90 protein-coding genes and 2 tRNA genes (1 of these 92 cut by a window edge) are annotated in these 110575 nt (G+C 54.9%); 58 read left to right on the top strand and 34 right to left on the bottom strand.

Going from position 1 to position 110575, the window contains the following annotated elements; translation table 11 throughout:
- Positions 1-266, bottom strand: a 266-nt coding sequence (locus C3F13_02525) for a hypothetical protein (GenBank protein ID PWB56432.1), incomplete at its 3' end; no start/stop codon positions are given.
- 212 nt (positions 267-478) lie between these two features.
- Between C3F13_02525 and C3F13_02520 the strand changes: the two genes are divergently transcribed.
- From C3F13_02520 to C3F13_02500, 5 genes are read left to right on the top strand one after another with little or no spacing between them, the layout of a single operon-like run.
- The gene (locus C3F13_02520; protein PWB56431.1) at positions 479-1366 is read left to right on the top strand and encodes a pyridoxal 5'-phosphate synthase lyase subunit PdxS; all 888 of its coding nucleotides are present in this window, start codon (positions 479-481) and stop codon (positions 1364-1366) included.
- Positions 1367-1945 carry a pyridoxal 5'-phosphate synthase glutaminase subunit PdxT gene (locus C3F13_02515; protein PWB56430.1) on the top strand — a complete coding sequence of 193 codons (579 nt, stop codon included), beginning with the start codon at positions 1367-1369 and terminating at the stop codon, positions 1943-1945.
- Complete coding sequence (locus C3F13_02510; protein PWB56429.1) at positions 1942-2931, top strand: hypothetical protein; 990 nt, start codon at positions 1942-1944, stop codon at positions 2929-2931. The genes C3F13_02515 and C3F13_02510 overlap by 4 nt, the downstream gene beginning before the upstream one ends.
- 43 nt (positions 2932-2974) lie before the next feature.
- Positions 2975-4597 (top strand): AAA family ATPase, encoded by a 1623-nt coding sequence (locus tag C3F13_02505; GenBank protein PWB56428.1) that lies wholly within the window; start codon positions 2975-2977, stop codon positions 4595-4597.
- Positions 4598-4602: 5 nt separating this feature from the next.
- Positions 4603-5241 carry a dTMP kinase gene (locus C3F13_02500; GenBank protein PWB56427.1) on the top strand — a complete coding sequence of 213 codons (639 nt, stop codon included), beginning with the start codon at positions 4603-4605 and terminating at the stop codon, positions 5239-5241.
- On the opposite strand, the gene C3F13_02495 is transcribed toward C3F13_02500, so the two are convergent.
- Positions 5238-5816 (bottom strand): hypothetical protein, encoded by a 579-nt coding sequence (locus C3F13_02495; protein ID PWB56426.1) that lies wholly within the window; start codon positions 5814-5816, stop codon positions 5238-5240. The genes C3F13_02500 and C3F13_02495 overlap by 4 nt on opposite strands.
- Here C3F13_02495 and C3F13_02490 point away from each other — a divergent pair.
- Both C3F13_02490 and C3F13_02485 read left to right on the top strand, forming a co-directional pair.
- Entirely contained in the window at positions 5719-6339 is a 621-nt protein-coding gene (locus C3F13_02490) for a guanylate kinase (GenBank protein ID PWB56425.1), read from the top strand. The two genes, C3F13_02495 and C3F13_02490, sit on opposite strands and share 98 nt — an antisense overlap.
- Entirely contained in the window at positions 6336-7106 is a 771-nt protein-coding gene (locus C3F13_02485; GenBank protein ID PWB56424.1) for a rhomboid family intramembrane serine protease, read from the top strand. The genes C3F13_02490 and C3F13_02485 overlap by 4 nt, the downstream gene beginning before the upstream one ends.
- Here the strand turns inward: C3F13_02485 and C3F13_02480 are convergent.
- A complete protein-coding gene (locus C3F13_02480) occupies positions 7103-7879 on the bottom strand; it encodes a 2-(1,2-epoxy-1,2-dihydrophenyl)acetyl-CoA isomerase (protein ID PWB56423.1) in 777 nt (258 codons plus the stop codon). The genes C3F13_02485 and C3F13_02480 overlap by 4 nt on opposite strands.
- Before the next feature lie 86 nt (positions 7880-7965).
- Positions 7966-8337, bottom strand: a complete 372-nt coding sequence (locus C3F13_02475; protein ID PWB56422.1) for a hypothetical protein — start codon at positions 8335-8337, stop codon at positions 7966-7968.
- A 96-nt stretch (positions 8338-8433) separates the two neighbouring features.
- Between C3F13_02475 and C3F13_02470 the strand changes: the two genes are divergently transcribed.
- The 7 genes from C3F13_02470 to C3F13_02440 all read left to right on the top strand — a co-directional run bounded on the left by C3F13_02470 (position 8434) and on the right by C3F13_02440 (position 13425).
- Positions 8434-8769 carry a hypothetical protein gene (locus C3F13_02470; GenBank protein ID PWB56421.1) on the top strand — a complete coding sequence of 112 codons (336 nt, stop codon included), beginning with the start codon at positions 8434-8436 and terminating at the stop codon, positions 8767-8769.
- Positions 8729-9253 carry an EbsC protein gene (locus C3F13_02465; GenBank protein PWB56420.1) on the top strand — a complete coding sequence of 175 codons (525 nt, stop codon included), beginning with the start codon at positions 8729-8731 and terminating at the stop codon, positions 9251-9253. Before C3F13_02470 ends, C3F13_02465 begins: the two co-directional genes overlap by 41 nt.
- Positions 9254-9256: 3 nt before the next feature.
- A complete protein-coding gene (locus C3F13_02460) occupies positions 9257-10147 on the top strand; it encodes an SAM-dependent methyltransferase (GenBank protein PWB56419.1) in 891 nt (296 codons plus the stop codon).
- Complete coding sequence (locus C3F13_02455; protein PWB56418.1) at positions 10144-10902, top strand: hypothetical protein; 759 nt, start codon at positions 10144-10146, stop codon at positions 10900-10902. The genes C3F13_02460 and C3F13_02455 overlap by 4 nt, the downstream gene beginning before the upstream one ends.
- Before the next feature lie 52 nt (positions 10903-10954).
- On the top strand, positions 10955-11701 hold the full coding sequence (locus tag C3F13_02450; protein PWB56417.1) for an oxidoreductase: 747 nt from the start codon (positions 10955-10957) through the stop codon (positions 11699-11701).
- A 146-nt stretch (positions 11702-11847) separates the two neighbouring features.
- The gene (locus C3F13_02445) at positions 11848-12627 is read left to right on the top strand and encodes an enoyl-CoA hydratase (protein PWB56416.1); all 780 of its coding nucleotides are present in this window, start codon (positions 11848-11850) and stop codon (positions 12625-12627) included.
- A 3-nt stretch (positions 12628-12630) separates the two neighbouring features.
- Positions 12631-13425: a hypothetical protein gene (locus tag C3F13_02440; protein PWB56415.1), complete on the top strand. Its 795-nt coding sequence runs from the start codon at positions 12631-12633 to the stop codon at positions 13423-13425.
- Between the two features lie 49 nt (positions 13426-13474).
- Here the strand turns inward: C3F13_02440 and C3F13_02435 are convergent, their stop codons facing one another.
- Positions 13475-14386: a hypothetical protein gene (locus tag C3F13_02435; protein PWB56414.1), complete on the bottom strand. Its 912-nt coding sequence runs from the start codon at positions 14384-14386 to the stop codon at positions 13475-13477.
- A gap of 218 nt (positions 14387-14604) precedes the next feature.
- Here C3F13_02435 and C3F13_02430 point away from each other — a divergent pair, with 218 nt between their 5' ends.
- From C3F13_02430 to C3F13_02385, 10 genes are all read left to right on the top strand, one after another.
- Positions 14605-15531, top strand: coding sequence for a hypothetical protein (locus C3F13_02430; GenBank protein ID PWB56413.1), 927 nt, complete (start codon positions 14605-14607; stop codon positions 15529-15531).
- A gap of 316 nt (positions 15532-15847) precedes the next feature.
- Positions 15848-17146, top strand: a complete 1299-nt coding sequence (locus tag C3F13_02425) for an MFS transporter (GenBank protein PWB56412.1) — start codon at positions 15848-15850, stop codon at positions 17144-17146.
- 15 nt (positions 17147-17161) lie between these two features.
- Positions 17162-17929, top strand: coding sequence for an esterase (locus C3F13_02420; protein ID PWB56411.1), 768 nt, complete (start codon positions 17162-17164; stop codon positions 17927-17929).
- 6 nt (positions 17930-17935) lie between these two features.
- The gene (locus C3F13_02415; protein PWB56410.1) at positions 17936-19264 is read left to right on the top strand and encodes a hypothetical protein; all 1329 of its coding nucleotides are present in this window, start codon (positions 17936-17938) and stop codon (positions 19262-19264) included.
- 127 nt (positions 19265-19391) lie between these two features.
- Complete coding sequence (locus tag C3F13_02410) at positions 19392-21554, top strand: hypothetical protein (GenBank protein ID PWB56409.1); 2163 nt, start codon at positions 19392-19394, stop codon at positions 21552-21554.
- Positions 21551-22237 (top strand): DNA-binding response regulator, encoded by a 687-nt coding sequence (locus tag C3F13_02405; protein ID PWB56408.1) that lies wholly within the window; start codon positions 21551-21553, stop codon positions 22235-22237. Before C3F13_02410 ends, C3F13_02405 begins: the two co-directional genes overlap by 4 nt.
- Positions 22238-22434: 197 nt before the next feature.
- Complete coding sequence (locus tag C3F13_02400; GenBank protein PWB56407.1) at positions 22435-23055, top strand: hypothetical protein; 621 nt, start codon at positions 22435-22437, stop codon at positions 23053-23055.
- A 94-nt stretch (positions 23056-23149) separates the two neighbouring features.
- On the top strand, positions 23150-24133 hold the full coding sequence (gene focA, locus C3F13_02395; GenBank protein ID PWB56443.1) for a formate transporter FocA: 984 nt from the start codon (positions 23150-23152) through the stop codon (positions 24131-24133).
- Positions 24134-24464: 331 nt separating this feature from the next.
- Complete coding sequence (locus C3F13_02390; GenBank protein PWB56406.1) at positions 24465-25301, top strand: hypothetical protein; 837 nt, start codon at positions 24465-24467, stop codon at positions 25299-25301.
- Positions 25302-25313: 12 nt separating this feature from the next.
- Entirely contained in the window at positions 25314-25919 is a 606-nt protein-coding gene (locus C3F13_02385; GenBank protein ID PWB56405.1) for a hypothetical protein, read from the top strand.
- An 89-nt stretch (positions 25920-26008) separates the two neighbouring features.
- On the opposite strand, the gene C3F13_02380 is transcribed toward C3F13_02385, so the two are convergent.
- The 3 genes from C3F13_02380 to C3F13_02370 form a co-directional block, all read right to left on the bottom strand.
- The gene (locus tag C3F13_02380) at positions 26009-27442 is read right to left on the bottom strand and encodes a sulfatase (GenBank protein ID PWB56442.1); all 1434 of its coding nucleotides are present in this window, start codon (positions 27440-27442) and stop codon (positions 26009-26011) included.
- 71 nt (positions 27443-27513) lie between these two features.
- Complete coding sequence (locus tag C3F13_02375) at positions 27514-28914, bottom strand: hypothetical protein (GenBank protein ID PWB56404.1); 1401 nt, start codon at positions 28912-28914, stop codon at positions 27514-27516.
- 13 nt (positions 28915-28927) lie between these two features.
- Positions 28928-31252: a dimethyl sulfoxide reductase subunit A gene (locus tag C3F13_02370; protein PWB56403.1), complete on the bottom strand. Its 2325-nt coding sequence runs from the start codon at positions 31250-31252 to the stop codon at positions 28928-28930.
- Between the two features lie 234 nt (positions 31253-31486).
- On the opposite strand from C3F13_02370, the gene C3F13_02365 reads away from it, so the two are divergent.
- On the top strand, positions 31487-32515 hold the full coding sequence (locus C3F13_02365; protein ID PWB56402.1) for a hypothetical protein: 1029 nt from the start codon (positions 31487-31489) through the stop codon (positions 32513-32515).
- Between the two features lie 166 nt (positions 32516-32681).
- Here the strand turns inward: C3F13_02365 and C3F13_02360 are convergent, their stop codons facing one another.
- The 4 genes from C3F13_02360 to C3F13_02345 form a co-directional block, all read right to left on the bottom strand.
- The gene (locus C3F13_02360) at positions 32682-33557 is read right to left on the bottom strand and encodes a phenazine biosynthesis protein (GenBank protein PWB56401.1); all 876 of its coding nucleotides are present in this window, start codon (positions 33555-33557) and stop codon (positions 32682-32684) included.
- Between the two features lie 166 nt (positions 33558-33723).
- Positions 33724-34575, bottom strand: a complete 852-nt coding sequence (locus C3F13_02355; GenBank protein PWB56400.1) for a hypothetical protein — start codon at positions 34573-34575, stop codon at positions 33724-33726.
- An 18-nt stretch (positions 34576-34593) separates the two neighbouring features.
- The gene (locus C3F13_02350; GenBank protein PWB56399.1) at positions 34594-35547 is read right to left on the bottom strand and encodes a glycyl-radical enzyme activating protein; all 954 of its coding nucleotides are present in this window, start codon (positions 35545-35547) and stop codon (positions 34594-34596) included.
- A complete protein-coding gene (locus C3F13_02345; protein PWB56398.1) occupies positions 35544-38069 on the bottom strand; it encodes a hypothetical protein in 2526 nt (841 codons plus the stop codon). Before C3F13_02345 ends, C3F13_02350 begins: the two co-directional genes overlap by 4 nt.
- A 353-nt stretch (positions 38070-38422) precedes the next feature.
- Here C3F13_02345 and C3F13_02340 point away from each other — a divergent pair, with 353 nt between their 5' ends.
- Together C3F13_02340 and C3F13_02335 are read left to right on the top strand one after the other, a co-directional pair.
- Complete coding sequence (locus tag C3F13_02340) at positions 38423-38800, top strand: hypothetical protein (protein ID PWB56397.1); 378 nt, start codon at positions 38423-38425, stop codon at positions 38798-38800.
- 499 nt (positions 38801-39299) lie between these two features.
- Positions 39300-40358 carry a hypothetical protein gene (locus C3F13_02335; protein PWB56396.1) on the top strand — a complete coding sequence of 353 codons (1059 nt, stop codon included), beginning with the start codon at positions 39300-39302 and terminating at the stop codon, positions 40356-40358.
- A 108-nt stretch (positions 40359-40466) separates the two neighbouring features.
- On the opposite strand, the gene C3F13_02330 is transcribed toward C3F13_02335, so the two are convergent.
- The 9 genes from C3F13_02330 to C3F13_02290 all read right to left on the bottom strand — a co-directional run bounded on the left by C3F13_02330 (position 40467) and on the right by C3F13_02290 (position 50624).
- Positions 40467-40539 (bottom strand) — tRNA-Glu (locus tag C3F13_02330).
- A gap of 108 nt (positions 40540-40647) precedes the next feature.
- Positions 40648-41889 (bottom strand): MFS transporter, encoded by a 1242-nt coding sequence (locus tag C3F13_02325; GenBank protein ID PWB56395.1) that lies wholly within the window; start codon positions 41887-41889, stop codon positions 40648-40650.
- Positions 41882-42949, bottom strand: a complete 1068-nt coding sequence (locus tag C3F13_02320) for a vitamin K epoxide reductase (protein PWB56394.1) — start codon at positions 42947-42949, stop codon at positions 41882-41884. Before C3F13_02320 ends, C3F13_02325 begins: the two co-directional genes overlap by 8 nt.
- Before the next feature lie 283 nt (positions 42950-43232).
- Positions 43233-44282, bottom strand: a complete 1050-nt coding sequence (gene recA / locus C3F13_02315) for a recombinase RecA (protein PWB56441.1) — start codon at positions 44280-44282, stop codon at positions 43233-43235.
- A gap of 89 nt (positions 44283-44371) precedes the next feature.
- Positions 44372-45571, bottom strand: coding sequence for a hypothetical protein (locus C3F13_02310; protein PWB56393.1), 1200 nt, complete (start codon positions 45569-45571; stop codon positions 44372-44374).
- Between the two features lie 25 nt (positions 45572-45596).
- Positions 45597-47657: a hypothetical protein gene (locus C3F13_02305; protein PWB56392.1), complete on the bottom strand. Its 2061-nt coding sequence runs from the start codon at positions 47655-47657 to the stop codon at positions 45597-45599.
- Positions 47658-47809: 152 nt separating this feature from the next.
- Positions 47810-48208 carry a hypothetical protein gene (locus C3F13_02300; protein ID PWB56391.1) on the bottom strand — a complete coding sequence of 133 codons (399 nt, stop codon included), beginning with the start codon at positions 48206-48208 and terminating at the stop codon, positions 47810-47812.
- A 98-nt stretch (positions 48209-48306) separates the two neighbouring features.
- Positions 48307-49623 (bottom strand): DUF1015 domain-containing protein, encoded by a 1317-nt coding sequence (locus tag C3F13_02295; GenBank protein PWB56390.1) that lies wholly within the window; start codon positions 49621-49623, stop codon positions 48307-48309.
- 149 nt (positions 49624-49772) lie between these two features.
- Positions 49773-50624 carry a DegV family protein gene (locus C3F13_02290; protein ID PWB56389.1) on the bottom strand — a complete coding sequence of 284 codons (852 nt, stop codon included), beginning with the start codon at positions 50622-50624 and terminating at the stop codon, positions 49773-49775.
- A 191-nt stretch (positions 50625-50815) separates the two neighbouring features.
- Between C3F13_02290 and C3F13_02285 the strand changes: the two genes are divergently transcribed.
- The 6 genes from C3F13_02285 (at position 50816) to C3F13_02260 (ending at position 57022) form a co-directional block, all read left to right on the top strand.
- Complete coding sequence (locus tag C3F13_02285; GenBank protein ID PWB56388.1) at positions 50816-52138, top strand: signal recognition particle protein; 1323 nt, start codon at positions 50816-50818, stop codon at positions 52136-52138.
- A 137-nt stretch (positions 52139-52275) separates the two neighbouring features.
- A complete protein-coding gene (locus tag C3F13_02280; GenBank protein ID PWB56387.1) occupies positions 52276-52623 on the top strand; it encodes a 30S ribosomal protein S16 in 348 nt (115 codons plus the stop codon).
- A gap of 105 nt (positions 52624-52728) precedes the next feature.
- Positions 52729-52965 carry an RNA-binding protein gene (locus tag C3F13_02275; GenBank protein ID PWB56386.1) on the top strand — a complete coding sequence of 79 codons (237 nt, stop codon included), beginning with the start codon at positions 52729-52731 and terminating at the stop codon, positions 52963-52965.
- A complete protein-coding gene (gene rimM, locus C3F13_02270; GenBank protein ID PWB56385.1) occupies positions 52962-53534 on the top strand; it encodes a 16S rRNA processing protein RimM in 573 nt (190 codons plus the stop codon). Before C3F13_02275 ends, rimM begins: the two co-directional genes overlap by 4 nt.
- 2 nt (positions 53535-53536) lie before the next feature.
- Positions 53537-54646, top strand: coding sequence for a DNA-protecting protein DprA (gene dprA, locus C3F13_02265; GenBank protein PWB56384.1), 1110 nt, complete (start codon positions 53537-53539; stop codon positions 54644-54646).
- Between the two features lie 69 nt (positions 54647-54715).
- Entirely contained in the window at positions 54716-57022 is a 2307-nt protein-coding gene (locus C3F13_02260; GenBank protein ID PWB56383.1) for a type I DNA topoisomerase, read from the top strand.
- Between the two features lie 173 nt (positions 57023-57195).
- Here C3F13_02260 and C3F13_02255 read toward each other — a convergent pair whose 3' ends face one another.
- On the bottom strand, positions 57196-57648 hold the full coding sequence (locus C3F13_02255; GenBank protein PWB56382.1) for a hypothetical protein: 453 nt from the start codon (positions 57646-57648) through the stop codon (positions 57196-57198).
- A gap of 497 nt (positions 57649-58145) precedes the next feature.
- Between C3F13_02255 and C3F13_02250 the strand changes: the two genes are divergently transcribed.
- Together C3F13_02250 and C3F13_02245 are read left to right on the top strand one after the other, a co-directional pair.
- Positions 58146-59252, top strand: coding sequence for a hypothetical protein (locus C3F13_02250; protein PWB56381.1), 1107 nt, complete (start codon positions 58146-58148; stop codon positions 59250-59252).
- A gap of 162 nt (positions 59253-59414) precedes the next feature.
- Positions 59415-59822, top strand: coding sequence for a hypothetical protein (locus C3F13_02245; protein ID PWB56380.1), 408 nt, complete (start codon positions 59415-59417; stop codon positions 59820-59822).
- Between the two features lie 57 nt (positions 59823-59879).
- Here C3F13_02245 and C3F13_02240 read toward each other — a convergent pair whose 3' ends face one another.
- The 5 genes from C3F13_02240 to C3F13_02220 form a co-directional block, all read right to left on the bottom strand.
- Complete coding sequence (locus C3F13_02240; protein ID PWB56379.1) at positions 59880-60347, bottom strand: transcription elongation factor GreA; 468 nt, start codon at positions 60345-60347, stop codon at positions 59880-59882.
- 9 nt (positions 60348-60356) lie between these two features.
- A complete protein-coding gene (locus C3F13_02235; GenBank protein ID PWB56378.1) occupies positions 60357-61508 on the bottom strand; it encodes a deoxyguanosinetriphosphate triphosphohydrolase in 1152 nt (383 codons plus the stop codon).
- 84 nt (positions 61509-61592) lie between these two features.
- Positions 61593-62393 (bottom strand): hypothetical protein, encoded by an 801-nt coding sequence (locus C3F13_02230; GenBank protein PWB56377.1) that lies wholly within the window; start codon positions 62391-62393, stop codon positions 61593-61595.
- Entirely contained in the window at positions 62390-63337 is a 948-nt protein-coding gene (gene mvk / locus C3F13_02225) for a mevalonate kinase (GenBank protein PWB56376.1), read from the bottom strand. Before mvk ends, C3F13_02230 begins: the two co-directional genes overlap by 4 nt.
- A gap of 14 nt (positions 63338-63351) precedes the next feature.
- Positions 63352-64239, bottom strand: coding sequence for a decaprenyl-phosphate phosphoribosyltransferase (locus C3F13_02220; GenBank protein PWB56440.1), 888 nt, complete (start codon positions 64237-64239; stop codon positions 63352-63354).
- An 85-nt stretch (positions 64240-64324) separates the two neighbouring features.
- Here C3F13_02220 and C3F13_02215 point away from each other — a divergent pair, with 85 nt between their 5' ends.
- The 15 genes from C3F13_02215 to rpoC all read left to right on the top strand — a co-directional run bounded on the left by C3F13_02215 (position 64325) and on the right by rpoC (position 93110).
- Positions 64325-65125 carry a TlyA family rRNA (cytidine-2'-O)-methyltransferase gene (locus tag C3F13_02215; protein ID PWB56375.1) on the top strand — a complete coding sequence of 267 codons (801 nt, stop codon included), beginning with the start codon at positions 64325-64327 and terminating at the stop codon, positions 65123-65125.
- Between the two features lie 61 nt (positions 65126-65186).
- Complete coding sequence (locus tag C3F13_02210; protein ID PWB56374.1) at positions 65187-66989, top strand: elongation factor 4; 1803 nt, start codon at positions 65187-65189, stop codon at positions 66987-66989.
- Complete coding sequence (locus C3F13_02205; protein ID PWB56373.1) at positions 66934-68025, top strand: hypothetical protein; 1092 nt, start codon at positions 66934-66936, stop codon at positions 68023-68025. The genes C3F13_02210 and C3F13_02205 overlap by 56 nt, the downstream gene beginning before the upstream one ends.
- 27 nt (positions 68026-68052) lie before the next feature.
- Positions 68053-69240 (top strand): glycosyltransferase family 1 protein, encoded by a 1188-nt coding sequence (locus C3F13_02200; protein ID PWB56372.1) that lies wholly within the window; start codon positions 68053-68055, stop codon positions 69238-69240.
- Positions 69241-69282: 42 nt separating this feature from the next.
- Positions 69283-70068, top strand: a complete 786-nt coding sequence (locus C3F13_02195; protein ID PWB56371.1) for a hypothetical protein — start codon at positions 69283-69285, stop codon at positions 70066-70068.
- A gap of 6 nt (positions 70069-70074) precedes the next feature.
- Positions 70075-70815, top strand: coding sequence for a hypothetical protein (locus C3F13_02190; protein ID PWB56370.1), 741 nt, complete (start codon positions 70075-70077; stop codon positions 70813-70815).
- Positions 70812-73007 (top strand): hypothetical protein, encoded by a 2196-nt coding sequence (locus C3F13_02185; protein PWB56369.1) that lies wholly within the window; start codon positions 70812-70814, stop codon positions 73005-73007. Before C3F13_02190 ends, C3F13_02185 begins: the two co-directional genes overlap by 4 nt.
- 44 nt (positions 73008-73051) lie before the next feature.
- Positions 73052-78610: a hypothetical protein gene (locus C3F13_02180; GenBank protein PWB56368.1), complete on the top strand. Its 5559-nt coding sequence runs from the start codon at positions 73052-73054 to the stop codon at positions 78608-78610.
- Positions 78607-81249 (top strand): hypothetical protein, encoded by a 2643-nt coding sequence (locus tag C3F13_02175; protein PWB56367.1) that lies wholly within the window; start codon positions 78607-78609, stop codon positions 81247-81249. The genes C3F13_02180 and C3F13_02175 overlap by 4 nt, the downstream gene beginning before the upstream one ends.
- Positions 81250-81329: 80 nt before the next feature.
- Complete coding sequence (locus tag C3F13_02170) at positions 81330-83105, top strand: hypothetical protein (protein ID PWB56366.1); 1776 nt, start codon at positions 81330-81332, stop codon at positions 83103-83105.
- Between the two features lie 26 nt (positions 83106-83131).
- Positions 83132-83812 (top strand): (d)CMP kinase, encoded by a 681-nt coding sequence (locus C3F13_02165; GenBank protein ID PWB56365.1) that lies wholly within the window; start codon positions 83132-83134, stop codon positions 83810-83812.
- The gene (locus C3F13_02160; protein PWB56364.1) at positions 83809-84492 is read left to right on the top strand and encodes a hypothetical protein; all 684 of its coding nucleotides are present in this window, start codon (positions 83809-83811) and stop codon (positions 84490-84492) included. Before C3F13_02165 ends, C3F13_02160 begins: the two co-directional genes overlap by 4 nt.
- On the top strand, positions 84489-85223 hold the full coding sequence (locus tag C3F13_02155; protein ID PWB56363.1) for a hypothetical protein: 735 nt from the start codon (positions 84489-84491) through the stop codon (positions 85221-85223). The genes C3F13_02160 and C3F13_02155 overlap by 4 nt, the downstream gene beginning before the upstream one ends.
- Positions 85224-85331: 108 nt before the next feature.
- The gene (locus C3F13_02150) at positions 85332-88646 is read left to right on the top strand and encodes a hypothetical protein (GenBank protein ID PWB56362.1); all 3315 of its coding nucleotides are present in this window, start codon (positions 85332-85334) and stop codon (positions 88644-88646) included.
- Between the two features lie 153 nt (positions 88647-88799).
- Entirely contained in the window at positions 88800-93110 is a 4311-nt protein-coding gene (gene rpoC, locus C3F13_02145; GenBank protein PWB56361.1) for a DNA-directed RNA polymerase subunit beta', read from the top strand.
- A 145-nt stretch (positions 93111-93255) separates the two neighbouring features.
- Here the strand turns inward: rpoC and C3F13_02140 are convergent, their stop codons facing one another.
- The gene (locus C3F13_02140; protein PWB56360.1) at positions 93256-93981 is read right to left on the bottom strand and encodes a hypothetical protein; all 726 of its coding nucleotides are present in this window, start codon (positions 93979-93981) and stop codon (positions 93256-93258) included.
- 390 nt (positions 93982-94371) lie between these two features.
- Between C3F13_02140 and C3F13_02135 the strand changes: the two genes are divergently transcribed.
- The 5 genes from C3F13_02135 (at position 94372) to C3F13_02115 (ending at position 101686) form a co-directional block, all read left to right on the top strand.
- Positions 94372-97770 carry a hypothetical protein gene (locus tag C3F13_02135; GenBank protein ID PWB56359.1) on the top strand — a complete coding sequence of 1133 codons (3399 nt, stop codon included), beginning with the start codon at positions 94372-94374 and terminating at the stop codon, positions 97768-97770.
- 17 nt (positions 97771-97787) lie between these two features.
- The gene (locus C3F13_02130; protein PWB56358.1) at positions 97788-98222 is read left to right on the top strand and encodes a hypothetical protein; all 435 of its coding nucleotides are present in this window, start codon (positions 97788-97790) and stop codon (positions 98220-98222) included.
- A 196-nt stretch (positions 98223-98418) separates the two neighbouring features.
- Positions 98419-99339 (top strand): alpha/beta hydrolase, encoded by a 921-nt coding sequence (locus tag C3F13_02125; GenBank protein ID PWB56357.1) that lies wholly within the window; start codon positions 98419-98421, stop codon positions 99337-99339.
- A gap of 279 nt (positions 99340-99618) precedes the next feature.
- Positions 99619-100473, top strand: coding sequence for an alpha/beta hydrolase (locus C3F13_02120; protein ID PWB56356.1), 855 nt, complete (start codon positions 99619-99621; stop codon positions 100471-100473).
- Between the two features lie 34 nt (positions 100474-100507).
- The gene (locus C3F13_02115) at positions 100508-101686 is read left to right on the top strand and encodes an MBL fold hydrolase (protein ID PWB56355.1); all 1179 of its coding nucleotides are present in this window, start codon (positions 100508-100510) and stop codon (positions 101684-101686) included.
- A gap of 95 nt (positions 101687-101781) precedes the next feature.
- Here C3F13_02115 and groL read toward each other — a convergent pair whose 3' ends face one another.
- From groL to C3F13_02095, 4 genes are all read right to left on the bottom strand, one after another.
- Complete coding sequence (groL, locus tag C3F13_02110; protein PWB56354.1) at positions 101782-103422, bottom strand: chaperonin GroEL; 1641 nt, start codon at positions 103420-103422, stop codon at positions 101782-101784.
- A 29-nt stretch (positions 103423-103451) separates the two neighbouring features.
- Complete coding sequence (locus C3F13_02105; protein ID PWB56353.1) at positions 103452-103751, bottom strand: co-chaperone GroES; 300 nt, start codon at positions 103749-103751, stop codon at positions 103452-103454.
- A 294-nt stretch (positions 103752-104045) separates the two neighbouring features.
- Entirely contained in the window at positions 104046-105464 is a 1419-nt protein-coding gene (locus C3F13_02100; GenBank protein PWB56352.1) for a hypothetical protein, read from the bottom strand.
- A 1-nt stretch (position 105465) separates the two neighbouring features.
- Entirely contained in the window at positions 105466-106719 is a 1254-nt protein-coding gene (locus tag C3F13_02095) for a hypothetical protein (protein ID PWB56351.1), read from the bottom strand.
- A gap of 119 nt (positions 106720-106838) precedes the next feature.
- On the opposite strand from C3F13_02095, the gene C3F13_02090 reads away from it, so the two are divergent.
- Positions 106839-106915: transfer RNA gene (locus tag C3F13_02090), tRNA-Arg, on the top strand.
- A 46-nt stretch (positions 106916-106961) separates the two neighbouring features.
- Positions 106962-107771, top strand: a complete 810-nt coding sequence (gene surE / locus C3F13_02085; protein PWB56350.1) for a 5'/3'-nucleotidase SurE — start codon at positions 106962-106964, stop codon at positions 107769-107771.
- A 3-nt stretch (positions 107772-107774) separates the two neighbouring features.
- Here the strand turns inward: surE and C3F13_02080 are convergent, their stop codons facing one another.
- Both C3F13_02080 and C3F13_02075 read right to left on the bottom strand, forming a co-directional pair.
- On the bottom strand, positions 107775-108551 hold the full coding sequence (locus C3F13_02080; GenBank protein ID PWB56349.1) for an inositol monophosphatase: 777 nt from the start codon (positions 108549-108551) through the stop codon (positions 107775-107777).
- Positions 108552-108640: 89 nt separating this feature from the next.
- Entirely contained in the window at positions 108641-109924 is a 1284-nt protein-coding gene (locus tag C3F13_02075) for a hypothetical protein (protein PWB56348.1), read from the bottom strand.
- Between the two features lie 21 nt (positions 109925-109945).
- Between C3F13_02075 and C3F13_02070 the strand changes: the two genes are divergently transcribed.
- Positions 109946-110575, top strand: partial view of a hypothetical protein gene (locus C3F13_02070; GenBank protein PWB56347.1) — the 5' end (the start) only. Its footprint extends 939 nt past the window's final position; the window shows 630 of its 1569 coding nt (coding positions 1-630); it begins with the start codon at positions 109946-109948; its stop codon lies beyond the right edge, outside the window.

Below are 110575 nucleotides of genomic sequence, written 5' to 3'. Positions count from 1 at the left end.
CCATCCCCCAGGAAGATGATGAAGCTGTGACCAGCACCAATGGCCTGAGCATTCCTGCGCGCCAGCGCGCACATCGCCTCGTCCGTCCCACTCCAGCGGATCAGGCATTTTCCTGAGGCCTCACAAAAGGCAATGCCGAACTTGATCCCTGGCACGGCAGTTGCCAGGGTCTCGTGCACATCCTCCACAGTCTTGATAAAATGGGACTGCCCCAGGATAAAATTAATTTCCTCGGGCTTTTCGATTTTTACGCTGATCAGGTTCATCGGACGCTCCTATCCATTGTAATTTCCTTAACTGTAACAAATTACCCGCCAGGATACAAGTGCCCATCCGGTTTGCTGGAAGGCAGCACGGATTGCCACGCCTGTAGCCGCGTGGTAGAATGCTGTCAGAATATGAATTTTCACATATTATTTTGAGACTTGCGTTGCTGATGTCTGACGGGAGTCTCTTGTTGGTTCAGGAGGTTGTTGATATGGAAGGACAAACAAACACATTCACCGTAAAGAAAGGGTTGGCACAGATGCTTAAAGGCGGTGTGATCATGGATGTGGTTACTGCCGAGCATGCCAAGATTGCCGAAGATGCCGGGGCCGTAGCAGTGATGGCCCTGGAGCGGGTACCAGCTGATATACGCGCCCAGGGTGGTGTGGCGCGCATGAGTGATCCGGAGCTAATCCTGCAGATCATGGATGCTGTTTCAATCCCGGTCATGGCCAAATGCCGAATAGGTCATTTTGTCGAAGCCCAAATCCTGGAAGCTATCGGGGTGGATTACATCGACGAATCCGAAGTCCTCACCCCGGCGGATGAAGAGCACCATGTTTATAAGCACGACTTCAAGGTTCCCTTTGTATGTGGCTGTCGAAACCTGGGAGAGGCTCTGCGCCGGATCGGTGAAGGCGCTGCCATGATCCGTACCAAAGGCGAAGCCGGCACCGGGGATGTGGTAGAGGCCGTCAGGCATGCCCGCACCGTGTTGGGCGAGATCCGCCATCTGCAAAATATGCCAATTGAGGAGCTGATGGCCTACGCAAAAGAGATCGGTGCACCTTACGAGTTGGTCGTACAGACCCGCCAGGAAGGCCGGATGCCAGTGGTGAATTTCGCGGCGGGTGGCATCGCCACACCGGCAGATGCTGCGTTGATGATGCAGCTGGGTGTGGATGGTGTTTTCGTCGGCTCGGGGATCTTCAAGTCGGGCGATCCTGCCAAACGTGCCGCGGCGATCGTCAAGGCGACCACGCATTACAATGATCCTTATATCCTGGCAGAAGTAAGCCGGAACCTGGGTGACCCGATGGTGGGGCGGAACGTGTCTACGATGCCCGAGGTGGAACGCATCGCTGGACGTGGTTGGTAGATGCGGATCGGTATCCTGGCATTGCAAGGGGATTTTGCTGAGCACTCCAGTGTGCTCAGGCGCCTAGGTATGGAAGCTGAGCAAGTGCGCCTGCCTAGCCAGCTGGACGGGTTGGATAGGTTGATCATCCCCGGTGGTGAATCGACCACATTCGCCAAATTGGCGGTGAGCTACGGCATGATGGAACCTTTGCGTCAATTTGGCGAGGCAAGGCCCGTCTGGGGTACCTGCGCAGGGGCAATATTCCTATCCAAGGATGCCCATCGCAACCAGCCCCTGCTCCAATTGATGGATATCACCGTGGAGCGCAACGCCTTCGGCAGGCAGGTGAACAGCTTTGAGGTAGATTTGGACGTTCCTGCCTTGTTAAAGGTTGACCCGCTAGAAAGGCCTTTCCATGCCGTTTTCATCCGGGCTCCACTGATCGAATCTGTTCAAGCTGATGCCTGCATCCTGTCAAAACTTGACGATGGAAGGATTGTGGCTGCCCAGCAGGGCCACCTGCTGGCTACTGCCTTCCATCCTGAGCTGACCAATGATGACCGGTTTCACCGTTATTTCTTACAGATGGCAGCATGAATATTCGCCCATTTGGTTGGCGTGATTGGCCCCTTTTGCGTGGATATCTTAATCGAGGGCTCTTCCTGGACAGCGCCCGGGTTCTCACCCAAGGTAGAGCATTAATCCCAATGGGCGCGGTGCTCTCTTACATTGGGCCGTCCACCCGCATCTATACTTACCGATGCGAGGACAACTCCTCTACAAGCACGCCAATTATCGGTCAGCTAACTTGTTTAACCGGGTCCACATATGGGCGGTTATCATTCCTGGCGCCGGAAGATTCCGTAGGCCAACCAGAGCTATCCCTGCTGGCAGATACCATGGCGACTGAAGCAGGAAATATTGGTGCATTCCACATCCTGGCGGAAGTCAACGAAAGCAGCCATGTTGTTGAATTATTACACCGGGCAGGTTTCGCGATATATGCGCGCCAGCGTGTGTGGCGCCTGGATGGACAGCCCGCCGGAGAAAAAAAGCCGGTAAGCTGGACTTCCTGTAAGTCTAAGGATGTGATCAGTGTGCGCACATTGTACTGCAATGTCGTACCAGGGTTGGTCCAGCAGGTTGAACCCTTGCCGAAAAAGGGTGTAAAAGGGGTTGTTTATTATCAAGACGGGAATCTGCTGGCTTTTATTGAGCTGAAATATGGCCGAAACGGGATCTGGGTCCAGCCATTCATCCATCCGGATGCGGCAGGGTTTGAACGCCACCTGGTGCATCTGCTGGGAGTTATGCCCGGGAGAGGTAACCGGCCATTATTCATCTGTATCCGCTCTTACCAATCCTGGCTGGATTCGGCCATCGAGGCCATGGGTGCGAAGCCTGGCACAACCCAGGCAGTGCTGGTTCGCCACCTGGCTGCGGCGCTAAAGGTTAATCAAGCCTACCCGGTCACGGTAATCAATGGTAAGCGGGTTGAGCCCTCGGCACCCTTGGCACAGATTGGGGAAATGAAATATATAGAGCGTGCTGAAGCCGATCGGCACTCGCAGGCCAATCTATAACAATAAAAAAAGGAATCCTGATGATGGAATTCCTAAGGAAGATATGACTCGAAATAAAATTACAGATAACCTGGATGTTTTGTTGAACGTTTTACCCCCTGGGCTGGCAAAACAGCTGACGAAAATCAACCGCTCAGACGATTTGCTAGAAGTGATCCTTGACCTAGGGAGGGTACCTACGGCCCGCTATATCGACCAGGAGGAAATTCTCAGCCAGATCGAGGTGACTCACGCGGATATTGATTACGTAGTGGAACGCATCAGCGCCTTTGATACGGATAACAGGGCCGGCATGGAGCGTACGCTGCACCGTATTGCCTCCATCCGCAACCGGCGTGGCGACATTGTTGGCTTAACCTGCCGGGTTGGCAGGGCTGTCTACGGCACAACGGATATCATCCAGGATTTGATCGAAAGTGGGAAGAGCTTGTTGTTGCTTGGCCGCCCTGGGATTGGTAAAACCACCATGCTGCGCGAATCGGCCCGCCTGTTGGGTGAGAAAAAACGCGTGGTGATCGTCGATACATCCAATGAAATTGGCGGAGATGGTGACGTCCCACACCCGGCGGTTGGCAGGGCACGGCGCATGCAAGTTTCCACACCGGCTTTACAGCATGAGGTGATGATCGAGGCTGTGGAAAATCACAATCCTGAAGTGATTGTGATTGATGAGATCGGGCGCGAATTAGAAGCAGCCGCAGCCCGTACCATCGCCGAGCGCGGTGTCCAGCTGATTGGGACCGCGCATGGAAACACGCTGGAAAACCTGCTGCTCAACCCTACCCTGTCCGACCTGGTGGGTGGAATCGAATCGGTCACCCTGTCTGACGAAGAGGCTCGCCGGCGGGGCACCCAAAAGACCGTGCTGGAGCGGCGCTCCCCACCTACCTTTGATGTGCTGATCGAGATCCAGACGCGTGATCGCCTGGCTGTGCACCTGGACGTCGGTGATTCGGTGGATGCCTTGCTGCGCGGTTACCCCATTCCTCCCGAGCTTCGCTATCGGGATGAGAGTGGTGAGATCCACGTGGAACATTCCACGCCGCCTGCCAAACGCCCAATCGGTGCCCAAGGCTTTACCCGCCAGCCGATGGAGTTCGGTAAGGAGCGAGGGCTGCCAGCTGCCGAAAACCGGGGGCACAATAATGAGGCACCTGAGCAGCGCAGCGAAGCCGCAGGCAGCCAAGCGTTATCAACCCTGCAACCGGTACGCATCTATCCTTATGGGGTAGCGCGCAATCGCCTGATCCAGGCTGCCAAGTATTTAGGCGTCCCCGCGGTGGTAGTGAACGAGTTACCGGAAGCCCAGGTGCTGGTCACCCTGCGTTCCTATTATCGCAACCGCCAGCACCCGGTGATCGATGCTGAGAATCGGGGCATGCCCATCTACGTGCTGAGGGCCAATACGGTCAACCAGATGCAGCATTTCCTGAGTGACTTATTCAACCTGTCCTCTTCTCCGACCGAGGAACGCGGGCTTGACCCGGCCATGCAAAGCGCCCAGGCAGCGATTGATGCAGTTTTGAACGGTGAACGCTACGTGGAGCTGCCGCCAGCCACGGCCTACATTCGGCGCTTGCAGCACCAGATGGCCCGTGAGGCGAACCTTACCTCGCACTCCTACGGCAAGGAACCATATCGACGGGTAAGGATCTATCGGGATTGAACGGCATGTTTATTACCCTGGAAGGACCCGAAGGAAGCGGAAAGACTTCGCAAATCCCCCTGTTAGCTGATTATTTACACCAAAATGGGCAGGATGTGTTGACCACCCGTGAGCCAGGCGGGACCTCAATTAGCGAACAAATCCGCACTGTCTTACACAACCTGGAAAACAAGGAAATGAACCCGCGCACCGAGATCCTGCTTTTTCAGGCTTCACGTGCCCAGCTGGTTGAACAGGTGATCCGGCCACACCTGATCAACGGTGGGGTGGTGTTGAGCGACCGCTATGCCGATTCGACCCTGGCTTACCAGGGATACGGGCACCAGATCGATATCGAATCGCTGCGGGTTCTGGTAACCTTTGCCACCGGTGGGTTGAAGCCTGACCTGACCATTTTGCTCGATTTGGATGTCGAAATTGGCTTGCGGCGTAAAGAGCTGAAGGGCGAGTGGAACCGCCTGGATGCCTATGATCTGAATTTTCACCAGCGTGTGCGCCAGGGATATCTTCAGCTGGTGAAAGCTGAGCCTGAGCGCTGGGAAGTCATTGATGCTTCATTGTCCCCCCGGCAGGTGCAGGATGAACTACGCCGGGTGATTACCCAAAGGCTGCATGTCAGTCCGTCGAGCAGAGCTGCATCCTAGTAGTCCATATCATCGCCAGGCCCACCCATACTATTTTCCAGGTCGGGCATGGCTTTTTCGATATCTTCCGGGCTCTGACCAGACTCCAACCGGTTGACCACCTCATCAAACTCCGGGCCAACGTCTTCCCCCATTTCATTGCTCATTTTACGCATCATCTTTCCCAGGGCACGCGGGTCATCTTCAAGGCCCTCCAGCCCTGAAGGGTCGGTCAGGTTGTCCAGGCGACTCTCCTCCGATTTGGCGACCCGGATCCGCCCGATACGCCGCTGGACCTGGTCACTGTCACAATGGGGACAGTGTACGGCTTTTACCCCATAGTCCTGATAAGACATAAACAACTCGAAGCGTTTCTTGCAATTCAAACAGCGATACTGGTAAACTGGCATGATTGATCTCCCATCGACAAAGATGCCCATTAATATTGCTCGCAGGTGGAGCAAGCCTGAATTATAATGCGTGTTTGCGGAGAATTCTATGAGCGAAGACAACTTCACCCTATCCCAGCCACAGCCACTCCTTATCGTGATTTCCGGACCGTCGGGGGTGGGGAAAGACACCATCATCCAGCGCATGAAGGCCAGGAACCTAGCCTTTCAATTCGTGATCACCGCCACTACCCGCCCACCCCGACCCAATGAAGTCCACGGCAGGGATTATTTCTTTTATTCACAGGAAGAATTCGCCGGGATGATTGCAAGGGGCGACCTGCTGGAGTATGCCCTGGTCTATAACGATTACAAGGGTATCCCGAAGCAGCAAGTGAGGGAGGCCCTGTCCACCAATAAGGATGTGGTCATGCGGCTGGATGTACAGGGCGCTGAAACCATCCGCAGGTTGTGCCCGGAAGCCTTGCTGATTTTCCTTTCTCCTCAGGACGAGGCCGAGATGATTAAGCGCCTTAAGGAACGCAAGACAGAAACGCCTGAAGACCTGCAGCTACGTATTGCCACTGCTCGCCATGAATTGACCCAGATCGAGCTTTTTGATTATGTTGTCGTTAACCGGGATGACTGCCAGGAAGAGACAGTGGAGATCATCTTTTCGATTATTACTGCTGAACATCACCGTGTAAAACAACGGAAAGTAACCTTATGAATCAAGAACCACCCCGGCCCCAGGAACCATATTCCTCACCCTTAGGGATTACCGGTCAGCAGGTCCTACGGCCAGTATTTCGACCCTATATAACCTACGTCCTGATCGGTATCTGCGTGGGGATCTTTCTCCTGCAATATGCCATTGCCTATTTATTTCAAATAGACATCGCCAATGCCTTTGCCAAAGATAATGCCATGATCATGCGTGGGCAACTTTGGCGGTTGATCACCCCCATGTTCCTGCATGCCTCCGTCCTGCATCTCGGTTTCAATATGTATGCCTTGTTCGCCATTGGAACGACGATTGAACGCTTCTATGGTCGCGGGCGTTATGTGGCACTCTTTCTAATCGGCGGTTTTGCGGGCAACGTGATGTCCTTTTTATTTACCCTCAATCCTTCCCTGGGGTCGTCAACTGCGATCTTCGGTTTACTGGGGGCGGAAGGTGTGCTCTTTTATCATAACCGGGAAGTGTTTGGCAGCATGGCCCCCAGGGCCTTGTCCCAGGTGATCGTCATCGGGGTGATCAACCTGATCATCGGGATGACGCCTAATTCTGGCATCGATAATTGGGGCCATATCGGTGGATTGATCGGCGGGACGCTGTTTGCCTGGTTTGCAGGGCCTCAGTTCCGCCGGCAAGGGATGTATCCACCCTATTCGATTGGGGATAATCGTAGCCAGCGCGAGGTGATCATTGCCGGGATTGCTGTCACCGGCCTGTTCTTCTTCCTCGCCATCGCTGGTATGTTTATGCGCGGCTAGCCACCCATCCACTCAGGTGGCCTTTTATCGACAAAGGCTTTCACTCCCTCTTTGTGCTCGCCCCCCAGGCGGGCAATTTCCTGGATATGAGCTTCATAATCCAACACCTGTTCCAGGTGCGGGTAGATTGCTTTATTAAAATCACGCTTGGCTAATCCCATGGCATGGATTGGTCCACTGGCTAACGCCTTTGCCACCTGGGCGGTGCCTGATTCAAGCAGATGGGCGGGGAAGAGGCGGTTGACCAGGCCCCAATCAAGCGCCTGCTGGGCAAGTATCGGCTCATTGGTGAAAGCTACCTCGGTGGCGCGCCCCAGGCCGATTAATGCCGGGAGAAATAACGATACCGCCGAATCGGGTGCCAGACCGATGCCCAGGAACCCCACCACGAAGCGTGCCTCATCGCTGGCAAGGCGCAGGTCACAAGCCAGGGCTAAGCCCAGCGCGGCACCGGCCACGGTGCCGCGGATTTCTGCCAGCACTGGCAGCTCAAGACGACGGATTTGCAATACCAGCGGGTTGTAAGTCTCCTGCATGTGTTTACGGTATGAAACCCCTTCAGCTTTCAGGATTTCGTAGATATCCTGGCCACCGCTGAAGTTATCTCCCATCCCGCGGAGCACAACCAGACGGGCCAGCTTTTCCTGGCTGGCCTGCCTGAATGCAGCCTGTAATAGCCTGACCATCTCCAGGGTGAGTGCGTTGGCTGGTGGATGGTCAAGCGTGATGGTAAAAATGCCGTCTTTTAGATTAATCCTTACCAGGTCAGACATAGCCCACACTCCCAGGATTATTGTATCCTTAAACAAAGAACAGGCAGGTTTTTCTCCTGCCTGTTCAGCATTTGCAATGGAGTTAATTATTCAGGTGGCTCCTGGTCGTCGTCTTCGTACTGGTCATCGTCAGCACCAAGCTCGAGCAGCGCTTCCTGTTCGGTGAAACGCACCCACAGGAAAATGAGCTGCCCATCCTCGGTTTCGACAGTACGGGATGCCACAATAGGGGTCTTATGGATCAACCCATCTGCGGCGCGGAACTCAAGCTGGATGGCCTGTCGCTCGCGCCAGGCGCGGTAGCAGCGTTCCACCAGCGCTGGCCCGTTGAACGTTCGCAGGCGCGTCATGGCCAGCTTATGCAGGGATGGGCTTTCGTTTAAACCTAAGGGCCAACCCTCGTGCACGTCCTCGAAGTTCGGCGGTGGTCCTTCAATGATAGTGATCTTATCGTCCATTCAGATCCTCTTGACAACGGAATCATACCACGAAAGAAGACTGGTTAGCCTTTCATAATAGTTATGGAGCACAATTGTCAAGGGTATAATGGACCCATGCACAAACTGATCATCCTGGTCGAATCAACCGCCACGCCCGATTTCCATGTGTTTTGGCCCCGCTTCTTACATGCCGCTGAAGATATCCCCGGCCTGCGTCGCGAGGCGACCAGCCGGGTGAGTCAGGTGATTTACGGTGAGCTAGCATGTTCCATGATCCACGAGCTGTATTTTGACTCGTACGCTGCCCTGAAATTGGGCCTGGCATCCGAATCGGGTCAGGAAGCTGGCAGGCTGTTGCAAGAAATGACCGGGGGCACGGTTAAGTTAATAATTGCTGATCACAGCGAAGATGACCTGGAAAACATCCGACGATATAAGACTAATGGATAGTATGCTGGCGACCACATTGGGCGTGGAAGAGCTGAGGCGATTTATGCAGTCGCATGATATCCGGGGTGAGATCGTCCGTCTGGAGGTCCCTACGCCTACAGTGGAAACGGCAGCCCTGGCTGTTGGCACCAGCGTGGACCAGATCATCAAGTCCATACTTTTCCTGGTCGACGACCATCCGGTGATGGCAATCGCCTGCGGCTTATCGAATATTCAGCGGCGGGCCATTGCCGATTTCTATGGTGTGGGAAAAAAGAAGGTGAAACTGGCTGATCCTGACACGGTTCTGCGGGTTAGCGGTTATGAAGTGGGTGCCATGCCGCCCTTCGGTCACCGGCAGCGGCTAAACACGGTGATCGACCAGCGGGTGCTTGAGCTCCCCAGCGCCTATGCAGGAGGGGGTGCAGAAAATGTGCTCCTGCAGCTTAAGCCACAGGATATCCTCCAGGCGACAGGCGCAGCAGTATTGGATCTGCTTGCATAGCCCATGGGCGGTAAAACGAACAAGTCTGCCACCAGCAAATTTGGGTCGCCTGGACGACAGAATCACGATGCGACCGACTTTTATAAAAGCCGCCTGTATCACGACCAGCCACAAGAAAACCTGACCGATACCGTGGAAAATCCGCTGCCTGCGGAGCATCTCGACCAGATCTGCCAGAATTCCGCAGAAAGCATGGCCGAGCTGCCGGATAACAGCATCCACCTGATGGTTACTTCACCACCCTACAATGTGGGCAAGGAATATGATGCCGATTTGAGCCTGCCGGAGTATCTGGCTTTTCTTGATAGGGTGTGGGCGGAAGTGCTCAGGGTGCTTGTGCCGGGTGGCAGGGCGTGCATTAATGTGGCCAACCTGGGGCGCCGGCCTTACATCCCCCTGCACGCCTGGATCACTGAAAGCATGCTCAGCCTGAAGTATTTAATGCGTGGCGAGATCATCTGGAACAAGGCAGCCAGCGCCAGCCCCTCCACTGCCTGGGGCAGCTGGAAATCCGCTACTAATCCCACCCTGCGGGATGTGCATGAATATATCCTGGTTTTCTCCAAGGGGATGTTCAAGCGACATAACCAGCCTCCCCGGAAAAGCACCATCTCCCGCGAGGAGTTCCTGGAGTATTCCAAAAGCCTGTGGACGTTCCCGGCTGAATCGGCTAACAAGGTTGGCCATCCAGCACCCTTTCCGGTTGAGCTACCCTACCGGCTGATCCAACTATACTCCTTTGAAGGGGATGTGGTTCTCGATCCATTCATGGGCAGCGGGCAAACTGCCCTGGCAGCCCTCAAATCCAACCGGCATTATGTGGGCTATGAGATTAATCCCACTTATATCAGCCTGGCACAGGAACGCATCGCCAGGAATCAAGGGCCTGGATGAGCTCACTGCGGGAGTTTCCCACGCATAGGCGCCAGCCTGCAAGAAGCGGGCGTTGGGTCATGGGAGTCTTGTTGGTATGCGTCCTGGTGGGGATCTATTTTGCCTATCCATGGCTGCGCACGCGCTTTGGCCGGGTAAAACGCCTGGGAGAGTGGTTGAATCATCCGGCTGCCCACCAGGACTGGGCGATACAGGCTGGCACGCACTGCGGAGAGGCGCCTTTCAGCCTGCCCACCAGCGGGTATGTCGGCTTCATCTGGGGCGATTCCTTCCGGCCTGGCAGCCAGCATCAAGGGATCGATATTTTCGGGGGCGAGCTTGCGGGTGTTACACCCGTGGTAGCTGCTTCTGCCGGTTACCTCACCCGCTTGCCGGATTGGAAATCCACGGTCATCATCCGTATCCCGGCTGACCCACTCCAACCAGGCCGGCAAATCTGGACTTATTACACCCATATGGCCGATCAAAATGGCACTTCCTACATCTCGCCAGAATTTCCACCCGGCATCAGCGACGTCTTCGTTGAGGCAGGTACATTCCTGGGCTACCAGGGTGATTATTCGGGTGACCCAAACAACCCGACGGGTGTTCACCTGCACTTTTCGATCGTCCAGGATGATGGTGTAGGCAGTTTTCGCAACGAGCTGAAAATTGAGAACACCCTCGATCCATCCTCTTACCTGGGGCTGGAGCTCAATGCCGGACGAAACGCCGATAAGGTCGTCACTTGTGAGAACGCTGGCGAAAATCAATAAACGGGTGATTTAGGTGAAAAATTCTGCATTTCCCTGCCAGGAGCTAGCCTATATGGATGAATTTACGGGTAAAGTCGTTTTGGTCACCGGGGCCGGGAGAGGCCTTGGGCGCAAAGCTGCCATTGCGTTTTCTGCCGTTGGCGGCTACGTGGCAGCCAATGATATCAACCCGCTCAGCCTGGATGAGACGGTTAATCAAGTTATCCAAAACGGTGGCATAGCCCGGCCGTACGTTTTTGATATCGCCAAGCGCATGCCCATTGAAGGCATGATCGCCCAGGTGCTGGATCACTTTGGGCGAATCGATATCCTGATCAACCACGCAGCAGTTGCTCCGGATGCCTCAATTTTGGAAATGGACGAATGGGAATTCCACCGCACGCTGGATGTGAACCTGGGTGGGCCGTTCTTTACCATGCAGCAGGTGGGGAGGGTGATGCGCCAACAGGGTGGTGGGGTGATCGTCAACCTCATATCCACCGGCTGGAAAGGTGAAGCTGATCAAGGCCGCAGCGCTTGTTCAGCTAGCCAGGCAGGCTTGATTGGCCTGACCCAGGCTGCCGCCGCTGAGCTTTCACGCTGGAACATCCGAGCAAATATCGTAGGCAATGGCCCTGCTATCCCTGGCCTGGCCGCCCAGCAGACCTGGGATGTGGCAGCCTATCGGCGTTGGTTGTCTGGGATGCCTGAAATCAGCCAGATGCCTATAACTGGCTCGCTGAGCCTGGTCATCTACCTGTGCTCCGTGGCCGCCTCTTCAATCAACGGGCAAGTCATCTGGCATGGGCTGGATAATTAAGCAGCTGTGAGGCCAAGTTTGACCGCAAAGGATCAGGGCCGATTTCCATTTGTTTCAGACATACCATGGCCTTGTTTAACGTATAATTTAAATGTTTGGTGGTGTTAAGCCAGATTTCGCTTCATATAACAACCCTGGGAGGAATTATGACTGCCACATACGAAACAATTCTGACAGAAGTGACTGGCCAGGTCGGGCTGGTGCGCATCAACCGCCCCAAGGCACGCAACGCCTTGAATAGCACGGTGCTGCATGAGCTGGGGGATGCTCTGGAGGTCTTTGATGCTGACCCTGGGGTAGGGGCGATCGTCATCACCGGAGACGACCAGGCTTTTGCGGCCGGGGCTGATATCAAGGAAATGGCGGAAGCCACTGCAGTTCACATGCTGACGCGCAGCCATATCCCCCAATTTGATCGCCTGAGAGGCATCCATAAACCGGTCATTGCGGCGGTATCCGGCTGGTGCCTGGGAGGCGGCAATGAGCTGGCGATGGCCTGCGATATGATAGTTGCGTCTGAGACTGCCCGTTTCGGCCAGCCGGAGATCAACCTGGGCGTGATCCCCGGGGCGGGAGGTACCCAACGCCTGACGCGGGTCGTGGGCAAAGCATTGGCGATGGAAATGGTGCTCAACAACCGGCATTTGAACGCAGAGGAGGCGCTGCGCTTTGGCCTGGTCAACCGCGTGGTACCTGTGGAGCGGTATCTCGATGAGGCTATGCAGCTGGCGGCTGAGATTGCAGCCCGCGCCCCGGTCGCTATCCGCCTTGGCAAGGAAGCCGTCAATCATGCCTTCGAATCCTTCCTGAGCGATGGCCTGGCGGACGAACGTCGGGCTTTCTATATGCTCTTTGCCACCCAGGATCAGAAAGAGGGCATGCAGGCCTTCGTGGAAAAACGTAAGGCTGAATGGAAGGGAGAATGAGGGGTGATAAGCTTTCGTGAAATAGTCACCGGGCTACGCAAGCTTGAGATTGACCGCACCTGCCCGGTGATTGTTCACGCTTCGCTCTCGGCGTTTGGAGACGTCCAGGGTGGCGTTGAGACCTTGTTGGGAACGCTATCTTCATCTTTCAATACCCTCGTGGTGCCGGTGTTCACCTATAAGACCATGATCATCCCGGAAGTTGGGCCAGCGGATAATGCCATGCGCTATGGCAGTGGGAAGGACCTCAACCGCCTGGCAGAAATCTTCTACCCCGATATGCCCGCCGACCCGCTGATGGGCGCTCTGGCAGAAGGCATACGCCGGCACCCCAAGGCGAGCCGGTCGCCTCACCCCATCCTTTCGTTTGCCGGCATTAACGCCCGGAAAATCCTGGATGGGCAATCCATCAAGGAGCCCTTGCTTCCCATTCAAGCCCTGCGTGATGAAGGCGGTTGGGTGCTGCTCTTAGGCGTGAATCACACGGTCAACACCAGTATTCATTATGGGGAGCAGCTGGCGGGACGTAAGCAATTCATCCGCTGGGCGCTTACAACGAAAGGGATCATCCCCTGCCATAAATTCCCAGGCTGTTCGGCTGGTTTTGAAACCTTGGTTCCTCACCTGGATGATTCCCTCCACCAGGTTGAGATCGGGGAAGCCACAGTACAGGCCATTCCTTTGTCTGATCTACTGGATGCAGTAGTTGAGCTGCTGAAGCGAGATGCCCTGGCCTTGCTATGCGACCGGGAAGAATGCGAATGTTGTAATGCAGTCCGAGTTGCTGTAGCGCAGTAGCGCTTATTCCCGCGGTTTGCTTGGGTTACCGGATAAGCCTGCCAGGTTCTTATTGGATGGAGCTGATCGCCCAAAAGGCATAAATAATCACGTTCTGGCAGAAGTGGATGAACCAAGCCGGGAGGAGGCTTTTTGAGCCAAGCATGCACCAGGCGAATAAGGCACCCAAGGCGCCGGTGATCAAGACACCAGGTACCCCAGCAGGGGCTCCACCGAAATAATGCGCGAATCCAAAAAAGACGGCGGTGAGCCAGATGGCTTGCCCGGGCCCAACAATTACCTGTGCGTCTCCCAATAATGCCGCTCTGAACTGTGTCTCTTCCGAAAATGCATTGATGAGGGCAAAGAGCAGCACGGCTGGGAAAATGGGTGCAGCCTGGGTCACGATTTCAGCTGACGGCAGGCCGCTCATTCCAAAAAAGAGCAAGGTGAGAGGCGCGATGATAATGCCCAGGATGATCGCCAGCATCCACCAGGTCATTGATTGCTTGCTGGTTGGCTTTTTATTTTGAGTGTCTTTCACGGGTGCTGCGATGTGGCCAAAGCTAAAGAAGAAATCTTTCCATCGCTTCCCAATCAACAATAGCGTGACCACCATGATGGCGGTGACAGCTAATTTTAATGCTTGAAAGCCGACCATGGCTGCCAGCCAACCAACCTGTTCAGCCCACTGCTTATAGGTGGCGGTGCCCATCACCCAGCCCATTCCTTCTAGAGCCAGCAGGAGTACCATTAGCAAGAAGAAGAAAGGGCGTACGATCTGGATGGGCTTCCACGCCAGGCTGATCAAAAGGATCACTGCCAGGAAGCAAAATTTGGCCCAGAACAGCCCAGCAGGTGGCGTGCCGGCAAGCGCCTGCCAGACGGCATCGGTCAGGTCTGACACCAGCATAACAACTGCCCACGTGAATATGTCTAACGGGAGGGAGTGGGTTCTGGATTCAACGCCTATAGCAGTCATGGATGCATCCTCTAAGGGGTTTTCTGAATGCACGGATCGAGAAAATCTCTTATGATTATATACTGCCTTGAGGAAGGCGTGCTACCCGCCCAATAACGTCTATGACCAGCTGAATATATTAAAACTCTTTCACGTGCATTTTATTGACCGCCTTATCTACCCTTGTTATACTCAGTAAAGAGGGAAAATAGATCAGGCAAAATGATGGCGATAAAAAAATGTCCCTGAATTCACAAAATGCGATGGAGCATAAACTCGTATTTGCGCTCAGCGGCGGTGGTTCGCGCGGTTCACTGCAAGTGGGTGCCCTGTACGCCTTGCTGGAGTACGGGCTGGAGCCAGATTTATTGATCGGTGCTTCGATTGGAGCAGTCAATGCTGCCTTTCTAGCCCTGAATGGTTTCACCAGCGCCGGCCTTGACCAGCTCACCGAGGCCTGGCGTGCGGCCAGTGAAGCCGACCTGATGTCTGCCAATTACATCTGGCTGGCTGTTCGGGCTTTATTTAAGCGATCTTCCAACGATCCATCCACCCGGCTGAGAGACTTTTTCATCCAGCGTGGATTGACACCTGAGCTGACCTTTGCAGATGTGACCCATCCTTCCCTGGTGCTGGTTTCAGCGGATTTAAATGCTGGTAAGCCCATCCTGTATGGCACGAATCCGGCCGACAAGATCCTGAATGCATTGATGCTCTCCACCAGGCTGCCGCCCTGGTTCATGCCGGTGGTGGAGCAGGACCGTTATTTGGTGGACGGGGCTATCGTCAGTAACCTGCCGATCGAGCCAGCCCTGACCCTGGGTGCCACCCAGATTGTAGCGCTTGACCTGATCGACTCGCGTGAACTGTCGGAGGAAGGAGATGGGGTCAGGGGGTTTTTAAACCGCCTGGTCTATTCTGTGGAAAGAAGGCAGCTGCAGCTCGAGCTGGAGCTAGCGGAGGCACGCGGCGTCCCCGTGTTGTATATTGGCCTGGGGGTTGAAGCGTCTGTGCCGATCTGGGATTTCAGCCAGACCAACGACTTGATCGTCAGGGGTTACGATACCGCCTGCCATGTGATTGAAAGCCAACATGACAGCAACTCCATCCTGTCAAAGCAGCCCCTCCACGAAAAGCGTACAATATTCCGACGCCTATTTGGCTGATACGTTTTCGCCTTTGAAATAAATGCTAAGGGGCTGTCCAACTTTTGGGCAGTCCCTTATTGATTCAGGATGGGTTTGTTTACATAAAAGCCCAGATGTTAATTCTTGTTCACGAGCGGGATATGGATATATTGGGTGGGCGGGTGGGTCAAAATCGGCAGGTCACCTGTAGTGTTAATCAAATTTCAAGAGGAAGAAAAAATCTCGTATCGTTTACGGTGCACCGATTGTCTGATGGTTCTGATATATAATACACTTTACCGATCACTCATCCACACTCCCAGACAAAAACCATAGGCACAGGAGGAGCTTTTGCATGAACAGTCCTCGCTTGAAATCCTTCAATTACGCCATAGGCATGTTCGGGACCTCGATTCCCATCAATATGCTAAAAACGTATGCTGCCATTTACTACGTGGACAGCCTGGGGATGACAACTCCCCAGTTCTCCCTCATGCTGTTGATCTATACGTTTATCGACGCGGCGGATAACCTCGTGTATGGCTTCCTTTCGGACAGGACGCGCACGCGGTGGGGGCGCAGGCGACCTTGGCTGGTGATCGGCACGCCACTGCTGGTGTTGGGTTTCATTGCCTTTTACAGCCCGCCTGCATTTCTGACCTCCAATTCCCTGGTGGTCTACTGCATGCTGTTTTATATGTTCACCGGCACCCTGGATTCGGTCATCAATGCCAACTATGGAGCGTTGTTCCCTGAGCTCTTCCGGGAAGATGCCAGCCGGGCGAACACCAACGCCCTGCGCCAGGCATTCCAGCTGGTGGCCATGATCATCAGCATCGCCCTCACCCCCATGGTCACGAAAGTCCTTGGTTACAGCCTGACGGCGGTCATTTATGGCTTGTTGGGCGGTGGGGTGATCCTGTACATGACCTTCACCAGCCATGAAACGCACATCCAAGAAGACGAACCCAAACCGCAGCTTTGGGATAGCATCGTCAACCTGGTGACGAATGGAAAATTCTGGGTAGCCGGGTTCGCCAATGCTTTTTACAGTGCTGCCATGGCGCTGGTCCTGGTTTCCATGCCTTTCTTTGTGAAGTATGCACTGGGGCTCTCTGAAAGCCAGACCACCTTTCTCTTCGCCGCGGTTTTGTTAATCGCCATCGGTTGTGTCGGGATTTGGGCCTGGCTGGTCAGGAAATTCTCTCTGATGCCGGTGTGGAGAGCCGCTTTGGTTACCCTGACCATCGCCTTCATCCCACTGTATTTTGCCAATTCTCTGATCACCGGGGTGATCTGCAGCGCCCTGGTGGGTTTCGGCTTTGCCGGGGTGATCACCACCATGGACCTGATCGGGGCAAAGATCATGGATGAGGACACCCGAAAGCATAACGTGCGCCGGGAGGGGATCATTTCCAATGCGCTGGGCTTCATGAACCGCCTGAATGGCCTGTTCACCAGCCTGGCTTTTTTCCTGGTCTTTGTCCTATACCAGTACGAGAGTGGGGCGAACCCGGGCCCGCAGCCCGACCAGGCATCCCGTTTCCTGCTCACCATCGCTCCACCGATTTTGATGGTGATCAGTTTTGTCTTTTCGTTCTTCATTAACTTCGAAGAACTGAAAGCTGCCCCAGCTGTTGCTGAGGTTGGCTAGCCAGAGGAGGGCAAGATGGCGCTCATGCGCATCGATCACGTACCCGAAACAGTAAAAGTCAACTCACCTCTATATGTCATCCTTCCTGAACCAGGCAAGGTGGGGGGCAGGCCTATTGCCAGCTCGAAGGTGCTCTACCTGCTGCATGGGCACAGCGATGATGGCAGCGCCTGGCAGCGTTACACCGCCATAGAATCGATTGCCGCCCTGTATAACCTGGTGGTTGTCATGCCCTCGGCTGGCCTCAGTTTTTATACCGACCAGCCCAATGGGCAGAGCTATTTCACATATATTACCGAAGAGCTGCCGCACTACCTTCAATACCTGTTTGGGTTATCTCACCGGCGTGAGGATACGCTGATTGCAGGAAACTCCATGGGCGGCTACGGAGCTTTCAAAGCCGCCTTCCTCCACCCCGAGCTGTATACTGCCGCCGCCAGCTTCTCAGGCTTGCTCTCCCTGGCCTTCCTGAAGATCTCCATGGATGACCCGCGCTTGATCGAGCTTAAGGCTTTGTTTGGTGACCTGAGCCAGTTACCGGGTAGCCTGCATGACCCCGACACGTGGATCAAAAATGTTGCCGCGAACCCTTCTGTATTGCCCCGCTTGTACGCTGCCTGTGGTCGCCAGGATGACCTGTACCCGCTAAATACCATTTTCCGGGCGACCTGCGAGGCGGCTAGTATTCCGTTGGATTACCACGAGGAAGATGGCTTTCACGATTGGTTCTTCTGGAACACCCATATCCAGCATTTCTTAGCTGCTAATCTGTCCCCTCTTTGAGCCGCCATGTCTGATATTCCTTCTGCAACACACAACCGCATCCCGTTGTTTATTGAGCACAACCGGCAGGGCACGTATTTCACCCTTCCCTTTGATATGCCCGCCGATACCGAATCTTTCACACTGTCATACAGCTATCAGAGGCATGACAAGAGTGATCACCGCGTTCCAGGGGGTACTTTCACCTCCAGCCGGGAGGTGAACATCATCGACCTGGGCTTGATTGCCCCGGATGGCACGCAGGTGGGAGCATCGGGCTCGGATAAGTTAAGCATCAAGATCAGCGCAACCTGGGCGACCCCAGGCTACCGTCCCACCCCTCTGGTAGCGGGTGAATGGCAGATCATTGTGGGTGCTTATAAAGTGGCGGAGGCCGGTGTGGATGTCTTGTATGAGCTGGCGTTCACCCCGAAACATCTGCGCCTGCTCAAAGGCGACTTGCACACCCATACCCAAGCCTCGGATGGCGTCTTGAGCGTTGAGGAGCTGGCCTGGCATGCCCAACGGAACGGACTGGATTTCCTGGCCATCACCGACCACAACCAGATGATATCTACCGCTGCGCTACCCCAGGTTCCTGGGATTACCTTGATCCCCGGCATCGAGTGGACTCACTATCAGGGTCACGCTAACTTTTTAGGTGTGGACCAGCCATATGATGAACCTTTCCTGGCCAACGCCCCTGAGGAAGTGGCTGCTCGTTTCGCCTCTGCCCGCGGGCGCGGGGCTTTCATCAGTGTCAATCATCCATTTGATCCAGTTTGTCCATTCTTGTTTGATATGCATAGCCTGCCGTATGACTGCCTGGAGGTCTGGAATGGGCCTATGCGCGGCTCCAACCTGCAGGCGATTGGCTTCTGGCACAGCCAGCTTGTGGCTGGCAACAAGATTCCCATCTGCGGGGGGAGCGACTACCATCGTGATTCCCTGTTGCTCTTTCCTGGTGGTCCAACCACTTGCGTCTACGCTTCATCTGCCGGCAGCCGCGATATCCTGGAGGCCTTAAAGCATGGGCATGCGTACCTCGTCTATAGTGCCAATGGACCAACCCTCGAGCTTACCGCGGGCGAGGCATTCATGGGCGATAGTGTGGAATTTTCCCGCATAAACAAGATGGTATTCAAGGTCAGCGGCCTGGTCTCCGGGGATGTGGTACAGGTGTCCACTGCCAAGGGAAGCACGGCCCTCCATCAAGCTGACACAGATGGCAGCCTACGCGGAGAATACACGATGGAGTCCCCTGGGTTTGCACGCATTGACGTTTTAAGAAGTTTCCTGCCCGGTTTACCATTACTGCCGGCATTGATTTCCAACCCGATCTATTTTGACGCCTGAACGCTGGTCGGGAACAGTAGATTACAACTGTGGTTGTAAGCGACCAATATTTTGAGATGGTCATTTGTGTTAAAATTAACAATATTCCCCCATTAACCGGTCATAAAAACCGGCTAATGCACTAAATATGCAGCGCATTATCAACGGCATCCGCCTACGCTTCCAACAGATGAACCTGTCACAGCGGCTCATGCTGAACCTCGTGTTGGTGGTGGCTGCGATCATCATTTTCATCGGTATACCAACCAACCTGACCATGTGGCGGGTGCTTGAAGACCAGGTCTGGGCGCGTGTCAAAGATGCCCAATCAGCCACCAATGGTCTCTATGAAGCGGAAGTTGCCCGACTGAAAAAGCTAGCCGGACTGATTGCTGGGCGTCCCACACTGCTCAACCTGATCGAGCAGGAAGATATTGCCGCGCTGGGTCCTTACCTGGATTTACTTAAAGAAGAGAGTGGCGATGTAGATATTGTTCAGGTCATCACACCCAACCTGCAGGCTGGCGACCCATTGGAGGGCTTGCCCTCCCCGCAGGAATTCCTGGTGGGCAGGCAACCTTATGCAGCTGACTTTGTTACCCTGGGCGACCCACCGCGCCTGTATATCGTTGGGATGAGCCAGATTCAGTCTACTGCAGATGAGAACACCCCGCTCGGCTACACCGTGGTGGCGCGTGAAATAAAAACGGATTACATGCAGACCCTCGAAGGGCAATCAGGGCTGGCCCAAAGCCTGATCGTGGGTGGAAAGCGGGTAGCCACCAGCCTGCCAGCTGCGCCAGATTGGTCCCTTGACCCAGCCTCGGCATTAAAAGTGGAACAGACCGGGCAAGCTTGCTGCACGATGGGTGCGGCTCAGGATCAACCCTACTATGTGGGGTTGATGCCCTTAAGCGATGCACAAGGGAATGTAGTAGCCTTAAGCGAGGTGGCTCTTCCAGGTGGCTCCATGCGACGTGGAATGATCAACACCACCCTGATTTCTGTCGGTTTCAGCCTGCTGGTCATGGTGCTTGGCTCATTTCTGGTGGTGCGCCAGGCGCGCCACATCACCAAACCCTTGTTACAGCTGAGCAAATCGGCTGACCAGATCAGCCAGGGCAACCTGGACATCTCCACTCCACTGGAAACCGGGATTCCCGAGATTAACCAGCTGTCGCGTCATTTTGATTTCGCCCGGCGCCAACTACGTAATACCCTGTCGGTGACCCAGCGCGAGATGAAGCATGCTGAACGACTGCTATCCCTGGTGCCTAAAGGCGTGATCGCCCTTAATGAAAACGACCGCATCACCTTCTTCAACCCTGATGCTGAGGAGATCCTGGGTTACCACAGTTCTGATGTCGTCCGCTTACACTATACGCATGTGTTTCCTCCTGCCCCCGGTGAAACCACCACCGTCGGTGACTTGCTGAACAAGGAAGCCGATGGGTCGGTAGCCCAGCGCTTGAGCGTGCTGGACGCTCATGGAAAACCATTGCTGCTCTACGTAGCCATCTCTCCACCCGATGAAAATCCCCCTAGTGGTTATGGATCTGAGCGGGTGATCGTGATACGCGATGTGACTGAAGAAGAGGCTGTCAACCGCCTGCGCTACAACTTCCTGGCAAATGTAGCCCACGAATTCCGTACTCCGCTGGCTGGGATTGCGGCTACCACCGAAATCCTGGTGGACGAAGGCACCATGCTGACCCCCAATGAGCTGAAAGAGCTGGTGGAAACCATTCGCCTGAGCACCTTGCATTTGCAAACCCTGGTGGGGAACCTGCTGGAGAGTACGACGATCGAAGCTGGATGTTTTCAGGTACACCGCCGCCCGATCAACCTGCATGACGTAGTTCGGGAAGCCGCAGAGATCATGAGCCCCTTGCTAAAGCGCCGTAACCAGGGCCTGGTCCAGAGCATTCCAGAGAAATTACCCACTGTCTGGGCGGATGCCAACCGCCTGGTCCAGGTTTTGGTAAATTTGCTATCCAACGCCAGTAAATTCAGCCCAATGGGCGGTCGCATCGATTTAACCATCAGTCAAGACCCGAGCTGGGTGACTATGGTGGTCAGCGATACTGGCCCAGGGTTGCCGACGGATCGTTTTTCGGATTTATTCCGCCGCTTTGTGACCGCCAGCCAATCGCATGACACCCAATACGGGATTGGGCTGGGGCTTTCCGTGGTAAAGTCGATCATTGAAATGCACGGCGGTCAGGTCGGTGCAGAAAACCTCCCCACGGGAGGCGCCAAAGTTTGGGTTACAATACCTATTCAACCTCCTGAGGAGAAAGAAAACCTATGACAAAGATTCTGGTTGTCGATGACGATCTTGCGCTTTCAGATGTGCTTGCTTTCGCCATCCGCCGGGCTGGTTTTGAGGTGGTCAACGCCCATGATGGACTGAGCGCTCTAGAAGTATTTAATAAGGAAATGCCAGACCTGATCGTCTTGGACTGGGGGCTGCCGCGCATGGACGGGCTGGAGGTCTGCACGCGCATCCGCAACGAGTCAGAGGTACCGATTATCATGTTAACCGTACGCGACACCGACGATAACGTTATCACCGCCCTGGAAGCGGGTGCGGACGAATATATTATCAAGCCATTCAGCCCCCGCCAGCTGATTGCCCGCATCCGAGCTTTGTTACGCCGGGTGGTGAGCGAGCCACAGGAGGTACTCCAGGCAGGTGAGCTTTCATTTGACGCCGAGAGGCGGGAAGTACGTGTGGGGGATTCTGAACCAGTGCATCTCACTCACCTGGAAACACGCCTGCTGCGTGCCCTGATGCAGAACCCCGACCGAGTGTTGAACAACGACACCTTGATTTTACGTGTGTGGGGACCCGAAGGTGCCACCAACGAGATGCTCAAGCAACTTGTGTATCGACTGCGTAACAAATTGGACACAAGCCCTGGAGCAAGCTCATTGATCGAAACCATACCCAATGCGGGTTATGTGCTGAACACCCGCAGCTCCCCGGTTTAGCCAGTAACCGGCGCATCACAAAAAAACAGGGGGCAATTATTGTAACCACATTGTAACCAGCCGGTGCTTGTGGCTGTGACCCCGTTCAAGTATAAATTATATAGTGAAATATTACGCAATCAGTTCGGATCGCTCCATGATGATTGTTTGTGTTGCGTCCGCAAATGAGAAATAAAATAAATCTGAGGAGAAATATCATGCCGACAAGCACACTAGCCAAACCTACACTCATCTGCCGTTATCCTATCGCTACCAGCGATATGTACTATAACGAAGTGGGGCAGCGCGATGTTTATGTGCGCGATGACCTGCTGCACGGTTTCCAGATCTGGGGTGAGCTGACCGGGGCTGGGCCAGAGACGTCGATCTCTTTGTGCCAGATTTTCCTGGAATATGCCATGTTCTGCCAGACAGGCTTTGATGAAAGCCAGGCTTACGGCCTGATGGAGAGTTTTGGGAGTGGGCTGGGGCAAGCCGTGGCCTTGTACATGCAGGATAACACTTTCTTGAATGGCTTTCCCAACCCGGGTGTGTGTGCCCTGGAATGCATGTTGGAAACGCTCAGGGTGGACTTCACCATTCACCAGATCGGACCTGAAATGCGTTTTATCATGCCCGACTGCCCATTCGATAAGACCGCCGGTCAAACCGGTCTACCCCAAACGGAGCTGGCACATGTTGGGCTGAATGCCATGTGCCAGGGGCTGCTGCACATCATCCAACCCGAGCTGCCCGTCGCGTCACCCGTCGATGACCGCTATGACCACATATTTGCCATTGATACCCTGGCCAATGCGCAGGTTAATTCCAAGGAATAAGGGAGCCACCATGTTCACTTCTTCTTCTCATACACCAAAAGCTACACAACCTCCAGCCAAGGAAGTCTCGTTCGATGCCTTGCTACCCCCTGAGATGGCTGCCAAAGCCGCTGAGATTGGGGTCAAGAAGACAAAATTAGATACAATGCGCATGTTCCTCCTGGCCGTTTTAGCCGGAGCCTTCATTGCCATGGGAGCAATCTTTGCCACCACGGTCAGCGCGGGTGCTTCAGCTTTGCCCTATGGCGTGGCGCGCTTCCTGGCAGGCCTGGTATTTACCCTCGGCCTGATCCTGGTGGTCGTCTCAGGCTCGGAGCTATTCACCGGCAACAACCTGATCGTTATTGCCTATGCCAATCGCCGGGTAACCCTGGGGGCATTGTTGCGTAATTGGGGCGTTGTTTACCTGGGTAATTTTGTGGGTGCGATACTGACCGCCGGCCTGATGTTCCTCACCCGCCAATACACTTTTGGAGCTGGCTCAATCGGCCTGGTGGCGCTCAACACCGGCGAAGCCAAGACCAATCTGGCCTTTGTCCAGGCATTGGCGCTCGGCATCTTCTGTAATGCCCTGGTCTGTATGGCGGTCTGGATGTGCTTCAGCGCCCGCAGTACGGTCGATAAGATCCTGGCGATCATCCCTCCCATTGCTGCGTTTGTGGCGGCCGGCTTCGAGCACAGCATTGCCAACATGTATTTCATCCCGATCGCTTTGTTCATCAAGCAATTTGGGACAGCCAAATTCTTTGAAACGATCCAGAAAACACCGGCAGATTTTCCCCACCTCACCTGGAACAATTTCTTCCTGGTGAACCTGGTCCCCGTCACCATCGGCAACATCATTGGCGGCGCATTGATGGTGGGAGTGATGTACTGGGTTATTTACCTCAGCAAAACCCAAAAAGCCTCCGTCACTGCCGAGGCCTCTGTGAGGGTCGTCCCGGCCACAACCCGTCCGGAAGTGCCGGCACCCATTTTCTACGTCACCCACGAGCCGCCCATCCGCTCCCTTGAAGCGCCAGTTCAAGCCATGAGCGCAAAGAGCGAGGAAGGGAAATCGTCCGAGGTTCGTTTGTAATCAGAAAACCGACATGTCTGCTGATTAATGGTGGAGTGGGGATCATCAGATCGATTATGCTCTAAATTGTCTGGTCAACCCAGTGCCTATGGCAGAAGACAGCCATAGGCACTTTGCATCCTGATGGAGGCTGTCGTTTAGGCTTTATGGTATTCCAATTTGACTATCTATGCGGGGGACAGAAAAAGCAGGTTAAAGCAGCTATAAAGAAATTCATCCGCTTAAAGCGTTTCCATATTTAAACTGGTGCTTGACAAATTAGTGTAATTATTGTATAATTCAATTATAATAAAGTATATAATAAACGAACTGTATAACCAAGGAGGAAAACATGTCTCTCACACGTAAGTTAAAACCAGACCGAAACGTCACCGGGCCATTGATTCCACTAGGCATGATAGCCATTTTTGGTCTCACATCGCTAATTTTTGGGGTCCCTGTGGGTATGTATATCACGGCCGGCATGATCAGCCTGTTTTCTTTATACTCCCTATATGTATTTCTCCGCACAAGAAATCTTCCTCAACTTGTCATCTTTGTCTATTCAGCCTTTTTGGTATTTGTCTTTGTTGTTGCGGCAGGGAAAATTTCGGTGGGTAATATCACCGGCAATCCCTTTAACAGCCTGGAATTTGCCATGGCGTATTTTTTTACACTGATGTTTTTTAGCTTTGTAATCGTCTACCTGGCTGCTACCCGCAAAGCCAAATGGCGCGGGCGTGAAATTTTCGAGCTGGCGGCTGAACCGGTTGAGAAAACTGGAAATGGTTATACCTCAAGGCCCCGCCCGGTTGGGAAGGTGGAATATAGCCCACAGCAAATACGCCAGTTTGCCAAGTTTTGCGGTCGCAACTTAATCGCCTTGCCTTATCTCAGCTCAAAAAACACCACCCTGGTTCCGATCAAGATGGGTGACGAGTACGGACGCGTGTTAGGGCTGGCTGGGGATTTCCGTGATGCATCGTGGGTCAATTTTGATGTTGATGGCGAAGTGTCTGTGCATATCGCGCAAAAAGACTACTTGGATTATCGCGAGCCCCTGGCATTCGACCAGCTATGCAATTCATTTGGTCAGGTTTTCATCGATTTTTTTGAGTTGGTTAACCGTGGCGAAGGCATCCGGGCAGTCGATCGTATGGATGACCTCAAGATCAGCATCTTTTCATAAGGCCAGAATCCAATGGACTTTCATACAGCTGCAAAATTCGCATCGTTGCTCTCAAAAGATTATGCTGAGGAAATTTTTACACTGCTGGTGAATTATCAAGCTATCTCAGCATCTGAAGTCGCCACACGCCTCAACCTGCATATAAAAACTGCCCAGGACTATCTCGAGTCTCTCGAACAGCTTGGTGTTGTTTCCAAGGAGGAGGTCCTTGAGAAGAAACGTCCATATTATCGTTATGTGCTGAAGCAGAAACGATTAACCATCGATATCGATCTGATGGAGATCAAGCGGGAGCCTTCCTTCAATCGCATGGCAGCACGAATTCGGGAAAAAGAAAACGCTGGGGCGCGCTTTTCGGTGGCGCGCAGCGAAGACTACATCACCAGCGTGACAATTTGGACTGGAAATGGCCGCGAGCGAGAGGAGCGCAAGATAAAGCTGACCACTCCACAAGGCAGATTCCTGTACCATCTACCATTTCCAAATGCAGAGCCATTGACGGTTGAAGAAATTATGCACAAGGCTGAAATCGACTTGACACTAGCACCTGAGGTCCTGGACCTGGTGCAATTCCTTGAAAAACACAATGTAATAGAAGGGGTGCCAGAGATGCCTTGATGAAAAGCGAATTTAGTTGGTTGAGCTTTTGACTTGCGAACCGTCGTTCTGAGTGCGTGCTGCTGGGGAGGTGGCTGAGGGTTGAATGGCTATAACCAGCCGCGCAGGTTATCCTGCATTTCCGCTTCAAAAGCCTCCAGCAGGGTGGCTAAATCCCTAGCCAGCTGGGGCTCAGCCTCGATCATGCTGTAAGCTTCCTGCGGATCACTCGCCAGGTTAAATAGGAACGGTCCCTGCTGTGTCGGCCAATAGGAGGCAATGTCGGTCAGGTGACGGCGTACGTACTTCCATTCACCAGAGCGGACCGCCACTGCCTGGCGGGTGTCATAATAATAAAATGCATCGTGAGGCAACCCAGCCTCCCCTTTCAGCAGCGGCAGGATGTCTATCCCATCGATGATGCGGTCTTGCGGTAAGGCAGCCCCGGCGATGTGCGCACAGGTGCTGAACAGGTCAAAGTTTGCACATACCCCTGCATTCTGTTTGGCAGGCGGAATGACACCTGGCCACCTGGCGATGAAAGGCACCCGAAAGCCTCCCTCAAACCAGAGCAGTTTGCGCCCCCTGAGGTAGCCCGGGTTTCCCTCCATCCACGGGCCATTGTCGCTACTGAAGACCACCAGCGTTTTTTGATCCAGTCCAAGTTCACTGAGCGTTTCAAGGATTTGGCCTACGCTCCAATCGATCTCATGCACAGCATCCCCATACAGGCCTGCCTCCGTCGACCCCTGGAAGTCAGCCGAGGCATGCACGGGGAAATGCGGCATAGCATGTGCCAGATAGAGGAAGAATGGGCTGTCTTTATTAGCGCGGATGAAATTGAGGGCCTCTTTGTTAAAATTGCGGGTCAGCGTGTTTTGATCCGCCGGGGCAGGGATTTCTACCTCATAATCCCGGTAAATTGCATATGGCGTGTCATCATTGCTCCACAGCGCCCCGTAGAACGAGTCGAAGCCGCGGTCATTGGGCAGGTAGCCTGCGCTGCCTCCCAGGTGCCACTTCCCAATCAGAGCAGTGCGGTAGCCCCGGCGCTTCAGTACTTCGGGCAACAGCACCTCATCTTGTGGAATGCCACGGACGTTATAAGAGTAGCGCCACAAGACGTCCATGACCACGTTCAGCGGATTGTGGGTGGAAAGCAGCGGGGTGGGAATGAGCGTGCGTACCGGGTAGCGGCCAGTCAGCAGGCCGGCACGCGACGGGCTGCATACGGAGGCGGAGGCATAAAAACTGGACAGGGTGGCACCCTCTGCTGCCATCCTGCGCAGGTTGGGCGTGTCGATGGCTGGCGATTGCAGGTCACCGATACCGAGGTCATCGCATAAAACGATGATGATATTGGGCAGGGACTGGGGTGTTGGGCTGGGTTGAAGGCTGTCAAGGTATGCCTGCGCCTTCTCCGGGTGGAAGTCTCGACCGAGCTGGTTGTGCACCTGGCGAGCAATGCCCCCAGCCAATAAAACTCCCACACCAATTGCAGCAGCCTTAATGAAACCACGCCGGCTTAATTTCCTGGGCCCCATTCTCCTCCTTGCGCTATTGGTGAATGAGCGTTTTAGCCTATCTTAAGTGAGTATAGCATGGGAAAGCCTGCCTAAAGTGGGAATGGCTTGCGCTGGGCGTAGAACCGCCACCTGCCGATGATCTCTGACCCCAGCGCAAGCAACAAAAGTGTGATACCCTGCCAGAATCCTGGCAAGGCAGGGATAAATATGATCATCAAGCTTCCCAGGATGGCCAGCAAAAGCAAGCCAATGCGCAATCGGCTCACCGCCTGGGTTGCCGCCTCCTGGCTGGATAGGATCAGGATCAATTCTGCCAGCATGCTGACCACCGCGGCGATCACCCAACCGGAGGCTGGCATCGCCAGGTTCATCCCCAGGGCACCCAGCACAGCTGCACTCAGGAAGAAGCCCAGTGGCGTTCGCCAGCTATTCCAGGCGGGGACTGCCCTCAGCAGGTATATTCTGCCCATGCAGTACACCAGCCCAATGCCTAGAACCGCCATCAGCCATGGGGTGGAATTGTACCTGCCAAGCCATTGGGAGCCAGCTGTAACCACCCAGGCGATGCCAAACAAGCCCGTCAGCAGGATTTCGCGGCTCAACCACGATTTTTTGAGGTGCCTGACCGACCGCCAGGCGTTACGCTTGCGCCCGAGGTGCAGGAAGGACATTATGCCTCCCAGGCCTAGCAAGAACCCGATGGCGAGCAAGACCTGGGTTGGGATGGGCGAGATTACCAGGCTAGCGACTGCCATGCCAGCTGCCATTTGTGCGAGTAAGGTAAAGGCCACCAGGGGCAGCTCATGAGAAGCAGCTTTGCCGTACGCATGCTCAAAGGCTCCCGGCGGCAGAATCTCCTCCTGGTTTGACACAGCCTTTTCGTGGGGGTTGACCATACCCGGGTGGAGCGTGATGACCAGGTGGGGTTCGGTGCGTGAATAGTTCGGCAGCGGGAAGGGGTGCGCGCTGCCCGGGAGCTGCCATAAGCGGTGGGCTTGTTCTTGTGCTTCGAGGGTCTCAAGCGTCCCAAAATCCAGTACCCGCAATGGGCAGGCAGCTACACAGCTGGGCGGCAGGCCAGCATCGATGGCATCATGGCAGAAGTCACACTTGCTCATAATGCCCTGCCGGGCGTCATATTGCGGCACGCCATAGGGGCAAGCCCAAGCGCAGTACCCACAGCCCATGCATTTGGAGGCGTCAATCAATACAATCCCGTCCGGGCGAACGGTATATGCATCCGTTGGGCAGACCCCGGCACACTTGGGATGGGTACAATGATTGCAGGCCAATGAGAGATGATAGGCAAAGATGGTGTTCGTCCAGGCGCTACCTGCGGCCTGCCATTCCCCACCCGACACCTCAACCACCCGACGCCATAATAGCCCTGCTTGAAGCTGGTTCTTATCCTTACAAGCTTCCTGGCAGGCTTTGCAGCCGGAGCAGGCACGTGCGTCGAAGGTGAAAGCGTAGCTCATGGCTGAGACCATTCATCCCATGGGGTCATGGTGTTCGCGGTGTCTGCCCTGGTTTATGCAGGTCATATTTCTCGGCTTCCACCATGATGGTGTGCTGGGTTGAGGCGAATGCAAGGGGCGTCCAGCGGTGAGAGGTGAGCACATTAATGTTTCCACCATGGTCGATACCCCGTTCATCCGGATTCCACCAGGCTCCCTGTGGGATATCCACCACCCCGGGCAGGATGCGCCGGGTGAGGCGGGCGGAGATAACCAGCTGTCCGCGGTCATTCCAAACACGCACCACATCTCCATCCTGGATGCCTCGCCTGGCCGCGTCAATGGGGTTGATGAAGATACGCTGGGGGAATGCCTCCTGCAGCCAATCATTGTTGGCATGCGTGGAATGCACCCGGCTCAGGCTGTGGTGCCCGATGGCCTGCAACGGATATTTTTGGGGCTGGCTCTGCGTGGGTAGGGCACCGCGTGTTTCAGGAAATGGGTTTTCCCACTCGGGGATGTACTTGGGCAGCGCTGGGATCTCGTCTGGATGGCCCATGTCGAATAAAGTTTTCGAGAATATCTCAATCTTGCCGCTGGGTGTGTCAAGCGGGTATTTTTGCGGGTCTCGGCGAAAATTCTCAAATGCGATGGCAGGCTGATCGACAAGTTTTGTATAAGCTCCCAGGTTTTGATCAATGAAGGTCTCCAGGCTGGGCAAGTCGGGGAAGCGGGTCTGGCGATAGTGCTGAAGGCACCACTCCACCCAGGCCTTCTCATCACGCTCCTCAGTGTAAGCATCGCCGAAACCCAGACGTTCCGCCAGGTCAGCGCAAATGCGGTAATCGCTCTTGCATTCCCCCAGGGGTTCCACCAGTTTGGGTTGCAAAATCACCTCGTCGCCGTATTTCCAGCCATCCTCAAGCCCCCAAGTTTCGAACTGGGTGCAAGCCGGCAAGACGAGGTCGGCGAATTTCGCAGTTGGGGTCAGGAAATTATCCTGCACAGCGAAAAACTCTACCTTCTTCTCGTCTCGTATAATTGCGGCTGAGCGGTTGACATCGCCATGCTGGTTGATCAGGCAATTGGTGGCAACCGCGTAGATCAGCTTGATATCTGTCTTCAGCTGGTTGGCACCGATCACACCATCCGTCGCGGTCATCTCATGGCCGCGCAGCACAGCTTCGCTCCACAGGAAAACCGGGATGCTGGCCTTGACCGGATTAGCCCCGGTGGGGAATACAGTCCAGAATGGTCCGCCGTCGGGTGCCTGAGTGCCCAGCCCACTGGCCCAGCCACCCCGGATGCCCAAGTTACCGGTGATGGCAGCCAGCACACAGCCTGCCCGTACCACCTGCTCACCATAAGCACGGCGCTGCATCCCGTAACCCTGGTATAGCACGCCGGGTTTGATCGTGGCGTATTCGCGGGCGATGCGGGTAATGGTAGCCGCCGGGACGGCGGTGATGGCTTCGGCCCATTCGGGGGTTTTGGGGAAGCCGTCTCTGCTGCCCAGCAGGTACTCTGAATAAGACTCTGCCTGCTCTGCCCCGGGCGGCATTTGCGAGCCATCCCAGCCCATGCAATGGGTGCGCACGAAATCGGCATCATACAGCCCCTCAGTCAGCATCACATAAACCATGGCGCTCATCATAGCCACATCGGTACCAGGACGGATGGGGATCCACTCATCAGCCAGCGAGGCGGCGGAAAGCGAATGGCGCGGGTCGATGCACACCACCCTGGCACCATTTTGATGCGCCAGCTTAACGAAATAATCGCTGTTGGTGCCGTCGCGCATCTCGGCGGGGTTCCAGCCCCACATGATGATGTAGCGGCTGTTCAGCCAATCCTGGCGCTGGTTGCCGGTGACCAGTGTGCCGTAAACGGTGGGGGTGGCGATGTTGATCGCCCCCCATGAGTAGGAATTGTAGATGCCCAGGCAGCCGCCGAACAGGTTCATGAGGCGGCGGGCGGTATGCGAGCCATTGAGCTGGTTGTAGCTGCCCGTTCCATAGGGCACAAACAAGGCTTCGTTACCGTACTTCGCTTTGACCCGTTCCAATTCCCCAGCTAGCATCGTGATGGCTTCTTCCCAGCTACAGCGCACAAATTGGCCTGCACCACGCTCCCCTACCCGCTTGAGGGGGAACTGCAGTCGGTCCGGGTGGTACTGGCGGCGCAGGTAGGCTCGCCCGCGGGCACATGCCCGCAGCTGCGGTGCTGCCAGGCTGTCGGGGCGATCGTCGGTATCCAGGCGCGTGATGCGGCCGTTTTCGACGTGGGCGATGAGCAGGCAGCGCCCCCCGCAGTTATGTGCCGGGCAGCCCACGCGAATGCGGGATACTCGATGGGGATCGGATTGTTGCATGAGTGACGTTTCTGGGCCGGGACCGGCATGCTTACGGTGGAGCCATTTCATGGTACCAGTATAAAGTATCTGTAAAGCACAGGAAAGTGACAGAGGTCATATTAACCTTGATTAGGTTGAAATGGGCGCCACAGCAACGCAAACAGAGGCGATGCAATCCAGATAAGAGATTATTATTTTTCAGCCTCATGTACGAATACAGAATTTTGGCCCAACTATTGCACAATAAGTAAAATGCGAAGCAAGCGCAATGGGAAACCTATGAAAAGCCTGACAATTCCATACCGGCAGGAAAATCATAGAAATTTTGATGAAGAATGGCCAGTCCAAAGGAAAGTATCGGGTTGGTGGTACATCACCGGGTACTTCTCTGACAATGCATCCCCAGAGAAGCTGTATTCATACCAGTTCACGGTCATCAAGCCGCGCATATATGGGTTCTCACCCTGGATCCTACAGCTGGCGCTCACTGATGTGGCTAACGGAAGGCATCGTTTTACCCAACGCATGACCTTGATGAGCCAGGATGTCTATGTCACTGCAAATACTGTCCAGTACCTGTCATTAGCGCGCCTGGTGCGGGAACCCGAGCAGATGGTGCTGGTTGCCCATAACGAGTCCTTCGATCTCATCCTTGAATTGGATAAGGGGAAAGGTGCGTTCTGGCATGGCGATAATGGTGTGCTGGTTATGGGAGGGGCAGAAGACCCTCGCCGCCGGACCGTCTATTATTCCTACACCAACATGCCAACAACAGGGATCGTGACCCTTCATGACCCGCATGAGGCGAGCAAGACAATGCAGGTCAGCGGAAAATCATGGTTCGACCGGCAGTGGGGACCCTATGCGCTCATGCATGCCGATACGCACTGGGAGTGGTTCTCTCTGCGGTTTTTTGATGACGAGGAAGTGATGCTGTTTTCCTTCCCGCAGTGCCCGTATTATGATGGAACCTACATCAGTCGGGACCGCCAAAGGCGTTTAATCAGGAACTATACCCTTACCCCATTGGGCTTCACCGAAGCTGCCGGGTTGAAATTCTCACAGGGTTGGGACCTGCTCATGCCGGGCGTAAAAGAGGAGAAGTATGCGATCCGTCCACTTACGGATGGGCAGCTCAACCTGGCCTATTTTGAGCTGCTGGCTGGTATTTATAATCCAAGCGGCGAGCAGGTTGGGTTGTGCGTGGTGGAGCTCTTGCCCGGGGCGCGCAACCCGCAGAGCAAGATCAATTTCCTCGACCTGTTTAAAAAAGTAGCGTAATAAATTCAATGCAAGTATCAGGCTACGGAGTGTCAGGGTTTCAATGCCTCCTAATAACCCAATCTATTCAGAATGGAGTAATTACATTCCTGTTTAGCAGAAGACCCAACGGATAGATTGAGATGATTGGTCCCTCTGGAAGCCGGGACCAGAATATTTGTAATTGTTAAACAAACTCCCCTTGCGCCACAATCACACATTTCCCGCCGACAGATATATCTATTTTCTCACCACTTTGTGCCGCCTTTAAAAGCAAAAGAGAGGGCCTGCCGATTTCATATCCCTGTTCACTGCGGATATCGATGCTGCCCTTTCCGAAATACTGATATTTCGCAAGGTAACCCGCCAGGCATCCATTACCGCTGCCTGTGGCAGGATCTTCGGGAACGCCGTAATAATCCACAAATACACGCACGCTTATATTGTTGTCTGCCTCGTGTGTTTGAGGGCAAAAAACCAAAATGCCTTTCGCCTCAGTATTATTTATGTAGTGATAATACTTTTCATTGTCAATCCTGGCTTTTTTTAGGCTGGCAAGGTTTTTCAGCGGCACGATAAAAAATGGCAAACCAGTGGAAACTTCCTGAACAGGGAAACGCAGATCAATATCAACCAAATCAACATTGATGATGCTGGCTATCTCCGCAGGTCCGTGAACTATCCCAAAAATAGGTTGTCTCTGCCTCATCCAGCCGTAGCCATCCTGGAAGAATTTAACCGGAATCTGTCCTGCCTTCAGGTTGAGCACGACCTCGTCGGTTGCTCCATGAAGGAACGCGTGGTGAATGACGAATGCAGTTCCAAGCGTCGGATGACCCGCAAAGGGGACTTCTTCTTTAGGCGTGAAGATGCGCACATCAAAGCCGCCATTTTTAGGCTCATCCGAAAGGATGAAAGTTGTCTCCGAGAAATTGATTTCCCTGGCAATCTGTTGCATCTCTTCGCTCGAGACTACGTTTGCATTCCAAAACACGGCCAGCTGGTTGCCGGCATACTTTTTTTCGGAAAATACATCCAGGATATAGAAGCTAAGTCCAGGCATATCAATTCTTCCTTGGTAAAGTTATTAACATTGATTTGAGCCGACTCGGGACCAATCCCTTGCGGATAAAGTAGTGTTTGCGTAGCTCAGAAATCGTTTCAAACCCCTGCTGTCTAGATCGATAGATCAAACCAATGAACTTCTTAAGCCCCAATAGGTGGGTCTTTTAGAATTGGGTGATGGCCTTCAGCTCTACGGGCGGATAGACCTGCCCTTGCACGGGCGGCATGGGATTGTAGACCCAATCCAGCTCCACCACACCGGCCTGGATGCCTCCCACCCGCTGGATACCGAGATATTTGCCGCGCAGAAGCACATCCTCCATGGTCAGCGCCATGTCGAATACAGCCATGGGTACCCCAGCTGGGATGGAATGCAACTCGTCTTTGTAAACTGAAGTGGAGAACAGCACATGGTCGGTACCCAGGCTTTGGGTTTGGATAGCCGGGATGATGACCGGGAAACCGTCAGCACCGATATAGGATAGGAATTTGAGGTTGTCAAGCTTATCCAGAAACAGGCGTGTCCAGTGGTTGAGCACGGGTTTTCGGCCCGGCTTGCGGCCCAGGCTACGCGCCAGCATCGTTTTGACCGCGGCGAAGACAATCTGGTTCATCGGAAGAGGCAATTTACCGGTGTGTGAAATCAGGTCGAAATAATACACAGTGTGGACGCCGAAATAGGCGTTGTAGCGGAACATGGGCACATTGTTGTAATAATCATATTCCGGCCCATTCTTTACTGAATGAGTATAGCTGGCCAGCCCGCGCCACAGGTTTTTATCCAGGCCCATGATGAGAAAGGCCGCCTTCGGATCAGACAGGATGTGCCCTTTCGACATCCCCTCGGTGAACTGCCCAAAACACAGCTGGTTGGGTGCGCATGCCATGAGCGATGAAAGCAGAGTGACATGCGGTAGTCCTTCTGGCGTGACGGTTGCCAGCAGGCCGATCTTCATGGGCACCTGCGTGTTCTGGATATCAGTTTCAGAAAAGGTGGAATGTGATGATATCTCCATGCCTAGCTCCTTTGTGGTTTACTCAAAGCGGGTTGCCCCGCTGGCGTGCACCCTCTCTGGGTGGTTGAATGCGTTTCTGGCGAGCTGTTCACAGTGCTTCACTTCAGCGGCGGTCATCAGCGGGGTGGAAGCATAATGCCACTGCAGGCCCAGGCGGGAGTACTGGTCACGGCACAGGTTGTTAAACGCGCATAATTCCCAGCATGAGACCGTCCCATCCAGTTGGTCGGTCAGGTAACGGCCGATGGCAGCTAGATTCTCTTCACTATCCGTCGCGCCCGGGATGAGCGGGGTACGGATCCACAGCTCAATCGGCTGGGCATGTTTCTTGATATAGCCCTGGATATGGCGCAGATTTTCCAGGATGTGTTGATTGCTGGCGCCGGTGAGCTGGCGATGCCGCTCGGGATCCAGAAGTTTGAGATCGAACAGGACCAGGTCAGTGAAGGGCAGCAGGCGGTCAAACGTACTTGCCGAAGTCAAGCCGCAGGTATCTAGGGCGGTGGAGATGCCCTGCTCCTTTAATCCTTTCAGCAAAGCTTCACAGAAATCCGGCTGGAAGGTCGGCTCGCCGCCAGACAGGGTGACACCTCCACCCGATTTAATATAAAAGGCGCGGTCTTTGTTCAATTCAGCCAGTGTTTCATCTACGGTGACATTCTTGCCTAGCAGCTCGCGCGCTCCAGATGGGCAGGCTTCAACACATTTACCACACGCCACGCATTTGGTCCGGTCAAAGACTAGGTCATCCCCGTCCAGGCTGATGCAACCATTGGGGCACACCCCCAGGCAGGTTTTGCACCCGATGCAGCGCACGGCGAACCATTGCGTTTGCGGCTGCATGAAGATGCTCTCAGGGTTGTGGCACCAGACACAGCGCAGTGGGCAGCCCTTAAAAAACACCGTCGTGCGGATGCCAGGCCCATCCTCGGTGGAGAGGCGCTGGAAATGCAAGATGTGGCCGGTGGTCATTTCATCTGGTGGCTTTCGCGGGCGATGATCTCGTTTTGCAGCTCCCGCCCAATCGAGGTGAAGTAGGCGTTGTAGCCGGTGACGCGCACCAACAGGTGGCGGTAGTTCTCGGGGTGATCCTGGGCGTCTCGCAGCAGGTCGGCATTGATCAGGTTGACCTGTAAGGCTGAGCCACCATTTTCGATGTAGCCCTTTAGGAAGGCTTTGAATTTCTCACGGTGCTCGGGGTCGCGCAGCATAGACGGGTTGAAGGTCATCGTGTGGCTGGCACCATTGGGTAGCAGGTTCAGATAATCATCCCAATCACCCTGGCCATCAGCAGCCTTGCCCCCCAGGGCTTTACCCACCGAGTTAACATTGGCGGTTGGCCCGTTGATATCGGCTCCGTTGGAAGGGCACACCGCGTTCGATAGGAATTTGCCGCACGGACGCCCATCCGGGCTGGCTGGCAGGATGAACGAATCGGCCACCCAGTAATTCCAAGACAGCATGCCAGGCCGGAATTGACGCCTGGTGGATTGGGTCTTGTACTTCCAGGTCTCATCAGTCCACAACTCCATCACCTGCTGCGCCATGGCATCCGCGGTGTCATCATCGCGACCGTACTTGGGGGCTTTGTGCAGGGCGCGTGCCTGCAGCACTTCATGTCCCTTCCAATTATCCTTGAGCGCTTGGATGAGGTCTGCCATGCTGCAGGCTTTTTGATCATAAACCAGGTATTTAATCGCCAGCAGTGAATCGACCGTGGTAGCATAGGTCACCGCTTCGATGGTCACAAAACCCAATTCTGCACCGCCCTCGGTGATATCCAGGCCCTTTTGGGCGCAGCCTTTCACCAGGCAGGAGAGGTATGGCGTGGGGGCGTAGCGCGCCCGCATGGATTCACTCTGCTCATACAGCTCTGCGATGCGCTTGATGATATGCTGGGTCTGAAGGGTGTATGCCTGCCAGAATTGCTCCCAGGTTTCAAAGTGAGTTGCCTCGCCCGTGTCGACGCCCCAGCGCGTGGCAGGGTCAGCTTTGCCGGTCATGGAGTCGGTAAACGGCAGCAGGTCATAACCTCCGGTCATGGCCAGCTCCACAGCCTTAAGTAAATTTAGGTTGGCGTCCACCGTGCCGCTACGATCGTTGCCGACCATGGTATTCTCCAGGCAGCCTACCGGAGCGTAATCAAAGACATTATCCTTGTGGATGAGCTGCTCCACACCTGATTTCCGGGCTTGCAACATCATGCCGGCCATCGAGCGCTCATCGAAGTTGAGCAGGAAGGGTGATCCCTGGCTGGAAGCGATCATTTCCACCACGTGATCGAGCAATTTTTCTGGTGAGCCACGGTGCAAACGCACGTTGGGCTTGGGTTCCAGGATGGGCGACATCTCATCGATCACATCCAACAAGGTGTAGGTGAGGTCGTTCGACATATCCTTGCCGCCCGCCCCCATCCCCGAGATAGTGAATAACTGTCCGTAACCAGCCGTAATGCCCTGGTTGCCGCCCGTGCGGATCATGCCATCGTAGGCGGTGTTGCAGTGCAGCCAGAAGCACTTCAGGATTTCCTTGCCAAACTCTGGGTCCATGCCCTCGCCGATTGATTTTTCCCACAGGGGGAATAGATACTGGTCCAGGCGTCCAAAAGAGTCTCCTGGGCCAGGGTAATTTTCGTCAGCCATGACCAACATGTGGGTCAGCCATAGCGATTGGACGGCCTCACAGAAATTCGCGGCGGGCTCCCAAGGCACGCGGGTGAGGTTATCAGCCATCTGCAGCAGCTCATTGCGGCGTTGTGGGTCAGCTTCCACATTCGCAAGCTCCTGGCATACTCGAGAATACTCCGCTGCAAGGTCGCGTGCCATGGTTGCCGCAGTCAGCATGGCCCGCAGCTGGGCACCTTTTTTACCTTGCTTGTCCGCCTGCGATAACGCGGCGTACGTAGAGGTTAGCTCGGAGTGGACAGCTTTCCAACCCTCGCGAATAATGCGCCCATAGTCCGGGATCAAGTGCCCGGAAGTGGCTCCTACATTACCGTAGCCGTGGTTGTGGAACCACAGCATGGCAGCCCGGCTGCCATTGGGACCATACACCAGCTTGTCGCGTTCCCTGGTCTCTTTTTCGGTCAGGCAGGCAGAGGTCTGGATGTTGAAACGGCCGCCCGCCAGCAGGTCACCAGGCAGGATTTCCTTGGGAAGGTAATGCACCATCACTTCACGGTTGAACCAGGCGCGGCGCTCGGGTAGTGACCACTTCCAGAAATCGGGGTGCAGGCTGACCGGACGAGCAATCTGGTTGAAGGATGAGCGGAAGGTCTGCAGGAATGTGTAGGTTTCGGGGACGATGTAAAACGTCAGCTCGTTGTATTGGAAATCCCAGGGGGTGCCGGTGGTCCAGGAGGTGTATTCATTGTTCCAGGCCCGCTTCACCCCTTGAAAATAGTAATCACGCAACCATTGGATGCGCGGCGAAAGGTTGGTAGGTGTCTTGATGGCGTAGCTTGGTGGAGCACAAACATCGGTGGTCATGGGCATTCTCCTTCCAGATATTCTGCGTCAGACTCAGCCCGTTGAGTATTTCGCATCGTTGCTTCAAAATTGCCTGTAAAAAAAACTCTGCACGGAGCTGATTGCCATTTGCCAGTTTCATCAAGTGCTTGTTGGACAGGTTATCGATCGATTTTCAAGAATTATATCGTTAAGAGAACCATCCTGAATGGTGTCGGGTAATCGAAGTAAATTATGGATTTTTGTTGCCTGGTATGGAATGTCTCTCCAAAACTCAAGTTTGAAACAGGATATAAAATACTAATAATGCGGATGAAGATCAGTCCATAGAGTAGATGGTGGACCTACAACCGAGGGAAATCTAAAGGTAGGAGAGAAGTATGCCGTACAAAATTGAGATCGAGATATTTGAAGGTAAAGGTGGGGAGTTACGTAAAGACAACGGCCGAATTATCTACCCCCGCAATTTTGAGGCACTTGGAATTTGTGCCTGGATGTACCGCGGCGATGGGGAAAAGAGCTATCAGGTTGGCCAGAAATTTCTCTATCCAGATGACACCGGAAAAATATGCCCCTGGCTGCTCAGCAGTATGGATCCCGTCATCCAGGTGCTACGGTTTGGAGGCACCCTGGGATGGCAATATAAAGGCACCCCTTACGAGAAGATAATCAACAAGAACGGGGTAACCACTGAGTATGTGCGTTGTATTGACCCGGCCTCGGGGATTGTTGTGAAGGTCATCCGCACAGAGGAATAGGAAAGCTTTACACACATAAAGATAATCGGATGTCTTTTTTAATTGCGTCAGGGGTGGGTGAGATTTACCGTGTTTAGCCTTTGGCTCGAGACGAACCTTACCGAGTGACCGCCTGATAAACCTCAAGCTCACCCCATTATTCTGAGATAAAAAATCTGCCTAAGAAGGCAGATTTGGGTGTGCCCCCAAGGGGGTGCTTGATAAACGGATAATACAAAGTTGAGAGGGGGTTAGTGCAGGATTCCGAATGTGCGATGCACTAGATCGAACTTTTTTTATTTGCAATGCAGGCACTTGCCTATTGTTTTCTGCTTTGCTATACTCATCAGTGAGGGTAGGCTGATCGACCATCGTTTCAAGTTTCACAGCCTGATACCCAATAATCTTTCCGGAAGCGGGCAGTGATAATGAAGTCCATAAGGAATTAGGCGGGCGGCTTGACTGCGCGTTAGGTAAAACCTTCCCAAACGAATACTTCACTAATAATTCAGGAGACCGCATGCAAAGAGAAGAGATAATAAGCATTTGCGACCAAGAAATTCTCTACACAGCATCCCAATTGTTCGGTGTAAAGATGGATGCCTTGAAATTGTTCGCCGGCTCTGAAGGTTGCGCAAACCTTGTGTACGAGTACGAACATGAAGGGCAACCCAGCATTCTGCGAATTTCCTTCCGTCCCGACAGAACTGCCGATCAGATTCGGGCCGAATTGCACTTTGTGGATTACCTGGCCGAGCATGGCGTCCGGGTTTCCAGGCCAATGCCATCTCAAAACGGCCGGCTACTTGAGACGATTCAAGTTCGAGGAATGCCACTGCACATCGCATCTTTTGTCAGGGGCAAAGGGATGCGGGTTCCAGACAATCACTATCGCTACCGCGAGGATGTGCCCATCGAAGAGTATTTTCAGAACTGGGGGTGGGTTCTGGGACAAATGCACGCCCTGGCAAAAGACTACCAACCGATAAACGAACAGGAAAAACGTCCTGAGTGGTTCGAGATCAATAGATCGAGATTGGTGATTGAAACGCAGGTGTCAGAGCGGTTTCCGGTTGTATGTGATCGAATTCAGTCTCTTCTGAAAGAAATTCGTTCGCTTCCGCGGGATCGGAATTCCTACGGCTTGATCCACGGCGATTTCAACGATGGCAACTTCATCGTTGATTATGATAATGGAGACATGACCGTTTTCGACTTTGACGATTGCGGTTACTTCTGGTTCATTTACGAACTGGCCTCAGCCTGGGAAGGTGGCATTGGCAGGATCATGTTCAGCGGTCTGGAAGAACGCAAGACTTTTATGGATCACTACATGGAACAGATCATGAATGGCTATGCTTGCAAGAATGAGCTATCTGTTGAGTGGATGGCGCGTTTACCGATGTTTGTGCAGTTGATTCAGGTTGAAGAGTTGTTGTATTACATTCAGTACATAGATGATCCCAACGAGAAAATGCAAAAGCGGCTGAGCTATAAGATCAAGTGTATCGAGAACGATCTGCCCTATATGGGCTTCTTTGATAGCATCTACTCACCTGAAAAGCCATTCTCGTTATAAGGTTTTGTATATTCGCCTGAAGCCGCATGAAACAAAAAAATACGGCCCGAAAACAGGGCACGACAGGGAAAATTGTACCGTATGGAATACGTGGTCTATATGTTCCTGTGCCCCCAACGAGGTTCGAACTCGTGTTTCGGCCTTGAGAGGGCCGCGTCCTGGGCCGCTAGACAATGGGGGCGAAAAGCGACGGAATTTTACCATCTCCCCTGGCCTACGTCAATTGCCAGGAATTGTTGCTTACCGTGAGGCATTGGCGCTTGGGGATGTTTTCACGAGCGACCAGGCTTTACTCCATTTGCCGCATCGCCGGCTGACGCCATAATACCCACAGGGCGAATAATAACAGGATGATGGCAGCGATGATCACGGTCCTTGGCTCTCCAATGACCTCAGCCGACCAGCCGGCAAGGAGTGAGCCAATCGGAATAGCCCCGAAGAAGAAGAAAGTGTAGACACCCATTACCCGACCGCGCATTTCGTCTGCGATGCGGGTTTGTACCATGGCATTCGAAAGGTTAACAATCACCATGAACGCAAAGCCCATAGCTGCCATGGCAACCAAAGAGGGAATTAACCAAGTTAATAGTGCAAACAGGATCATGCTGATGGGTAAGAGCAGGCTGTTCGCCAGCCATAATTTTCCCCGCCACCTGAAGCGGCCTAACGCAGCAATCATCAATGCGGCGACCAGGGATCCAAAGCCGCGCGCAGCCAGGAGAAAACCATTTGTTTTGGCATCGCCATTTAAAACGGTGGTAGACCAGGCGGGGATTAATGCAGTAATTCCCAGGCCGAATAATGTGGTAATAAAAAGGTTGGTAATTAACATCCTTACGGCCGAGTGGTTAACGACATACTTCAGGCCTTCTTTCATGTCACTGATGGCGCTCTTCGTGGTATCAATGGGTATGAAAGGCTTCAACTTCATCAGGAGCAGGGCAATAATCACCGCGATGAAAGAAATGCCATTGATCACGAAACACCACCCGGGTCCAACCGCGGCATAGATCAACCCACCGAGGGCTGGTCCGACCACGAATGCCAGGTTGAACATGGTTGAATTCAAGGCAATGGCATTGGTCATGTCTTCCCGGTCGACCATCTCGAGCACAAATGCCTGGCGGGCAGGTGCATCAAAGGCGTTGCTTATCCCCAACAAGAATGAAAGAACGATGATATGCCACGGCTGCACCAGGTTGGTAAAGGTTAGAAATGCCAGGATGAAAGCCAGGATCATCATGGAAGCCTGGGTGATCACCATCAGCGTTCGCCGGCTGACCCGGTCGGCGATTGCCCCAGCGTACAGCGTGAAAATCCAGGAGGGCAAACCGCTGGCAAAGCTCACGTAGCCCAGGTAGGCAGGTGATTTGGTCAGTTGGTAAATCAGATAACCTTGCGCTGCGGTTTGTGTCCAGGTGCCTACGAGGGAAACCAGCTGCCCGATAAACCACAGGCGGTAATTGGGATACTTCAGGGAGGCAAACGTACCCCGCACGTTGATCTGCCTGACCACGCTTACTTCACTCAACGGACTGATCCTCCTCGTCGGCGATTGCCAGCCATTGGGTAATCTGCGGCAAGCTGAGCAGCATTAAAACCGTGATGATGACCGCGGAGGTCAGGCACCAGATGCACACTGCGTGGATGACAAATAACTCCAGGTAGGTAAGGTACACAGAAAATAGTGTTCCGAACAGGGCCATCCCAAACATGACTGGTCCGGCAATACGAGAGAAGGAGTCATGGCGGGTGCGCCGCCACAGCCAGGCAACCAGGATGGCGATATACCCTACAGCCCCCACGAGGCCGATTGGAATGAGACCGAACAATTTGGCATACGGGCTGCTTTGCACGGTGTTGCAATCACCCACTGGCCCACACATGGCGCGCGTGTGGGTGATCTCCACATAGGTGAGATAAATTGCTGCCCCCAAGCCAATCAGGCTCAGCACCGGGATAGAGATTTCGAGCCATTTTTTTAGTGGTGGAACCGGCTTGCCTTGAAAGGCTCGCAAGATCAGAATAATCGATATGATCAGGGCAAGCAGCATGAAGACCATGATCACCCAGGCCATGCTCATACCGGTCGAATTTGCAACGGGTTGAACCTGTGTCGCTGTGGGCTGGGTCGGGTCGTATGCAGTGAAATCGATCCCATTAGTTGACATCTCGTTCAACAAGGGTATATCCGGGGTATCCAGCCCACCTGTAGCCAAGTATTGCTTCACCAGACCAGCCAACTTGGTGTTGATTTCGTCCGCCCCAATCAAAGGCGTCTGGTCGATCAGCAGAAATGGTACGGCCACCTGCTCCTTGGTCAGGCCGAAGGTTGCTCCCAGGGAATACAGGTTGTCGATATCTTTCAGGGTGGCAAGCTCAACTAGCAGGATGCTCAGTTGTGACTGGTATTGCTCCTGCAGTGGGGGGAGGGTATCGTTCATCACCTCGCTGCAATATGGGCAGCCCGGTGAGTAAAACAAGACAGCATGCACCACGGGTAGTTCGCCAGGCTCAGGCGAGGCTTTTACACCGCCTGGCAGGCTGAGGGCCAGCAGCAGGGTCACAACGAGCATTAACGCATTTTGCATATTCACTCCCGTTAAAAAATCATTCCCTCCGGGATTTGTAAATCAATTCCGAGGTGAAATTACCGAAATTATAATGCCTTTAAAATACTGGCGAATAAATATCCATTAATCTTTTGATATCACAACGCGGAGGAGCTTTTACAGCCCGGAACAGGACGTCCTTTGAGAAAGTTTGTCCTATAGCTCAGTTAATGGAGTACCACCGGAAAATAAATAGATACGCAATACCGTTGGCGTATTGCGTATCTGCGCATTTCTAAGTTGGTGATCAAGGGCTAAAATCTTACAGCTCGGCCTCGTTTTCAATTCCTTCTTCAGCTCCCGCGCCGAAGCCTAAGGCTGCCTCACCGCTGGCTGCTCGTTCTCTGACGGCCAATTCTATCTCGGCAGCCAGCTCCTTGTGAGCGCGCAGGTAATCCTTGGCGTTCTCGCGGCCCTGACCGAGGCGCAGATCACCATAGTTGAAGAACGAGCCTCGCTTGGTAATGATCTCCATGGCAGCTGCCAGGTCCAACAAGTCTCCGGCTTTGGAGATGCCTTCGTTATACATGATGTCAAATTCGGCTGTACGGAAGGGCGGAGCGACCTTGTTCTTAACCACCCTCACCCGGGTACGGTTGCCGATGATCTCTGCTCCCAGCTTGATCGACTGGATGCGCCTTACATCCAGCCTCACCGAGGCGTAAAACTTCAATGCCATGCCACCGGTGGTTGTTTCGGGGTTACCGAACATGATGCCGATTTTTTGCCGTAGCTGGTTGGTGAAGATCACCGAGGTGTTGGTTTGCTTGATGGCGCCCGAGAGCTTGCGCAGTGCCTGCGACATTAAGCGTGCTTGCATGCCCATCGTGGCATCGCCCATATCACCTTCGATCTCAGCTCGAGGCACCAGGGCGGCTACTGAATCAATAACGATCACGTCAATGGCCCCTGATCTCACCAGGGTTTCGGTTATTTCCAGCGCTTGCTCTCCCATGTCGGGCTGTGAGATCAGCAGGTTCTCCACATCCACCCCGCACCGGGCTGCATAGGTTGGGTCTAAGGCATGCTCCATATCAATATACGCGGCTGTGCCGCCCAGCTTTTGTGCTTCTGACACAATATGCTGGCAGATGGTGGTTTTCCCGGACGATTCCGGACCGTAGATTTCGGTAATGCGGCCGCGCGGGATGCCTCCCACGCCCAAGGCGATATCCAGGGAAAGGGAACCGGTGGGTATGGCTTCCACCCTTAGCTGGTGAGCTTCCCCAAGGCGCATGATCGAGCCATCCCCATAACGCTTGGTGATATCTCCCAGGGCTTTATCCAGAGCCGCCTGGCGGGCTTCATCCATTTCAGGTGGCGGTGTGCTTGACTTTTTAACCATGAAGCAACTCCTTAGTTCCGATTTATGTGCATAGTTTAGCACATATGTTCGAGGTGTCAAGGGATGGCGGCGCCTATGGCTACGCCTATGGGTGCCGGGGTGAAATCGGCACCGGGGGCAGGCGGTGATTCGATTTTAAAACCTTCGTACCCACGAAAGGTGAAGTAATTGATCACGCCCGCGCGGACCTCAATCGGGATGCTGAAATTCATGCCTCCGAAAGCGGTCCTGAGCAGGTAATTGCCGGCTGGCAGATCACCGATTACCAGGTTTTCCTGGTAGTATGGGTCGCTGTTCACTGCAGTTTTACCATAAGACCAGGCCAGCCAGTTTTGCTCGACCTGCGGGTCGGTGATGATTAGCTGCTGGTCATAGATCAGCTGGCCAACCGTATCGGTCATGCGGCCGGCGATGATTCCCCACCCGATGGGCGGTACTATCCAGAGCTCCGGATTGCGGGTGGTGAAGAAATTATTGTCGCCCACGCGTACCTCGAAGTGCAAGTGAGGTCCAGTAACCCTACCCGTCTCTCCCACCAGACCGAGCAGATCACCGGCTTCCACATGCTGCCCAACAACCACATCAATCTCGCGCATATGACCGTAGATGGTGTACAGACCTTGATTCAGGTACCCAAAATCGTGGCGAATGGTCACAGCCAGGCCGTACGGGTCTTTTGGGTCATAACCGCCCTGGAACACTCCGTAACCAGCCCAGACTACGCTACCAGGGCCAACCGCCATGATGGGGGTGCCGTTTGGCGAGGGGATGTCTACACCGGTATGGACGACATCTTCGAAGAATACCCCTCCATAGCGATAATCCGATACGGTCGGGTTCAGCTCCTTGGCGGCAATTGGGCTGGCAAAGTAAAAGTGATCAAACAGGCTGGGAGCCCACGGGATGGGGTAAAGCGGGGGCCGCCACGAATAAGTTACCTGGGGTTCAGGGGTTGGATTCACCAGCTTTATTGCGCCCGCCGAATCCATGACGATGGTGCTCGTATAAGGTGTTGGTGTGATGGCTAACTCGGTATCCAAGGCTGGGTCCCGGGTTGGTGTGGCGGGTAGCGTGGGGGTCGCAGAGGCGGGTGGTGTGCTGGTGAGCGTGGGGGCGATCGTCTCTACCAGGGTGGTTGGCTCGACATTCTGGCAGGCAGCCAGGCTTAATAACAATATCGTAATGAATAGCTTTAATCCAGCGGGGTGGTACCCCGAGACCTTTTGGAAGGTTTTAGCGGAGTTAAGCATGAGCATTCAGGAGCGGAGCCATGATTCCCACTCAGCCCCCAGGGGTGGTACTGATGGTTGGCACGGGATAGGGGGTAAAGGTAGGCCGTGGAGTAGGCGTGACTGTTGGGGTAGGCGAGACGTACCAGCGCAGGGTGGCGGTGGGGGTGCGGGAAGGTGGAATCACAGGCGAGGGGGTGATCATCACTTCGGGCGGGTAAATCTGCAGCATTGCTGAATGCCAGTCCAGCCCATCTGTGAAGGCAAATTCATTGAACAGTGCTGCCGGTGCGAAGGCTGTCCAGTTTGACAGCGCAGGCAATCGCTGCCATCCATAGGCTACCGCCCGCTCGGTGAAATCGATCCAATATCCACTTGGGATCGAGTCCATTCTGGCTCCCCCCTGTTCATAGGCGAGGCTGCTGCCATTGTTACGTGCTTCGAAGTTCCAGGGATGGTCGTGCAGGGGTATACCGGCAGAGCCGTCCTGGTAAAGGGCTTTGATATATACCCGCCAGTACGTTTCAGCACCGAAATCCTCCCGCATCACAGTAATCCAACCGGCGTTCATTGGCAGAGTGTTTAAGGCAAAGCCCCGTCCGGTATACAGCCAATCGTTTCCCATACCCGGGTCCAATGGCGTGGTGAGAGGTACATAGGCATTTTCCAGGCCGGACAGGATATCCCAACCCGAATCGCGGCCAATGCGCAGCCGTAATGCCTGGAAGCTCTCGTCTACTGCATCCTGCAAGTACGGGTTGGGGGCCAGCACATCATTAAGCACGATCAACTGGTATCTTCCCCCATTATCGCCAGGTTGGGGGGTCAGGGAGGGGACGAACAGGGCTGTGGGGGTAATTACCGCTGACTGCTGGAAGACGGTCTGAATGGGTGAACTCAGTGCAATATTGCCCCAGCTTATACCGTTAACCGATCCGGGTAGCTCGAGGGTCGGAAAGATGAGACCTCGGTAATGAACGGGGTAGGCGGTCAGATAGGTGCGGTTGGGCACCTCCAGGATGGTCAGGATAGTTTCGCCATCCGGACTCCAGGTGGGCCAGTCACCGCTCCCCAGGTTTATCGGTTTCGTGGCTGTGGGTAAGGTGCTGGGATCTCCAGGTAGTGAGAGATCCTGCAGGAATAGGCTATGAATGCCATCCTGTTCACCCACCCAGGCGATTGATTTTCCATCCGGCGACCAGACCGGGTGCGCATCGGCACTGTTCGGGTTTGAGCTGATATTTAGAAAGCGCTGTTCCTCTCCCTGGTCCAGGTCTGCCAGCCAGATATCATTCTCACCGCCCTGGCTGGAGACGAAGGCGATTTGCCTGCCACCAGGTGACCAGGCTGGACTGAAATCTGCCGCTGGATTTTCTGTCAGCCGGATAGTATCCTGGGATCTCACTACGGATTGGATTTCGATCTCCAGGTTGTCATTGAGATACGTTTCGTAAACCACCCATTGGTTGTCGGGAGACCATGCCGGGGCTGCGTCGTAAGCCAGGGTATCCGTCAGGCGGGTGATGTTCCCACTGTTCAGGCTGAGCAGATAAATATCCCAATACCCGCTGCGGCTGGAGGCGAACGCCACCGTTTGCCCATCCGGGCTGATGGCGGGGGTGATATCATCCCAGGGGCCCGAGGTGAGTCTGGTGAGCGGCAGGGGCTGACCTGCTCCACTTTCTTGAGGCTGATAGACGAACAGGTGGGTATTTCCGCCCTCATCCAATGCCAGGACAATTACCCCCTGGTTAAGGGTCAATGTGCTGATCGGTTGGGGGGTGGCAGTGGCTGGTTCGGGGGTGGATGTTACTGAAGGCTCGAGTGTGGGAGTGTCTGAAGGCAGTCGTGTGGGGGTAATTGTGGCAGGCAGTTCGGTCCCGGTCGGCACAGCCGTGGGTGTTTCGGAGGCGAAGCCGAGGCTAGCCAGCCATGAAAAGCCGGGTTCTTGCAATAGCCGTGTAGTCAAATAAACCAGGCCAATCAGCACGAAAAGGTTGAATAACACCAGGAACAAGATGCCCGTTGGGGTGATGCGAATCGTCCACCCAACCCCGCGGCGCCTGGAGCGCGGCGAGCGGGATGGGATTGGTATTTCTGTTTGGCTGGTCATAAGTGAAATCCAGGTTTATTTTACCCGATGCAAGAAGTATGCACGGGCGGAAACCTCTTTATGGCTTTTATGCCCGCAAGTACTGTGGAATTGTGTGTCTTCACTCGATATTGATTGCTACAGTCCCAATCAGCTGATGATCACAGGTACTTTCAGGGTACCTGTTCCGGTAGGCAAAATTTTGTCCGCTGCCGGTCCACGATCAGTGGCTCGGGAAGGGGAATATCGATGGGTGAGCTGGTGGCTTCCGGCAGTTTCTGATAGTACACGACCGCCTCAACTGAATACTCACTTCCCGGCTGAGGCTGTCGTAAATGCATGGTGAATTCCAGCTCGTTAAGCATCGTCTCCAGGATGCTGATATGGGCAGCCTGGTTACCGTCAATAGTTGAAATGGTCACTTCCACGCATGGCCTTTTCTGGAAGGGCGTCAGCATGAGGCGGATTTTTACCCGCCCGCTATGACCGGCAGGGAAAACCTGCAGCTCCTGCAGGCGCACATCCTCTGGCGGGAACCTGACTTCGTTCGGATCCTGAAAAAAAGGGTTCATATTATTGTAGAAATCGTCACCTGCTGCTCAGGCTACCCTGGCTCGATGCGCATGTCGGATACTTGACATAACTGGTCCTTCATCTGCCCCTTGCCTAGTCAAGCAATTTTTCGGCACTCCATGTAGAAACGCTTCTCATAGGCTTCTCCCATGGAGAAAGTCTTACGGGGCAGGGCACCGTCCAGAATCACGGTTTTATACAGGTCACTTTTATCCATGCCGGGCAGATAGAATGCTGTATGCCCTGGCAGTGCGCCCAGCTGGCACACCACCTCTTCACCGTGGACATAGTCAATTTTTTCTGCCCCGCCTTTTTTCATAAATTCATCTAGGAAGATCTGCAGGGTGCCTACGGGTAAGTTGGAGGCGGGGTTGCTGATTTCCAACACACCGCAACCCTGGGGAGAGATTACCCCAATCGTCTGGGGTCTACCCGTCGCCTGGTTCACCTTGTCCATCATCTCAGCCTGGTCATCGCAAGCGATATAGGAGCAGCCTGGTTGATAGCAGCGCTGCAAGTCGCCCAGGAGGTCTTGCTTCAGCCCGAAAATCACCCGGTGGATCGGTGCGAACTCCAAGCCCTCATCGTGGACATTCTCGATTTCCACTAAGGCAAATCTTGAGGGGTGGTCCATCCCCACGCTGGCCTTGTTCTTCTCCCAGATGGCCTTGGCGGTAGCCAGCGAATGGTTGCCATCGCCCATGGCGAAGAGCAGTACGGGTTGGTTCCCTTCCAGATCATATTTCTTCCGGAAAACTCCCGGATCGGCCAGGCGCTCCAGGGCGGCGATTACCCCACCTTCGATTTTCGGCTCATTTACCAGGTATCCGTTCAGGTGGCCGGAGCCAGCCATTAGCTCAAAATCATACAGCTCTTTCAGCTGGGCCTTGGCTTTTCCCACCGGCTCGATCACTGAGCGGTCAGGGTCGTCAATCAGCACCAGGATATGCGGCAGCTCGAGCTGGGCACCTTCCCGGATGCGCATGCGCGGCGGCAGTCGTTCGATGATAGTCCCCTCGGTGGCGCGGATGAGTGAGTGCGAGCCCTTGTTGTAATCATATTGCTCCAGGTCAAGGGCGAGCACCAGCCCGCGGCGTAATTTGCCTCCCACCTGCCGTTCAACGTACACCAGGCCCGAAAATGGCCTCAGCAGGTCACCGGCCAGATAATCCGTCATGCTTTGCTGGATGTGCCGGATCCGCTCTTCCGCTCCAGGCTGCTCGAGATACACCTCCGGGAAGATCATGTTGAGAGTCGAGGGGGCGCTCCCAACGACTTCTTCAACCTTACACCAATACTCCGGCTGCGAAGTGAATTGGTCGCAAGCGATCACAGCCCATTTTGTCAGGTCTATCCCCGGGCGCGGCAGGTATACATCCGGGAGCTGTACGGCAAGGTGGGGATACGTTTTCATTTGGCCTCCGCAACACGCATGGTTATGCGTTAATTGTACCAGCAGCTTTGCTGGATAAGCCGTGTGCTCATCAAATCTTCCCAGAAAGGTTTTTCATAAATAAAAAGCCGCGGGTGGCAATACCCGCGGCGATTGACCTGCCTGTTGGATTACATTCCAGCCATGAAAGCCAGCCCAACCGTTCCAGGCCCGGCATGTGTGCCGATCACCGGGCTGACCTCGGAAAAGATACTCTCCACAGCGCCTAACTTTTGATTAGCTTCCTCGAGCACAATCCGGGCATCCTCCGGGGAATTGGCGTGCAAGGTAGCCAGACGGACGGGTGTTCGCCCACCGATTTGCTGCTCCACCAGCTCGATGATGCGGCTGAGCGATTTTCGGCGCGTTCGCACACGTTCCACGGCTTCCACGGCCCCGTTACGTACTTCCAGAATGGGTTTTATATTCAAAGCAGTTCCCAGGAAGCGGCTACCGGTGCCAATCCTCCCCCCGCGGTGCAGGAATTCAAGCGTGTCTACGGCAAAGTACACCCCAGTGAGTTTGGTCGCCTCCTGAGCCAACCGTACGCATTCTGGTAAGCTGGCGCCTTGTTCAATCGCCCTGGCGACCGTCAATACGTGAAATCCCATGGCCATAGCCGTGGTGTTGGAATCGCAGATTTCGATGGGTGCATCAGCCGGGAGCATGGCCTTAGCCTGAACAGCTGAGTTAATCGTCCCCGAGAGCTTGTCGGCAATCAGGATAGCCAGCACCTGATACTCCTGCTCAAGCAGCCGCTGGAAGATTTCTTGAAATTTCGTCACGGTCACCTGTGAGGTGGAAGGCATGACGGTGGCCTTTTTCAAGCGTGTGTAAAATTCCGAAGGCAGGATATTTACCCCGTCTTCGAAGCTCTCTTCGCCCCAGATCAGTATCTGCGGGGCGACATTGATTTGATATTTATCGACCAGATCCTTGGGAATATAACTGGTGCTGTCGGTGACAAGCGCTATTTTAGACATTTTGTTTTCTCCTTGGCGAGGATATTTGTTTAATCAAATATATATCTAATTGTGGTATAACCCATAGCTGCCCTTATAGTTGCGTTACCTGGCGGCATGGCTAAAGCTATTCAATATTTGTCCATTTCGGCTGGACTCTCTTCATTATCTACTCTTGACCATTCCACGCTTAGGCGCTAAAATGCAGTCCTGTGTTTGAGAACCTGACTGAACGCTTGAATAATGTATTCACGCAGTTACGCCGCCGGGGAAAGCTCTCGGCGGCTGACGTTGATATCGCCATGCGTGAAGTCCGCCTGGCTTTGCTCGAAGCCGACGTCAATTATGGCGTGGTGAAGGATTTTATCGCCCGCGTCCGTGAGCGCTCAATCGGTGTCGAGGTTTCCAAAGCGCTCAACCCGGCTCAGCAGGTGATCAAAATTGTCAATGAGGAGCTGATCAACACCCTTGGAGCGCCTGAGCGCCTCAATCTGGCTGGGCCTCGTCCGGTGGTTGTCATGCTGGTAGGCCTGCAGGGTTCAGGCAAGACCACTGCAGCCGGCAAGCTGGCTCGCCTACTCCGCTCACAGGGTGAGCGCGTGATGCTGGTGGCGGCTGATCCTTACCGACCAGCAGCGGTCAAGCAGCTTGAAACCCTGGGTGAGAAGCTGGGCGTACCGGTATATTTTGAAGCAGGGGTGAAGCCACCCGACCTGGCATGGCGCGCCCTGGATAAAGGACAAAAAGGTGGCAGTACGGTCTTATTATTAGATACGGCAGGCCGTTCACAGCTTGATAATGCCCTCATGGATGAGCTGACTGCCATCAGCAAAAAGGTTCACCCGGTTGAAACCTTGCTGGTGGTTGACTCGATGATTGGTCAGGAAGCGGTGAATATCGCCAAGGGTTTCCGTGAAGCTATATCGCTCACTGGCTTGATCCTGACCAAGATGGACGGCGATGCCCGGGGTGGTGCGGCGATCTCCATCCGCTCCGTCACAGGTGTGCCGATCAAATATATCGGCACAGGCGAAGCCATGGATGCCATCGAAGTTTACGACCCGAACCGCCTGGCTTCCCGCATCCTGGGCATGGGAGATGTACTGGGTCTGATTGAACGGGCCGAGGCTGCCTTTGACCAGCAACAGGCTCAAAAGGATGCTGAGCGCATGATGGCTGGCGAATTCTCGCTTGAGGATTTTGCCAACCAGCTCAGGCAAGTACGAAAGATGGGGCCGATCGCCCAGGTGCTGGAAATGCTGCCTGGCGGCATGGGCCAAATGGCTCGCCAGATTGACCCTAAGGATGCCGAAAAACAGCTTAAAATGACGGAGGCCATCATTAACTCGATGACCCCCAAGGAGCGCCGCTTCCCGGACGTGCTGAATGCCAGCCGCCGCCGGCGCATTGCTAGCGGCTCTGGGACACAGGTCCAGGATGTTAACCGCCTGATCAAGCAGTACCGTGAAGCGCAGAAGCTGTTTAAAAACATTAAGAAATCTGGCATGCGTGGGATGCCACGCTTGTTTGGATAACGGTACGGGAGCACCCGTATCGTCTGGGGATTTACCCCGGTGGCCGCGTCCCTTCCGCGCCCTTTCATTTCACCGGGTACGATACCCAGGAACACTGACTACAAACATTATTTAGATTGAAGGAGATTGGTTTCAAAATGGTACGTATTCGTTTACGCCGTGTAGGAGCAAAAAAACAGCCCAGTTACCGCATTGTCGCGGCTGACATTGAACACCCCCGCGATGGGCGGTTCCTGGAAATCCTGGGGTTCTATAATCCCCGGACCCAGCCTGAGACGATCGAGCTGGCAGAGGATCGCATCTATGACTGGATCAGCCATGGTGCCCAGCCCAGTGAATCGGTAAATAAGCTGTTCCGAACCAGCGGTTTGCTGGATCGCTTTGTGCGTTACAAAGCTGGTGAACCACTTGAGGTTTTGCTGGCAGAAGCCAAAACGGCCCAGGATGCCCGCCAGCTGAGCCGACAGACCAGCCAGCGCAAGTAAGCACCCGCCAGGGTTCTAGCAATTCTCCGGGTGGTTTCGGACGCTTATGGGCCATGGTGATGGTCGCCCTGACTCGCCATGCACCCAGGGATCAAGGAGTATGGGATGAAAGAGCTCATCGAATTTATTGCCTCCTCATTGGTGGATGACCCTACCCAGGTGCGCGTCAGCCAGGAGCAACATGGGGGCAAAATTTATCTGAAGCTGAAAGTTGCCAAGGAAGATATGGGGCGGGTGATTGGCAGGCAGGGACGCGTGGCAAACGCCATGCGTATGCTGCTCAACGTATCCGCTTCTCGCACAGGCAAACAGGCTTATTTGGACGTTGAAGATCCGCAATGACACGCAAGCGTTCTGCTTCAGCGCCCTTGAACGCTGCAGGCTCGCCACTGCCCGGCGAGCCTGCGTTCTTAGCAGTGGGTAAGCTCCGGCACCCCCACGGGGTTCGTGGTGAGATCCTGATGGAGGTGTACACCGACTTTCCCGAGCGCCTTCGGCCAGGCACGCTTCTCTACTTGGAAAAACCTACCGGCGAGGTGACCCTGCTGAAATGCCGCCCACACCATCAAGGCCTGCTGCTCACCCTTCAAGGCTATACCACCCCGGAAGAGGTAGGTGTGCTGCGCAACCGGATCTTGTATGTGAGGCAGGATGACCGCCCGGCCTTAGAAGAAGGCGAGTATTACCATCACGAGCTGATCGACCTGCGGGTCATCAGCGATGGCGGCCTCAGCCTGGGCGTAGTGACCGAGATCCTCGAGGCACCTGCCAGTGATGTGCTGGTGGTCCGCCCTGAGGCGGGGCCGGAGGTGCTCATCCCGGTCAACGATACCTTTATACAGGATATTGACCTGGAGGCTGGTGAGATAACCGTGCACCTTATCCCCGGGATGCTCCAGGAGGAGCCATAAGCTTGGTTGACCCGCGCCTGTACTGGATAGGCCTCAACATGGTCAAGGGCATTGGTGCAGTGCGCTTCAAGGCCCTGTTGGATGTCTTCGGCTCTGCCGAATCTGCCTGGAATGCCTCCCCCGAAGCCCTGCAAAGTGCCGGGCTAAGCCAGAAAATTGTCGCATCCTTCCAGAGGTTTCGCAAGGATGTCGACCTGGAGCAAGTTTGGGAGCGCATCCAGTCTTTAGGGGTGCAGGTACTCACCTGGGAAGACGAGGCTTACCCGTCTCATCTGAAGGAGATTGACCAGCCGCCACCGGTGCTCTACGTGAGGGGTTCCCTGCAGGCGGAAGATGAATGGGCGGTTGCCATCGTTGGAACGCGCAAGGTGACGGCATATGGACGTCAGGTGGCTGAGGATGTTGCCACGGTGCTGGCGCATAGCGGTGTTACCGTGGTGAGCGGGCTGGCGCGTGGTGTTGATTCGGTGGCTCACCAGGCAGCCCTCAATGCCGGAGGACGTACCCTGGCAGTGCTGGGAAATGGTGTCGACCAGGTCTACCCACCCGAGAATCGCAAGCTGGCTGCCCAGATCATGGAACACGGTGCCCTGATAAGTGATTACGCCCTTGGCACCCAACCTGATGGGGTGAACTTCCCGCCCCGCAACCGCATCATCTCCGGGCTTTCTTTGGCAGTGATTATCGTGGAAGCCGGAGAGACTTCCGGAGCGCTCATCACCGCCACTTTCGCTGCCGAGCAAGGACGCGATGTGTTTGCCGTGCCCGGGAACATCACTGCCCCACAGAGCAAGGGAACTAACCGGTTGATCCGCGATGGCGCTCAGCCGCTGCTTAATCCACAGGATGTGCTGGAAGCCCTCAACCTGACCATGGTTACTGAGCACCAGGCAGCGCGTGTGAGCCTGCCTACCGATCCGGTGGAGGTCAGCCTTTACAAGCTGCTCTCGCAGCAGCCCATGTACGTGGACGAGATCCGCATGCAAGCTGGCATGCCCATTGAGACCGTCTCAGCCACCCTGGCAATGATGGAGCTAAAGGGCATGGTACGCCAGGTGGGTGGCATGAATTACGTTGCGGTCAGAGAAGAAACTGGAAATTACGAAGCCTGAGGCTATCTTTGCATCCGCTTGGATGCTATTGATATTGGAAATTGTTGTTAATGAACCAGGAGGTTTACTTTGGATGCTTATTGTGTAAAATGTCGCACGAAACGCGAGATTACAGATCCCCAGCCGGTCTTTACCACTAACGGTACCCCGGCTTCGAAGGGCACCTGCCCGGTGTGTGGGACGACCCTGTTCCGCATGGGCAATACCCCAGCCCACGAAGGCTTGATCGCTCCCAAGAAGGGTGAAAACCGCAAGGGCAAGCTGGTCATTGTCGAAAGCCCTGCCAAAGCGCGCACAGTAGGGCGCTTCCTCGGCAAAGGCTACACCGTCAAGGCCTCGGTGGGGCATGTGCGCGACCTGCTGCATTCGCAGCTTTCGGTGGACGTAGAGCACGACTTTGCCCCCAAATACCGGGTGCCTAATGAGAAACGCCCAGTGGTTAAAGAGATCCAGGCCCTGGCTAAGTCACATGCTGAGATCTACCTGGCTACCGACCCCGACCGCGAGGGCGAGGCGATTGCCTGGCATTTGCTCGAGTCAGCCAAGATCGAGCAAAAACGCACCCAGCGCGTGGTGTTTCACGAGATCACTGAGCCCGCCATTGCCGAAGCGTTCGCTCACCCACGCGGCATCGACATGGATCTGGTGGATGCCCAGCAAGCCCGCCGTATCCTCGACCGTTTGGTAGGCTACAACCTGAGCCCGCTGTTATGGCGCAAGGTACGCAGCCGCCTCTCAGCCGGGCGCGTCCAGTCGGTGGCATTACGCCTGGTGGTTGAACGCGAGCGTGAGATCGAGGCTTTCAATCCAGTCGAGTATTGGTCGATCGCTGCCGAGCTGCGCCCTGAGAAGCTCAAGGAAACCTTTATTGCCAAGTTGGCCAAGGTCGATGAAGCCGACCCTGTGCTGGGGAAACAGGCAGAAGTCCAGCCGATCCTGGAGGACATGGAAGCTTCGAGCTATATCATTTCCAGGATCAAGCGAGGCGAGCGGCGGCGCAAACCCTCCGCGCCCTTCACCACCAGCACCATGCAGCAGGAAGCCTCCCGCCGCCTGGGCTATACCGCCCGGCGCACTATGGCATTGGCCCAGCAACTTTACGAGGGCATTGACCTGGGTGAAGGTGCCGTGGGCCTCATCACTTATATGCGTACCGACTCGACTAATGTGGCCGAGACTGCTCAGGCGGAAGCCAGGGAATTTATCGCCGAGCGATACGGGAATAGCTTCCTGCCCCCTGAACCGCCCAAATATGCCACTAAAGCCAAAGGCGCCCAGGAAGCACATGAGGCTGTCCGCCCGACTTCCGTCATGCGCCAACCCGACAGCATCAAGGAGTTCCTGAACCGCGATCAGCTCAGGCTGTATCAATTAATCTGGCAGCGCTTCGTTGCCTCCCAGATGGAATCAGCCGTATTCGACACCCTTTCGGTGGAAGTGACTGGAAAATCTCCTGCACACGAGTACCTGCTGCGCGCCTCCGGTTCAACGGTCAAGTTCGTTGGCTTCCTGGTGGTGTATGAAGAAGCCAAAGATGAAGACCAGGTTTCGGAAGAGGAGGAGAATGCCCGCATCCCGGCCGGCATTGCCGAAGGTCAGAATCAGAAGCTGGTGAAATTACTCCCAGAGCAGCACTTCACCCAACCCCCACCTCGCTACACCGAAGCCACCCTGGTGCGCACCCTGGAGGAGTATGGCATTGGTCGACCTTCCACCTACGCACCCATCCTAGGCACCATCCAGCAGCGCGGTTACGTAGTGCGTGATGCCAAGCGCCTTTCCCCCACCGAGACCGGCGTGCTGGTGAACGATCTGATCACCGAGCATTTCCCCGAGGTGGTAGATTACGGTTTCACCGCTAAAATGGAAGAAGACCTTGACCTGATCGCCGAAGGCAAGCGTGATTGGGTTTCTTCAATACGAGAATTCTACGAGCCGTTTGCCGAGCAGGTAGTATTGGCTGAGAAGCAGATGCCCGAGTTGAATATGGGTCCTGAACCCATCGGCAGGATGTGCCCTGACTGTGGCAAAGAGCTGGTCATTCGCTACGGGCGCTATGGCAAGTTCATTAGCTGCAGCGGATTCCCCGATTGCCGCCATACCGAAGCCTGGCTGGAGAAGATCGGGGTAACCTGCCCAAAGGACGGCGGAGATATCGTGTCCCGTAAGACCCGTAAAGGCCGCACGTTCTATGGCTGCGCCAACTACCCGAGCTGCGACTTCACTTCCTGGAAGTTGCCCCTCTCTCACCACTGCCCTGAGTGCGGAGGCATGCTGGTGGTGGCTAATAAGAATCAAGCCCAGTGCTTGTCATGCGAAACAGTCTTCCCCCTTGACCAGGTCACTGTGGAAGAGGCCGTCGAAGTGGAGAAATAAAACTGAAGTTACACCCGGATAGAAGTTAATTTTTGAAGAGACGTCTCATTGGGGCGTCTCTTCGTTTATCCCTTTTTAGTATAAATCCTATATATCTCGAAAGTCCCCGGGAAAACAAGAACGATCAGGCCACACACGCTAAAGTTACCAGGGTAGTCAGGTTGATACGCCAGTCAGGCGCGTAAAGCGCATTTGTTCCCCCATGGGTCGCCCACCTTCTGCAAGGGTGGCACTGTGAAGCAAAAAATCAAGGAATGGCATCCATTAACTTCCGGCCTGACCCAGTGCAACAAAATATTCGGTGGATAATATAAGGCTGATTGTGCGTTGGCGACCAAAGGCTGGCCGGTCAGCTCATAAGGGTTCCAAAGTGGGAAACTGCCCGTAGCTTGGGCAGCTGCGTAAGCCAGGTTATGCCATGGATAAAACTGCAGGATATCATCGCCCAGTAAACCATTGGAATCCTTTCGGCCGTCCACAACCCCCTGCCAGGCAGGATAGTTGGATAATACATCGGCGGGTAATAAGGTTCGTTGCGGAACCACTGCCCCTCCAATCATTAAAAGTGGAAGCAGTACGATGATAACTAATGGGAGCAGATCAGTGTTCCAGCCCTTATTACGCATAAATTTTCCAAGATGTCATTTGGTAAATCAGGATTAGTATAATTCAACTCAAGGGAGAAAGGGCAAATTTGGTTAATCCTGGCTGGTGTGCGTAGCTAAGCATTTAATAAGGTAGAGGCGTCCACATGGGCGCCTCTACGATAATGCCTCACCTACATTCCCACGTCCCCGCTCAGCGGCGCTGAACACGCTGACGTACGTGCAAGAATGCGGTGTAGCTTCATGTTAACACCCACCAGTCCTCGAAACAGTCTGTTAAACATTAGAAAGATCGAATTAAGTGGTTGCCACACCCTGTTCCCGAGAATTTCCGCATAAAAATATTATGCATTTCTACTTCTGTGCTATCCACCTGGCATTTCTCTTGCAACTTCTCTGCATTGGTCAAAGATAGTTGCATTTTTCACCACATTGGTCTAAAATTAGAACCGTTGTACTCATCCTTACTTGAAATTTTGCCTATCTTCCCATTAGAATTTTAGGCCAGGAGATTAGCCATGGACGATAATCAGCTGGATCAATTACAGATGGATCAACCTCCAACACCGCAATCCCTAGCCGACCAGGCGCGTGAGTATGCCCAGAAACCACTGGTGACTGGTATCCTAGGCCTGGTGGTGGGATTATTTGTCGGGTTGGTGGTATTAGGCTGGTGGTTGTGGCCTGTCCAGTGGTATGATGCTGCCCCCTCTAACATGCACCCCGGTTACCAAGACTGGTGGATGCGGATGTCGATCATTTCCTACGGCGCCACAGGTGATGCCGCCACCGCTAAAGCCGAATATGACGCCCTGGGGGAATTTGGACCGACTGTCCTGGCAGCGGTGCAGTCTTCACCCGGTAATATCGACCCTAATCTGATTGTTCAATACGGTGCTGCGGTTTCAGCCCCCGCCCAACTACCTGCACAAACCACCGCACCCGGTGTGATACCTACCACCACCGCACCAGGTGTAGCACCCACAGCTGCCGGGACGACTACTGGAAAATCCAACCTTGGCACTTTGCTGATCGTGTTTTGCGTGATCACCCTCCTGGTGGGTGCCGCGCTTGTAGCTTATCTCGTCCTACAGAACCGCAAGAAGAATGCCCCTACTGCCCCCAGTATGGAAACAATCTCGTCCGAAGAAGTGGCCCCAACTGAGTGGACCAATTACCCGGCGACCTCCGAGCAAGCCCCCATGGTGCAGTTTATGGCTTCCTATAAGGCCGGCGATGACCTGTTCGATGACTCATTCAGCATCGATTCGCCTTCAGGTGAATTCCTGGGCGAGTGTGGTGTGGGGATTTCCGAGACCATCGGGGTAGGTGTTCCCAAGAAAGTCACCGCTTTTGAGGTCTGGCTGTTCGACAAGAATGACATCCAGACGGTGACCAAGGTGCTGATGAGCGATCACGCCTTCAACGACCCGACCATTCGCCAGAAGCTGGAAGCCAAGGGTGAGCCATTCCAGGCTGTTGCCGGTGGGCAAACGATCCTGGAAACTGCCACCTTGCGATTGGTGGCACGTGTGGTCGACATGGCTTACGGCCAGGGCGCCATGCCCGAGAACAGCTACTTCGATTCGCTGGTGCTTGAGCTGGCTATCTGGCAGAAGCAGTAATATACCCATCAACTCGCTAAAGAGTGGACTGGCGTTGACTGGTCCACTCTTTTCATTTTCTCATAGTAACATACTGTCATTTTTAATGAAAATGTGAAATACTAAGTTGGGCTTACAGAATTTTTAGAGGGTTAATCTGAATTCATTTGGCTGGAGGAACCCATGTCCGAATTAAAAACAAAACCGAGTGAAGCCAGTGTTGAAGAATACCTAAATACAATTGAAGACGTAACCAAACGAAATGATTCATTTGTTATTTTAGAGATGATGCGGCAAATCACTGAAGCAGAACCCAGGATGTGGGGTTCCAGCATTATTGGCTTTGGTGATCGGCATTATCGCTATGAAAGTGGACGCGAAGGTGATTGGTTTCTGGTGGGTTTTTCACCTCGCAAGGAGAACCTGACTCTTTATTTGACCTTCGGAGGTCTCCAGGATATTAAATTGCTGGATAAGCTAGGGAAATATAAGACCGGGAAAGGCTGTCTCTATCTTAAGAGATTGCGCGAGGTTAATATAGACGTGTTAAAAGAGTTGATCATCCTGAATGTTGAAAAAAATTCAGGTTGATGATTTTATCCAACCAAGTCAAACGTCTGGACAAGGCAAATATGTAATCAGTAATTTTTATTCAATTTTTAGGATTCTCAGTTTGATCGTTCCACCAGGGGTATCGGCAGACACTTCGTCGCCTACCCGTCCACCCAACAACGCACTGCCGATGGGTGATTCGTTGGAAATCATACCGTTGCGCGGGTCAGCTTCCTTGGCGCCAACCAGCCAAAAGGTCTCCTCAGGGTCATTCCCTTCCTGGACTGTAACGTGGCTGCCGACCTGGACAGTATCACCTGGCACTGCACTTGTGTCGATGAGGATGGCATTTTTCAGCAGGTATTCAAGCTCTTGGATGCGGCCCTCCATGAACGCCTGGTCTTCCTTGGCTTTATGATAATCAGCGTTTTCGGAGAGGTCACCCATCTGGATGGCGGAGCGCAGCCGCTTGGCCATCTCATCTCGCTTCGGGCCTTTCAGCTCCACCAGCTCGAGCTTTATTTTTTCAGCACCTTCGGGTGTCAAGTAAATTTCCTGTTCCATAGATTACCTCTAAGGTTTCATCACCGGGTCAAATAGCTTCTGGTATTCTTCCACTGCGAAGCGGTCAGTCATCCCAGCAATATAGTCACAGATCGTCCGTTCCAAACCCCGCTCCCTAGTCAATTCCTGGACGTGGTTGGGCAGGATGGCGGGTTCCTGCAAGTAGGCTTTGAATAGGTCCGTGATGATCCTCTCAGCCTTTACCGCCATACGCACCACGCGGTGGTGGCGGTAGAGATTGCTGTACAGGAAGTCCTTCAGCTGGCGGTTGCGCTGGTGCATCTCCTCGCTAAAGGTCACCACGTTATAAGACAGACTCTGCAGATCGATCACCGAACGTACCCCGCTTTCGCGCAGCTGGCTGTTGGTCGCCTGGATCATGTCGCTCACTTCCATATCGATCAGGTTGCGGATCATGCGATGGCGCGCCAGATCGTCCAGCACCTGACCTCTCCAGCCAACGCTCTCCACCAGGATCTCCCACAAAGTGATGCCTTCCAGCATGTGAGTGCTGATCATCCCTGAGCGCAGTCCATCGTCCAGGTCGTGGGCGGTATAGGATAGCTCGTCGGCGATATTGGTGATCTGTGCTTCCAGATGGCCGCGCAGGTCGGCATCGTATTCGCGTGCATCAGCGATATCGTATTCCGACTCGTGCTTGACGATCCCCTCTCGTACCTCCCAGGTGAGATTGAGGCCGGGGAAGTCTTGGTAGCGCTGCTCGAGTTTGGCGACGATGCGCAATGACTGACGGTTGTGATCAAACCCGCCATGGTCCTTCATCAGGCGTGCCAGGGTGGCCTCACCGTTGTGTCCAAAGGGCGGGTGTCCCAGGTCGTGTGCCAGGCAGATCGCTTCGGTCAGCTCGGGGTTGGCGCCCAAGGCACGGGCGATCGTCCTCCCGATCTGCGAGACTTCCAGGGTGTGGGTCAGCCGCGTGCGGTAATAGTCACCCTCATAATTAATAAATACCTGGGTCTTGTATTCCAGCCGACGGAAGGCGGTGGTGTGCAGGATGCGGTCGCGATCGCGCTGGAAAGCAGTGCGATATTCTGGCTCCTCCTCCGGGTAGCAGCGCCCCTTCGAATCCTTGCTACGGATGCCATAGGGTGCCAGGCTCAGGTCCTCAATTTTTTCAAGCTCTTTACGCGTAAAATACATATTTTCGCCCTGTTTTCGCCTTTTCAGACTTGTTTTATCCGAACCATATTATAACCCCGGATATTATGGAGCTCACACCGGCTCTTAGCCGTGGAGCAGGGTGCCCATATTTTCGCCCAACAGCGCACGCAGCAGGCTGCCGGGGGGCTCAGCCGAAAAGATGGAAGCGTTTAGCCCTGGCACACGCTCCACCATGGTTAAAACCTGGTGAACCTTGTCAAGCATACCGCCGGTCACGTCCGTAGTGGCTGAGCCTTTAACGCTAGCCTGGATGATAGGAAAACTTTGGGGTGTAATCTCCCTCAGCAGCCTGGTGTTCGTGGGATAATCCTGCCACACGCCGGGTTCAATGCCCGCCTCGAGCAAAAGCACCGGTCTGAATATGGGCACGAGATAGGAGAACAGGTCTTCGGTGGATAGAATCGTCCCGCCACGCATAAGGTCGAAGACTACATCTCCGTAGACCACCGGGAGCTGCCCTTCCTCAAGCGAGCTACGCAGCGGGATCAGGTTCCAGATTGCCACTTTGCCATCCCTGGAGATCACCGTGGCGGAAGGCGAGAATACCATCACCGGTAGGCCGGCCTGTTCGAGGGATTGCATCACCAGGCGATTCAATTCAGACGCTTCTTGCCAGACTTCTGCGAAACCCAGCCACTCTTCTGTTGAATGTATTCCCTGGCGGGTGTGATATTTGCTGGCGGGTACATGCCCAAATGAGCCCGAGCCGTGCCCCAGGATGATTTGTAAACCTTGGTCCTGCGATCGTGCTTCGGCGATCTCCCCTGCCAGGCGAGCCAGCACATCCATGCGCGGGGTGTGGGGTTGGGCTTTGACGGTGATCAACGAGCCACCTAACTTGAGGAAAACCAGCCGGGGGCTCATGTTGTGGGTACCTCGGTGGTGATCGTGCGAACGGCCCCGGCAGCTAGCAGTGACTCTGCCACTTGGCTGGACGTCTCTGAGGTGACCATGGCGATCATGCTGCCGCCCCGCCCAGCGCCGGAGAGCTTGGCTCCCTGCGCACCCGCTGACCTGGCAGCTTCCACCAGGCTATCTAGTGCTGGAGATGATATTCCCAGTTCCTGCAGCAGGCTGTGGTTATGGTTCATTAATGATCCCAGGGCGTCAACTTTGCCGGCTCTGATAGCCGCGCTGGCTGTGGAGGCGATTTCCCCGATATTGTCGAACAAACTTTCATAGAATGAGCGATCTTTCTCCCATGCATCTCGCAGGTCACCTACGGCTCTGGCGGTCGGGCTGTGGATTCCCGTATCACCGATGACCAGGATGAAGGGTTGTTTCACCTGCAGGAGCTCAATTGGTTTGTCTTTAATATAATACACCGGCCGGGCATAGGTGATAACCGTGTTATCGATGCCTGACGGGGTACCGTGATGGATCACTTCCACCTGGTAGGCGATATCCGATACCTGCTCATCGGTCAACGGGTGACCGAGGGAAGCTGAAAAAGCCCGCAGGATGGCTACCGACACTGCTGCTCCCGAACCCATCCCCCCAGCGATCGGGATGGTGGAAGTCACCTTGATGGTGCAGGCTGGCAAACGCTTCACCTGAATAACCTCAGCAGCCTTGTGGATCACTGCTGCCAGGGGGTGGCTCTCTGGCAGGTCACTCAGGTTCGCTTCCAGGCCGATGTCGGGCGCCTGTAGCCTGACCGAACCGGATGGAGCGCGCGGGTCCATGTTCACGATGGCTTTGGCGCGCACTTGCAGCACAGGCACAGCGATCGCCGGCTGCCCGTAAACCACTGCGTGTTCGCCGAATAAAATCACTTTTCCAGGTGCTGATGCAGAAAAGGCGGGCATTTTAATATTGTAGATCAAACAGGGGAGGAATAGAAAATGACCAGGATGGCCAGTGCCCACAAAAAGATCGTGATCTGCAGTGGCCGGTCGTTCAGTAGCACCTCCTCAGGCTCGCCGCCATATTCCTTAACCTGGATAAGCCACAAGTAGCGAAAGATGCCGTAGATCACAAACGGGATGGTCAGCATCATGGTGTGGTTGGCAGGCAGGTTGGGTGCTGAGAAGGTGTATAAGCTGTAAGTGATGATCGAGCTGCTCGAGACGATCAAGATAAGCTGGTCAAGCAGCGGCAGGGTGTATTCCCCCAGCGATTTCCGGTGAGCGTTCGCCTCTCCGGCCAGCAAGCTGAGCTCAGCCCGTCGCTTGCCGATTCCCAGGTAAAGGGCCAGGAAGGTGGTGAAGACATACAGCCAGGGGGAGAAGCGCGTGACGGTGATCAGTGACACCCCGGCGGCCACACGCAAGACGTAAAAGCTGGCCAGGCACATCACATCCAGGATGGGGGCATGCTTGAGCCAGGCTGAGTAAGCCAGGTTGAGCACCAGGTAGGCCAAACCGATCAAGGCAAATTCTAGCGAGAGCAAAGCAGCTGGGATGAATACGATTAAAGTCAGCAGGATGCCTGCCGCCTTGGCCGTGCGCACCTTCAGGGCACCGGATGGCAGCGGCCGCTGGCTTTTAAGCGGGTGCTTCTTGTCAGCTTCCAGGTCCACCAGGTCATTGATGATGTAAATGAGGCTTGAAAGCAGGCAGAACAGGATGACCCCCAGGATTGTGCGACCCAGGGCAACCCAGTTGGTCAGCTGTTTATCGAAGATAAGCGGGATGAATAGCAGCCCGTTTTTCACCCAATGGCGCGGGCGCATCGTTTTAAGCAGTGGCTTCACCCAGGCGAGAGACATGTTCTTATTCATATTAGTTTACCTGAGAATCATCAATTTATGGTACGAGAATCACTGCTTTCATCGTCCGAATCTGAGTTAATATATGCCTATGGGAAAATCGCGGCTGGATGTGCTGTTGGTGGAGCGCGGGCTGGCGGAGAGCCGCTCGTTGGCACAGCGCCTGGTGATGGCTGGTCAGGTGCGCGTCGACGGGCAGGTAGTGCTGCGAGCCGCGGCAAGCGTGCAGGCGGATGCCATTCTTGAAATCGATCAGGGGCCGCGCTTTGTCTCGCGCGGGGGTGAAAAACTGGCTGCTGCCCTGCAAGCCTTCCCCATTCAAGTGAAGGGCAAGCTGTGTGCCGATGTTGGAGCATCCACAGGCGGGTTCACCGATTGCTTGCTGCAACATGGTGCGCTGCGGGTGTATGCCATCGATGTCGGGCATGGCATCCTGGATTGGAAGCTACGCCAAGACCCGCGCGTGGTGGTGATGGAAGATACCAATGCCCGTTTCGTTGAGGTCCTTCCAGAGCCGGTTCAACTGGTCACTGTCGATGTCTCCTTCATATCATTGAAAATCATCCTGCCGGTGGTGATGAGCTGGCTGGCTACGGATGGGCAAGGCGGGACGGTGATCAGCCTGGTCAAGCCGCAATTCGAAGCCGGTCGCCATGAAGTAGCCCGGGGCAAGGGTGTGATCCGGGACCCCCTGCTCCATCGTCAGGTGTTATTGGATGTGCTGGGCTCAACCATCCCACTTGGATATGCCTTGCATGGGCTGATCCGCAGCCCCATCACCGGGCCGAAAGGCAACGTGGAATTCCTGGCCTGGCTGGAATATCCGGCTGAGCAGCAGGTCTCGATCGAAAGCCTGGTCGATACGCTGTTTGAGGCGCAAAATTAATCCAGCCTCACCAGGCGCATTGCCTTTCATACATTAAAATGGGTTATACTATGCCCCGTCAATGACCTCGGAACATATACGTAACTTTTGCATCATCGCCCATATCGATCACGGGAAGTCCACCCTGGCGGACCGGCTGTTACATCTCACCGGTACCGTGTCTGACCGCGATACCACCGAGCAAATCCTCGATAGCATGGACCTGGAGCGCGAAAAAGGTGTAACGATCAAGGCTTCTGCCGTGCGCATGAGCTACACCGCCTGGGATGGCGAGAAGTACGAGCTGAACCTGATCGACACCCCAGGACACGTCGATTTTGGATATGAGGTTAGCCGTGCTCTGGAAGCCTGCGAGGGTGCTTTGCTGGTGGTGGATGCCAGCCAGGGCATCGAAGCTCAGACCCTGGCTAACCTGTACAGTGCCCTGGAAGCTGACCTGGAAATCATCCCCATCATCAACAAAATCGACCTGCCTTCTGCCCGGCCAGACGAAGTGGCTCAGGAGATCAGCAGCCTGCTCGGCACGCCTCCGGATGAGATCATCCGCATCTCAGCCAAGGAGGGCACCCATGTCGAGGAAGTATTGGAAGTCATCGTCAGGCAGGTGCCACCTCCCCAAGGTGATGAGCAAGCTCCCCTGCGGGCGCTCATCTTCGATTCACACTACGACTCATACAAAGGTGTGGTGGCCTATGTGCGCCTGATGGATGGGCGGATCGACCATACCGACTCCCTGCTGCTGATGGCCACTGGCTTCCATGTCAAGCCGGTTGAGATTGGCATTTTTACCCCTGACCTGCGCCCAGTGATCACCTTGCTATCGGGTGAAGTGGGCTACATCGCCACCGGTTTGAAGACCGTGCATGAATGCCGGGTGGGCGATACCTTCACCAACGTCGCCACCCCAGCGGCCGAGCCCCTGCCAGGTTATCGCAAGGTGAAGCCGATGGTCTTCGCCGGCATCTACCCCGTGGAGGGCGAGGATTACGCCGACCTGAAGGATGCCCTGGATAAACTACAGCTCAACGATGCCTCCCTGACCTTCGAGCCCGAAACTTCCCAGGCGCTGAACTTTGGTTTTCGCTGTGGCTTTTTGGGCATGTTCCACATGGAGATCATCCAGGAGCGCCTGGAGCGCGAATACGACCTGGACATCATCGTCACTTCTCCTTCGGTGGAATACGAGGTGGTGCTGCTGACTGGCGAGACCATATTGATCGACTCTCCCGCTGATTTGCCGGATGAGATGCTCATCCAGGAGATCCGCGAGCCGTGGATGAACATCGAGGTTTTCAGCCCCACGGAATTCTACGGAACGATCATGGAGCTGGTTAAGAAGAAGCGCGGTGTGTTCACCACCCAGGATTACCCCGCCCCCAACCGCGTCCAGCTCAACTTTGAGATTCCCCTTTCCGAGCTCATCGTGGATTTCTTCGATTTGCTTAAATCGCGCACGCGTGGTTATGCTTCACTGGATTACCAGTTTGCCGAATACCGCCAGGACGACCTGGTCAAGCTGGAGATCCTGGTCAACGAAGAACCGGTGGATGCCCTGGCGACCATCGTGCACCGCAACGATGCCTATCACAAGGGGCAGGCGGTCATCACCAAGCTCAAGGATGTCATCCCGCGCCAGCTGTTCCTGGTTCCCATCCAGGCTTATGCTGCAGGGCGGGTGATCTCACGCGCCAATATTAAGCCTCTACGCAAGGATGTGCTGGCGAAATGCTACGGGGGTGACATCTCCCGTAAGAAGAAGTTGCTGGAAAAGCAGAAGCGCGGCAAGAAGCGTATGAAGATGGTTGGTAATGTTGAAATCCCCCAGGAAGCCTTCTTGGCGGTGCTGCGCATTGGGGAGGAGTAAGATCGCGACAGCCTCAAGCAGGGGTAATTGGAAGCGTATCTTGCCTGGGCTGATCATCAGCGTGGTAGCCCTGGTGATCGTATTTCGCATGCTGGATCCGAAGAAATTTGTCCTGGCGGTGCAGCAAGCCAATCCCACCTTCCTGTTCTTAGGGCTTCTGACAGAGATCCTATGGCTGATCGTGCGCGGATTTTTCTGGCGCACATTGTTGCAAAAGAAAGCCTCCTATCGGGATGCATTCATCACTGTTAATGAAGGTTACTTGCTCAACAATATCCTGCCCCTGCGCCTGGGGGAAATTGGGCGGGCATTCCTTATCGGGCGTAAGGCTCACATTGATTTCTGGCAGGTAATCCCGTCAATTATCATCGAGCGAGCCCTCGACCTGGCATTTGCCGCGGGGATCTTTCTCAGTACCCTGCCCTTTGTAATCGGTGTCTCTTGGGCCAGAGAAGCCGCCATCACTATCGCATTCATCGTGGTGGTTGGGTTACTTGGCATATACATCCTGGCGCGTAACCGCCAGCGGGTGCTGGGTTGGATAGAGCGACTGGCTCAGCGATCAAGCATGGTGCTTAAGCTGACCGGCAAGCGGGTGATCGCCTTCTTTGACGGGCTAGCCATCATTACCGACAGCCGCCTGTTCCTGGAAGCGCTGGGGTGGGAGACGCTGAACTGGCTGGTGGCCGTCCTGCAGTATTACCTGTTCCTGCGGGCTTTCTTCCCCTCCCCCGGCCTGCTGGGAGTGCTCTTCGCCTTGGGTGTAGGCGCATTGGGAGTTGCTGCACCCTCATCGCCTGGGGCGCTGGGTGTTTTCGAGGCAGCTTTAGTGGTTGCCCTGACCGGTACAGGGGTGAACGCTGCCACAGCCACGGCCTTTGCCTTGTCAGTGCACATCACCAGTTATGTCCTCACCAGCCTGATAGGCGGTTATGGTCTGTACAAGGATGGAGAATCGCTATCCGGGATGTACACCCGCCTGGGGAAAATGAAAACTGAAGGAGAACCCGAGCATCCGGCTGACGGAAACATTTAAGCCGCGCGTTGCGTCTGTGCTATTGCTATGCGGATCCTGACCACCCTTACCTACTACCGCCCCCATTATTCAGGCCTGACCATTTACGCCGAGCGCCTGGCGCGTGCCCTGACGAGGCGTGGGCACCAGGTGACCGTGCTGACCTCGCGCTATGACCGTAGCCTGCCTGCTCGTGAGGTCAGGGATGGCGTGCAGGTCATCCGGCCGCATGTGCTGATGCACGTCAGCAAAGGGGTGCTCATGCCGAGCATGTGGTATTGGGCATGGGTGAACATCCGCCGGGCAGACGTCGTACATCTGCACCTGCCTCAGCTTGACGCTTCCTATATCGCCCTGATCAGCCGCTTGCTGCACAAGCCTGTGGTGCTCACTTATCATTGTGACTTGCTGCTTCCTAAAGGCTTCATCCATGCCATCGCCAACCAGGTATCGCACCTGGCTAACCATATGTCATTAAGTCTATCGAATGAGGTGGTGGTAAACACCCTGGATTACGCCCGAGAATCCGCCTTCCTGCGCCATTACCTGCTGAAAATTCGCGCCATCCCCACCCCGGTGGAACTGGCTTCCCCCACACAGGATGACCTGCAGAGCTTAAAGGAAAAAGCCATGTTGGAGCCTGGTCAGCGCGTGATTGGGATGGTTGCCCGCCTGGCCGCTGAGAAAGGGGTGGAATACCTGGTGGAAGCCATGCCCGAGATCTTAAAGAGGCATCCACAGGCACGCGTGCTGCATGTCGGGCAGTACCAGAACGTCCTTGGTGAAGAGGAGTATGCCGCCAAGCTGAAACCAAGGATCGAAGCCCTGGATAATCACTGGACCTTCATGGGAATCCTTCCCGCGGCGGAGCTAGCCGCATTCTACCAGCTTTGCGACGTGACCGTCTTACCCAGCACCAACAGCACCGAATCGTTCGGGATCGTGCAGGTGGAATCGATGGCCAGCGGCACGCCGGTAGTGGCTTCCAATATTCCTGGCGTGCGCGAACCGGTGAAGATCACTGGCATGGGGCGCCTCATTCCGCCGGCAGATGCTCACTCCCTGGCGCAGGGGATTAACGAGGTGCTCGATCAGCCGGAGCGCTATACCGGCGATGTTGAGGGAGTAAAAACGATGTTTTCATCCGAGCATATTGCTGAAGCTTATGAACAGTTGTTTCGCAGCCTGCTCAAAGAAAGGACGATCACCCGCTCGCCGGTGGAGAATGCCTCCTGATCCCTGATGATGTGATCGCCCCACTATCCTGGTGATTTTCACATGACCCACCCTGATTTCCTCTGGCTAAACCTGCGTGAGCTGCCCTATTTTCGGGCCATGCTCAGGGCTGTGGAGGCTGAATTTTACCAGCAGTTTGAGCTGACTTCACCCACCCTCGACCTGGGCTGTGGCGATGGACATTTTGCCAGCATCACCTTCGAGCGTAAATTGGATGTTGGGCTTGACCCATGGACCGGGCCTATCCACCAGGCGAGGAAATATGGTGGCTATAAGTCACTAGTGCAGGCGGATGGCGGCCGGATACCGTTCCCAGAAGGCTATTTCTCCAGCGCGGTCAGCAATTCGGTCATGGAACACATCCCACATGTGCAGCAGGTGCTGGCTGAACTCAGGCGGGTGATGGCAACCGGGGCTATTTTCCTGTTTTGCGTGCCTAACCCGCTCTACCTGAGTGAGCTTTCCATACCCCGCTTGCTGGGTAAAATTGCCTTAAAAGGCGCTGGACAGGCCTACACTGCCTGGTTCAGGCGCATGTCGCGTGTTGAACATGCCGTATGGCCTGAAACCTGGCAAACCTGGCTGGAGGGGGCAGGCTTTAAACTTGAGAAGTGGTGGCATTATTTTTCTCCCCAAGCTATGCGCACCCTCGAGTGGGGCCATTACCTAGGTGGGCCCACGTTACTTCCACATGCCCTCACGGGGCACTGGATCATCGCCCCTTACCGCTGGAACCTGTTCTTTACCGAGCGTTATGTACGCCGCTATGCCATCGCCCAGCCTGATCCTGAGGGTACGTTCACCTTCTTTGTTGCGCGGAGCACCTGATAACCCATGAGCCAGATTGCTCCCGGCACCCAGCCGTTTAATCAGGATTACTTTTCAACCGGTCCTTACGCTGGGGTGAACTTCAAGCGTTACAGCCAGTATTGGTGGTCAAACCGATATTATGCTCATCTGGCATGCCGCTTTGGGCCTGCCAGGGGTGCCGTACTGGAGCTGGGCTGCGGTATGGGCCACCTGCTCTCCTGGCTGGCAGAGCACTATGGTGTGTATGGCACCGATATCAACCCATGGGCGTTAGCCAAGGCGAAGCTGAATGTGCCTGGTGGGCACTTTGCGGTCCTTTCCGCCGATGATTGCTTTACCTTTCCACCGGCCTCTTTTGAAATCGTGATAGCCAAGCATGTGGTGGAGCATCTGCAGCATCCTGAGCAAGCCATCGCCGAAATGAGCCGCGTATTGAAGCCTGGCGGTGCGCTCATCCTTGCCACTCCTAACTTGAGCTCGCCCATGCGGAAAAGGAAAGGCCCAGGCTGGATTGGGTATCAGGATCCCACCCACATCAACCTGAAGCCTCCCGAGGAATGGCTGGCCTGCTTGCGTCTCAACCAGTTTCGGGTGGTAAAGGCCTTTTCCGATGGGTTTTGGGATGCTCCTTATTTCCCAGTCATCCCCACCGCCCTGCAGAAGCTGTTCTTTGGCCTGCCGGGGGGCTTGCAAGCTGTTCTTGGATGGAGTATTATTCCCCTTCGTATGGGTGAAAGCCTGATTGTGGTGGCGGCGAAAGAATGAACCGTGAACCAACGGTTCTGGATTACCTTAAATCCCTGCTGCACGGGAAGCCACTGGCAATTCCCGCCGCTGAACCTGCCCCCCAAACATCCCCAGAAAGTACTGAACAATCCATAGAACGTCCTGAGCAGATGGAGTTGCTGGCTGATTCAACCCAGGCCCGTGTGCTGCCCCGCTCACACCTCGAGCTCCCCTGGCGCTCCTTGCTGGCCCTCGGGTTGGCTCTGGTGGCCCAATTATCCCTGCTTCCCCGCCCCAACCGGCAGTGGATCCCGGGCGTGATCCTGTACTTACTCGCGGCAGGCGTGCTGGTGTGGGCAGTATGGAAAGGCGAGTGGGCGCCGGCCGAGCTGCCCGAGCCCGAAGATCACCCCGAAGATTATCGCGTGCGTTCTCGCTGGCTGATCATCAGTCTGCCCCTGGCCCTGGTAGCCTTCCTGCTCCTCGGGGGAAACCGTTTCACCGTCCTCAATGTCTCTGTATGGCTTCTGGCGGTGATATTTACCTGCCTGGCTTTCTGGCAGGGAGAGCTGCCATTCAAGGGGTGGTGGCAGTGGCTCAAGGATCACCTGCACTTTCCGTGGAAGTTCTCCATCTCCAGTTGGGCTTTACTCGTCATTGCCGTGTTAGCGCTGGTGGTCTTCTTCCGCACCTTCCGCATTACCCAGGTGCCCCCGGAGATGGTCAGCGATCATGCCGAGAAGCTGCTGGATATTTGGGATGTGCTCCATGGGCAAACGCAGATCTTCTTCCCGCGCAATACCGGGCGAGAAGCTATTCAAATGTACCTGACGGCAGGGATCATCAAGCTGCTGCACACCGGCTATACCTATCTGAGCCTGAAGATCGGCACCGTTCTGGTGGGGTTACTTACCCTGCCGTTCGTTTACTTGCTGGGTAAGGAGCTGGGCAACCGCCGGGTGGGACTGTTCGCCTTACTGTTTGCGGGCATTGGTTACTGGCCGAATGTGATTTCCCGTGTCGGACTACGCTTCCCGCTCTACCCGCTATTTGTCGCTCCGACCTTGTTTTACTTGATGCGTGGCCTGCGTACTGGCAGGCGCAACGATTTCATCCTGTCGGGCTTGGCCCTGGGGATTGGCTTGCACGGCTACACGCCCATCCGCATCTTGCCCATTCTCGTGTTGATCGTTGTTGGCCTGTTCTTGCTTCACCCTCAGGCCCGGGGCCGCAGGCTACAGGTATTTACCGGGCTAATGGTGCTGATCCTGATTTCCCTGCTTGTCTTCCTGCCCCTGCTACGCTTTGCGATCGAATATCCCTCCCTTTTTGACTACCGGGCTTTTTCACGCCTGGGGGAATCTGAGCGTTCTTTGCCTGGCCCCGCCTTGCTGATTTTCATTAAGAACTTATGGAACGCATCCACCATGTTCTTCTGGTCGGACGGTAATATCTGGGTCCACTCGGTGACCAACAGCCCGGCCCTGGATGTTATCTCCGCAGCCCTGTACTTCCTCGGTGTGGTCTTGCTGCTGGTACGCTACATCCGCAGGCGTACCTGGCAAGACCTAGCCTTGCTCATCTCAGTACCGGTGTTGATGCTGCCATCCATACTATCTTTGGCCTTTCCGGACGAGAACCCGGCTTTGAACCGGGCGGGAGGCGCCATTGTGCCGGTTTTTGTCATCATTGCCATTGCCCTGGATGGGTTGATGTCGGGTATTGAGCAACGCATGCCTTCCAAAAGCGGGTCAAGGTTTTCGTGGGGGCTTGCGATTGCGCTCATTTTCTTCTCCGCCCTGGGGAATTATGACTTAGTTTTCAACCAGTACCAACGGGCTTATGTGCTGGCCTCCATCAATAGCTCCGAGATGGGTAGCGTCATCCGTGATTTTGGCGAGCTGTATGGCGGGATGAACAATGCCTATGTGGTCCCTTATCCATACTGGGTGGACACGCGCCTGGTGGGCATGAATGCCGGTGACCCTACCCGGGATATGGCTATCATGCCTGACCAAATTGATAACACTGTCAACTTCCCCCAGCCGAAGCTGTTCATCATCAATCCACAAGACCAAGCTGACCTTAAACTGCTATACGAATTGTTCCCTCATGGGACGGTCTCCAGTTACAATTCGCAGGTTGGAAAGGATTTCTACATCTACATGGTTCCAAAGGCGTCATCGAGTCCAGGTGCAGTACCTGGACCGGGAGGAGTGGTGATTCCCTGAGGATAACGCTCAGGAAATTCACAGGATTATTATTTACCTAGATTATGACTGAAGCCGTTCCCTCTTCATCACAGTTGCCTGTCCAGCAGAAAAGAGCTCGTTGGGTCACCCCCCTGATCTACGACATCCTGCTGGTATTCGTGCTCTTGATCGGCGCGGCTTTTCGTTTTATCGGTATCCAGTGGGGTGAATTCCAATATCTACACCCGGATGAGCGTTTCCTGATCTGGGTTGGGACGGATATCGCCCCAATCGACACGCCCGATGCCGAGTTGGGGACGCCTCCCAACACGGTAAACAATTCCTGGCGGGCGCAATACCCTGATGCTTACCCGGATTGCAAGAATTGGGGCGGCTATTTCGATGCCTCCTGCTCGCCTCTCAACCCCAATAACCGCGGCCATTCGTTTTATGTTTACGGTACGCTACCGATGTTCATCACCCGCTATATTGTGGAGTGGGTGTACGGTCATTCCGGCTTCAATGAGATGACCATCGTCGGCAGAATCCTTTCTGCAATTATCGATCTGTCGTCGGTCGTCTTGGTATACCTGATTGGGAAGCGCCTGTTCAGCCGGTCGGTGGGCCTCCTGGCGGCAGCTTTTGCTGCCTTCACGGTGCTGAACATCCAGCAGTCGCACTTCTTCACCATGGATACCTTCTTCAGCTTCTTTACCCTGCTGGCGGTTTATTTTGCCGTGTGCATCAGCCTGTTGAATGGGAAAGTCGTTGTTCAACAGCCTGAACCTGGTGAAGACTCGCCGGAAGGTCCCGCTGAGGGCCAGCGGGGCAATGCTCCCCTATCAACGTCTGCCCGTATCGCCGACTTCATCAAGCAGCCCTATTTTGGCCCGTCGATTGCTTTTGGGATTGCCCTGGGTTGCGCTGTCGCTTCCAAATTAAGCGCCGCACCGGTGGCCTTTGTGCTTCCGGTGGCTTATGCGGTGGTGATCTTCCGCAAGCCCGCTGCCGAGCGCTCGCGCTGGCTGATTAATGCGTTTGTGTACCTGGGTATTGCAGCCGTTGTGAGCATACTGGTATTTCGACTTTTCCAACCCTATGCCTTCCTGGGACCTGGGTTCCTTGGGGTGCGTCCCAACCCGCAGTGGGTGTCCAATATCCGTGAGCAGCGTGCCCAGGCGGCCGGTGACATCGACTTTCCACCTTCGCTGCAATGGGCCCGCCGACCGATCTGGTTTTCAGCCCAAAACATGGCGGAATGGGGTTTGGGTATTCCCCTGGCGATATTGGCTGCTTTCGGCTTCCTGTGGGCGGGCTGGCGCATGCTCAAAGGAGACTGGCAGCGACATGTTGTGCTCTGGTCATGGGGAGGGTTTTATTTCGTCTGGCAGTCGATGCAGTTTAACCCGACCATGCGTTATCAGATGCCCACTTATCCCATCCTGACCATCTATGCTGCCTGGGGACTGGTGGAATTATGGAATCTCCGGCGCCGTAAACGGGGAGGAGCGACATCTCCGGAAGACGAGCATCAACCCGCAGCTGTGAAGTGGGCAAAGCCCGTTGCAATCCTGGGGGGAGCCCTCGTATTGGTCGCCACGCTCCTCTGGGCCTTGGGGTTCAGCCTGATCTATGCCCGTCCCATCACGCGCGTGGCTGCCTCTGATTGGATTTACCAGAATATCCCTGGACCGATCAACCTGCACATCCAAACCGGGAGCGGGGAGTACAACCAGCCGCTCTCAATCCCGTATGGCATCACCATCCAGGCTGATTTGCCATACCAGACCGTATTTACTGCTCATGAAAGCGGTACCGTGAACGAGGTTGCCCTCGGGCATGTTGCCAACGAGCTGGCCCAGCCGGTAGCACTGGACGTATTCGTTTTTAGCACAACCGGTGAGGTACCGTTAAGCCAGTCATCTGAGATGGTCACCCCGTCTCGATCTGGAATCTCCTTCTCGAGTAAAGAAATCTTGGCACTAGCTACACCCCTGCCAGTCAAGGCTGGTGCCGAGTACACGCTGATGCTCACCACGCCGGATTCCTCCCGGGTACTGAACGCCTGCGGTCCGCTTGAACTGACCATTCTAACTGCTGGTGTTAAAACCGTGCAGTCCATCCCCACACCCACCCAGTGCCTGATCCAGCCTGGTTCTGAATTTACAGTATCCTTGCCGATCCAGGTCGATGGTTCCCTGGAGTCAATCTCTCTGAGCCAACTGGTGGATCAGACCCCAGCTCAGGGCCAGCAAACAATCCAGATCAGCATCGCTTCGGGCGAGGAGTCTCAACCGCCGGTAACTGCCAGCCTGACTGCGGATTTCGGCGCTGGTACGGGCTATACCATGACGCTGGATACGCCCCTTGTGCTGGAGGCTGGCCGGAATTACAACCTTTCCCTGGCGTTGGTTTCTGGAGAGGGTAGACTCACCGTCCAGGGCTCAGCCATTGCGAATGAAGGCGATTGGGATGATGGCCTGCCCTTGCGGGTGGATGGCTACGATCCTTTTGGCGGAATCTATACCCCCGGCCTGAACTTTAACATGTACACCGATGATAATGCCGACAAGCTTGAGCATTTCATCGACGTGTATGACCGCACCGAGTACATCCTGATCAGCTCCAATCGCCAATGGGGCTCGCTACCACGCCTGCCTGAGCGTTTTCCAATGAGCAGTTTGCATTATCGCTACCTGCTGGGCTGCCCGGATGACAAGGATATCGGCTGGTGCTACAGCGTGGCCGAACCCGGGTTGTTCCAGGGCAAGCTGGGTTTCGAGCTTGTGGCGATCTTCCAATCTGATCCAACGATCGGTCCGTTCAGCGTCAACGACCAATTTGCCGAGGAAGCTTTCACGGTTTACGACCATCCCAAGGTGTTGGTCTTCAAAAAGACCAGCAGCTACAATTCCGATCAGATGCGCCAGATACTCAGCCAGGCGAATTTCGGCGAGATCGTGCGGATCACGCCCAAGAAGGCTGCCTACCACCCGGCAAATTTGATTCTCCCTGAGGTACGCCTGTACCTGCAGACCATTGGGGGCACCTGGTCACAGCTGTTTGATCCACAGGCCCCGCAAAATCGCTACCAGATCCTTGCAGTAATAGTATGGTACCTGAGCGTAGCTGTCCTGGGGTTGCTGACCTATCCCCTGTTGCGCATTACCCTGCCAGGCTTGCGGGATCGCGGTTACCCCCTGGCCCGTACGGCAGGCATGCTGATCCTGGCTTACCTTACCTGGCTGGCTGGCTCGGTCAATATCTCCTTCAGCCGCCTGACCATTACCCTGGTCATCCTGATCATGGCCGCGGTGGGGATCTATCTGGCGTACCGTCAGCGGGTCGAGCTGCGCGAGGAATGGCGCTCGCGGCGCAAGTATTTCTTGATCATTGAAGGGCTTTTCCTGGTATTTTTCGTGGCCTTCCTGCTCGTCCGGCTGGGTAACCCCGACCTGTGGCACCCGTGGAAGGGTGGGGAAAAGCCGATGGACTTTTCTTACTTCAACGCCATCCTGAAGAGCAGTTCCTTCCCGCCTTATGACCCCTGGTACGCTGGTGGCTATATGAATTATTACTACTGGGGTTTTGTCTTCGTCGGTGTGCTGGTCAAGTGGCTGGGCATCGTGCCCTCCATTGCCTACAACCTGATCCTCCCCACCCTGTTCAGCCTAGTTGCCATGGGAGCCTTCTGCATTGGCTACAACCTCAGTCACCCTCGTTCACAGGGAGTCGAGCAGCCTGATGACCCGGCCGCCACTGATGGTGACCAGCCGCCTGAAGCTTCCACCAGCCGGCCGTATTGGATCGGGGTAGCTTCGGCGGTCGGCATGACCATCGTCGGCAACCTGGGCACCCTGCGCATGTTTCTCAAGGGCTGGGAGCAGCTGGGTGTTCAGGGTGGAGTGACCGACACGACGCCCCTGCTCACTCGCCTGGCCGGTCTGCCTGTGGGAATATGGAACAACCTGTTCCACGGCGCCCAGCTACCTTATGGCCTAGCTGATTGGTATTGGCTACCAAGCCGGGCTATCCCTGCCCCGAATGACGTTGAACCAATCACTGAATTTCCCCTGTTCACCTTCCTGTATGGCGACTTGCATGCCCACATGATCGCCATGGCCATCGCCATGTTGGCTCTTGCCTGGGCTGTGGCGGTGCTGCTGGGTAAAGCTCATTCGAGCAGTCGTGGGGCAGGCTTACTGAGCTTGCTGTTGGGTGGCCTGGCGATCGGCGCCCTTTACCCCACCAATCTCTCTGATATTTATGCCTACCTGCCCATTGGGATGCTCGTCCTTGGCTATGCCCTTTTTCGGTATGCCGATCGACAGCGTTTCACCTGGCTTCCCCAGGTCAGCCTGACCTTAAAACGTTTGCTCATTGCTGGGGCAGGCATATTGCTCCTGGCGGTCTTATCCTACGCTTTATATCTACCTTACCGCTTATGGTATGCCCAACCATACTCTGCCGTCATCCCCTGGACGGGTACGCATACCCCCTTGTGGTCCTATTTAACCCATTGGGGCTTGTTCCTGTTCGTCATTGTCTCCTGGATGGTATGGGAGACGCGCGAGTGGATGGCCAATACGCCCCTGGCCTCACTGCGCAAGCTGGAGAAATACGCCGGGCTGATCATTGCCGGGATTGTGCTGCTCATACTGGCTTGCTTGCTGGTGAGCATCAAGATTCCTGGGATCGAAGCCATGCCTTTCCTAAGCAAGCTTCCCATTGGGCGAGGCGCTGCCATGGTCTGGGTCATCCTGCCACTGGCGGCATGGGCCGGGGTGTTGCTCTTACGGCCTGGGCTGCCTGACGTGAAGCGCCTGGTGCTCTTCTGGGTGGGGACCGGCCTGCTTATCACTTTGATGGTCGAGATGGTGGTGGTGCGCGGGGATATTGGCCGCATGAACACCGTGTTTAAGTTTTACCTGCAGGTCTGGGGGTTGTTTGCCCTGAGTGCGGCGGCTGCTTTGGGATGGCTGCTCGAGCCGATGCGGGGCTGGCTGCCCGGTTGGCGTGGAGCTTGGCGGGTGGGGTTTGCTTTCCTGGTATTCTCAGCCTTTTTATTCACCTTGTACGGCACGATGGCCAAGATCAAGGATCGTTGGGTGCCTGCCGCCCCCCACACCCTGGATGGCATGGCCTACATGCCCTATGCGACTTATTATGAAGATTATACTAACACTACCGAGAGCACCCCAGCCAACCAGCGCGGGCTTGCGATGGATTTAAGCCAGGATTACCGCGCCATCCAGTGGATGCAGGAAAACGTGCATGGTTCGTCGGTGATCGTGGAAGCCAACTCGCGCAACCTGTACCGCTGGTACACGCGTTTCACCATCAATACGGGCTTGCCTGGCGTGGTCGGATGGGAGTGGCACCAGCAGCAACAACGCGCCGTCAACCCACCCGAATGGGTGACCAAGCGCATTATGGATGTGGATGAGTTTTACACAACCATCGATACGCAAACCGTCAAGCAGTTCCTGAACCTGTACCAGGTTAGATATATCGTGGTCGGGCAGCTGGAGCAGCTCACCTATCCCGGCTCTGGGCTGGATAAGTTCCCGGCGTTCGTCGGTAATTTTTGGAATGAAGTCTACCGGGATGAGAATACGGTCATCTACGAGGTGATCCAATGATCCAGGTACTGGTCTGGTGGCTGCTCATGGAGATCCTGGGTTGGTTGGCTCTGCCGACTGCCATGCGCATCTTCCGATGGCTGCCCGATCGTGGTTATTCCTTCAGCAAGGCGCTCGGTCTGCTGCTGGCCAGTTATTTCCTGTGGCTGGGTGCCAGTACCGGCCTGGTGAATAATGACCTGGGTGGCAGCCTGCTGGCAATCCTGCTCGTGGCGGGCATCTCCGCCTGGTTTTATTTTCGCTGCCGGGGCACGCTTATCCCCAATTTGGGTGGCTTCCTTAAGGACAAATGGAAGCTGGTCGCCACAGTTGAGGTGTTATTTGCCCTGGCCCTGGTAGCCTGGGCTGTCCTGCGGGCTTATGCTCCTTACAAGATTGAGCCTACGGGTGGTGAGAAATTCATGGAAATCGCCTTCCAGAATGCCATCTTACGCAGCCAGCACTTCCCACCCCTTGACCCCTGGCTGTCAGGCTTCGCCATCTCATACTATTATTACGGCTATGTGATGCTGGCCACGCTCACCCGGATTTCAACAGCAATCTCCGGTGTGGCATTCGACCTGTATGATGCCCTGCTGTTTGCCCTTACCCTGATTGGCGCGTTCGGTGTGGTATACAACCTGGTAGCCTATAGCCGAAAAGCTCGTAGTAAGGTTGGTGACCCTCCATTGCGCTCTGGCCCTGCCCTGGCTGCTGGTGTGTTGGGCGGGGTGCTGGTGGCGGTGATGGGTAACCTGGAAGGTGTGCTTGAATCGCTGCATGCCCGCGGGATCCTGTCTGAGCGCTTCTGGAACTGGATCGACATCCCGGGTTTGGTCCAGGCACCGGTAACCGGCTCGTGGTACACGGGTGATATCTTTCTGTGGTGGTGGAAGGCATCGCGCGTCCTGGCGGATAAGAATTTCCTCGGGCAGAATATGATCGTTCAACCGATCGATGAATTTCCTTTCTTTAGTTTTTTGCTGGGCGACAACCACCCACACGTATTGGCTCTGCCCTTCGTGCTGCTGGCGATTGGTATGGCCTTCAACTTACTGGTGCGTCAGCTGGAAAGCAGCCGCCGGGAGGTTGAGCAGGAGGTAGATTCTGAGCACAAATCAGGTTCACATTGGTGGAATCCGGTAGCCTTTGCCCTGGATAATGACTGGTTATTGTTTATGTTCTCCGCCCTTATCCTGGGTGCCCTGGGTTTCTTGAACACCTGGGACCTGCCCATCTACCTGGGGTTAGTGGTATTGGCGTATGGCCTGGGTCTGGTTATGCAGAGGGGCCACCTGGATTGGGAGGCAATAGTGCGCTCTGTCGTGCTCGGCATAGGCCTGGGAATCGCTTCTATTTTCCTATATATCTTTTTCTATCTAAGTTTCAGCTCACAAGCCGCTGGCGTCCTGCCCTATGTATTTCCACCCACCCGGCTGGTCCAATACCTGGTCATGTTTGGCACACTGGTCTTCCTGGTTATATGCTTCCTGACCGTGTATCTCCACCAGCAAGGTGAAGCGGGCCAGCGCGTGTGGCGTTCTTTCCTTTTCTGGTGGCTACGCATCCTGGGAATCTGCGTGGGGATATTCCTGGCGATCATGCTGATCATCGCTTTGGCCTTCCTCGTTCTGAACCCTGCTCCAGATAGCTCATTAATGGCCACCCTGCAGCAGGTGTTAGGAGGCATGAGCTTGAAGGAAGCCTACCTGGCCAGTATACAGGCGCGCCTCAGCGATCCCTGGCTGTTGCTCATGCTAACCGCCTTATTGGCCCTGGTACTTGCCAGTGTGGGCGCGGTATTGAAAGGTCGTTCAGCAATTGCTGAGCCCGGCGAGGAACCGGCACATGCTTTACCGGCCTTCAGCAGTGACCTGTTTGCCTTGTTGTTAATTTTTACCGGATTGGCCTTGACCTTGATCGTCGAATTTATCTACCTGCGCGATAGTTTCGGCGTGCGCATGAACACCGTATTCAAGTTTTACTATCAAGCCTGGGTCATGCTGGGAATCGCCGGTGCCTATGGCACCTGGTGGCTGCTGGCTCACCTCAAGCGCCCTGCCGGCCGCATCATATTCGCGGCTGGGGCTATCGTATTTATCGGTTTAGGCCTGGTCTACCCGCTGATGGCTTATCCCAGCCGGGCTGGTGGGTTTAGTGGTCCGGCTAATCTGGATGGCTCGAGCTCGATCGCCCAGGCTAACCCGGATGACTGGGCGGCGATCGAGTGGCTGGATGCCAATGCTGAGCAAGGGCTGCCAGCTGGGGATGTGCCGGTGATCCTCGAAGCACCCAGTGTTCCTCCCTTGGGTGGCTCGTACACCTATGAGGGACGGATGAGCGCCTTCACAGGCTTCCCAACCATGCTGGGTTGGGCAGTCCACGAGAGCCAATGGCGCGGTAGTTATGATGAGCAAGCCAAGCGTGAGCCAGATATCGCTACGATCTACACCTCCTCCGATGGACAGTTGACGCTAGATCTCCTGAACAAGTATGGCGTGGATTACGTCATCCTGGGTCAGCCCGAGATGAATTACATCCAGCATATTTGCAACCAGGCGAGCGCGGGTTGCACGCTGAGCACTGCCTTGCGTAAGCTAAATCAGGTGCTTGAGCCGGTATTCAAGCAAGGCAATCTGACGATTTTTAAAGTACCCTGAGAGGCTGATCAGGGCACGGCGGTAGCCGTGCCCTTTTTATTCCCTGGTGATGGAGTTGGTATAATACGGTCTGGAATTCCATGAAGACGAACAAGGTCACACCTGAAGTTTGGTTTTATGCGCTGACATTCGTGCTGGCGTTGGGGATCCGCTTTTACCAGCTGGGTGCAGGTGCGCTCAGCGATGGAGAAGCAACCTGGGCTCTTCAAGCGTTGGATCTGGCACGTGGACATACGGTCACTTTAGGCGGTCAGCCGGGCTACCTGATGCTTACCAGTTTATTATTTTCATTGATTGGCAGCACCAATTCGCTGGCGCGTTTTATCCCCGCTCTGTCGGGCAGCTTGCTGGTTTGGCTGCCTTTCTTTTTCCGTGGCTGGATGGGCGATTCAGCATGGCGGCAGCGCGCCGGATTGGTGATGGCATTTGGCCTGGCGCTCGACCCTGGTCTTGTCTCTATTTCAAGACAGGTTGGCAGCCCGATGCCCGCCCTGGCATTTACACTGTTAGCCCTGGCTTGCCTCTACAATCGCCGCATGGTTTGGAGCGGGGTTTGTGCCGGGTTGGCAGTGCTTTCCGGCCCAGCCTTCCTCCAGGGGTTGCTGATCCTGGGGGTAAGCTGGGGAATATACCTACTTGTCAGCCGCTGGATGACGAAACCCCGGGAGGAAGATGAATCTGTTGCGGATACACATCCTATTCCGGCTGCGCTGCTCAGGGTCGCTGGCATAACCTTTCTCTTTACTTTGTTGGCAGTGGGCACGCTACTTTTCCGCCATCCGCAGGGGCTAGGCGCCCTGGCTGAGAGCGTGTCAGCGTACGTGCAAACCTTCTTGACCTCCAGTGGCATTCCCTATTTGCGCCTACCAGCCAGCCTGCTCGTATATCAACTGATTGCTGTCCTGTTCGGGCTGATCGGGGCTGGAAAAGCCTGGCTGGGGTACCGAAGTGAGCCAGATGTCCGCCGGGTGATGGTCGGGTTGAGCATTTGGGTAGTGATTGCGATTATCCTGCCGTTTATTTACGTTGGAAGGCAGGTGAGCGACCTTTCCTGGGCTCTTGTGCCGTTGTGGGCCCTGGCATCTTTGGAAATTAGCCGTTCGTTCCTGGGTGGTGAGGAGCGTGACACTTACCTGGTGGCGGGAGCCCTGGGGGTCTTGCTCAGCATCTTTGCCGTGATCGGATGGTTCAATTTTCTGGCTATCGGGCGCTACCAGGCGAACATTTTGTTGTATGCGGCCATTATTGCCGGGGCATTTCTCCTGGGGCTGGTGGCCGTGCTGTTGGTGATGACCGCCTTTTCTTCAAAAGAGGCGAATTCAGCAGCCAGCCTGGGCATGGTCTGGTCACTGTGCCTGATGCTCGGCCTGTTCCTGTTTGCGGGTAGCTGGGGCATGTCGATCGTGCGGCAAAATGGAGCCCAGGAGCTGTGGAGCAGCTCGCCTACCCCGGGCCAGGTTGGCCAATTGATGCAAACGCTAACAGACTTATCCAGCTGGAATACAGGCCTACGCGACCAGCTAGAAGTGGTGGATATGACCGGCTCACCAGCCATGCAGTGGGCTTTACGCGACTTTCCCTTTGCCCGCTCTGAGGCAAGCCTGGCAAGTGCAGAATCTCCCCCGGTTGTGATCACCCTCAAAGAGGCCGAGGAGCCTCGTCTGGTCCAGGAATACCGCAGCCAGGATTTCATCTGGCGCCTGTCCCCAGGTTGGCAGGGAGTTTTCCCGACAGATTTCATTAATTGGCTGGCCTTCCGCAAGGCACCCCTGAGCCAGGAGCAAGTCATTTTATGGACGCGGACCGATAGCTTCCCGGGCGGAGGCCCGTCTGCCAGCGAGAATGCCACCCCGTGACATATTTTGGACAGGTGAGATAGTGCATGGGTATACCTAAAATTATCGCCATTGATGGGCCAGCCGCATCGGGGAAATCCACCCTCGGCCATCGCCTCGCCCAGGCACTAGGGTACCTGTATTTTGATACAGGCGTGATGTACCGGGCAATCACCTGGCTTGCATTGTCCAGGGGAGTTGAGATTACCGATGAAACTGCCATTACGGCCATGGCAGAGCAAACCCAAATTGACGTCCAACCGCCTTCGATGCAAGACGGCCGGGCGTACACTGTAATTATTGATGGACGCGACATCACCTGGGATATCCGCCAGCCGGATGTAGAGCGCTATGTCTCGCCGGTATCTGCCTATCCCGGCGTGCGCAAAGCCCTGTCTGCCCAGCAGCGCCGCATCGGTGAGCGTGGGCGGGTCGTCATGGTCGGCCGCGATATTGGGACGGTGGTGCTGCCCGAGGCTGAGCTGAAGATCTACCTGGATGCATCCGTCGAAGAGCGCGCTCGTCGCAGGTATGAAGAGTTACGCGGGCGTGGCGAGCCTGCCGATTACACCATAATTCTGGATGCTATGCGCAAGCGCGACCAGATCGATTCTCATCGCAAGGTAGCCCCCCTGCGACCTGCTGATGATGCCCGCATCCTGTGCTCCGATGGCATGGATGCCGACCAGGTCCTCGAAGCTGCGAAAGCCATGGTCTTTGGGCAATGACTGAGTACTCGGTTCCCCTGGCTAATCGTATCGCCCGAGCCACTTTGCGCCCGGTCTTCAGGTTGGTTTTCCACATTCTGAGTGATGTCAAGATCAGTGGATGGGAGAATATCCCTGCTCAAGGTCCTTACTTGATCGCCTACAACCATATCTCGCATATTGAGCCACCCATGGTCATTGCATTTTGGCCGGTTATCCCCGAAGCTCTGGGGGCGGTGGAAGTCTGGCAGAGGCCGGGTCAGGACCTCCTGGCTCGTCTTTATCATGGCATCGCTATCAACCGCGATGAGCCTGAACACAAGCCATTGAAGATGATTATCGCTGCCTTGCAATCCGGCAGGCCTTTGTGCATGGCGCCAGAAGGGCGCCGTGCACATCAACCCGGCATGAATCGCGCCAGGCCAGGCGCAGCATTTATTGTGGAAAAAACTGGCGTATCGGTGGTCCCTGTGGCCATCCTGGGCACTTCTGACGAATTCTTACCCCGTGCGTTCCGTTTTAAGCGCCCACCCCTCGAGATGCGTATTGGGAAGCCCATCCACCTGCCCCCCATTGAGGGCAAGGGGGCTGACCGCCACAAGTCTCTGCAGTCGAACGCCGACCTGATCATGCTGGCCATTGCCAGTATGATGCCCCCTGAATACCATGGGGTTTACCTCCACCCCGAGGAGCTGGAGTGACCGGGGAAGGTGACCGGTCGTCGGTGTGGTCGCCCGATGGGTATGATCACAGCCATTGGGAGGGTCGCCGCCGCGTATTGCGTTTTCTGCTGCGGGTGATCGGCTTCAACCTGTTTGCAAAAATAGATCACGTGGAGGGGGTTGAGCATGTGCCCTCCGAGGGTCCGGCGATCCTGATGATCAACCACATCAACTTCGTGGACCCATTCGTCGTCATTGGGTCACTGCCACGCATCATTGTCCCCATGGCAAAGATCGAGGTGTACGGCTATCCCATCGTCGGTATCTTCCCGCGCATGTATGGCGTGATACCCGTCCAGCGCGAGGAGACTGACCGGCGGGCTGTTCAGGGTGCACTGGAAGTGTTGAAGGCAGGAGAGATCATCCTGGTGGCTCCAGAGGCTCACCGCGGCCCGGAGCTGCGCCAGGGGAAGGAAGGGGTTGCCTTCCTTGCCACGCGTGCCGGTGTGCCTATCGTGCCAGTCGCCATCGATGGGACCATCGGTTACCCGACTTACCCCTTCTCACACCGCTGGCGCGAACCTGGCGCACGGGTCATCTTCGGACACCCATTTCGGTTCAAAATGGACGGGCAGCGTGCCAGGCGTGACAGGCTGCGCCTGATGACCGATGAAGCCATGTATATCCTGTCTGGTATGCTGCCGGAACATCGCCGCGGGTATTATTCTGACCTGTCGCTTGCCACTCAGGAAACCATTGAGTGGGTTTGAGTTAACAGTTTAGAAAACCCGCTAAAGAAGTCTATCTATACCCATAATAGCGGAGCTACATACATGCTATAATCGTTTTAGCACAAGATTCTATGTCATTCCACCGATATGGTTATTAATTTCACTTTGCTTGGTATTCCGCTGTACATCGATCGACCACAGGAATTAATCGGGTGGGTGGGATGGCTATTAATGGCGGGTATTCTGGCCCTGCTGCTTTTTCGATGGCGTCATCTCAATAAAAAATGGACGGGGTTGCAAGGGGGTATTTTTGTTGGTCTGCTCGTCCTCCTGATTCTGACCAATATCTTCTTTAAAGTACAAATCTCTAACCTGGGAGCCCTCCAGATTCCAGCTCAACCTGGCAGCACAGGCGATGCGGCTGTGGCTGTGCTTGCCGCCCTCCCATGGGTGCTGGCAGCTGGATTGCTGGGTGTGTTCCCGGCGGCCGGTCTGGGGTTGCTTTCTGGGGCTATCATTGCCCTCCTCGATACACACAGCATGTTCACCCTGCTGGAATACGGCCTCATGGCGACCTTCCTGGGATCGGCCTTCCACCAACGCTACCGCACCCGTTTTTTCCAGCTGCTGCGCCACCCCCTGTTTGCCACTGTTCTTCTGGCGCTTACCTATCCGCTCTTATACCTTCTGGATGTAGCCTTAGCCAGCCCTGGCAGCCTGGCAGCACGCTTGGATATTGCCTTTTCACAGGTTGAAGCTGCTGCCCTGGTAGTAGGTGTGCAATTGTTGGTAGCAGGTCTGGTTTCGCAAGTCATTGCCCTTTTCTTCCCGCGCCTGTGGGGCTTCTCCAGCCCGTTGGAACCCTCCCCGGTGGAACGCCGCTTGCAGAGCCGGTTCCTGTTCAGCCTGGCGCTCATGGCGATCCTGGTGGCAGTCGGATTGATGGCTGGCGATTGGGTTGTGGCCAGTCGTGCCGCCACCGGTATGCTTAATGACCGTTTGGATAGCACCTCCAAGATGGCTGCCAATAACGTCCCGGCTTTCCTTGAAACTGGGCAGAACCTGATCCAATTATTTGCCAAGGATCCCACCTGGACCGAAGGAACCCTGTCAGAGAAAAATATCCTTCTGGGCGATATCTTGCGTACCATTCCTTATTTTAGCGAGGTTTACTTGCTGGATGTCAATGGCCAGCCTGTCACCGGCTACCCGGTGGATGACTTCTATGACGCCAACCCATCAGCTGAAGAGTATATGGGCATCACCCATGCGCTGAGCGGCGTGCCGATCCAGATGTACACGCTGCCACCCACCTTGGGCGGCGTAGCCGCTCGCCTGTCATTCCAGTCACCCGTGTACAGTGGAAAGGGTACCCGCGAAGGGGTGTTGGTGGGGCGCACTGACCTCGGCACTAACCCGTTTTTCGAATCCATCAGCATTTCCTTGAACAGCCTTGCCAATATCAATGGTGAGGGAATGCTCCTGGATGACAATAATACAATCATCTATAGCTCAACCAGTGAATGGGTAATGCAAACCTACCAGGGGCAATCCTCTCTGGAAGGTCTGGCCTTTGAAGGTGTGACGCCTGATGATATCCGCAGCCTGATGTTCTACCAGCCTGTGTGGGGTCGGCTGTGGGGCGTGGTGACATCTACACCCATGCAGGAGGCTCAGCAGATCGCCTTGCAGATCGCTGCACCACTCATGGTGATCATTGTTATCTTATTCCTTATCGCCGCGCTTGTGATGGCCTTTTCGCTGCGAAGTGTAACAGCTTCCTTGCAGAACCTGGCTCAGGAAACGAACCGTATCTCCAGCGGTGAGCTCGACAGCCCACTTGAGCTAGGCGGGAACGATGAAGTTGGTCAGCTGGGTCACGCGTTTGAAAACATGCGTACCAGCTTGAAAGCCCGCCTGGATGAGCTCAACCGTCTGTTGCAGGTCAGCCGCGGTGTTGCTTCCAGCCTCGAATTTCAGGAATCGGTGAAACCCGTCTTAGAAGCTGCCCTGAGCACCGGGGCGAGTGCCGTACGGGTGGTACTCACACCTGAAGCACTGCCTGAGATGAAAGGTGGCACACCTGCCCCCAACCGTTTCGGTTCAGGTGCTGATCATGAACAGTACAGCTATCTGGATGATCAGATTCTGCCCATGGTCCGCCAGAAGGAAGTGGTGGCACTGAATAATTTGAGCAGGGTGCGCCTGCTCACCTTCCCACCCAACGCTCCCCGCCCAGAAGCCCTGCTGGCCCTGCCTCTGCACCACGAAAACATGTTTTACGGCGCTATCTGGCTGGCATACAACACACCCCACCAGTTCAACGAGGACGAGATTCGTTTTCTTACCACTATTGCCGGACAAGCCGCCCTGGCTTCGGCCAATTCTCAACTTTTTTCGAATGCTGAGATTGGTCGCCAGCGCCTGGCTGCCACCCTCAACTCTACTCCCGACCCGGTGCTGGTAACCGATTATCAGGGCCGTCTGCTCCTGGCCAACCCGGCAGCCTGGCAGGTGTTGGGTTTACCCGGAGAATCAGTCAATGGCAAATCGATCGATTCCATCATCCAGCAGCCGGCTCTTTTAGGGTTGCTCCAGGTCGTTTCAGAAGAGAAACAGTCCGCCGAAGTGGAGCTGGGGGATGGCAAAGTTTACCTCGCCACCGCTTCATCCGTCATCGTTGAAGGCCAGCCGGTTGGCCGGGTATGCATCCTGCGCGATGTCACCCGCTTCAAGGAGCTGGATACGCTTAAGTCGGAGTTTGTCGCCACGGTCAGCCATGATCTGCGCTATCCACTCACCACCATGCGTGGCTATGCCACCATGCTTGAGATGGTCGGGGAGCTGAACGAGCAGCAGACCGGGTATGTGAAAAAGATCCTCACCAGTGTGGATGGCATGAACCAGCTCGTCACCAGCTTGCTGGATTTGGGCCGCATCGATGCTGGCGTGGACTTGCAGCTTGAGATGGTGCCTGTCCAGGAGGTGGTCGATCGGGTGGTGGGTGCCTTGCAATTGCAGGCGTCTCAGAAGCAGGTGGTCATCTCCAGCGATATCTCCCAGCATGCCATTCCGCTCATCGAAGCCGACTATGCCCTGCTCCAACAGGCATTGCATAATCTGATTGAGAATGCAGTCGTCTATACCGAGCCGCGCGGCAAGATTTCGGTGCGGGTTGAGCCCGACAAGGACCAGATGGTCTTCACGGTGGTCGATACCGGGATCGGCATCGCCCCGGTGGATCTGCCCCGTATCTTCGAGAAGTTTTACCGTGGGGGCCAGAAGGAAGCCAAGAAACGCCAGGGTACAGGTTTAGGCCTGGCCATCGTAAAGTCCATCGCCGACCGTCATAAAGGCAGGGTGTGGGTTGAAAGCCAGCTAGGCAAGGGCAGTGCCTTCCACCTGGCCATTCCGTTCAGGCAGAATAAAGGGGGCAATCGAGGGGATGGGGATAAACCCTAATCTTCCTCTTAATAAATCCTCTTGACCAAATCCTATCATTTTAGGTATAATCATCATTTGCATGAATCCAAGGAATGACTGTTTCCGCCTAGCGCTTGAGAGATAATTACTCAAGCGCGGGCTTTTCTTCGTCTATTTTCCAGGAGGCATTGAGTGGAAACTAAAGGACTGACAGCGCTTCGTATCAGCCTGGCATCCCCAGAGACTATCCGTAGTTGGTCATATGGTGAGGTGCTTAAACCCGAGACGATCAACTACCGTCGCTTGCGGCCCGAAAAAGATGGTTTATTCTGCGAAGCCATTTTTGGGCCTACCCGCGATTGGCAGTGCTACTGCGGGAAGTATAAAAACATCCGTTACAAGGGCATCATTTGTGATAAATGCGGCGTGGAAGTCACCCGATCTTCCGTACGCCGCGAACGCATGGGGCATATTGAGCTCTCTGCCCCCGTTGCCCACGTCTGGTATACCCGTCGAATTCCATCCTACCTTGGCTTGCTGCTGGATATCTCCCGCCGCAACCTCGATCGTGTGCTCTACTTCGCCCAGTATGTCGTCACCTACGTGGATGAGGACGCTCGCCAGAAGGCATTAAAGCGTCTCGATGACAATATCATTGCTGCTGAGCGGGAGTACGCTGGCCAGATCAATTCAAAGATCGCCGAAACGAAAGCCGGGCGCGACCGCGCCCTGGCCGAACAGGAAGGCTTACGCCAGCAGATCAACAAGCGTTATGACGAATCCAGCGAGCTTGACCCCATCATCAAGGAGGGTCAGCACCTGGAGACCCTGATCACTGATAAGCAAGGCAAAGTCACCAAGACCGCCATCACCTTCCAGACGGATACGGTGGTGGTGGAAGCTGGCGAAAAAGTTGGTAACGAGCATCTCCTCCGCCTGCAGAAGGTGGTGAAAGAGAAAGTAGAAGAGCTCGAGCGCCAGCTGAAGGACCAGAAAGCCCGCGAGCTCGAGCATCTGAAGATGGATGTCGAGCGCATCCGCGCCGAAGCCGACATGACCATGGAAGGCCTGCGCAACCAGATGGAAGAACAATCTGGCACAGTCCGCGATGAAAACGATAGCCTGCGCGACGAGCTGGTCGATCTGCGCCCGCTTACCTTCATGGGTGAAACCCGCTACCGCGAGTTAAAGACCCGCTGGGGCCAGGTGTTCCGGGCTGACATGGGCGCAGAAGCCTTCTATGACATCCTGCGCCGCCTCGACCTGACCAAGCTGGCTGAGGAGCTCTGGAAAGAAGTTCGTACATCCAAGAGCAAGCAAAAGCGCAAGAAAGCCACCAAGCGCTTGAAGGTGGTAGAGGCTTTCCGCCGCAGTGGAAACCGACCGGAGTGGATGGTGCTCACTGTTTTACCCGTCATTCCTCCCGATTTGCGCCCCATGGTCCAGCTGGATGGTGGCCGTTTTGCTACCTCTGATCTGAATGACCTGTACCGCCGGGTGATCAACCGTAACAACCGCCTAAAGAGGTTGTTGGAGCTCGGTGCGCCGGATGTGATCGTGCGCAATGAAAAACGTATGCTCCAGGAAGCGGTTGACTCCCTCATTGATAACTCACAACGTGGCAAAGCTCTCTCACGCCGGGGTCGGCGTGAGCTTAAATCCTTGAGTGACATGCTCAAGGGTAAGAAAGGCCGTTTCCGCCGTAACTTACTGGGCAAGCGCGTCGACTACTCCGGCCGTTCCGTGATTGTCGTCGGGCCCCAGCTCAAGCTGTATCAATGCGGCCTGCCCAAGGGTATGGCCCTCGAGCTCTACCGTCCATTTGTCATTTCCCGTCTGGTGTCCCACAATTACGCCGCCAATGTCAAGGGAGCCAAACGTTTCATCGAGCGTAACCGCCCTGAAGTCTGGGAAGTGCTGGAAGAGGTCATCAAAGAGCGTCCAGTGATGCTCAACCGGGCCCCCACCCTGCACCGCCTGGGTATCCAGGCATTTGAGCCGATCCTGATCGAGGGTTCAGCCATCCAACTGCATCCCCTGGTGACCACCGCCTTCAACGCCGACTTCGATGGTGACCAGATGGCTGTCCATGTGCCTCTCTCCCAGAAGGCAGTCCAGGAAGCGCGCGATCTGATGCTTTCCTCTCGCAACCTGCTCAAGCCTGCCGATGGAGAGCCCATCATCAGCCCATCCAAGGACATGGTCCTGGGCGTCTACTACCTGACCACCTCCAATGACACCATCAAGCATAAGGGCGATGGCCGAAACTTCGCTGATGAAGACGAGGTGGAGTTGGCCTATAACCTGGGCCAGCTGGAAGTTCACAGCAATATTCAGGTGGTCGTCACCACCTGGTACGATGAGCAAGGCTCGCGCTTGCCAAAAGTTGAAGAGCGCTTGGTGAAGACCACCGTGGGGCGTGTCATTTTCAACCGCATCCTACCACCCGAGATCCAGTTTATCAACAGGGAGCTGGACAAAGGCGAGCTGAAGGACTTGATCGCCGAGCTGTATGAGGTCGGAGGTGAAGATCAAACCCCCGATGTAGCTGACCGCATCAAGGAAATCGGCTTTACCTATGCCACTCGCTCGGGCTACAGCATCGCTGTCTCCGATATTGCTGTCCCGGCCGAAAAGAAGGACATTATCGAAAGATCGCTCAAGGAAGTTGAGCTGGTCCAGCGAGACTTCCGCCGTGGCTTGCTCACCGAGCAAGAGCAGAACGACCGGGTAATCAACATCTGGCAGGATACTACAAAGAAAGTGGAAGATGCCGTCAAGCGCAACATGGACCCGCATGGGAACCTGGCAACAATGGCCAATTCTGGTGCCACCAAGGGTGGCTTCGGTCCTATCTCGCAGCTAGCCGGTATGCGTGGCCTGATGGCTGACCCATCTGGGCGCATCATTGCTCACCCAATCCGTTCAAACTTCCGCGAGGGGTTGAACGCCCTGGAGTACTTCATCTCCACCCATGGTGCTCGTAAGGGCCTGGCTGACACCGCCTTGCGTACTGCTGATGCTGGTTACCTCACCCGCCGTCTGGTGGATGTGGCCCAGGATGTGATCATCAATGAGCTGGACTGTAATACCCTGGAAGGCATCCCTATTCGGAAGGCGGATGATATTGCCGGTCAATCAATGGGCACACGCCTGTTTGGGCGCGTGATCGCCAAGTCGGTATTAGATCTAAATACCGGTGAGGTGTTGGCTGAGCGCGGCGAGCTGCTTGACCACGATCTGGTACGCAAGCTCACCTCAGCCGGTGCGCCAGAAGTGATTGTGCGTTCGCCGCTTACCTGTGAGTTAGACCATGGCATCTGCGCCGCATGCTACGGCATGGACCTGGGTCGTGGCAGGATGGTTGAGATGGGATCTGCGGTTGGCATCGTTGCCGCCCAGTCCATCGGCGAGCCTGGTACCCAGCTGACCCTGCGTACCTTCCATACCGGTGGTGTGGCTGCCGGAGGTGACATCACCACTGGTCTGCCGCGCGTGGAAGAGCTGTTCGAAGCTCGTCGCATGCCGAAAGGTGAAGCCAAAGTAGCTGAGATCGCTGGTACTGCCCACATCATGCAGTCGGATAAGTATTCCGAGCTACGCCTGGTACGCATCGAGCACTCTGAGATGGTCGGTGATGAGTATTCCATTCCCGAAGCCTGGAAGGTGGCGGTGGAAGATGCCAGCGAAGTGGCTCAGGGTGATGTGGTGGCTTTCCTCGACACAGCTACCATCGTGGCCCAGCACAACGGACGCGCCCGCCTTGAAACGGGCGAGAACGGGGCTGGTGCCAAGGTAATCGTTTCGTACGAGGTGCGTCAGGAGGCTGAGCACGAGATCCCCACTAACGCCCGCCTGCTGATCAAGGATGGTGACCATGTGGAGCCTGGCCAGCCGATCACCGAAGGCTCGCTCAACCCACACCGCATCCTGCGCATCCAAGGTCGTTACGTCGCTCAGATGTACCTGATGACAGAAGTTCAGAAGGTGTACGTTAGCCAGGGCCAGCATATCCATGACAAGCACTTCGAAGTGATCATCCGCAAGATGACCTCCAAGGTGCAGATCACCCGCCCGGGCGATACCAACTACCTGCCCGGCGACCTGGTTGACTTGCTTGAGCTAAAGAAGGTGAACGAAGAGTTACTATCCCAGGGCAAACGCCCGGCACGCTTCCTCGAGACTCTCCTGGGTATCACCAAGGCTTCCCTGTCCACCGATTCTTTCCTATCGGCTTCGTCCTTCCAGCATACCATCAAGGTGCTGGCTGGGGCTGCCATCGCTGCTTCTGAAGACCCTCTGTATGGCCTTAAGGAGAATGTGATTATTGGCAAGCTCATCCCGGCTGGCACGGGCTTCGTCCATGGACGTTTCACTGAGAAAGAAGCTGGTGAGGGTATGGCTCACGACCGCACGGAAGGTGAGTTTGAAGATGATTACACCACCGATGATTTCGCCCTGGCAGATGACATTGCCGAGGATGATAACTTCTCAGTGGACTAACCATTATTGGTAAGACACCTGACCAAGGTGGTAGACCGATTAAATCTACCGATCAAGAGCGGGGCTGGATTACCCAGCCCCGCTTCATTTACTTCCTTATTCAACAATCATTCCTGATCGTTTTGCTACCCCATACTGATGGGTGCTATTCCTTTGCGACGCGCCGTTGATTCTCCAGGGAGCGGTGCGATCCATCACACAAGGGCATGGACTGCGAGTGACCACAGGAACACAGGGTCATCCTTTTCCGGACTTCAAACGGTTTTCCATCAGTGCGGAGCACACGAATGCCCCCCGTCACCCACAGTGGTCCCTCGATAGCTCCCTCAGAGGTGATCTCGGTGGTGACGGCGATTTCCTCTGGCAGATCGACCTCTGTATCGGTCGACTCTCCCACAAACCGGTAGGTTAGCGCACCGGAAGGGCAATGCTCAATCATATGGATCGCCATGGTGCGCTTCTCGATGTCGTTCGTGTCTACCATCCCAGTTAGAAGCGAGAAGTTTCGGTTACCGCAAAAGCCCGACTCAGTGCACAGGTCCAGATCGAATGATATCTCCAACTGGTTATTGCTGGGGAACTTTACCCTCCGCTCAGCAGAGATGCTGACTGGAGCCTGCTCACTTCCCTCGAATCCGGCAGTAATATGAGTGCCATCACAGAAGGGTTTATCGCGAGACTTGCCGCACCGGCACAAGCAGTACGCTTCACCGGCTTCAATCTCACCTTGCTTTTGCCAGGTCAGTGGCTCGCCCATCTCTGAAACAACCTGAATCTTTCTTACAAGCGGGATCCCGCCGGTGACCAAGTAAGGTCCATTGCGGGATACTTCAATCTGCTTTGGGAATTTCATCTCACCATGCTCTATCATCGCTGCGCTCCATCTGTGAGGTTGGATTATTATACCGAATCTATCCCGGGCGAATTACCTGGAAGGATGAGCGTTTTCTAAGGTTAGGAGAAGGAAGTTATCGATGAATCTTATCGGGGGTGGCTCATTAACAGAACTTCACGAAGTGCTCGTTCCCTTTTCATATATTGAAAAAATTATAAACTGTGCTAAACTAAAATTCGATACATTCATGTGGGGAGCGAGTTGACTTCAAAACCAGCCTTGAGCAAGGCAGCATTTTTTTCTGTGCAGCTGGCAATTGCTTAGCTCATGAACGAGCAATAGGAAGGTTTTTCGAATCAATGTCTATGATTGGGCAGTATTATGGAAGAACCGTTGAATTAACGCTTGATCGCCTGAGGGTTTGCCATGCAAGAGATTGAAGAACTAATGCAGGCGATCACGGCCTTAGAGACACAGCGGCCAAAGCTGGGTGACGATGTGGTTGATAGCGCACTTGAGCCTCTGCATGTCAGGCTGGCAGCTCTGGATGCATCCCAACCTGCCGGCCGTCAGCGCCGCCTAGTGACGATACTGTTTTTGGATATTGTTAACTCGACTTCCCTCAGCCAGGGTCTTGAGCCTGAGGAGGTGCAGGAAATCATTGGTGGCACTCTAAAGCGCCTGTCGTTTCCCATCGAAAGCCACGGAGGTCAGATCACGCAGTTCATGGGTGATGGCTTTGTGGCAGTTTTCGGCTTAAGGCACATCCATGAAAATGACGCCCGTCAGGCTGTGCGCGCAGGATTAGCCATCCTCGGCGAAGCGAATGCTTGTGCTGCTGACCTAGAAAACCACTATGGGATAAGAGATTTTATGGTGCGCATTGGGATCAATACAGGCAGAGTTGTGCCGGGTAGATTTTCGGAAGGCGAATCGCCGGTAATGGGTCTGACGGTGAGCCTGGCAGCCCGCATGGAGCAGGCTGCTCTTCCCGGCAGCCTGTTTATCTCGCAGTTCACTTATCAGCACGTGCGCAGGGCGTTCGAGGTAAACCTGCTGCCTTCCATAGCTGCCAAGGGTTTTCCCCAGCCCATCACCGTATATCAGGTGCTCTCTGCCCGGCCGCGCACTTTCAGGACGTTCACCCGCGGTGTGGAGGGTGTAGAAACAACGCTCATCGGGCGTGCAAATGAGCTTCACCAGCTTAAACTACACCTGAAACAGGCGGTTAAAAACCGGCAAACCCGCCTGGTCACAATTTTAGGGGATGCCGGGGTAGGTAAAAGCCGCTTATTATATGAGTTCGACAAGTGGCTTGCTCAGCCTTCCCGGCGGGTGATGGCTTTTAAGGCCCGCGCCTCCCCCCAAATGACGAGCATACCCTTTGGAATGCTTCGCGAGATGATTTCCTACCACCTGGAATTGCTTTCCACCGATCCAGCTCAGCTCACCCGCCAGCGGTTGGTGGAGCGCCTCGCGAGTATTGTCCCTGACCAGGCGGAGATGAAGGCTCATTTCATTGGCTCGTTATTGGGTTTCGATTTCTCCGCCAGTCCTTTCCTGCGCGGTGTTCAAGACGACCCTAACCAGTTGCAGGAACGTGCCTGGATATACCTCACGGAGTGCTTCAGCAAGGTTGCCAACCTATCACCAACCGTCATCATGTTGGATGACCTGCACTGGGCCGATGCACCTTCGGTGAGTTTCATCTCCCATCTGATGAAAGAATGCCCTGGGATTCCCCTGCTCATTATCTGCCTGGCTCGACCAGCACTTGCTGAGCGGTTCCCTGATTGGGGTACGGATCAGCCTGCGGTTACACCGCTGGAATCAATAACAGCTTATTCACCCCACAAGCATACCCTCGAGCTTGCCCCGCTTTCTCGGGAAAATAGCCTGGCATTAATGGACGAGATCCTGCGTAATGTTGAAGAACTGCCCGTTGACCTGCGCGATCGCATCCTGGACTGCGCCGACGGAAATCCCTTCTACCTGGAAGAATATATTCAATCCCTGGTGGATGCCGGGGTTATCCAATGTGGCCCAGGAGAAACTCGTTGGAAGTTGGATGCCGAGAAGTTGGGCAGGCTGGAGCTACCCAACACATTGGCTGCCTTGCTGGAAGCGCGCCTGGATAACTTAAGCTTAGTCCAGCGAGTGCTCGTCCAGCAAGCCGCTGTGATTGGACGGGTATTCTGGCGCGCTGCCCTGCAGGCTGTCCACGGCAAAAAGCCAATTATTGAGGCAGACTTGGAAGATTTATCCAGGCGGGGGTTTATTATTCCTCAGGAGACTTCCACCTTTGCAGGGACGGATGAATATCGCTTTCACCATGCCCTGCTGCGTGATGCTGCCTACCAAACCTTAGTTAAGCGAGATCGGCAAGCGTATCACGACCAGGTGGCAGGCTGGATAATTGTTTCCACATTAACCAGCCAGCGCTCAGGTGAGTTTGCCCCCATCATTGCCGGGCACTACGAGGCGGCTGGAAGGCGTGAGCTGGCGGCTGACTGGTACATCCAATCGGGGAAGACTGCCCGCAAACAGGGTGCCCCTACCCAGGCGCGCCTGTTCTTTGACCGTGCCCTGGGCTTGCTCCCTGCAAATGTAGACGCCACCACACCCACCGTTGAGCTCGACCGGCACTGGCAAGCGCTCCTTGGCCGGGACGACGTCCTTGGCATCCTTGGTGATACCGAAGGGCGCCTTGCTGATGACACTGCCCTGGTTATGCTGGCCAGGATAATTGGAAATGAGGAACTGCTCGCTGAAGCGTACTACCGCCAGGGCTACTATTTAGGGGTGAAGGGGCAGTACCGCCAGGAGTGGGAGGTTTACAATTTAGGGCTTGAGGCTTCCAGGCGTATCCATGATCTCCGCTACGAGGCTTTGATCCTGGGTCTGAAGGTGTTTTGTGCGGTGCACCTGGGCGACCTTGAAGCTGCCGCCCAGACTTCCCAGGCTGCCCTGCACTGTGCGGAATCCTTGGGCGACCTGGAGGTGCTGGCCCGTACCCTTACGAATGTCTCCTTATACTACACCGAAACAGGTGACATGGCTCGCTCTGCCAGGATGCTGGAACATCAGCTGGAGATTAATCAACAGATAGGCAATATTGAAGGGCAGGTGATTGGGCTATCAAACCTGGGTTATGTCTATATCTTGCTGGGCATGCCTGCGGAGGCTATCCCAGTGCTCCAGCGCTGCACCAGGATTGCATGGGATAATGGCATCCGCAGTTTTTTTGCTTACAGTCGGCTCAACCTTGGCCTGGCTTACCTGCGCAATGGCAACCCAGTTTCAGCCGTGACGGAATTAGAAGAGTGCCTGCCAGATTTACACAGCATGAATGACATCCTGGATTATGGCACAGGGCATACTTATATGGCGATGGCCAGTGAGCTGGGCGGGCAGGTCGATCAAGCTTTGGCCCTCTATAACCAGGCGGCTGAAGTATTAAAAGGCATTGGCACGATGGGTAATATGTTCGACGCCGAAGCAGGAGTGGCGCGTTGCCTTTTGGCGGTAAGCGATCGCCGATCAGCTGTTGAGCATGTTTTTCCGCTGCAAGACTACCTGAAACAGTACTCAGGTGCAGGCATGGAGTTTCCTGTGCTGGCTTATGAGACCTGTGCCGATGTCTTCACTGCCCTGGGAGAAACCGCACAAGCTCGTCGTGCAGTTGGGGCAGGTTATGGAGAGCTGCTCGTGCGGGCTGGTAAGATCAGCCTGCCGGAGTGGCGTAAGTCATTCATGGAGCGTGTGCCTGAGCACCAGCGCATCCGGATGCGCTGGTTGGATTATATGAATGCAACACAAGAATAATAGAAGAGGAGGACAGTATGGCTTTAGGACGTAAATACTTCCGCACGGAAGGTGTAGTGGTGAAGCACCCTGATATCGACACGACCCTTGAGGTACAGCGCATTCCGTCGTTTACTCTTGATGGCAAGCCAGTGGTTCCAGATGGGTTTGAGCCATTTCGCCCGGTTATTGATTTGAATGTTGTTAAAATCGCCAGCCCTGCAACAAAGGTTAACCGGTTCACTCCACCGATCGAGGTGAAGGTGCGTTTCACCCCTGCTGACCTGGCTGCAGCTGAAGCCCGGGGTAAGTCCCTCTGCCTCGGCTACTGGGATGGCACTGCCTGGATTCGCTGCACTCCGCCGGCAGTGCGTGGATTCCAAATGATATACGAGCCCAGGGGGAAATATGCCGGTTGGGGGATAGTAACATTTGACGGCTGGGGCGATCCCGGCAAAGCCTGGGGTACATAGGGTTTCAATTTACCAGTCGCTACGCCCTTTGGGGCTTGCTTAATGCTCTACCGACTTCATCCGTTCGTTTCTTTGAGAACGATAGGTGAGCCATCCTCCTTTGCCTGCCCGTTTGCAGGGTAAAATGATACACTTCCCAATCTCAAGGAACACCTCATTTTGGCGTCGACAACATCGTGAGGCGCAATGAAAAGAAATGCCAATAATAACTTCTCCCAATGAGCGTAAAATCCGGGCGGGTTTTCCGCTCATTCGCTTTCTTCAATCCTATGTACCAATCCAGCTGGCTCAGTGGGCGCTCAAAAGGTCCATGGCAAATGTACAGTTGGATGCGAATGTGCGGCGTGAAAGTACACTTGCTGATGGGGTCCCATGTGAATGGCTCATCCCTGAAAGCCACTCGAAAGACCGGGTGCTGCTCTACCTGCACGGGGGCGGTTTTGTCTATGGTCTGACGCCTCAGCATCTTCGTATGGTGGCATACCTGGCGCGTAAGATGGGCGCACGCGCGTTGATGGTCGATTATCGGCTGGCCCCCGACCATCCATTCCCGGCAGCCCTGGACGACTGCGTTAGCGCGTATCGCTGGCTTTTGAATCAGGGTATCCAGCCCGAGTGTATTGCAGTCGCGGGAGATTCAGCGGGAGGTAATTTGACAATCACGACGGTGATGAGCCTGCGCAACAGCGCTGATCCATTACCTGCCGCGGCGGCATGCCTCTCACCGGTGGGTGACCTTACCAATAAAGATATTCCACCGGATGGATTCAAAGACCCAATGCTGCCTCATAAAGCAGTGAAATTCTACAATCGAGCATATGTGGGGCAAAACGATCCACACGATCCATTGATTTCACCCGTATATGGCGATTGGCAAAAGCTGCCAGCGATGATGTTCCACGCTGGTGAAGATGAAATCTTGCGCGAGGATACGGTTCGCATGGCGAGCCTCGCAAAAAATGCTGGCGTTCAGGTACAGCTGGAAATCTACCCACGCATGTGGCATGTCTGGCAGCTTTTCCTCGATCTACCCCAGGCAATCCAATCACTGGATAGCATCGCAGCGTTCCTTGTGGCGCACATCGAGCTGGTCAGATCTCAACTCAACCCAGGCTGACCCCAGCCGCAAGACATCGTATGGATTTCGCATTATCGCAAAACTCACCTGTAAGTATGCTGGCTGGGGCGCGGTGAGATTCAATACCTCAGGCGACCCATGCAAAGGCTGGGGTAAATCGGATTACAATTTAACAATCGCTACACTGCATTGGGGCATCCTTTATATTTTCACGAGCTCACCCATTAGTTTCTACTGGGAGAGATAGGTAGTTCATCCTTCTTTGACCGTCTCCTTGGGGTGTAAAATTATCCTCATCCCTATCTCAAGGAGCACCCGATGCCACCCTGGATTGACGGCACCATCCATGCCGGTCCTCTCAAGCTACACTACTACCGCACCGGGGGTGGAAAACCTCCGGTGGTCATCAACCATGGTGCTGGTGACGATGGATTGTGTTTCACCCACGTGGCGAAGCTGCTTGAGGCCGATTACGAACTGATCATGCCCGATGCCCGCGGCCATGGTAAATCAGGCTCGGGGAAGCAAGATTATTCTACAGCCAGCCGGGTGGAAGACTTATATGCCCTGATTGAAGCCCTCAAGCTCGATCACCCGGTGGTTGGCGGCCACTCGTTGGGTGCCGACAGCTCCATGGGCCTGGCTGCAGCCTACCCAGGCGTGGCGCGCGGCATCTTCCTTGAAGACCCGCCCATCATCCTGCCGGGCGAAAAGTTTACCCTCAATAATGAGAAGGGAGAGCAGACCATTCGGGGTGCTGATATTGGCAAGATGATGGCCAGGTATATGCGCCTTTTCAAGCTGATGCCCCCCTTCTTGGGCGAGCGTTTGGCGCGTAAGGCTTCACCTACATACCCCGATGATGAAATCAAGCCATGGACCGCTTCAAAACGCCGGGTGAGCCTTGACTTCTTAAATTCCATGGAAAAGATGGGGATCGGGTTCGCCGAACCCTTAGAGGTCATTAAAAAGATCACCGTCCCAACCCTGCTATTCATCGGCGACCGGGAGAGCATGTCCATCGTCTCGCGGGAAACCGCCGAGCAAGCGACACGGCTGAATCCACTGATAAGAGTGGTCCACCTGGCCGGTGCCAGCCACGATATCCGCCGCACCCGCTTTGAGGGCTACCTGGCAGCCCTGAAACAATTCCTGGCAGAGATGTACCCGTAATCATTCATTAATCAACTTGTCGGAGGAGAATCCCATGAAAGCGCGTAAGATTGTTGACCAGGTTTATTGGATCGGAGCTGTCGATTGGGATCGACGTTTGTTTGACTCGCTCATCCCCATGCCCGATGGCACCAGCTACAACGCCTACCTGGTGCGGGGCAGCCAAAAGACTGCCCTGCTCGATACGGTGGATCCCAGCATGGCAGAGGTGCTTTTCGCTAACCTGGCAGAGGTCCCGCAGCTGGATTACCTCGTAATGCACCACGCTGAGCAGGATCACGCTGGCACAATCCCCTTGGTGCTTGAGAAATATCCTTCCGCTCAGGTATTAGCCAGCCCCAAAGGCAAGGAGATGCTCATCGACCTGCTGGGCGTTCCCGCAGAGCGCATCGACGTTGTAGATGATGGCCAAATCCTTTCCCTGGGGGATAAGTCCCTGCAGTTCATCCACGCCCCCTGGGTGCATTGGCCCGATACAATGTCGACTTACCTACAAGAAGACCGCATCCTGTTCAGCTGTGATTTCTTCGGTTCGCACCTGGCCACCTCCGACCTGTTTGCCACCGACAAGGCAACCGTGTATGAAGCTGCCCGGCGCTATTTTGCCGAGATCATGATGCCCTTCCGCAACATGGTGCAAAAGAACCTCGACAAGGTGCAGAAGCATGAGCTACGCATCATTGCTCCCAGCCACGGCCCGCTGCATGATGAGCCATCCTTTATCCTGGAGGCTTACCGCGAATGGGCTGCTGCGGAGCCCAGGAATCGGGTGGTGATCCCTTATATCTCCATGCACGGCAGCACGCGCAAGATGGTGGAGGTATTAATGGCTGCCCTGGTAGAGCGTGGCGTGGGGGTACAGCAGTTCGATCTGACGGTCACCGACATTGGCAAACTAGCCTCCGCCCTGGTGGATGCTGCCACGCTGGTGATCGGCACGCCCACCGTCCAAGCTGGCCCGCACCCACTCGTGTTCTACGCCGCTTACCTGGCCAACACGCTGCGACCCAAGCTAAAATACGCCTCCGTCATCGGCTCGTATGGCTGGAACAGCAAAGTCGTCGAGCAAATCGCCGGCCAAATCCCCAATCTGAAAGTGGAGCTGCTGAGTCCGGTGATGTGTAAGGGTTATCCCAGGCCAGGTGATTTCGAAGCCCTGGAGAAACTTGCCGAGACCATTGTTGCCAAGCACAAGGAAAGCGGCCTGGTTTAATAAATAAAGACGCCCCGGGGTGGGGCGTCTTGAAGATCCTACCTAGTTGGGTTGAGGATGAAAAGACACATTCCTCAACCGCAACCAACTTTATTTTAGTAATCCATTCCGCCGCCGGGGGGCATGGGGGCGGGTTTTTCCTTCTCAGGCACGTCGGTGATCAGGGCTTCGGTGGTCAGGATCATGGCGGCGATGGAGGCTGCGTTCTCGAGGGCGCCGCGGGTTACCTTGGCGGGATCGATCACACCATCTTTAATCATATCCACGTACTCTTCGCTGATTACGTTATAGCCCACGTTTTTGTTCTTCTTTTCCTTCTGCGTGCGGCGGACGGTTTCAAGAATGACAGAACCGTCTTTGCCGGCGTTCTCAGCGATCTTGCGCAGCGGGATCTCCAGCGCCTTGCGGACGATGTTGACACCAATCTGGGCATCATCGTTATCCATCTTCAGGTGTTCGATAGCCTTCATGGCATTGATCAGGGCTACACCACCGCCTGGGACGATACCGTCTTCAACCGCCGCGCGGGTGGCTGACAGGGCATCTTCGACGCGATGTTTCTTTTCTTTCAGCTCGGTCTCGGTGGCAGCGCCGACGCGGATAATCGCTACACCACCCGACAACTTGGCCAGGCGTTCCTGTAGTTTTTCTTTGTCATAATCGCTGGTGGACTTATCGATCTCAACCCGAATTTGGTCAATGCGGCCCTTGATCATGGCTGCGTCGCCTTTGCCACCTACAACGGTGGTGTCATCCTTGGTAATGACGACCTTCTCGGCACGGCCGAGGTCGGCGATGGTGGTGCCGTCCAGCTTGCGGCCGGTCTCTTCGGAGATAACCTGACCATTGGTCAGCACGGCAATGTCCTGCAGCATAGCTTTGCGGCGATCGCCGAAGCCAGGGGCTTTGACGGCCACAGCGTTGAGCATGCCGCGGATCTTGTTGAGGACCAGGGTAGCCAGGGCTTCGCCGTCCACGTCCTCGGCGATGATGACCAGGTCGCGCTTACCAATCTGGACCAGCTTCTCAAGCAGTGGGACAATATCAGCCGCAGCAGAGATCTTCTTGTCGTAGATCAGGATGTAAGCATCGTCAATGGAGGCTTCCATGTGCTCGGGATCGGTGATGAAATAAGGAGAGATATAGCCACGGTCGAACTGCATACCTTCGACGTACTCGGTCTCGAATTCCAGACCCTTGGACTCTTCCACGGTGATGACGCCGTCTTTTCCAACCTTGTCCATCACATCGGCGATCAGCTCACCAATAACACGGTCCTGGGCAGAAATGGAGGCGACGTTGCCGATCTCGGCCTTGGTGGTGACTTCGATGGCATCCTCGCCAATCTGCTTCACAACGGCCTTGGTGGCGGCTTCGATACCGTGCTTGAGCAGCATGGGGTTGAAGCCAGCAGCCAGGTTCTTCATGCCCTCGGTAACGATGGCGTGGGCCAGTACGGTGGAGGTGGTGGTGCCATCACCGGCGATATCGTTGGTCTTGGTGGCGGCTTCTTTGAGCAGCTGGGCGCCCATGTTCTCAAAGGGGTCTTCCAGCTCGATTTCCTTGGCGACGGTCACGCCGTCATGGGTGATGGTGGGGGAACCGAATTTGCGGTCCAGGGCCACGTTGCGGCCTTTAGGGCCCAGGGTGGTGGTGACGGCGGTTGCCAGGACATCCATGCCCTTGCTCAGCTTGCGACGGGCTTCTTCAGAAAATTGTAGTTGTTTTGCTGCCATAGTTCAATACTCCTTCAATATGCCTGTAATTATTTGTCTTCAACAATTGCTAGCAGGTCGCTTTCGCGCAGGATGAGCAGTTTCTTGCCATCCACCTTGATCTCGGTGCCGGAATACTTGGCGAACAGGACTACATCACCTTTCTTGACGTCCATGGCGATGCGTTTACCTTCTTCATCGCGGTCACCAGGGCCGACAGCCAAAACGGTCCCTTTTTGGGGTTTTTCTTTTGCTGTTTCGGGGAGAACGATGCCGCTGGGCGTGATCTCATCTTGCTCGATCGGTTCAACCACCACACGGCTGCCTAACGGTTTGAAATTGATGGACATAGCCACCTCCTGTAAAGAATGTGATTTGGAATGGTTAACAAGTCGCGGTTTAGCACTCTCTTTGAATGAGTGCTAAACCGTCGTGAATGATACCTGCATTTTAGCGGGAAGTCAAGGGATGTTTGGCGATTCTAACAAAATTCTGATATTGAACCGCTGTAAGCTTTCTTTTCGATGTAATGAATATTGGCTCTCCAGCGACGATAAACGGCTTCTGACTGAGACTAAAAATTTCCATAATTAACCCCGCTCAAGTTTGGCCAAAAGAAAACCTTGCCTGATTCAACCCGCAGCTCAGGGCATAACCGTGGAAGTTGCCCCTGGGATCTGGATGGGTGTTGCCGTAGTGGATGGAGTTTCCATCAGTGACTGGCAGGTGGCCTCGTTATCAGCCACGTTCTGCATCAGGACGGGGTCATCCGGGTAGGTCAAGCGTAACTGGGTCATCAGCTCGTATGAGTGTGAGCAATAATCGTTTTCAGGCGAGCTGAGGTAAGCGAGCACACTGCCGTAGCGTACGTAATAGTAAGCCACGTTCAGGTTGGTGAGCGGCAGGGGCTCGACTGCGGTGCTTTCGTTCAGGATGCCGTTCTCTACAAAAAGCTTGGCAGTTTCGTTTTCCTCAGCTGTACAGCCGTCCACGGCACAACGCAGGGTTGGCAAGGCAGTCTCATAGTTACGCGCTTGCACGTAGATCATACCCAACTGGCCGTAGGTGTCGGCATTGGCAGGGTCGAAGGACAGGGCTTTCTCCGCGTTTCGGGAGGCGATGAAGAACTCGCCCTGCTGGGCGTAGGTCTTGGCGATGGCGATGTACGGATAAGGATCTTGGATGCCCAGCTGCTGGTTAATGGTGGCGGCTTTCTCGAAGTACTCGAGTGCGGTATTGAATACCTGCAGCTGACGATACCCCAGCCCGACACGCAGGTAGAGGAAGGTCAGGTTTGGGGTGATTTGCGAGGCCTGTATGTATTCATCGATGGCGTCACGATAATAGCCCCACGATTCAAGCACTGTAGCCAGCACCCGGTGGGCATCCATCGAGTCTGGTGCCAGCTCGACTGCCTGCGTGGCATACTGGCGAGCCTGGTCCCACTTCTGCTGATCCAGCAGCACTTCGGCATAAAAAGCCAACGCCAGGGCATTTTGTGGATCGAGCAAATAGGCCCGATTAGCGGCCGTCTCGGCCTGAGCCAGGTAGGCCTCGCGTTCTTCGGAGCTAATCAGGTTGCTGGAGGCATTCCAGTCCAGCACGAAAGCATCGATGGCGCTCACGGTGCTGTCATCCGGGGCAAGCTTGACAGCCTGTTCGGCAGAGGCAAGGGCTTCCTGCAAACGGTTCAAGCGTTCCTGGTCGGTGCTGAGCGTGCTGGAAGAATAGGCCTGGATGCGGGCGAGCTCCGCCCATACCTGGGCGTTGGTCGGGTCGACAATCAGGGCCTGCTGGTATGCACCAATAGCATCCTGGTCGGAAGCTGGGTCATCCAGCTTGCCGGACGCGAAATATGCTTCAGCAGCCATGATGTACGATTGGGGCGAGCGGGTGGGCGTGGGAGTCGGGTTGAAAGGCGATTCGACCTGCCCGCGCCTCACACTCAGCAGCAGCCACAGGCCGCCCAGGATGATAAATACAAGCAGCACGACCCGGTAGGGATTTGATTTACTCCTGGCCGGATGCAGGTTGAACGTTTTACCGTCTTGGATCTGGCTCATGTCAGGGGGTAGGCGTCTCGGTGGTGGTCGGGGTGGTTTCCGCTGCAGGGGTGCCAGCCGCCACCTTGCAGTAATCCATGCCCTGGGTGGCATTGTAGTAGGCGATCTGGTCTTCGGCGATGTTGGTGAGGATCAATTGCATGATAGGCACCGCATCAGCGCAGCGGTCTAGCTGGGTGAGTGAAAGGGCATAGACCGAGTAATAGTCATCGGCGACTCGCCCGGGCGCCAGGGGCAAGCCTTCAACCACCGTTCCATCGTCTGTCGTACCACCCCGCACCGCCAAGGTAAGCGCGGCTGCCGCTTTGCTGTATTCTTTATTCTTGTAAAGCAGAACACCCAGGTTTCCATGCAAGCGGGCGCTAGAAGGGTCCAGGCTGAGCGCTTGTTCAGCGAATTGGATGGCTTTGCCATACTGGCCTTCAGTGGCATAGGTACGCGAGATCTCGGTCATGATATCCGGGTTGGTCGGGTTGAGTGCTACCCCGGTGAGCATCTCCTGGATTGCCTTGTCATATTCGCCTTGTAGCTTATAAACCGCCCCAAGTGAGTAATGCAGATCCCAGAGTTTATCGTTGATGGCGATGGCAGCCTGGTATGCCGCAATGGCTTCAGGATAGTTGCCGGTATTGAAGAGCACATAACCGCGCGACCGCAGGGTTTCGAGGGCATTTGGGTCGAGCGACTCGGCTTTCTTTGACATGTCGATGGCCGTTTGGATGTCTTCGTAGTTGCCCTGGTCGAGCAGGATCTCCGTGTAATAGGCATAGGCCGCGGCGTTGTTGGGATCCAGCTCGATAGCCTTGTTCACCGCCAGCTCGGCATCATCATACATCCCCAGCAAATCCAGGGCGGAAGCCTTAACTGCATACGCCATGGAATTATTTGGGTTAAGCAGCAAGGCGTTTTCGGCATTGGTGACGGCCTCATTATATTGCCCAGCGAAAATCTGTGTGCGGGCCAATTCGATGAATGTGGATGGGTTGCGTGGGTCTGCCAGGACAGCCTGCTTGTACGCATCAATCGCCTGTGAAAGCTTGCCTTCGGCGAAGTACGCCTGGGCCTCATTGAGCACCGCCTCCATGCTACGGGTGGGCGTCGGCGAAGCCATGAAAAGTGTGGGCATTTCGGGTACCACGATCTGGTTAAAATAGATCAGCCCACCGATGGCTATCACGAGGAAGGCGATCAGCAGTGGGTTGGAAGGGCGCCGCGTGCGCTTCTTCATGTTCAATTTCCCGCCGCGCAGGTACATGCAGTCATATTACCATGTCATGGAATGAGAATCAAGAGAAGTAAAAGTTAGATTAATGTTCTCTAGTAAGCCATCCTTCAAGATTCCAAAGCCTTGTGGTAAAATCATCTGCGCAAAACGTCCCTGTAGCTCAGCGGATCAGAGCATTTGCTTGCGGAGCAAAGGGTCGGGCGTTCGAATCGCCCCAGGGACGCCTGAGAGCGGGTAAACCGCTCTTTTGTTTTATCACTACGGTGGCTATCATGGAAAGACCAATCCAAATCTTGCTGACCAATGACGATGGCATTAAATCCCCAGGGCTGTGGGCAGCCGCTGGAGCACTTTCAGAGCTGGGCTATGTACACGTGGTGGCACCGCGTGACCAGTTCTCAGGCGCTGGGCGCAGCCTGCCGTCCACCTCCGACGGGATCATCACCCCGCAACAGATGCAGGTGAATGGCAAGCTATGGACGGTGTACAGCGTAGGTGGTACACCAGCCCAGGCAATCCTGCATGCCATCTGCGAAATCCTGCCAGAGCGCCCCGACCTGGTGGTTTCGGGGATTAATTATGGGGAGAATCTTGGGCAGGGGGTGACCGTCTCGGGGACGGTGGGGGCAGCCATGGAAGGGGCAGGAAACGGAATTCCAGCGATGGCTGTTTCGTTAGAGACCGAGCAGGAACATCACCTTTCCTATTCAACCGCAGTCGACTTTTCGACAGCCGCTTACTTTACCCAGCTATTCGGGCGTATGTTGCTGGAGAAGCACATGCCCTTGGATGTGGACCTGATCAAGGTGGATGTGCCCTGCGATGCCACACCGCAGACTGCCTGGGAAGTTACCAGGTTGTCTCGTCAGGCTTACTTTGTCCCCATTACACCCAAGCGTGAATCATGGGATAAGCCGGAGACAGTGGGTTATACCCGCATCGATGAGCTCAGCGAAAGCGGCCTGGATACGGATGTGTACTCTCTGCGGGTAAAAAGAATGGTCTCGGTAACACCGCTCAGCCTGGATCTGACTTCACGGGTTGGTCTGAAGGACTTCGAGCAGTTCTTGCGAGCCGGGTGAGCTCTATTTTTGATGTACGCCTGCCAGTATGAGGGGGTGCAGCTGATGATTGGCGGCGATCACAGACGGAGGCGGAGAGATGAAGTCAGGACCACCATCGATATTGCTGACCTTAGCACCAGCTTCAATGGCAATCAGTGCACCGGCAGCCAGGTCCCACGGCTGTAGAATCAGTTCCCAAAATCCATCCAGACGACCGCAAGCCACATAACACAAATCCAGTGCGGCTGATCCGAGGCGCCTGACTCCCTGGGAATGCAAAGCGAAGTAGGCAAAATTATCCAGGTTATTATCCGGGATATCGCGTATGTCGTACGAGAAACCGGTAACCAACAGGGCATGATCCAGGTCGGTGGCAGAGGCCGGGTGGATTAGGTGACCGTTTAAAAAGGCGCCTTTACCGTGCTCGGCGCTGAAGCATTCATCATGCACAGGGTCATACACCACCCCCTGTCGTAAAACTCCACCTTCAGCATATGCGATCGAAACTGAATAAATAGGTATTCCATGCAAATAGTTGACCGTACCATCCAAAGGGTCAATGTACCAAACCCGTTCAGATGAGCCGGGCAGCCCACCACTCTCCTCTGCCTGGATGGAATCACCAGGGAAATGCTGACGGATGTAATTGAGTAGCAGCCGCTCTGATTGGCGGTCTGCTTCACTGACCAGGTCGATCAGGCTCTTGTATTCAACATCCAGGTTTTTGCCGAAGCTTTGGCGCAGGATCTCGCCTGCCTGGCGTGCAATGTCGATCAGTCCATCGAGTGTGGGAGTCATAGCCGGGGTATTTTAGCTGTGTTCAGTGGGAAAGGCAAGTGATTAGGTAAAAGTTTACAAAGGGTATCCAGGATTTTACGGCGTGCACTTCATAACTCGACAGATAAAATTGGTACCACCATCTCATCCTCAGACAAGCCACCATGGCGCCCGATGAGCGGGTTCTCTTTATCCGCCCACCACAGGTAGGCATCCTTGCGTGCAATGACAATCAGATCACCCAGGCGATCAGCCAAACGCGGGTGGGGTGTGCCAGGTCCAAACAGGCCATTCCTGATGGCTTGTGCTGTATCCAGAAAGGTAAATTCACCAGGCCAGGTGTGTTCAATATACTCACGAACATGCTCAATCTGGCCGGGGCGGATGAACAGGTACATCAGCCTGTTTTCGCCGGTAGGCATAATGTGTAACAGGCGAGTGAGCTCGGGGTGATTGCGCAAGTCATAGCGAGAAGTCTTTTGTGTGGGCAGCATACCGTGATCGGCGGTCAAAAGCAGGAGCGTACCCCTCCTTGAGGACGGTGAAAGCTGGTCCAGGAATTGCCGCTCAAACGACCAGCTGAAATCACTAAACTCAGCCTCGGTTCGCTCGTCATCCGGATGATAAAGGTGAGAGAAATGGTCTATCTGGCCCGTGTAAACCCAAAAATACTGGCGCAACCTGGAGTTCGACTCTACCAAATGGCGCAGGTTAACCCACAACTCGGCAGGGGTAATAAAGCCATGCAGGCTGACATCCTTGAAGTACATCTGCGAAAGCCCCGAATGGATGATGCTGCGGTGCTGGAGGGCATAGCTGTGAATGCCATACCTGGCCAGATGGCTGCCAAGGGTGGGGAGATTCAAGAACAACCCGGGTACCATGCCAGCCCGGTAAAGGCTTCCGGATTCATTCCCAAAGCTCATCGGTGAGTGCTGGATCATGTTGCTGACTATCCCATACTCCTTCAGCCAGAGCTCGTACCCAACAATCCCATGTTCGGCCGGGCTTCGTGCGGTCCATAAGGAGGTCAACGCCGCAGATGTGGTGGATGGGACGATGGAGGTGAGGGCCGAGAGCTTGCCCTGCTGGGCCAGGCGCGACCACACTGGGGCTGTGCCATCCGACATCCAACGCTGCAAGCGGAATAATGATAAGGCATCCACCAGCACCAGGATGACCCGTCGCAGACTTCCGGAGGGTTGGCTCAGCCTATCAGGATAAAGCCCAGCGCCAGCCAGTGGCTCAGCCCCAAGTAACTGGCAGATACTGGCTGGAAGATTCAAAATCGAGCCGCCCAGGTAATCTGGGTGGATGAAGTCAGAATCGAGGTCCACACCCGGTAGGCGGGTTTCGTGAATAAGGGGAAGGATTTTTGAGGTAATGTCGCTCATCAGGTTTACGCCAAGAAGCTCATGATTCTTTTTGATATAATGACGAGACTGGAGAGACGAGTGCAACCCTTTTACGGCCTCAATCAGCCCCTGAAGCGCTATCTTACCTTAATTTACGGCATAACTCTAGGTTTGGCATTGATATTAGCTCTGCTGGCAATTGGCCTGGGTGGTGAGCATACACCGGTGATTGCAGATCTCCAACCCCCTACACCGCAGAGCACGATCGCTCCAACTGAAAATTACAGTCCACCCAATAGCCTGGGCAAACCCACCGAGATACCGGAAGTGCCACCTACTCCCAATGAAGTGACACCTTCATCACTCGGGGTGACATCGGCGGACTTACGCGGCGTTCAGGTGAGCTTGTGGCATCCATGGAGCGGTACCCTGGCGAGCCAATTACAATCCATCCTGGATGATTATAGCCGGACGAATAAATGGGGGACTACGGTTAATGTCATCGGCTACGAGGGCTTTGGCAGGATGGATGAAGCAATAGAAACTGCAGTAATCTCGGGGACTTTACCGGATATCTTGATTAATTATGGTTACCAGGCGCAGCATTGGGACGCAAGCGGGGTAGTGGCTGACCTGACACCCTATGTTGATGACCCTGTGTGGGGCTTTACCAGCGCCGAACAGGCTGAT

The organism is Anaerolineales bacterium (assembly GCA_003105035.1).
Taxonomy (GTDB): domain Bacteria; phylum Chloroflexota; class Anaerolineae; order Anaerolineales; family UBA4823; genus FEB-25.
Note: the sequence above shows the minus strand (reverse complement) of the source record. Positions and strands in the feature narration are given on the sequence as shown.

Coding starts and splice junctions, on each gene's coding strand:
- C3F13_02500 (PWB56427.1), top strand. CDS start 4,603: ATGTTTATTACCCTGGAAGGACCCGAAGGAAGCGGAAAGACTTCGCAA.
- C3F13_02290 (PWB56389.1), bottom strand. CDS start 50,624: ATGTCTAAAATAGCGCTTGTCACCGACAGCACCAGTTATATTCCCAAG.
- C3F13_02320 (PWB56394.1), bottom strand. CDS start 42,949: ATGCAAAATGCGTTAATGCTCGTTGTGACCCTGCTGCTGGCCCTCAGC.
- C3F13_02240 (PWB56379.1), bottom strand. CDS start 60,347: ATGGAACAGGAAATTTACTTGACACCCGAAGGTGCTGAAAAAATAAAG.
- C3F13_02485 (PWB56424.1), top strand. CDS start 6,336: ATGAATCAAGAACCACCCCGGCCCCAGGAACCATATTCCTCACCCTTA.
- C3F13_02370 (PWB56403.1), bottom strand. CDS start 31,252: ATGCAACAATCCGATCCCCATCGAGTATCCCGCATTCGCGTGGGCTGC.
- C3F13_02360 (PWB56401.1), bottom strand. CDS start 33,557: ATGCCTGGACTTAGCTTCTATATCCTGGATGTATTTTCCGAAAAAAAG.
- C3F13_02120 (PWB56356.1), top strand. CDS start 99,619: ATGCCACCCTGGATTGACGGCACCATCCATGCCGGTCCTCTCAAGCTA.
- C3F13_02295 (PWB56390.1), bottom strand. CDS start 49,623: ATGAAAACGTATCCCCACCTTGCCGTACAGCTCCCGGATGTATACCTG.
- C3F13_02420 (PWB56411.1), top strand. CDS start 17,162: ATGGCGCTCATGCGCATCGATCACGTACCCGAAACAGTAAAAGTCAAC.
- C3F13_02430 (PWB56413.1), top strand. CDS start 14,605: ATGTCCCTGAATTCACAAAATGCGATGGAGCATAAACTCGTATTTGCG.
- C3F13_02100 (PWB56352.1), bottom strand. CDS start 105,464: ATGAGCCAGATCCAAGACGGTAAAACGTTCAACCTGCATCCGGCCAGG.
- C3F13_02410 (PWB56409.1), top strand. CDS start 19,392: ATGCAGCGCATTATCAACGGCATCCGCCTACGCTTCCAACAGATGAAC.
- C3F13_02255 (PWB56382.1), bottom strand. CDS start 57,648: ATGCGTAATAAGGGCTGGAACACTGATCTGCTCCCATTAGTTATCATC.
- C3F13_02245 (PWB56380.1), top strand. CDS start 59,415: ATGTCCGAATTAAAAACAAAACCGAGTGAAGCCAGTGTTGAAGAATAC.
- C3F13_02415 (PWB56410.1), top strand. CDS start 17,936: ATGTCTGATATTCCTTCTGCAACACACAACCGCATCCCGTTGTTTATT.
- C3F13_02445 (PWB56416.1), top strand. CDS start 11,848: ATGACTGCCACATACGAAACAATTCTGACAGAAGTGACTGGCCAGGTC.
- C3F13_02490 (PWB56425.1), top strand. CDS start 5,719: ATGAGCGAAGACAACTTCACCCTATCCCAGCCACAGCCACTCCTTATC.
- C3F13_02105 (PWB56353.1), bottom strand. CDS start 103,751: ATGTCCATCAATTTCAAACCGTTAGGCAGCCGTGTGGTGGTTGAACCG.
- C3F13_02115 (PWB56355.1), top strand. CDS start 100,508: ATGAAAGCGCGTAAGATTGTTGACCAGGTTTATTGGATCGGAGCTGTC.
- C3F13_02345 (PWB56398.1), bottom strand. CDS start 38,069: ATGCCCATGACCACCGATGTTTGTGCTCCACCAAGCTACGCCATCAAG.
- recA (PWB56441.1), bottom strand. CDS start 44,282: ATGGATGAAGCCCGCCAGGCGGCTCTGGATAAAGCCCTGGGAGATATC.
- C3F13_02435 (PWB56414.1), bottom strand. CDS start 14,386: ATGACTGCTATAGGCGTTGAATCCAGAACCCACTCCCTCCCGTTAGAC.
- groL (PWB56354.1), bottom strand. CDS start 103,422: ATGGCAGCAAAACAACTACAATTTTCTGAAGAAGCCCGTCGCAAGCTG.
- C3F13_02280 (PWB56387.1), top strand. CDS start 52,276: ATGGTACGTATTCGTTTACGCCGTGTAGGAGCAAAAAAACAGCCCAGT.
- C3F13_02235 (PWB56378.1), bottom strand. CDS start 61,508: ATGTATTTTACGCGTAAAGAGCTTGAAAAAATTGAGGACCTGAGCCTG.
- C3F13_02135 (PWB56359.1), top strand. CDS start 94,372: ATGCAAGAGATTGAAGAACTAATGCAGGCGATCACGGCCTTAGAGACA.
- C3F13_02075 (PWB56348.1), bottom strand. CDS start 109,924: ATGAGCGACATTACCTCAAAAATCCTTCCCCTTATTCACGAAACCCGC.
- C3F13_02150 (PWB56362.1), top strand. CDS start 85,332: ATGGTTATTAATTTCACTTTGCTTGGTATTCCGCTGTACATCGATCGA.
- C3F13_02390 (PWB56406.1), top strand. CDS start 24,465: ATGTCTCTCACACGTAAGTTAAAACCAGACCGAAACGTCACCGGGCCA.
- C3F13_02080 (PWB56349.1), bottom strand. CDS start 108,551: ATGACTCCCACACTCGATGGACTGATCGACATTGCACGCCAGGCAGGC.
- C3F13_02175 (PWB56367.1), top strand. CDS start 78,607: ATGATCCAGGTACTGGTCTGGTGGCTGCTCATGGAGATCCTGGGTTGG.
- C3F13_02405 (PWB56408.1), top strand. CDS start 21,551: ATGACAAAGATTCTGGTTGTCGATGACGATCTTGCGCTTTCAGATGTG.
- C3F13_02340 (PWB56397.1), top strand. CDS start 38,423: ATGCCGTACAAAATTGAGATCGAGATATTTGAAGGTAAAGGTGGGGAG.
- C3F13_02185 (PWB56369.1), top strand. CDS start 70,812: ATGAACCGTGAACCAACGGTTCTGGATTACCTTAAATCCCTGCTGCAC.
- C3F13_02190 (PWB56370.1), top strand. CDS start 70,075: ATGAGCCAGATTGCTCCCGGCACCCAGCCGTTTAATCAGGATTACTTT.
- C3F13_02205 (PWB56373.1), top strand. CDS start 66,934: ATGTTGAAATCCCCCAGGAAGCCTTCTTGGCGGTGCTGCGCATTGGGG.
- C3F13_02215 (PWB56375.1), top strand. CDS start 64,325: ATGCCTATGGGAAAATCGCGGCTGGATGTGCTGTTGGTGGAGCGCGGG.
- C3F13_02380 (PWB56442.1), bottom strand. CDS start 27,442: ATGGGGCCCAGGAAATTAAGCCGGCGTGGTTTCATTAAGGCTGCTGCA.
- surE (PWB56350.1), top strand. CDS start 106,962: ATGGAAAGACCAATCCAAATCTTGCTGACCAATGACGATGGCATTAAA.
- C3F13_02515 (PWB56430.1), top strand. CDS start 1,367: ATGCGGATCGGTATCCTGGCATTGCAAGGGGATTTTGCTGAGCACTCC.
- C3F13_02170 (PWB56366.1), top strand. CDS start 81,330: ATGAAGACGAACAAGGTCACACCTGAAGTTTGGTTTTATGCGCTGACA.
- mvk (PWB56376.1), bottom strand. CDS start 63,337: ATGCCCGCCTTTTCTGCATCAGCACCTGGAAAAGTGATTTTATTCGGC.
- C3F13_02335 (PWB56396.1), top strand. CDS start 39,300: ATGCAAAGAGAAGAGATAATAAGCATTTGCGACCAAGAAATTCTCTAC.
- C3F13_02470 (PWB56421.1), top strand. CDS start 8,434: ATGCACAAACTGATCATCCTGGTCGAATCAACCGCCACGCCCGATTTC.
- C3F13_02230 (PWB56377.1), bottom strand. CDS start 62,393: ATGAGCCCCCGGCTGGTTTTCCTCAAGTTAGGTGGCTCGTTGATCACC.
- C3F13_02210 (PWB56374.1), top strand. CDS start 65,187: ATGACCTCGGAACATATACGTAACTTTTGCATCATCGCCCATATCGAT.
- rimM (PWB56385.1), top strand. CDS start 52,962: ATGACACGCAAGCGTTCTGCTTCAGCGCCCTTGAACGCTGCAGGCTCG.
- C3F13_02505 (PWB56428.1), top strand. CDS start 2,975: ATGACTCGAAATAAAATTACAGATAACCTGGATGTTTTGTTGAACGTT.
- C3F13_02495 (PWB56426.1), bottom strand. CDS start 5,816: ATGCGCTGGATGATGGTGTCTTTCCCCACCCCCGACGGTCCGGAAATC.
- C3F13_02450 (PWB56417.1), top strand. CDS start 10,955: ATGGATGAATTTACGGGTAAAGTCGTTTTGGTCACCGGGGCCGGGAGA.
- C3F13_02250 (PWB56381.1), top strand. CDS start 58,146: ATGGACGATAATCAGCTGGATCAATTACAGATGGATCAACCTCCAACA.
- C3F13_02275 (PWB56386.1), top strand. CDS start 52,729: ATGAAAGAGCTCATCGAATTTATTGCCTCCTCATTGGTGGATGACCCT.
- C3F13_02375 (PWB56404.1), bottom strand. CDS start 28,914: ATGGTCTCAGCCATGAGCTACGCTTTCACCTTCGACGCACGTGCCTGC.
- C3F13_02300 (PWB56391.1), bottom strand. CDS start 48,208: ATGAACCCTTTTTTTCAGGATCCGAACGAAGTCAGGTTCCCGCCAGAG.
- C3F13_02220 (PWB56440.1), bottom strand. CDS start 64,239: ATGTCTCTCGCCTGGGTGAAGCCACTGCTTAAAACGATGCGCCCGCGC.
- C3F13_02460 (PWB56419.1), top strand. CDS start 9,257: ATGGGCGGTAAAACGAACAAGTCTGCCACCAGCAAATTTGGGTCGCCT.
- C3F13_02510 (PWB56429.1), top strand. CDS start 1,942: ATGAATATTCGCCCATTTGGTTGGCGTGATTGGCCCCTTTTGCGTGGA.
- C3F13_02095 (PWB56351.1), bottom strand. CDS start 106,719: ATGTACCTGCGCGGCGGGAAATTGAACATGAAGAAGCGCACGCGGCGC.
- C3F13_02520 (PWB56431.1), top strand. CDS start 479: ATGGAAGGACAAACAAACACATTCACCGTAAAGAAAGGGTTGGCACAG.
- C3F13_02355 (PWB56400.1), bottom strand. CDS start 34,575: ATGGAGATATCATCACATTCCACCTTTTCTGAAACTGATATCCAGAAC.
- C3F13_02350 (PWB56399.1), bottom strand. CDS start 35,547: ATGACCACCGGCCACATCTTGCATTTCCAGCGCCTCTCCACCGAGGAT.
- C3F13_02465 (PWB56420.1), top strand. CDS start 8,729: ATGACCTGGAAAACATCCGACGATATAAGACTAATGGATAGTATGCTG.
- C3F13_02195 (PWB56371.1), top strand. CDS start 69,283: ATGACCCACCCTGATTTCCTCTGGCTAAACCTGCGTGAGCTGCCCTAT.
- C3F13_02160 (PWB56364.1), top strand. CDS start 83,809: ATGACTGAGTACTCGGTTCCCCTGGCTAATCGTATCGCCCGAGCCACT.
- focA (PWB56443.1), top strand. CDS start 23,150: ATGGCTGCCAAAGCCGCTGAGATTGGGGTCAAGAAGACAAAATTAGAT.
- C3F13_02140 (PWB56360.1), bottom strand. CDS start 93,981: ATGATAGAGCATGGTGAGATGAAATTCCCAAAGCAGATTGAAGTATCC.
- C3F13_02165 (PWB56365.1), top strand. CDS start 83,132: ATGGGTATACCTAAAATTATCGCCATTGATGGGCCAGCCGCATCGGGG.
- C3F13_02125 (PWB56357.1), top strand. CDS start 98,419: ATGCCAATAATAACTTCTCCCAATGAGCGTAAAATCCGGGCGGGTTTT.
- C3F13_02305 (PWB56392.1), bottom strand. CDS start 47,657: ATGACCAGCCAAACAGAAATACCAATCCCATCCCGCTCGCCGCGCTCC.
- C3F13_02310 (PWB56393.1), bottom strand. CDS start 45,571: ATGCTCATGCTTAACTCCGCTAAAACCTTCCAAAAGGTCTCGGGGTAC.
- C3F13_02180 (PWB56368.1), top strand. CDS start 73,052: ATGACTGAAGCCGTTCCCTCTTCATCACAGTTGCCTGTCCAGCAGAAA.
- C3F13_02400 (PWB56407.1), top strand. CDS start 22,435: ATGCCGACAAGCACACTAGCCAAACCTACACTCATCTGCCGTTATCCT.
- C3F13_02425 (PWB56412.1), top strand. CDS start 15,848: ATGAACAGTCCTCGCTTGAAATCCTTCAATTACGCCATAGGCATGTTC.
- C3F13_02475 (PWB56422.1), bottom strand. CDS start 8,337: ATGGACGATAAGATCACTATCATTGAAGGACCACCGCCGAACTTCGAG.
- C3F13_02200 (PWB56372.1), top strand. CDS start 68,053: ATGCGGATCCTGACCACCCTTACCTACTACCGCCCCCATTATTCAGGC.
- C3F13_02455 (PWB56418.1), top strand. CDS start 10,144: ATGAGCTCACTGCGGGAGTTTCCCACGCATAGGCGCCAGCCTGCAAGA.
- C3F13_02130 (PWB56358.1), top strand. CDS start 97,788: ATGGCTTTAGGACGTAAATACTTCCGCACGGAAGGTGTAGTGGTGAAG.
- C3F13_02385 (PWB56405.1), top strand. CDS start 25,314: ATGGACTTTCATACAGCTGCAAAATTCGCATCGTTGCTCTCAAAAGAT.
- C3F13_02480 (PWB56423.1), bottom strand. CDS start 7,879: ATGTCTGACCTGGTAAGGATTAATCTAAAAGACGGCATTTTTACCATC.
- C3F13_02365 (PWB56402.1), top strand. CDS start 31,487: ATGCGAAGCAAGCGCAATGGGAAACCTATGAAAAGCCTGACAATTCCA.